This window comes from Collimonas humicola, assembly GCF_018304945.1.
Taxonomy (GTDB): Bacteria; Pseudomonadota; Gammaproteobacteria; order Burkholderiales; family Burkholderiaceae_D; genus Collimonas; species Collimonas humicola.
On record NZ_JAGQEE010000003.1, the window covers coordinates 461,374 to 563,039 of the forward strand.

A 101,666-nucleotide genomic window follows, 5' to 3' on the forward strand; every position below is an offset into this window, starting at 1 on the left:
TGCCGCGCCGGGTCGGCACCGACAGGTCGGTTTCTTTCATGCGGCCCTTCATTTCGCCGTACAGCGTCTTCGACAGCGGCGCCAAATCCTTGGTCATGGCCTGGGTATAGGCATTCTCCGCCTTCAGGTAGGCGATCACCTTGGGATTGGTCTTTTCGCGCAGCCAGTGATAGTCGTCGGTGACGATCTCGCCATGGCGGCTTTCCTGCCAGGCTTGTTTGGCGGCGACTGGCGGTGTCGGTAGAGATGCGGCGGAAACGGAAGTAGTGGTCATCAGAGCCAATATAAAAACGCCCAGGGTAGGGGCGCGTTGCTGAAGAAAGAACATAGTGTACAGATCCTTGTGTGGACAAGCTGCGCGCCCGGGTATGCGCGCGCATCGGACATCATATGCAACTCTGTTGCAGATTGCTAAGTTACCTGCAATTTTTCAAAAAAACAATATGCGCGGCCACATATCGCGATGCACGCACCATGCATCTGGCGATTCGACCGTACCGTCCGGCGCAGGTAGAATAGTTTTCCGCCACTCTCCGCCGCCTAGCCAGATGACTATTTCGCCGCCCGACCTGGATCTTGTACGTTCACTGGAAGAACGCGCCCTGAATGCCTGGCCGGCGCTCAACACAGCGCTGTGCGGCGGCTGGCAGCTGCGCCTGGCGGACGGCTACACCAAGCGCTCCAACTCGGCCAATCCCTTGCGCCCGAGCGTGGCGTTCGCTGAAACGCTGCAGCTGGCCGAAAATTTCTATGCCCGCCACAACTTGCCGGCGATCTTCCGCATCACGCCGCTAGCGCCTGCCGACAGCGCGCAATTGCTGGAACAAGCCGGCTACCGGATGGTTGACCCAACCCAGGTCATGACCGCGCCGCTGGCCGCAAGCGGCCGGCCCGCGCACGATGTCTTGATCGAGGCAAGCGCCAGCCAGGAATGGAGCGCGGGCTTTGCCCAGGCGAACGGTCTGCCTGCGGCTGCGCAGGTCGCCCATGAGCGCATTCTCGCGGCGATTACCATGCCGGCCGCGTTCGCCACGCTGACAGTGCAAGGCCAGGCTGTTGCCTATGGCTTGGCGGTGGCGGAGCATGGCGTGGTCGGCCTGTTCGACATCGTGGTCGCCCCGGCGGCGCGCCGCGGCGGCATCGCCACCCGGCTGGTGGCGGCCTTGCTGCACTGGGGCCAGGCGCAGGGAGCAAGCAGCGCCTACCTCCAGGTGCACGTCGCTAACCAGGCGGCTTGCGCGCTCTATTGCAAGCTTGGGTTTACCATGCAATACCAATATCACTACTGGCTTAAACCATGACGTCTCAAGCAGCCCTTGCCGCCGCCATCCTGGCCGAACGCCGCCGCAGCGGCCAGCCGGGCGATCGTCTGCCGCCGCACTTGCGGCCGCAGGATGCCGATGCGGCGCTGACGCTGCAGATGCTTGTCGCGCAACAGCTGGGCGAAGGCGTCGCCGCCTGGAAGTGCGGCTTGCCGGTTGACGGCCAGCCTGTGCTGGCGCCCATCCATGCCGCCACCGTGCACCGCGGCAGCCCCTGCCTGGCATGGGCGCGCGGCGGCCAGGTGCGGGTAGAACCGGAGCTCGCTTTCGTGCTCGGCCGGGACCTGCCGGCGCGCGCAACACCTTACCAGCCGGCAGAAGTCGATGCCGCTATCGGCGCCACCCATCTGGCCCTGGAATTGATAGACAGCCGCTACACCGATCCCGCGCAAGCGAGCTTTATTGAGAACCTGGCCGACGGTCTGCTCAACCAGGGACTGTACCTCGGCCCGCAAGTGGATATGGAGCAGGCGCGCAACGCCAGCGAACTGGCGATCAGCATCCATGCCGGCAAGCAGGAAGCCAGGCTGCTGCAAGGCCGCCATCCCGCCGTCGCGCCGCGCGCGCCGCTGTACTGGCTGGCCGAGTTCCTGCGCAGCCGCGGGCAAGGCTTGCTGGCAGGCCAGGCCGTGATCACCGGCTCGTACGCCGGCAGCTTCGATCTGCCGCTCGTGCAGGACATCGCCATCCAATACGGTGAACTCGGCCGGCTGCAGCTATCCTTCGAGGCGCGATGAGCGCTGTCGGCCGTTTCCGCCCGCGCCTGAGCTTGCAAACCCTGGGCCGCGGCGACGGCTTGCTGGGCATGCGCCCTTCGGGGCCGTTCGGCCCGCGCGGTCCGAATGTCACGGTGGCGCAGATCACCTGGACCTACAGCACCGACGATGGCTTTCACTGGGAAACCGCTGCGCCCACCACCTTGCTGAACCGCCGCCCGGCCTCATCGCAGACCGTCGAAAACGACAAAGGCCAACGCCTGCTGGTGCGCGACCTCGGCGCGGAAGCCGACGCTCTCGACCTGGTCTGGGACCTGGGCCTGCATCCGCTGCCGAGCGACACCCTGCAGTGGCGCAACGAGAAAGCGGAACAGGATGCCGCCGTGCGGCTGGCCTCGCTGTGGACGCTGGTGCAGGAAGATTTCTTCGGCGATTTCTGGGCCGAGCAGTTGCCGGATCTGCAGGCCAAGGGCTGGTCTATCGTGGTGCACCCCGGCTTTGCGCACGAGAGCGTGCCGGTCGACGCCTGGCATCTCACGATCAGCCCTGCCACCGGCGAAATACTGAGCAAGGAAGTCGCCGCCCGCATGCGCGGCCGCGAGCAAACCGTTACGGCCTTGGGCCTGCCGGCCGGCGAAGGTTCCTGGCTGCTCACCCTGGGCATCGAAATCGACGGCGAAATGGTCGACCTGGCGCCGCTGCTGGCGCACCTGCTGCAGCGCGACGGCCGCTGGCTGGACGCTGCCAAGATGGCCCTGATCGACGACCACGCCCTGATCACGCTGCGCGCCCCCGGCGGCAAACGGATAGACGCGCTGGCGGCGCCGCTCAAGGCGATCGTCGGCAGCATGCTGGAATTGCTGAGCGATCCGCTGCGCAAGGAGGGGCCGCTGGCGCTCTCGTCCTGGGATGCCTACCGGCTGGAAGCCATGCGCCAGAGCCTGCTCGACACGCAAGCGCAACGCGCCGGCTCCCATGGCGGCTGGCAATTGCAAGGCGACGCCGGCCTGCGCGCGCTGGCGCAACGGCTGCGCGGCGCCGGCACGCCGCAGGCGGTAGCGGCGCCGGCAGGACTGGGCGTCGTCCTGCGTCCCTACCAGCTGCACGGGGTCGCCTGGCTGCAATACCTGCGTGAACAAAATCTGGCCGGCATCCTGGCCGACGACATGGGACTGGGAAAAACCGCGCAGGCGCTGGCCCATCTGTTGATCGAAAAGCAGGCTGGCCGCCTTGACCTGCCGGCGCTGGCGGTGCTGCCGACTTCGCTGATCTTCAACTGGCAGGCGGAAGCGCGGCGCATGGCGCCCGGCCTGCGCGTTCTCGCCCTGCAAGGGCCGGAACGCCATCGCGATTTCGCCCGCATGGCGGAGTACGACCTGATCCTCACCACCTACCCGCTGCTGTGGCGCGACCGCGCGGCGCTGGAGGCGCAGGCCTTCCACCTGCTGATCCTCGATGAAGCCCAGACCGTGAAGAACGCCGCCGCCCGCAGCGCCGGCGCCGTGCGCCGCCTGCGCGCGCGGCACCGCTTGTGCATCACCGGCACGCCGCTGGAAAACCACCTGGGCGAGCTATGGACCCAGTTCGATTTCCTGATGCCCGGCTTCCTCGGCGACATGCGCAGCTTCACGCGCCTGTGGCGCAAGCCGATCGAAATCGGCGGCCAGACAGTGCGCGCGCAATTGCTGGCGCAGCGGGTGCGGCCGTTCATCCTGCGCCGCCGCAAGGATGAAGTGGCGAGCGAACTGCCGCCGCTCAGCGAAACCGTCAAGCGCGTGCAGTTGCAGGGACAGCAGCGCGATCTCTACGAAAGCGTGCGGGTGGCGGCCGACGAACAGATACGCGGCGTGCTCAAGCGCAAGGGCTTTGCCGGCGGCCAGATCACCATCCTCGATGCCTTGCTCAAGCTGCGCCAGGTCTGCTGCGATCCCTTCCTGCTGAAACACATGCGGCATGACGCCTGCATGGAACGCGCCAAGCTGGAGCTGCTGCGCGACATGCTGCCGGCGCTGGTGGCGGAAGGCCGCCGCATCCTGGTGTTTTCGCAATTCACTGAAATGCTGGACCTGATCGCCGTCGAACTCGATCAGTTGCAACTGCCCTGGCTGGCCCTGACCGGCAAGACGCCGCCGGCACAGCGCGGCGCACTGGTCGCGCAATTCCAGGGCAAGACCGTGCCGCTGCTGCTGATCAGCCTGAAAGCCGGCGGCGTCGGCCTCAACCTGACTGCGGCCGATACCGTGATCCACATGGATCCCTGGTGGAATCCGGCGGTGCAGGAGCAAGCCACGGCGCGCGCCCACCGCATCGGCCAGGAGCAGACGGTGTTTGTCTACAAGATCGTGGTGGAAGGCAGCATCGAAGAGCGCATCATCGACCTGCAGGCGCGCAAAAGCGCCTTGGCCGAAGGCGTGCTGGGCAGCGATACCGCGCTGGAGACCAAGTTCAGCAGCGAAGATCTGCAGCTGTTGCTGGCGCCGCTGGCCTGAAAGCCGGCGTACATACAAGCAACTCAACAATTGGGGTCGAGAGTCGAATAAATTGCAATAATTCGACTCTGACCCCAATTAAATGCGGTGGATTGTTCGTTTGGCGCAAATGGTAAGATGACGGCCCTACAAGCTTTACGGCCCGTTGCCATGTCATTTTCCTCTCTGGGTCTGTCCCCCGCCATCCTGCATGCCGTTGCCGAACGCGGGTATGCCACGCCGACGCCGGTTCAGGTCGCCGCCATTCCGGCAATATTGCGCGGCGCCGATGTCCTGGCCGCGGCGCAGACCGGCTCCGGCAAGACTGCGGCGTTTGCGCTGCCGCTGCTGCAATTCCTGCAACACGGCCCCAGCACCCCGCGCAAGCTGCGCGTGCTGATCCTGGTGCCGACCCGCGAACTGGCGCAGCAAACCGCGGAAGCCATCCGCACGCTGGCGCGAGCCTGTCCGCAGCCATTGAAGATCGCGGCCTTGTTCGGCGGCGTTTCGATCAATCCGCAGATGATGGACCTGCGCGGCGGCGCCGACCTGGCGGTGGCGACGCCGGGCCGCCTGCTCGACCTGATCGAACATAATGCCTTGAAGCTGTCGGAGGTGGCGTCGCTGGTGCTGGACGAGGCGGACCGCTTGCTGGACATGGGTTTCAGCGAAGAGATCAACCGCATCCTGGCGCTGTTGCCGGCGCAGCGCCAAAGCCTGTTTTTTTCGGCCACCTTCCCGACCGCGGTACATGCGCTGGCCGGCCGCATGCTGCACCAGCCGGTGCGCATCGCGGTGCCGGCGCTGGCGCAGAACCAGCCGGATATCGAACAGCGCGCAATCATGGTCGACGCCGGCCGCCGCACGCAATTGCTGCGGCATCTGTTGAAGGAGAATAAATGGGGCCGGGTGCTGGTGTTTGTCGCCACCAAGTATTCGGCGGAACATATCGCCGATAAACTGCATCGCGCCGGCATCAAGGCCGCCGCCTTCCATGGCGAATTCAGCCAGGGCGCGCGCGATGAAGTGCTGGCGGATTTCAAGGCCAGCAAGCTGCAGGTGCTGGTCGCCACCGATGTCGCCGCGCGCGGCATCGACATCGCGCAACTGCCGGTGGTGCTGAACTACGACCTGCCGCGCTCGGCGGTGGACTATACCCACCGCATCGGCCGCACCGGCCGCGCCGGCAAGAGCGGCATCGCCATCAGCTTCGTGAGCGCCGATACTGAAGCGCACTTCCACCTGATCGAGAAGCGCCATCACTTGAAGTGCGAGCGCGAGCAGATTGCCGGCTTTGAACCGGTCGATGTCGCCACGCCGCCAGCAGCACCGGCCGATGCCGCCAATGGCGGCGTCAAGGGCAAGCGCAAGAGCAAGAAAGACAAGCTGCGGGAAGCGGCTGCGCGCGGTGAAAACGAATAAGCCTCGCTTACAGGAAAACCGCCGGTGATACGCCAAAGCGCGCGCCTGGCGCGCATTGATCAAGATGTCCTTGCGGGCCCGTAGCCCAGCCATATCTCGCATCTTTCACACAAGCGAAATATCATTTACGCAATACTTTGAGTACAATCTCAGCCCCGGTCAACGAACTCAATTGAGTTTCACATAGCGATAAATTACACTCACGCTTGCGTGACACAATCACGGCCTTACCCGTTTGCCGGCGCCAACCTGCCGCGGACACCTGTATTACTGACCTTAACCCTAGAGAACAACGGAAAACCATAGCCCGCCCTACCCGGACGCGCAAATGCTATCCGTACGGAGCCAAAAGCATGAGTACCTTCATTTTCAATGAATTGAATTTCGACAACCACGAACAAGTGGTCTTCGTTTCCGAAGAAAAATCCGGCCTCAGAGGCATCATCGCTGTCCACAACACCAATCTCGGCCCGGCCATGGGCGGTTGCCGCATGTGGGATTACGCCAGCGAAGCAGTTGCCGTCAACGACGTCCTGCGCCTGTCGCGCGGCATGACATACAAGAACGCGGTTGCCGGCCTGCCTATCGGCGGCGGCAAGAGCGTCATCATCGGCAATCCCAAGACTGCCAAGACACCCGCATTGTTCGAAGCCATGGGCGAAGCCCTGGAACGCCTGGGCGGCCGCTACATCACGGCGGAAGATGTCGGCACCAGCCCGGCCGACATGGCGCACATCGCTGCCAAGACCAAGTACGTCGCCGGCCTCGGCGCCAGCGGCGATCCGTCGCCGTTCACCGCCTTGGGCTGCTTCGTCGGCGCGCAGGCGGCGGTCAAGCACTACCTGGGCCGCGATTCGCTGCAAGGTTTGACCGTAGCCGTGCAAGGCCTGGGCAATGTCGGCTACGACTATGCGCGCCGCCTGCATGAAGCCGGCGCCAAGCTGATCGTCACCGACATCGACCAGGCCGCGCTGGAACGCGCACGCGCCGAGTTCGGCGCCGAAGTCGTCGCCACCGACGCCATTTACGATGTGCAGGCCGACATCTACGCGCCGTGCGCACTGGGCGCCACGCTCAACCCCGCTACCCTGGCGCGCCTGAAGGCCAAGATCGTCGCCGGCGCCGCCAACAACCAGCTGGCGACCGCTGAAGTCGGCGAACTGCTGCGCCGCAAGGAAATCCTCTACGTGCCGGACTTCGTGATCAACGCCGGCGGCATCATCAAGGTGTGCTACGAGTACTACGAAAAGCCGGAAGCCGATGTCGAAGCGCACGTGCGCGAAATCGGCGTCACCTTGTCGGAAATCTTCAAGCGCGCCGACTCGGAAGGCTTGCCGACCAGCGTCGTGGCCGACAAGCTGGCGGAAGCTCGCTTCAAACGCTAATGTCCATGGAAATATCCTGGTGCCGGTAATTCAGTCTCTTCTGGCAACCAGGAACATCCTTTGCAAAATGCCCGCTTATACAAGCGGGCATTTTTTTTAATGGTTGCGCATAGCGGTGCGGTTCGAGTTTGGCGGCATCGCTTTGATAACCCGGATACCGGGGAATGTTCCGGCGAGACGTTCATTGCACTAGAGTAGAAGTGGGTATTGCGCGAGGCGGAAAAAAAGGGGCAAGAGGCGCCGATGATGCAGCAAGCAACAATATATTTATGCAGTATTTCTTATAATTTGAAATTATAAGGAATTTCATATAATTTCCATTTATAAGGTTTTATCTATATAATAAAATTATAGACTTAACCCTATAAAGGTGCGTCATGGACTATCCCGTACGAACTCCTGAGCAACTGTCCCACATTCTCAAGGGAGCGCGGCGTCAAAAGAAGCTCACGCAAGACGCGGTGGGGGGGCTCATCGGACTCAAGCAAGAGGCCGTTTCGGTGCTGGAGAACGCACCGGGGGGAAGCAGCGTCGCCCGGTTACTGAGCGTCCTCTCTGCGCTAGGCCTGGAGCTTGTTGTCAGAGACATACCGGCCGTCGACATCACGTCAAAAGGCGAGTGGTAGCCATGGGCCGGAAATCACATTCTCGCGCTCTCGGCGTATGGATGAATGGGGAGCTCGTCGGACGCTGGATGCTAAAAGGCAACGGCGCTTCCGAATTTTCCTACCATGAAACGTGGCTCAATTCGCCGCGCAAACGGCCGATTTCCCTGTCGATGCCCTTGCGCCCTGCAAGCAAACCGTATCGAGACCAGACGGTCAATGACTTCTTCGATAATCTTCTCCCCGATACCCGGAAAATACGCGAACGCATCCAATCCAGATTCCATGCGGCGTCGGTTAAAGCATTCGACCTGCTAGAACAAATCGGGCGTGACTGCGTTGGCGCCCTGCAATTGCTGCCGGAGGACACGGCCCCTGCCGACATACGCCGCATCCAGGGCGCGCCTATGTCGGAAGAAGACATCGAGCAGCTGCTCGAAGAATGCCTTACACCCAATTCGCAGCAAGACGATGGGCAAGACGACTCAGAGTTTCGAATTTCGCTTGCAGGCGCACAAGAAAAGACGGCGTTGCTAAAGCTTGACGGCAAGTGGATGCATCCGCAGGGGCCGACTCCGACCACGCATATTTTGAAACTTCCCATTGGAGTCGCAAATCGCGGCATTGACTTGACGACATCCGTTGAAAACGAATGGCTGTGCTCTCGCATCATGGCCGCGTTTGGAATTCAGGTGGCCGAGAGCCATATCCGTCATTTCGGCGCCCGGCAAGTGCTGGAAGTTGAGCGATTCGACCGAGAATTTTCCGACGATGGAAGTTGGATCATCCGCCTGCCCCAAGAGGATTTCTGCCAGGTTACGGGCACTCCGGGCTCTTTGAAGTACGAGTCTGAAGGAGGTCCGGGCATCATACGCATCATGGAATTGCTGCTAGGTTCGGTAACTGCCAACGAGGACCGCCTCAACTTCATGCGTACGCAAATCTTGTTTTGGTTGCTCTGCGCGATCGACGGACACGCCAAGAATTTCAGTGTTTTCCTTTTACCGGAAGGCCGGTTCAGGCTGACGCCAAGCTATGACGTATTGTCGGCCTACCCGGTTCTAGGCAATTCCAAACACCAGCTCTCACCTAAAAAGGTCAAGATGGCCATGGCAATTCAGGGAAAGAACCGGCATTACGCATGGTCCGAGTTCCGCCGGCGCCACTGGATCTCCACGGCGCAAGCCTGTGGGCTGGAAACAAGAATTGACGACATCATCGACAAAATCCTTGCGCAGCTTCCGCATGCTCTTGATGAAGCCATGGCGCAAATTCCGCCGGGATTCCCGGATAGGGTGGCAGACTCGATTTTCAAGGGAATACGCGCCAGCGCGGAACAGCTTGCCCAACACTAGGGCCGGTGAATATTCGATTCCATGAACCAAGGACTGCCCGGAGCCGATTCGCACCCGGATCAGCGGCGACGAGGCCAAGGATCCGCACCGCATGCCGCTGCCGGCAGCGCGGGTTGCTGAAATCGAATTCGACCGCAAGACTCAGGATGCATGGAAGCCCATGTATCTGTAAACTGTCGTCATAAGCTAAGCACGGCTATCTGCTATCTGATCTGACGGGAGCACCCACATGAATCTATTCCTACACCGCGTCGCCTCGCCCATCGGCGTCATCCTGCTGGTCACCGACAGCCAGGACCGCGTGCGCGCGCTCGACTTCGAAGACTATGAGCCGCGCATGCGCAGCTTGCTGAGCACCCACTACGGCCATTACACCCTCAGCGACGCCAGCGCGCCGTCCAGCGCCGAGCCGGCGCTGCAGCGCTATTTCAGCGGCCAGCTGGATGCGCTGAAAGATATCGCCGTCGCCACCAACGGCACCGAATTCCAGCAGCGCGTGTGGGCGGCGCTGCGCCAGATCCCGCCGGCGCGCATGACCACCTACGGCAAGCTGGCGCTGCAGATGGGCGAGCACAACGGCGCGCGCGCAGTCGGCAGCGCCAACGCCACCAATCCGATCGCCATTATCGTGCCCTGCCATCGGGTGGTGGGCGCCGACGGCAAGCTGACAGGCTTTGCCGGCGGCCTGGAGCGCAAGGCCTGGCTGTTGGGCCACGAGCGTGCCGAAGTCGGCGATCCGGAGAGCATGCGCCTGCCGGGTTTCTGAGGCCCGGCGACAAGCCTGGCGCATCTTGTTTCAGTGCGTCTTGTCCAGCACCACCACTGTAATCTCCTTGCTGGAAATATAGTAAGGCACGTGATTGTGATCGGCGAACAGCAGCCGCAGCGTGTGCTTGCCGGCCGGCAGGTCGAGCAGGGTTTCTGTTTCGCCATTGCCGAAATGCTTGTAGTGCTGGTGCTGGTACTCATCCGCTTTATCGAACGGGATCGGCGCCTTGATATCGGCCGGCATCGGCATATCGATCAGGATGTGATGATGGCCGGTGCCGTGAATATCGCCTGCCGCCACCGGCGACACGCCCATGCCGGTGACCGCAAAAGCGACCCGGAACGGCGAGCGTACCTGGTCGCCGTCCTTGATATTGACGAAATAAGCCAGCTTCTCGCCGACCGGAAACGGCCGCGTGCGCTCCGACGCATTGATGGTGCTGATGATGGAATCGGTATCGACGCGGGTATCGGCAGCTTTTGCGGTCGCCGGAACCGCTGGCGCAGCCGATGCATGGCCGCAGGCCAGCGCTGCGCCGGCCAGCAGCGGCAGCACCAGGAAGGAGCGATAGACGACGGATTGTTTTACCAGGATTTTGTGGGATGTCTTGCGTTGTGCAGTCATTGAGTTATCCATAGGGCCGGTGTAGGAAATGATGCATAGGTGCTTGGGTGAAAATCGGGTGAGCGAAGGCCAGCGGCAGCTGCCGCTTACGCCAGCAGGCTGTCCGGGTCGGGCGCCTTGCTCGGCATCAGCCAGCGCGGAAATCCGAGCACGGTCTTGAGCAGGCAACGGCGGTAGCCCATCTGACCGCTGATCAGGCCGGCGAAATCCTGGTTGATGCGCTGGTTGAGCACCAGGTGGGAAAACGTCAGTTTCGGAAAGCGGTAGACCAGCTGCGCCATCCAGTTTGCGGCGCGCAGTTCGGGCAACAGTTCACGCCGCAGCAACCTGCTATAGGCCATGGAATCGGCGCGCAAGCCGTCCGCGGCGATCGCCCGGGCGGCGAGCGTGGCGCTCTTCAGCGCAAAATAAATCCCTTCGCCGAACAAGGCTTCCGCCAGCCCGGCGGCATCGCCCAGCAGCCACACGCGGCCGCGCTGGAACTGCCGGCGGCGATTGGCCAGGGGAATGATATAGCCTTGATATTCGATTTTTTGCGGCCGCTGCAGGCTGGCGTAAGCCGCGCTAAAGCGATCCAGGTGCTGGCGCAATGCGGTGCCGCCGAAAGGTGAGTACACACCTATATTGAAATGGTCGCGCTTCGGGAAGATCCAGCCGTAGCCGTGCGGCATGCCGTCGAAATCGAACAGCGCGCGCTGGCCGAAGCGTTCCAGCGCACCTTCCTCGGGCCACACCATGGCCTCCAGCGCCGGCACATACGCCACCAGGTCCTTGCCGAACAGGCGGTTGCGCACCGCGCTGGCGGCGCCGTCGGCAGCCAGCAGCAAGCGGCTGTGCAGCACCCCGCGGCTGGTCGCCACGCTGATTCCGTCGGCGGATTCGACAGCATCGACAAACGCCGTTTCGGGGCAGAAGCGCACTCCTTCGGCGCAGGCGCGATCCAGCAGCATCTTGTCGAATTCGCTGCGCACCACGGTGCAGGCCGCCATCGGCTGCATTTGCTTGAGCACGGCGTCGCGGTTGCCGTAGGTAAGAATGGCGCCCGCTATCGGCTGGTGCATGGCGGCGCCGAGCTCGAAGCCGAGCAGGTCCATGGCTTTGCGCGACAGGCCGCCGCCGCAGACTTTGGCGCGCGGGAAGGCCTGCTTGTCGATGATGGTCACCCGCAAACCCTGCTGCGCCAGCAGATATGCCAGGTGCGAGCCGGCCGGGCCGGCGCCGACGATCAGCACATCGCTGACAGCGCTGTCGTCAATTGCCATGGCGCGCCGCCGATGCCAATGAAAGGCGGCTCGCGCCACGGCGGCGGCAGGCCAGAAAACAGCTTAGCTCCGGATTTCCCCACGACTTCATCAGCAGCACCTCGTAAAGGTCTGGCCGCGGCACACACATTGCCCGGCGGAACCATGAGCATAGCTGAAAATCGCCGGACAGGCAGACATCGGCACAGCTCTTGCGGGTGACGATTGACGCGTTTCTTTTGCAGTTTTATTTGCCGCTCAGCTACGTTTCTAAATAGAAATATGCTAGTGTATTCGGCTGTCCAAGCGACAAGCACAAAAGATTCCATATGGCAATAATTTATTTATGTATTTCGACTGGCACAGGGAGGCCGCAATCATGAAAACCGTGAAAAAACCGGAAGACACAGTCACTTTACAAAAACGCCGCACACTGCTCACCGGCGGCCTGGTAGCGGGACTGGCCGCCGCCGCGCTGGCGCCGGCGGAACTGCTGGCGAAAGAAGCCAAGGCCGCCGGCCTGAAGCTGGACCGCGCCAAATGGGGCGAGCGCAATCATCAGCAGCTGCAAGCCCTGATCGCGCGCAACGGCAACAGCAGCGCCGGCTACAATCCCAAGCGCCGTCCTTACGCGGTGTTCGACTGGGACAACACCAGCATCATGAACGACACCGAAGAAGCGTTGCTGATGTACCAGATCAACACCCTCTCCTACAAGCTGACGCCGCCGGAAATGGCCGCGATCATCCGCCAGAACGTACCGGCCGGCCCGTTTGCCGCCGACTACAAGAACGCCGCCGGCCAGCGCGTCGAACTGGAAGCCATCTGCAGCGATATCGACAGCGACTATCAATACCTGTACGACAACTGCGACAAATTCAAGGGCGACAAGAAGCTGGAAGAAATCCGCGAAACCGTGCAGTTCCAGGACTTCCGCGCCAAGCTGTACTACCTGTATGAAGCCGTCAACGAAACCTACGGCGTCAATGTCGGCTATCCATGGGTGATCTACTTCTTCACCAACATGTCGGTGGCGGAAGTGCAGAAACTGGCGGAAGCCTCCAACGACCACAATCTGGGCCTCGGCCTGGTCAAGACCAAGTACACCAGCCCGGCGTCGCAGCCGGGCAAGGCCGGCATCGTCAGCGTCACGCATTTCCACGGGATCCGCCTGTGCACCGAGATCGCCACCTTGATGGATGCCTTGCAGCAGAGCGGCATCGACGTCTACGTCAGCTCGGCCTCGCTGGAAGATGTGGTGGCGGTGTTCGCCACCACGCCGAAGTACGGCTACAACGTCAAGCGCGAACACGTGCTGGGCCTGCGCCTGGAAAGCGCCAACGGCGTCTTCGTCAACCAGTACAAGGCTGGCTGGCCGCTCAACTGGGGCCCGGGCAAGACGGAAGTGATCAAGAAAGAACTGGTGGCCAGCAAAGGCTACGGTCCGGTCTTCGTGGCCGGCGACAGCGATGGCGACTACGACATGCTGCGCGATTTTTCCGATACCCAGCTGGGCATGATCGTCAACCGCATGAAGAAGGGCAAGATCGGCGATCTGTCGAAACTGGCCGCCGAACAGATCCCGGCAGCGGCGCCGCGCTTCCTGCTGCAAGGCCGCAACGAACAGACCGGCAACTGGATGCCGTCGGAAGCCAGCATCAAGTACGGCAAGAGCAGCGAAGCGCTGCTAGGCTGATTCCGCCTCGCCTCAGGTTTCCGGCTTGAGGCAGCCGGTTCCCATACCGGAGCCGGCTCAGGTCCCTCAGATTCAACGCCATTTGAATACCCCGGCCGCCCAGTGCGGCCGGTGCTCCATGTTTTCCATCACCTTGAAATAGTCAGATAGGCAATAATGAAGAAATTACTGAAAACCGCGCTCTTGCTGAGCTCCATCGCCATGTATTGCATCGTGCCGCGCGCGATCGCCAAGGACGACGACGGTCCGCGCAAGATCACCATCGGCCTGATCGCCACCACCACCATCGAAGATACGCAAAAGCGCTGGCAGCCGGTGATCGACGACTTCGCCAAATACACCAAGATGGAAGTGCGCACGGTGGTTTCCACCAACTACAGCGACATCCTGGCCGGCCTGAAAACGAACACCATCCAGGTGGCCTGGCTGAGCAGCAAGAGCGCGCTGGAAGCGGTGGAAGACAACCAGTCGACAGTGTTCGCGCAGATGGTCAAGAAAGACGGTTCGCACGGCTACAACTCGGTGCTGATCACGCCGGCCAAAAGCCCGGTCAAATCGTTCGAGGACATCTTGAGCAACAAGGGCGTGTACAGCTTCTACGATGGCGACAAGAGTTCGACTTCGGGCTACCTGGTGCCGGCCTATTACGCCTTCGCCAAGAACAAGGTAGAACCGGAACGGCTGTTCAAGTCCATCGCGATCGGCAATCACAAGAAGAACCTGCAGGCCGTGATCAACGGCCAGGTCGATGTCGCCACCAACAATACCGAAGAGCTGGACCGCCTGCAAAAGGAATCGCCGGAACAGTTCAGCAAGGTGCGCGTGATCTGGTCGTCGCCGCTGATCCCTAACGATCCGCTGCTGTACCGCAAGGACTTGCCGGCCGCCAGCAAGGCCCGCATCGAAGAGTTTTTCGTCACCTACGGCAAGCCGAAGAATCCGGCCAGCCAGCCTGACGTGCTGCAGAAAATCCTCGACCTGTCAGGCTTCCAGCATTCCACCGATGCCCAGCTGAAGCCGATCGCCGATCTCACCATGTTCGGCCTGCTGCGCAACAATATGTACGACACCAAGCTGAGCACCGCGCAAAAGCAGAAAGCCTTTGAAGACATCACCGCCCGCTTCGGCAAGCTGAGCATGGCGCTGGAGATGGCGCGTTTGCGTTAATCGATCCGCCCCGGCAACACCTGCGCGAGCCGCCGTCTCAGGCTCGCGCCTTCTGTTCCTGCACGCGCTCCTGCAGCTGCTGCGGAAAATACAGGCTGAAGCGGATCTCCCCCGCAGCCGTACAAGCCACCTCGGCGCTGCCGCCGTGCACCTGCATGATGGCGCGCACAATCGCCAGCCCAAGGCCGTTCGATTCCGTGAACTCGCTGCGCGACTTGTCGCCGCGGTAGAAACGATCGAACAAGCGGTCCAGCTGTTCTTGCGGGATCGGATCTCCCCGGTTTTCCACTTCAACGCAGATGCCTTGCGCCTGCGGCTTGCCGCTGAGGCGTATGGTGCTTCCCGGCAGCGCATAGCGCACCGCGTTGACTACCAGGTTGCTGACCGCGCGGCGCCACATCACCGGGCTGGCCTCCAGCTCTCCGCTGGCGTCGACCACCAGTCTGATATCGCGTTCTTCGGCCACGCCTTCAAAATACTCGGCGATCTTGTGCAGCTCCTCGGCCAGCGCCAGCGGCGCTTTCTCGACGGCGAGGCCGGCATGGTCGGCATGCGCCAGGAACAGGATGTTTTCCACGATGCGGCTCAGGCGCTGCAGTTCTTCCAGGTTCGATTCCAGCACCTGCTGGTATTCGCCGGCATTGCGCACCTTGTTCAGCGTCACCTGGGTCTGCCCCATCAGGGCGCCGATCGGCGTGCGGATCTCGTGCGCAAGGTCGGCGGAAAACTGCGACAGGTGCTCGTAGCCGTCGGACAGCCGGTCCAGCATGGCGTTGAAGGAGGCGGCCAGCAGCCGCAACTCCTGCGGCGCATCCTCTTCGCGCAAACGTATCGAAATATTGGTGGGACTGACTTCGGCGGCGCGCTCGGCCATCGCGTTCAGCGGCCGGAAACCGCGCTTCAGGACAAGGAAGCCGAGCAGCGCCGCCAGCAGCACCGACACCGCGGCCGCGCCAATCACCTGCCAGTAGTAGGCGGAAAGGATATGCGATTCCTGCGTCATCACGTGAGCGCCGACAATCACGACCTTGGTGCCGTCGCTGCCTACCTCGGCTTCGGCTGAGACCCAGCGCACCCGCACGCCGTCGGCGCGCTCGCCAGCCTGCAGCGCGGCCAGCGTCAGCGGCTGGTCGAGGCCGACCGGCTTCATCGCCGGCGGCGTCATGTTATCGGGATTGACGCGCACGAACGGCGCCTGGCCGGGATAGCTGAACATCAGCACATCCTGCTCGCTGCCCAGCATGATTTCAAACAGCGCCGGCCGGTCTTCCATCTGCTTGACGTTGTAAAGATCATGCAGCAGCCTGCGGAAATGTTCCACCTTGCCGACCAGCGAATAATCGGCGCGGGTTTCCAGCGCCTGCCGCGTCGACGAATACAGATACATGCCGAGGCTGGTGACGATGGCGCAGGCGACCAGCGCAAACAGCAAAGCGACGCGCGCGGTCAGCGAGCGGGTGCGCCAGGGCGTCATGGATTTTCCGAGAACATGTAGCCGATGCTGCGCACCGTGTGGATCAGCTTGCGTTCGAAAGGATTGTCGATCTTGGCGCGCAGGCGCTTGATGGCGACATCGACCACATTGGTGTCGCTGTCGAAATTCATGTCCCACACCTCGGAGGCGATGACAGTGCGCGACAAGGCTTCATCCTGGCGCTTGACCAGCAGGTGCAGCAGCAGGAATTCCTTGTTGGTGAGAACGATGTCTATGCCCTGGCGCGTGACCTTGCGGCGCAAGAGATCGAGCTGCAGGTCGGCCACCTGGAAAAAGTCCAGCTCATGCGCCTCGCGCGCCACGCCGCGCCGCAGCATGGTGCGGATGCGCAGGAGCAGTTCGGTAAACGAAAACGGCTTGACCAGGTAATCGTCGGCGCCCAGTTCCAGTCCGCGTATGCGGTCGTTCACGTGGTCGCGCGCGGTCAGGAAGATGACCGGCAGGTCGCGGCGGGCGCGGATCGCACCCATGATTTTCCAGCCGTCGGTGCCGGGCAGCATCACGTCCAGCACCACCAGGTCGTAGGAATTCTCCAGCGCCATGTGCAAGCCGTCGCTGCCGTTGCGCACCAGGTCGACCGCATAACCTGATTCGCGCAGGCCTTTCTTGAGGTAGGCGCCGGTCTTCGGGTCGTCTTCGATGACGAGGATAGCCATGCTGAGTCCTTGATATAGATGGCCCATTCTATCAATTCGCTTGCCGGGAAGAATGACAATATTGTCATTCATATGTCACCGATAAGACACTCCGGCGCGCCTAGACTGGGCTTCCCAGCAACCACCGAGACTGATCCCATGACAACTGCACAATTCCTGCGCCGGCTTGTTCCTGCGCTGGCCGCATCGACTTTGCTCGCCTACGGCAGCGTCGCCATCGCCCAGACCGCCGCCATGGCGCCCCCGGTCAGGGTGCGCGCCACGATTGAAAAAGTGAACGCTGACAATCTTGAAGTCAGCACCAAGGCCGGCAAGAAGCTGACCTTGAAACTGGCGCCGGACCTGATGCTGTTCTCGGTCAGCCATGCCGCCATTACCGACATCAAGTCCGACAGCTTCATCGGCAGCGCCGCCGTGCCGCTGCCTGACGGCAGCCTGAAGGCGCTGGAAGTGCACGTCTTCCCGGCCGGCATGAAGGTCGGCGAAGGCCATTACGCCTGGGACCTGGGCAAGAAGAGCAGCATGACCAACGGCACCGTGGGCGATGTGGTGGTGACCAGCGGCCGCACCATCACGGTCAAGTATCCGGATGGCGAAAAGAAAATCGTGGTGCCGGCCGATGTCCCTATCGTCAGCCTCAACAAGGGTGACCGCAGCCTGCTGGTGCCTGGCGCGCATGGCGTGTTCTTTGTCAGCAAGGCAGCCGATGGCAGCGATGTCGTCGGCCGCGCCACGGTTGGCGTCAATGGCGTAGTGCCGCCGATGTAGTGCGGTTTTGCAATGCAATTTTGCGGGCGGCGCGGCTGCCCGCATCTCTTCTTGACAAGGCAAGTCCATGACTACAGCAGACAAACCGCGCCGCATCATTCATCCGCTGCTGGTGCGGGTGGCGCATTGGATCAACGCCTTCGCCATGGTCTGCATGGTGATGAGCGGCTGGGCGATCTATAACGCCTCGCCGCTGTTCGGCTTCGATTTCCCGCGCTGGGCCACCCTCGGCGGCTGGCTGGGAGGCGCGATTGCCTGGCACCTGGCGGCGATGTGGCTGCTGGCGGTGAATGGCCTGGTCTATCTTGGCTACGGCCTGCTGGCCGGCCATTTCCGCCGCCACTTCCTGCCGCTGCGGGTGCGCGACCTGCTGCGCGACGTGAAAGATGCGCTGAGCTTCAAGCTGGCGCACCAGCCCGGCGTCTACAACGCTGTGCAACGCCTGATGTACATCGCCGTGCTGCTGCTCGGCGTGCTGGTAGCGGCGTCCGGTCTGTCGATCTGGAAGCCGGTGCAACTGGATAGCCTGGTCGACCTGTTCGGCGGCTACGACATCGCGCGGCGCGTGCACTTTGCGGCGATGGCCGGCATCGTGGCATTTGTGGCGGTGCATCTGGCGCTGGTGCTGATCGTGCCGAGCACGCTGCTGCCGATGCTGAGCGGGCGGGCGCCGCGCCGCTCCGACAAGAATCTGCCGAAACAGGAGCCGCAAGCATGAACGACAAGAAAAAAAATCTACCGAAAAACAGCGAACTGCAGCCGGAACTGGTGCAGCTGCAACGCCGCCTGTTCCTGCGTTCCGGCCTGTCGCTGGGCGCGCTGTCGCTGCTGTCCGGCTGCAACCTGCAGGATGGCGACCAGGTCGACAAGGTATTGTGGGCGATGTCGCGCTGGAACGACCGCGTGCAGAGCATGCTGTTCCGCCCTGATCACCTGGCGCCGACCTATCCGGCCAGCATGATCACCAGGCCGTTTCCGTTCAACGCTTTCTATGACGCCGATTCGGCGCCGGAAATCGATGGCGACACATATAAGCTGGAAGTCTCCGGCATGGTGCGCGACAAGCGCAGCTGGAACCTGGCGCAGCTGCGGGCGCTGCCGCAGGCGTCGCAGATCACGCGGCATATCTGCATCGAAGGCTGGAGCGCCATCGGCCAGTGGAGCGGCGTGCCGTTCCGCACCTTTCTGGCGCATATCGGCGCGGATACGACGGCAAAATATGTCGGCTTCAAATGCGCCGACCGTTATTACTCCAGCATCGACATGGCAACCGCCCTGCATCCGCAGACCATACTGGCGCTGGACTTCGGCCAGGAGCCGCTGCCGACAGAATACGGCTATCCGCTGAAACTGCGGGTGCCGACCAAGCTCGGCTTCAAGAATCCCAAGCACATCGCGGCGATTTTCGTCACCAATGAAAATCCCGGCGGCTATTGGGAAGACCAGGGATATAACTGGTTCAGCGGGTCTTAAGATCGATAAACATCTGTTTGAAACCGCATTTCATTTCCTCAGCGAAACAGATGCAGCCGGCGCGGCTGCGCGCAAGCCGCGCTTCGGCCGGCCAGACCGCTGGCCGGAACCCTGGCGCCGGCGGCGGGCGACAGCGTAACAGGCCGGCATGCATTGGCTGCCGCTGCCAACGGCAACTTGTCATTGGCGCCGGCCTTGACTTCATCCGCATGGGCGTTTTTAGCCGCCAGCAAGACCACAACCAGCAACGCCAGCAGCACGCCGATGGACAGCAGGGTATTGGTGATGACGTAGGAATTGCGGGACCTGGCTGGTCTGATATAGCGTTTCTTCATGATCGGCTTTCTGGTCAAATTGATATGGCGCACTCCTCAGCCATATGAGAATGGTCAAACCAGCAGTATCCTTGAACGAAATGAAGAAAACATGAGTCATTCATGAACGTTTCCTGAAGACGCGGGCGCTTCAGCTTTTCTTCACGTTAAGGTGCTTAAATACCAAGCTATGAAAATATTGCTGATTGAAGATGACCTGGACCTGGGCAACGGCGTGCGCATCGCCCTCTCCGACCAGGGCATGGACGTGGTCTGGGTGCGCCAGCTGGCCGATGCGGTGCGCGCCCTGGAGTCGGACACCTGCGACCTGGTGCTGCTGGACCTCGGCCTGCCGGACGGCGACGGCCTGAGCCTGCTGACGCGCCTGCGGCGCGAAAAGAACGCCCTGCCGGTGATTATCCTGAGCGCCCGCGACGCCATCAACGACCGCTTGCTGGGCCTGGACACCGGCGCCGACGATTACCTGGTCAAGCCATTTGTGCTGGTCGAGCTGCTATCGCGGGTGCGCGCCCTGGCCCGGCGCAGCTACGGCTTCGACGGCGAAACCCTGGATTTGCGCGGCCTCTCGCTGCATGCGCCGACCCGCCGCGTCACCGTGCAGGAGCGGCCGGTGGAACTGACCGCCAGCGAATACGCCCTGCTCAGCACCCTGCTGATCCGCGCCGACCGCGTGGTGACCCGCCGCATCCTGGAGGAGCTGGCGCTGCCCGGCGGCCAGGGCAACGCCAGCAATACCCTGGACGTGCACATGGCTAACCTGCGCCGCAAGATAGGCGACGGCTATATCCGCACCGTGCGTGGCGTCGGCTTTGTGATAGACCTGCAGGCGCCGGCCCGCAGCATCCGCAAATGATGCTGCACTGGTGGAGCTGGCTGCTGCGGCCGACCCTGGTGCGGCGCCTGCTGCTGGCCCAGATGCTGCTGCTGACGGTGCTGTGGAGCCTGTTCATCGGCTACGCCATATTCGAAACCAGCCGGGCGCCCGGCCCGATCAACCTGGACCGCACCTACGAGGCCATCTTCGGCGTTGCCGAAAACCTGGCGGATAATCCGGAGCGCCAGTTCAAGGTGCTGCATATGATCGACCTGGCGGTGCGCGAAGGCTACGGCATCGGCGGCGATACGCCGAAACTGTCGCCCAGCATCCGGGTGCGCCAGGGAGAGCGGCTGATCTACCAGTCCGAGGACATCCCGGACGGCATCCATAACAGCCGCCTCGACGATGCGGAAACCATCTACGCCAACGGCGTGCGCTGGCGCGCCCGTACTTTGCAATCGCCGCACTCGGATACGCGCGTCACCATCATCGTGCCGGCAGACGCCATGGACATGCTGGTCGACATGAATTCGCGCGGCTATTATTCCCTGCCCTTGCTGATCAGCCTGCCGTTCCTGCTGCTGCCGGCGTGGCTGTCGATACGCGTGGCGCTGCGCCCCTGGAGCCGGATTGCGCGCGAGGTGGCCGCCCGCGGTCCGCATAACCTGGCGCCTTTGGGCTTCAAGCCCAAGCATCTGGAACTGAGTTCGATGGTCGACCGCATCAACGGCCTGCTGTTGCGCATCAGCGACAGCGTGGCGCGCGAACGCAACTTCATCGCCGACGCCGCCCATGAGCTGCGCACGCCGCTGGCCGCCATGCGCGTCAACGCGGAAGCGCTGCAAAGCCAGGCCGGCGACAGCCAGCAACAGCAGCTCCTGGCCGGCATACTGAGCAGCAGCAACCGCGCCACCCGCCTGGTCAGCCAGCTGCTGCTGCTGGTGCGCAGCGACGCTACCGCCAGCGTCGCGCTGGACCGGCTGGCGATGGATGCGCTGGTGCAGGACCGGCTGGCGATCCTGTCGGCGCTGGCCATGGTGCGGCACATCGAGCTGGAACTGGCATCGGAAGGTGAATTCTTCATCCTGGGACACCGTGAAAGCCTGGTGTCGCTGATCGACAACCTGGTCGACAACGCCATCAAATACAGTCCTCCAGGCGGCATCGTGACGGTCGGCCTGCACCGGGACCGGGACGAGGTGGTGTTCAGCGTGGCGGATCAGGGGCCGGGAATCGCACCGGCTCTGCGCGAGCGCGTATTCGACCGCTTTTTCCGCAATCCCGACCAGACCCAGAGCGGCAGCGGGCTGGGCCTGGCGATTGCCAGGTCGGTGGTGCTCCAGCACGGCGGCCAGATCCAGCTGCATGCGGCCGGCGGCGAACAAGGCTTGCTGGTGGAGGTGAGGTTTCCGCTGGCCTAGCCGGCCATGGAATCATGCAAGCCAAGCCCGCGGCGGGGCCAATTGCTGCGAAGGCTTTATTCGCCGCGCTCGCTGCAGCACGGGCAGCCATGGTGTCCGCGCATCAGATGCGGAGGCGAGGCTTCTTCATCCTGCGCCACGCTGCGCATGAATTCGGCCAGCTGTTTTTCCATGCCGGCCAGCAGATCGGCCCTGGCCTGCGGCTGGACCGGCTTGTCATCGCTGCCGGCGGCAAGCCAGTGGCGGGCGGTGTGCTTGGTCGTCATTTCTGTTCTTCCGTCTGGCCGTAATATTTTTCGCAAATCTTGATGCGCTCGCGGCCCTGGTCCTTGCGCCAGCGGTTGCTGTCCCGCAGCGAGTAGACGCAGCCGCAATACTCCTGCTGGTAGAAATACTCGGACCGCGGCGCTAATCGCTCAGTCTCTTGCTTACGGCCGGCTGCGTCAAGCGAGAAACTCTCAAGTTTGCATGAGCGGAATGCATTCAGCCCTGGTGAGCAGCCACCTGTCAGTACTGGCAGGTAGCGCTGCGGTGACATGCTGCGGTCATAAATGCGGCATATATTCGGGCGGCAAATAGTGCAAAAAAGAAACTTTTTATCTTTCCCTTCCTGAATGGAGTCTCCATGAAACTGAATCGTCAGCTGTTTCTCACGTTTATAAGCAGCGTGGCCTGCGCCGCGCCTTTGATGATGGCCAGCCAAAGCGCACTGGCCTGGGGTGATGAAGGACATATGGTGGTCGGCCTGATCGCCAGCAACTACCTGACCGACAACGTCCGCTCGCAGGTCGACGCCATCCTGGCCAACGACAGCAGCGGCCTGACCGCCGGCGACATCGCCTCGGAAGCGACCTGGGCCGACAAGTACCGCAATTCGCACCGCGAAACCGCCGCCTGGCATTTTGTCGATACCGAGATCAGCGACGGCGACATCGACGCCGCCTGCTTCGGCCATCCGAGCCTGCCCGCCAACACCCCGGCATCGGGCGGCGTGGCGCAGGATTGCGTGGTCGACAAGGTCGATCAGTTCGCGCTCGAATTGCGCGATCCGAACACCGATCCTGCCGAACGCCTGCTGGCGCTGCAGTTCTTGCTGCATTTCGTCGGCGACATGCACCAGCCGCTGCACTCCAGCGACTCTCATGACCGCGGCGGCAATGACGAGACGGTGTCCGCCACCGGCATCGCCGCCGGCAAGCTGCACGCTTACTGGGATACCGCATTCGTGAACAAGCTGGGCACCGACCAGAACAAGGTGGCCTCGGCGCTGATCGCCAAGATCACCAAGGCCCAGATCGCACAATGGCAGCAGCAGACGCCGCGCGACTGGTCGCTGGAAGCCTTCGACCTGGCCCGCACCGATGCTTACGGCAAGCTGCCGACGCCTGGATCCACCGGCAAGTACAAGCTGCCGGCCAGCTATGTCAGCAACGCCACCAGCGTGGTTGCCTTGCAGCTGAGCCGTGCCGGCGTGCGCCTGGCGAAAATTCTGAATGATGCCTTGGGCGGCAATGCCGTTTCCGGCGCATCGATATTCGTCTCGCCATTTGGCGAGAAAAAATAAGCTGTCGTTGCTGCTCAATCCTGAGCGCCTGGTCTCGCCGGCGCTCAGGATTCAGATTTTGCTTTGCTAGATCAATCCGCGCTTGGCCAGCATCGGCTCGACCTTCGGATCGCGGCCGCGGAAGGCGCGGAACGCCTGCGCCGGATCCTGCTTGTTGCCCGAGCTGTAGATATGCTTTTGCAAGCGTTCGGCAATCGCCGGCTGGAACGGATCGCCGGCTTCGGTGAAGGCATCGTAGGCATCGGCGTCCAGCACTTCGGCCCACATGTAGACGTAGTAGCCGGCTGCATAGTCGGAGCCGGCGAACAGATGCTGGAAATGGCTCAGGTAATGGCGCTGGCCGATGTCCTGCGGGATGCCCAGCAGTTCGCATTGCTGCGCTTCGAAGGCCGCCAGGTCGACCGCGCTGCCGTTCGGCAGCGAATGCAGCGCCATGTCGATCAGCGCCGGGCCGGCATACATGATGGTGGCCCAGGCCTGGTCGAACCGGCGCGCGCGCTTGAGTTTTTCCAGCAGCGCCGACGGCATCGCTGCGCCAGTCTGGTAGTGCCGCGCGTGCTGCTTGAGCACCGCTTCCTCTTCCGCCCAGTTCTCGAAAATCTGCGACGGCAGTTCGACGTAATCCTGCAATACCTGGGTGCCGGCCAGGCGTTCGTACTTCACCTGCGACAGCAGGCCGTGCAGGCCGTGGCCGAACTCATGGAACAGGGTACGCACATCGTCGAAACTCAGCAGCGCTGTATCGCCCTTGGCCGCCTTGGCGAAATTGTTGTTATTGATGACGATCGGCAGCGTGCCGCCGTCATGGCCGGATTGGTTGCGGAAAACATGCATCCAGGCGCCGCTGCGCTTGCTGGCGCGAGCGAAGTTGTCGCCGATGAACAGGCCGATCAGGGCGTCCTCGCGATTGCGCACTTGCCACAGGCGGGCGTCCGCATGATGCAGGGCGACGCCGTGCTGCTCTACAAAGCTGATGCCGAACAGGCGATGGGCGCAGTCGAACATGGCGCCTATCATGTTGTCCAGTGCGAAGTAGGGTTTCAGTTCGGCGTCGTCCAGGTCGTAGCGCGCCTGCCGGACTTTCTCGGCCAGGTAGCGCCAGTCCCAGGCCGCGATCGGCGTCGGCTGGCCCAGGCTGCGCGCCATCTCGGTCAGGGCGATACGGTCCTCTTCCGCCTTGGCCTTGGCCGGTTCCCAAACCTTGCCCAGCAGGGCGGATACCGCTTCCGGCTTGCCGGCCATGCGGTCGATCAGCTGGTAATCGGCATAAGTGGCATAGCCGTGCAGTTGCGCCTGTTCCTGGCGCAAGGCCATGATCTCGGCGGCGACCGGGCGATTGTCATGGCTGCCGGCGTGGGCGCCGCGGGCGACGCGGCCGCGCCAGACCGCTTCGCGCAGATCGCGGCGGTCGGAGAAAGTGAGGAAGGGCTCGGCCAGCGAGGGCGACAGGGTCATTACATGGCTGCCTTCCGGCAGGCCGCGCTGCTGCGCCGCCGCCTGCGCCGAAGCGCGCAGGAACGGCGGCAGTCCGGCCAGCGCCGCTTCGTCTTCCAGCGCCAGCACAAAGCCTGACTCATCGGCCAGGACGTTTTGCGTAAACTGCGTGCTCAGCGCCGCCAGCCTTTCCGTCACCGCGCTGTAGCGAGCGCGCGATTGCGGCGGCAGGTTGGCGCCAGCGCGCACAAAGTCCAGGTGCACCCGTTCCAGCAAGCGCAGCTGCACCGGATCGAGGTCCAGCCGGGCGCGCTCGGCATATAGGGCATTGACGCGGGCAAACAGGCCGGCATGCAGGTAAATGGCATTCTTGTGCGCGGCCAGCCTCGGCGCCAGTTCGATTTCGACTGCCTGCAAGGCAGGCGAGGTTTCGCTCGAGGTCAGGTTCTCGAACAGCAGGCTGATGCGGCTGTTGAGCCGGCCCGACTCATCGAAAGCGGCCAGCGTATTGGCAAAAGTGGGAGCCGCCGTTTGTGCGGCGATGGCATCGATCTCGGCCAGGTGGGCTGGCAATGCCACTTCAAAAGCGGGGACGAAATGTTCGGCCTTGACCTGATCGAAAGGCGGCAAGCCGTAAGGGGTATTCCAGTCTTGCAACAGCGGATTGGCGGCGTGAATGTCTGACATGGCGAATAGCATCCTGGCTAATGGTGAGGGAGCTATTGTATGCCGGGTGGTTTTTTTCGGCGCGGGGGATATTTTCGATGCTTCCGGTGCGCCATGCAGCCGTATCAGCCGGCGCCGGAAGCGATCCAGTTCTCGATTTTCACGCCCGGATAGACGGCGAAATCCCGTTCGTTATTGGTCACCAGCACCACATCCAGCGATACCGCATGCGCTGCGATCAGTTTGTCGAGATGGTCTTTCCTGCGCTCGCGCGTCGCCTCCCGGATCGGGCCGTAAGCGCTGGCCGCGGCGCTGTCGAAGGGCGCTACCGGGATATCCTCAACCAGTGCTGCCAGATGCTGCCGTTCGCGGACCGGATTCACCGACGCCGCAACGCCATATTCCAGTTCCGCATAGGTGATCGCCGACATCACGACATCGCCGACAAAACACGCGGCGAAGCGCTCAGCGACCTGCCTCGGCTGGTTTTTCATCAGGTAGATGCACATATTGGTGTCGAGCATGTAGCGCGCCATCAGAGTATCTCGCGCTCTTCCTGCTCTTGCTCGCCGCGGCCGGCGGTCATGAAATCGGCGCCGAAGCTGGAAAATTTCTTGAGCACGCCAGCCAGAGGACGGCCCGCCGGGCGGATCCGCAATTCGTCGCCGATCCGTTCGATTTCAAATTCGATATCGGTGCGCGCATAGGCCAACTCGGCCGGAATCCGGATCGCCTGGGAATTGCCGTTCTTGAAAACCTTGGTGGTATGCATGTCAAACAGCGCTTGAGGAAAATACGATGAATACATATTAGACGCCTCCCAGAAAAATGTAAATACACGTGTGTACACGATGTCGTTTGCATATCCAAATGTTCATTGGAAATGTGTATTTACACAATAAGGCCCTTCTCATTTTGAATTATACTGTACGTATATACAGTTAATTTAGTACGGAGGAATCTTATGCAGGTGGTCGGAAGATCGGAACTTGACGCCATTACTGAAGGATTGAAAGCAACCATCGCCCGCATTGTGCTCGTTCATCGCAGCGCCGGGGCGGACTTGACCTGGTCGCTGATGCACCGGATTGAAAGCGAAGCGATGCGCGCCATGGAGCAGTCCGGCAACTTCGACCTGAACCACCTCAACATGCTGCGCGCCTATCCCACGGCTTATCCGCGCACCGACGACCTGGTCAATTTCGGCAACGCTACCACACTGCCGATTGCGCTGTCCCTGATCTACCGGGAATTCAGAAGGTCGCACTAGCGGCTCACGCAGTGAGCGCAACCTCCTGGCGTCTTATAGACCGAGCTCGCTCAAGCCCGGATGATCATCCGGACGGCGACCCAAAGCCCAGTGGTACTTGCGCTCCGATTCCTTGATCGGCAGGTCGTTGATGCTGGCATAGCGCCGGTGCATCAGGCCGTGTTCATCGAACTCCCAATTCTCGTTGCCGTAGGAGCGGAACCAGTTGCCGGCGGCATCATGGCATTCATAGGCAAAGCGCACCGCAATCCGGTTGCCGTCGAACGCCCATAGTTCCTTGATGAGACGGTAATCCAGCTCGCGCTCCCACTTGCGCGTCAGGAATTGCACGACCTGCTCGCGCCCCTGGGGAAATTCGGAACGGTTGCGCCAGATGGTGTCGACGGTATACGCCAGCGACACACGCTGCGGATCGCGGCTGTTCCAGCCGTCTTCCGCCATCCTCACTTTCTGGATCGCGGTTTCTCGGGTGAATGGCGGAAATGGGGGACGGGCTTCGCTAGCTTGACTCATGGCAGTGCTCCTGGAACGGTGGAAGAAAGGCTACTTTACAAAATTCCACTGAATTAAAGAATAATCATAAAATGCAATTCATTCTTCCTTTAAGTGGAATTCAAGCATGGACCGGTTTCATCTGATGAGCGTATTCGTGGCGGTAGCCGAAGAACAGAGCTTCGCCGCCGCGGCGCGCCGTCTGCAGATGTCGCCGCCGGCGGTCACGCGCGCCGTGCTGGCGCTGGAGGAACGGCTCGGGGTCAAGCTGCTGAACCGCACCACGCGCTACGTGCGCAGCACCGATGCAGGCCTGCGCTACTTGGAAGACGCGCGCCGCATCATGGCCGAGGCCGACGAAGCCGACGAGGCGGCGGCGGGCGTCAACGCCGAGCCGCGCGGCCAGCTGACGGTGACAGCGCCGGTGCTGTTCGGACGCATGTTCGTGATGCCCAGCATGGTCGACTATCTGCAGCGTTTTCCGGCGATGGCGGTGTCGGCCTTGTTCGTCGACCGCGTGGTGAATCTGCTGGAAGAAGGCATAGACGTCGGCGTCCGCATCGGTGAACTGGCCGATTCGAGCATGAAAGCGATCCAGGTCGGACAGGTCAGCCGGGTGGTGTGCGCGGCGCCTGTCTATCTGGCGGCGCACGGCGCGCCGGCCGCGCCGGAGGAATTGGCTGGGCATTCGGTGATCGCGTCGACCGGCGTCGCCGCCGACAGCGACTGGCGCTTCACGAGCGGGCACAAAAGCGGCGGCGGCAAGACCAGCAACGTGAAAATCCGGCCGCGCATGACGGTCAGCAGCAACGACGCCGCCATCGAAGCGGCCTTGCGCGGCTTCGGCGTGACGCGGCTGCTGTCCTACCAGATCGCGCCCTATCTCGATTCCGGCCAGTTGCAGATCGTGCTGGCCGAACACCAGCCGGCCTGCGTGCCTATCCATGTGCTGCACCGCGAAGGGCGGCTGGCCTCGGCCAAGGTCAGGCGCTTCGTCGACCTGCTGGTGGAGAGCCTGCGCAGCAACAAGGCGCTGCGCTAAAGCCAGAAATCGCTGCAGCGCAGCAGGCGACGTCGATAAGGGCTAAAGTGTCGGCTTGCAATTTTCAAGGCAGTTCAAACATGTCACAAACCCAATCCACCAAACTCAGCGCCAGCCTGGTGATCATGATGTCGGTCGCCACCGGCGTTGCGGTGGCCAGCAACTATTACGCGCAGCCGCTGCTGCACACCATCGCCGCCCGGTTCGGCATTTCCAACGGCAGCGCCGGCCTGATCGTCACCGTGGCCCAGCTCGGCTATGCGCTCGGCCTGATGCTGCTGGTGCCGCTGGCCGATATGCTGGAACGCAAGAAACTGATCGTCATCATGAGCCTGCTGTCGGCCTGCGGGCTGCTGATCACGGCCACCGCGCAAAGCATGGCGTTCGTCCTCATCGGCACCGCCCTGACCGGCCTGTTCTCGGTGGTGTCGCAGGTGCTGGTGCCGTTTGCCGCGACCCTGGCGGCGCCGCACGAACGCGGCAAGGTGGTCGGCCATGTAATGACCGGCCTGCTGCTGGGCATCCTGCTGGCGCGCACCGTGGCCGGCTATCTGTCGGCCTGGGGCGGCTGGCAAACCGTGTACTGGTTCGGCGCCGCGCTCATGATCCTCACTGCCATCGCGCTTGGCCGCGCGCTGCCGCGCCATCATCCGACCCAGAGCCTGAGCTATCCGCGGCTGCTGGCGTCGATCCTGACCTTGTTCGTGGCGGAGCCGGTGCTGCGCATACGCGCCCTGCTGGGGGCGATCATCTTCGCCGTCTTCAGCGTGCTGTGGACGTCAATTTCCTTCCTGCTGGCGGCCGAACCTTTCCACTATTCGGACGGCACCATCGGCTTGTTCGGCCTGGTCGGCGCCGCCGGCGCCATGGCCGCCTCGCATGCCGGGCGGCTGGCCGACCGCGGCCATGCCGGCCGTTCCACCACCATCGGGCTGGCGCTGCTGCTGCTGTCCTGGCTGCCGCTGGTGTTCGCCAAAAGCTCGCTGATCGGACTGCTGTTCGGCATCCTGCTGCTGGACCTGATGGTGCAGGCGGTCCACGTCACCAACCTGAGCGTGATCAACCACCTGCATCCGGATTCCCGCAACCGCCTGACCGCCGGCTACATGACCTGCTACTTCATCGGCGGCGCCTGCGGCTCGCTGCTGTCGACCGCGATGTACGGCTATGCCGGCTGGTTCGGAGTGTCGATGACGGGGGCGGGATTAAGCGCGCTCGGCCTGGCCGTCTGGCTGTTTGCAGAAAGCCGCAAGGCGAGTTAAGCCGCGTAGCTCATGAAACTTCTTCCTGCAGCATTTCCGTCAGCAGCTTCTTGATCTCAGGGACGCAGGAACCGCAATTGCCGCCCGCCTTCAGGCAGCCGGTGACCTGCGCCACGGTCGTCAGGCCCTGCTTGCGCACCGCATCGCAAATGGTGTTGCGGCCGACCGAAAAACAGGAACACACGGTCGGCCCGGTATCGGCGCCCTTGGCGATGGGCTGGCCGATCAGCAAGCCGACGCGGTCGGCTTCTTCCAGCCGTTCCTTTAGGAACAGGCTGGCCAGCCACGCGCGCGAGGGCAGGTCCGGGCGCGGCGACAGGAACACGCAAGCATCGATGCGGTCGTCCACCACATGCACGGCGCGATAGATGCCGGCGCTGCCATCCTGGTACTCCAGCCAGTCGGCGTCGGCAGCATCGACTCCCAGCAGCCTGGCGGCCCAGGCGCCATGATCGGCGATCGGGCTGCGCCCGGCCAGCTCGTAACGGTGAAAGCTGCGCCCCTGGATCCGCGTCCAGTGCGTGACATCGTCCAGCACCGGCTGCGCGCGGCTCAGCACGAAGCCATACCAGGCCACCGCGAATTCCTCGACCCGCACCGGCGTGTGCTTGAATTCCGGCTCGCCGGAAACCGGATCGACCACCGGATTGACCAGCGCTCCCACCCGCGCATCCGAAGCCGACTGCCGGTTCCAATGGATAGGCACGAACAGGCTGCCGCGGGCGATGCCGCCGCCGTGCCGCACCTTGGCCACCATCTCGCCCCACTGGCTGCTCACGCGCGCCAGCATGCCTTCGCGCACGCCGTACAGCAAGGCATCCTGCGGATGCATGTCGATGAAGGATTCCGGCACGTGGTCGGCCAGCCTGGGCGACTTGCCGGTGCGCGTCATGGTATGCCACTGGTCGCGCACGCGGCCGGTGTTGAGGCTGAGCGGGTAGTCGCCGTCGACCGCATGGCGTGGCGCCCGCGGCGTAGTAGCGATGAAACGCGCCCGGCCGTCGGCATGGGCGAAGCGGCCATCTGCAAACAAGCGCGCCGTGCCTTGCCTTTCACCGGCCGCATCGGCCGGCAATGGCCATTGCACCGGCTGCATTGCATCGAACTGCGCCCGATCCATGCCGCGCAGGCCGCCCAGGTTGAACACGCGATGCGGGCCATCGCCGTCGGCGCCGCCGTTACCGCCATTACGGTAGGCGCTAAGGCCGGCGTGCTCGTCGAATACCTGGTGCGCCGAACTGAAATCGAAACCGTCATAGCCCATGCGCTGCGCCACCTGGCAAATGATGCGCCAGTCGGCGCGCGCTTCGCCCGGCGCCGGCAGGAAGGCGCGCTGGCGCGAGATGCGGCGTTCCGAGCTGGTCACCGTGCCATCCTTCTCGCCCCAGCCAAGGGCCGGCAGCAAGACATGGGCAAAGGCATTGGTGTCGGTCTTTTCGATGATGTCGGAGATCACCACCAGTTCGCATTTTTTCAGGGCGCGCTGGACCTGGTCGGCGTCCGGCAGGCTGACCACCGGATTGGTGGCCATGATCCAGACCGCCTTGACGCGTCCGGCTTCGATCGCCTGGAACAGGTCCACCGCTTTGAGGCCGGGCCGCTCAGCCATCTGCGGCGATTGCCAGTAGGTCTGCACGGTCGCGCGATGCTGCGGGTTGTCCAGCTCCATGTGCGCCGCCAGCATGTTGGCCAGGCCGCCGACTTCGCGCCCGCCCATGGCGTTGGGCTGGCCGGTGATCGAGAACGGGCCCATGCCGGGCTTGCCTATGCGCCCCGTCAGCAGATGGCAATTGATGATGCTGTTGACCTTGTCGGTGCCGGAGGAAGATTGATTGACCCCTTGCGAGAAGGCGCTGACGACCTTTTCATTATCGGCAAACCATTGATAGAAGGTCAGCAGGTCTTGCAGATCGAGCTTGCAGATTTTCGCCACCGCGGTGAGGTCGGCACAATCGGCCTCAGCCGCTTCCAGCGCGGCAGCCATGCCGTTGGTGTGCTCCTCTACGAAACCCTGATCCGCGGCGCCGTTGCGCGCCAGGAAGCTGAGCAAGCCATTGAACAGCCAGACATCGCTGCCGGCCTTCAGCGGCAGATGCAGGTCGGCCAGTTCGCAGGTGGCGGTGCGGCGCGGATCGATCACCACCAGCTTCATCTGCGGCCGCGTTTCCCTGATTTTGGCGATGCGCTGGAACAGGATAGGATGGCACCAGGCGGTGTTCGATCCGACCAGCACCACCAGGTCGGCCAGTTCCAGGTCTTCATAGCACACCGGCACCAGGTCGGCGCCGAAGGCACGCTTGTGGCCGGCCACGGCGGACGACATGCACAGCCGCGAATTGGTATCGATATTGGCGCTGCCGATATAGCCCTTCATCAGCTTGTTGGCGACGTAGTAGTCTTCCGTCAGCAGCTGGCCCGAGACGTACAGCGCCACGGAATCAGGGCCATGCTGCTCGATGATGCTGCGGAAACCGTGCGCCACCTTGTCGAGCGCGTCATCCCAGGAAGCCCGTTGCATGGATTGCTGATCGGCGCTGCGCATCTGCGGATACAGCAAGCGCCCGTCCAGCGCCACCGTCTCGCCCAGCGCCGAGCCTTTGACGCATAGCCGGCCCAGGTTCGAGGCATGCGTTTCATCGCCGGCGATATCGACCTGGCCGTCGCCGTTGACGGTGGCGCGGACGCCGCAGCCGACGCCGCAATACGGGCAGGTAGTCAGCGTGCCGGCCAGCTTGGCGGCCGGCTGCAATGGCAAGGTCGAAACTTGATTCATGCCGTCTCCGCTTCAGGCCGCCTGGGCGCACAGCGCCTGGCCGAACAACAGCTGGCTGCGCAGGGCGGAAATATCGGTCTTGTTCTGGATCATCTCGAAATACCAGGGGCCGTCCTTGACGTCGCCATACAGCACCGCGCCGACGATATGCGGGCCGCTGATCACCAGCCGCTTGTAGATGCCGCGGCGCGGGTCGCGCAGCACCAGGTCTTCGCTGCCCTCGCTGCCGATGAAGTCGCCGGCGGAATACAGGTCGACGCCGGTGACCTTGAGCTTGGTGGCGGTGGCCTGCTGCACGTAACGCCTGTGGCCGGCGCCGGCCAGGTGGGCGCCGCACACGCGCGCCTGGTCCCAGATCGGCGCCACCAGGCCGAAAGTCGCCATGCGGTGCTGCACGCACTCGCCCACGGCATAGATGCGCGGATCGTAAGTCTGCAGGGTATCGTCGACCACGACCGCGCGATCGCAATGCAAGCCGGCTTGCCGCGCCAGTTCGATATTCGGGCGGACGCCGGCGGTCATCACCACCAGGTCGGCCGGGATCTCGCTGCCGTCCTTGAAGCGCACCGCCCGCACTGCCGTTGCCTGCCGGTCGCCAAGGATCTCGGCCGTCTGAGCGTTCAATAAAAAGCGCAATCCTTTCTGTTCCAGCGCCTTCTTCAGCAGCACTGCGGCGGACTTGTCCAGCTGCCTTTCCATCAGGCTGTCCATGACATGCACCACGGTCACATCCATGCCTTGTCGCATCAGGCCATTGGCGGCTTCCAGCCCCAGCAGGCCGCCGCCGATCACCACCGCATGGCGATGATTGCGCGCCGCCGCCAGCATGGTTTCGACATCCTGGATATCGCGGAAGGCGATCACGCCCGGCAGCTGATGGCCAGGCACCGGGATGATGAAAGGCTTGGAACCGGTCGCCAGCAGCAGGCGGTCGTAGCGCAGCTCGACGCCGGCGCGCGAACGCACGATGCGGCGCTGGCGGTCTATGCCCGTCACCGGATCGCCGGCATGCAGGGTGATGCCGTTCTCGGCATACCATTCGCGCGGATTGAGCATGATATCGTCCATGCTCTTGTCACCCGCCAGCAGCGGCGACAGCAGGATGCGGTTGTAATTGCCGTGCGGCTCAGCGCCGAACACAGTGATGTCGTACAGCTCCGGCGCCAGCTTGAGCAGTTCCTCGACCGTGCGCATGCCGGCCATGCCGTTGCCGATCACCACCAGCGACGGCTTTTTGGCCGGCGGCGCGGCGGTTGCCGCCGCAGTGGTCTCTTTCTTGCTCATGCGCCGACCCAGACCTTGCCGCCGGCGATGCGGGCCGGATAAGCCGGCACCGAATTCTCCAGCGCTTCCAGGCACTCGCCGGTCTGCAGGTCGAAGTGCTGCTTGTAGATCGGCGAAGCGACCACGATGCGCTCTCCCAGGCTGCCGACCAGTCCGCGCGACAGCACCGCCGCCTGCGCATTCGGATCGTAATTGCCGATGGCGAAGACGCGCTGCTCGCCGTCGATGACGTGGAACACCGCGACCTGTTCGCCATTGATCAGCGCGCAGACGCCGGTGTTCGGCACGATCTGCTCGAGTGCGCAAACTTCAATCCAGTGCTGGCCTAGCTGGTCATTGTGCATGTCAGTTCCTTTAAACAGTTTCAACCACGACCGGGATATTGATGCGCTTGCGTTCCTCCACCGTGGCCGGACGGATCTGGCCGCGCTCCGGCACGAACACCACGTTGCCGTCGGCCTCGCCGCTGTTGACGAAATGCTGGAAACGCTTGCGGGTTTCCTGGTCGGTGACGGCTTTCTTCCATTCGCACTCGTAGGTATCGACCACATGCTGCATGTCGGCTTCCAGTTCGGCGGCGATGTTCAGCTTGTCTTCCACCACGACCTGTTTCAGATAGTCCAGGCCGCCTTCGAGGTTGTCGCGCCAGACGCTGGTGCGCTGCAGGCGGTCGGCGGTGCGGATGTAGAACATCAGGAAGCGGTCGATCATCTTGACCAGCATCTCTCTGTCGAGATCAGCCGCCAGCAGTTCCGCGTGGCGCGGCTTCATGCCGCCGTTGCCGCAGACGTACAGGTTCCAGCCTTTCTCGGTGGCGATGATGCCGACATCCTTGCCCTGCGCTTCGGCGCATTCGCGGGTGCAGCCGGAGACGCCGAACTTGATCTTGTGCGGCGCGCGCAAACCCTTGTAACGATTCTCCAATGCGATCGCCAGGCCGACGCTGTCGTCCAGGCCGTAGCGGCACCAGGTCGACCCGACGCAGGATTTGACGGTGCGCAGCGATTTGCCGTAGGCGTGGCCGGATTCGAAGCCGGCCGCGATCAGTTCTTCCCAGATCAGCGGCAGCTGCTCGACGCGGGCGCCGAACAGGTCGACCCGCTGGCCGCCGGTGATCTTGGTGTACAAGCCGTATTTCTTGGCGACCTGGCCGACCGCGATCAGGCCGTCCGGTGTGACCTCGCCGCCGGCCATGCGCGGCACCACCGAGTAAGTGCCGTCCTTCTGGATATTGCCCAGGAAGTAGTCGTTGGAATCCTGCAGGCTGGCGTGCTCCTTCTTCAGCACGAAGTCGTTCCAGCACGATGCCAGGATGCTGGCCGCGACCGGCTTGCAGACATCGCAGCCGAGGCCCTTGCCGTGCTGTTCCAGCAAGGCGGAGAAAGTCTTGATCTGGCCGACCTTCACCAGATGAAACAGCTCCTGGCGCGAGTAGGGAAAATGCTCGCAGACATGGTTGTTGACAGCCATGCCCTGCTTCTTCATTTCGGCCTTCATGATCTGCGTCACCAGCGGCACGCAGCCGCCGCAGGACGTACCGGCCTTGGTGCAGCTTTTCAGCGCGCCGATGCTGGTGGCGCCGGCGCCGACAGCGGCGCACAGCGCGCCTTTGGAGACATCGTTGCAGGAACAGATCTGCGCCGATTCCGGCAAGGCGTCGACGCCCAGTCCCACCCTCGCCTGGCCGTCGGCCTGCGGCAGGATCAGGAACTCCGGCGACGCCGGCAGCTCGATGCGGTTGAGCATCATCTGCAGCAAGGTGCCGTATTCGCTGGCATCGCCCACCATCACGCCGCCCAGCAGATACTTGCCGCATTCGGACACCACGATTTTCTTGTAGATCTGCTTGCGTTCGTCAGTGAATTGATAGGAGCGGCTGCCGGCTTCCTTGCCGTGCGGATCGCCGATGCTGGCGACGTCCACGCCCATCAGCTTGAGCTTGGTGCTCATGTCGGCGCCGGTAAATTCCGGCACGGCAGGGCCGGCGTCCGTGCCGGCGCCGGCGGAGAATTCCGCCGCGATCTGCCTGGCGGCGATGCGCGCCATGTCGTAGCCAGGCGCCACCAGGCCGAATATACGGCCGTTCCACAGCGCGCACTCGCCGATCGCGTAAATGTCCGGATCGGAGCTGCGGCAGCTGTTGTCGATGACGATGCCGCCGCGCTCGCCCACTTTCAGGCCGCTGTCGCGCGCCAGCTCGTCGCGCGGCCGGATGCCGGCCGAGAACACGATCATGTCGGTATCCAGGTGGCTGCCGTCGTCGAAATTCATGCGATGCGTGCCGTTCTTGCCGTCGACGATTTCCAGCGTGTTCTTTTGCGTATGCGCGGTGACGCCCAGTTCTTCGATTTTCTGGCGCAGGATGCGGCCGCCGCTTTCGTCCACTTGCACCGCCATCAGGCGCGCGGCGAATTCCACCACGTGAGTCTCCAGCTGCATGTCGCGCAGGGCCTTGGCGCATTCCAGCCCGAGCAGGCCGCCGCCGATCACCACTCCGCTCCTGGAGCGCTTGCCGCATTCCTGCATCGCTTCCAGGTCTTCGATGGTGCGGTAGACGAAGCAATCCTTGCGCTGGTTGCCGGCCAGGGTCGGCACGAAGGGATAGGAGCCGGTGGCGATCACCAGCTTGTCGTAAGGCAGCGTTTCGCTGACGCCGTCGAGATTGAAGGCAACGGTCTTGGCGGCGCAGTCGATCATTTGCGCCTTGGCGTTGAGCTTGAGCCGGATCGCCGTGCGCTCAAAGAAACCCGGTTCCACCAGCGACAAATCCTGCGCCGTTTTGCCGGCAAAGAATTCCGACAGATGAACGCGGTCGTAGGCCGGACGCGGCTCTTCGCACAATACCGTGACTTCCATGCCGGGCAGATTGCTTTCCGCCAGGCATTCGAGGAATTTGTGGCCAACCATGCCGTGGCCGATGACGATGATTTTCATGTGTTTGTCCCGAATTTGCGTTCCATTACGCGGCGGCGCTGCGGCTGGCCAATGCACTGTCATGCAATTCCTGTTCCTGTGCTTTGTGGCTTGCGCTGAAGCGCACCGCAATCGCGCACAGGGCGGACAGCGCCACCAGCACGCCCAGCACGCTCAAGGTCTGCTGGGTATCGCCCAGTCCCTTCATCAGGAAGCCGGCGGCAACCGCGCCGACATTGCCGCCGGCGCCGATGATGCCGGCCACGCCGCCGAGCGCCTTGCGGTCGATGAACGGCACCAGCGCATAAGTGGCGCCGCAAGCCATGTGGGTGAACAGGCCGAAGCTGAGCATGGCGGCCACCGCCAGCAGCGCCGTGCCGGCGTGGGCGAACCAGAGCAAGCCCAGGCCCTCGCCCAGCATCAGGACGAACAGCAAGGTAGCGCGGCTGTTGAGGCTCCCACCTGATTTACGGTTGGCCAGCTTGTCCGACAGCCAGCCGCCCAGCGCCCGCGCAAACAGCGCCAGCAAGCCGAAGCTGGCGGCCGCCATGCCGGCGCTTTTCAGCGACAGGCCGAAATGATCGACGTAATAGATCGCCGCGATGTTATGGATGAAAATCTCGACGCCGAAGCAGGCGCCGTAAGTGACGAACAGCAGCCACACCCTGTAGTTGGCGCTGGCGGCGCGGAAGCTGGCCCAGCCGCCCTTCTTGCCTCCCTCCGGCGCGATGCCGCGGGCGCGCATCTCGGCATAATTGCCCTCGGGGCAATCCTGGGTGTAGCGCCAGTAGAGCGCGGCCATGATCAGCATGAACACGCCCGGCACCAGCAAGGCCAGGCGCCAGCCCATGGCGTTGCTCACGCCCAGCATCAGCATGGCGGCCACCAGCAAGGGCATCAGGCCCTGGGCCGCACCGCCGCCGCTGTTGCCCCAGCCGGCCGAGGCGGCATTGGCGGTGCCGACCACATTGGGAGCGAACATGACCGAGGTGTGATACTGGGTGATGACGAAGCTGGCGCCTACCGCCCCTATGCACAGGCGGAAGAACAGGAAGCTTTCGTAGCTCTGCACCATGGCGACGCCGAACACCGGCAAAGCGCCGATCAGCAGCAAGCCGGTATAGGTCTTGCGCGGGCCGTAGCGGTCGCACAGCGGCCCGACCAGCAGGCGCACCAGTATCGTCACCGCCACCGCAGCGATATTGATGTTGGCGATCTGTTCCATGCTCAAGCCGAGCTGTCCCTTGATCAGCGGCATCAGCGGCGCGCAGGCGAACCAGGCGAAGAAACAGACGAAGAAGGCCATCCAGGTCAAGTGGAAGGCGCGCATCTGCGGCGTGCGCAGGCTGAAGAGCTGGATGCTGGTCGCTTTGCTGGTCATGTCGGTCACCGTGTTTGTCTTGAAAAACAAAAAGGCGTCCTCCCGGCCCAACCGCGATTGCAGTCAAGCCAGGAGGACGCCTTTGTCCGGCAGATCCATCGTTGGACCTGCGTAAGAATTTTTCGGATCGCCATTGATCCTGCCAAGTGATGAGCAAAGCCCGTGCCACCCGCCTCCACCTGCGGTTTCCGGGGATTCGCAGGGAAAGCTTGCCAGACCGGCAAACAAAACACGCTCCGCGAAGGTGCGGCGCGCCTGCAATTGGTGCAGCGCACACTTTTCTAGTGCGACTTGCCTAGAATGAATGGAAACACTTCCCCTATACTTGGCGACGCTTTCATCCTGTCCCCATCTCCAAGTGCGAGGTAGCGCCGATGTTCAAGGAATACGCCGATTACGACGCCAGCGGCCTGGCCGCCCTGGTTGCCAGCCGCGAGGTTGCCGCCGGCGAATTGCTGGAAGCGGCGCTGGCGCGCGCGGCCGCGGTCAATCCGGCCATCAACGCCATCTGCATCCCGATGGAAGAGATCGGCCGCCAGCGCGCGCAGCAGGAACTGCGCGGACCGTTCGCCGGCGTGCCCTTCCTGATCAAGGATATCGTCCAGGACTATGCCGGCGTAGCCGCCACCAGCGGCTGCCGCGCCCTGCGCCGGCATGTGCCGTCACAGCATGCCGCCATCGTCCAGCGCTTCCTCGACGCCGGCCTGGTCATCTTCGGCAAGACCGCCACCCCTGAATTCGCGCTGAAGGGCGTCACCGAGCCGCTGCTGTGGGGCGCCACCCGCAATCCCTGGGATCTGCAGCGCACTCCCGGCGGTTCATCCGGCGGCGCTGCCGCAGCGGTAGCGGCCGGCATCGTGCCGGCGGCCGGGGCGGCGGATGGCGGCGGTTCGATCCGGATCCCGGCATCCTACTGCGGCCTGTTCGGACTGCGGCCCTCGCGCGGCCGGGTGCCGGCGGGACCGGGCCATGCAGAATTCTGGGACGGCGCCTCCAGCGACCATGTGCTGACGCGCAGCGTGCGCGATTCGGCGCGCCTGCTCGATGCGATCGGCGGCGCAGACGTCGGCGCGCCCTTTGCCATCACTGCGCCGGAACGTCCTTATGCCGATGAAATAGCACGGCCGCCGGGCAAGCTGCGGATCGGCTATTGCACGCAATCGCCGCTGGGCACGCCGGTGCACCCAGAATGCGCGCAGGCCGTCATGCAAGCCGCCGGACTGCTGGCCGGCCTGGGACATGAAGTGGAACCGGCCCAGCCGGAGATCGACGGCCACGCGCTGGCGCGTAGTTTCATCACCATGTATTTCGGCCAGACCGCCGCCGGCATCGCCCATATCAAGCAGCTCACCGGCGCCGGCAACAGCGGCTTCGAACTGGAGTCGCGCATACTGGCGCTGATCGGCCGCACCATCAGCGCCGGCGAGTACGTGCGCGAACGCGAGCGCTGGAACGACTACGCGCGGGCGCTGGGGCGCTTCCATCAGCGCTACGATCTGTACCTGACGCCAACCACCGCGCAGCCGCCCTGCCGCATCGGCGAACAGGATACGCCGCCTTTGCAGCGCGCTGCGGCCAAGCTGGTGCTGGCCCTTGGCGCCGGCAACCTGCTGATCAAGAGCGGCATGGTTGAGGATCTGGTCCAGACCAGCCTGCAAGCAGTGCCGTTCACCCAGCTCTCCAACCTGACCGGCACGCCCAGCATGTCGGTCCCCTTGCATTGGGCCGCCACCGCAGGCTCGGCAGAACCGCTGCCCTATGGCGTGCAGTTTGTCGCCCGCTTCGGCGATGAAGCCACCTTGCTGCGGCTGGCTGCGCAGCTGGAGCAGGCGCAGCCCTGGCAGCAGCGGCGCCCTCCGATTGCCTAGATCGCCTGCCAGCCCTCGATTCCGGTGAAGATTGCCGCGCCTATCAGCAGCAGGCCGATCAGGCGGCCGGCAATCGCGCCGCCGCGCGGATAGGCGTCGAACCAGCCGCTGGCTTTGCTGGACAGCAGCGCCAGGCCGCCGTACACCGCAGCCTGGGTCAGCCAGGTGATGACGCCCAGCACCAGCGCCTGGCTCCAGATCGGACCGGCGCCGATTTTCAGGAACTGCGGAAAGATCGCCAGCATGAAGACGTAGGCTTTCGGATTCAGCAAGCTGGTCATCATGGCCTGGAAGAAGGTCATGGCCGGCGCCTTGGCGCCCGGCTGCTGTGCGGTGGAAACGATGCGGAAGGCGTTCTCGCTGCGCAGCAGCGACCAGCCGATCCAGGCGATATAGCAGGCGCCGGCCAGCAGCACCAGGTTGAACAGCGCCGGCCACAGTTTCAGGATGACGGCAATGCCCAGCATCGCCATGACGACGTGACAGACGCCGCCGGCGATGATCCCGGCCACCGCCGCCAGGCCGGAGCGGCGGCCGCCCACCAGCGCGCTCGCCATCACGAAGGCCATGTCCAGCCCGGGCAGGACGATGACGCCGAATACGATCATGAAATATAGCCAGAGATTGACGGATTGGTTCATTTTGAAAGCTCCAGGCGATCGGCGGCTGAAGCCGCCTGGTCAGATTGAGTGAATTGTCTTTGGGATCGGCTGCACATGACCGGAGTCGAGTCCGCGCTATTGCGGCAGCCAGCGCAAGCGCGAGCGTCTGGCGGGATCAAGGATGACCGTCTCCGGCTCCGCCCTGAGCAAGCCGCCGGCGGCCAATTCCTTGGCGGCACGCTCGGCCAGCGGACTGAATTTACTTTCCAGCAGCTGATTATCCTGGGCCAGACCCAGCCACACCAGATAGGGCCCGTCAGTCCTGACCGGCAGCTGCGGGAAATTATTGCCGGCGTCCAGCGTCGCCAGCACGCCGGCCTGGCGCATGCCGGCTTCCCTGTAGCCGGCAAAGCTGGCAGCCGCCTGTTGCGCAAAGCGCTCCACGCTGCCTGGCTTGAGCGCAAATATCTGCGCAACGACGACGCCGCCCGCTCCTTCCAGCTCCCGGACCGGATCGACTGCCGGCAGAACGGTCACGCCGCTGTCCGGATCCAGGGGACGCAGCAGCAGCACATTGTCGCTGTCGACGATCAAGTCGTTCAACGTGGTCCTGTGCTCTTTCCACACCGCCCCGTAGTAGAACGCGGCATTGGCGACAGCCCTGGCATCCATGTTCTTGAAGCCGCGCAGCCAGGTAAAGGCCTCCACATTCTTGCGTTCGAAAAACTGGCCGAAGGCGATCGCTCCCAGCTGCTGGAAAGCTTCCGGAAAATAGCTTTCAAAGTAAGCGGCGAAATCCGCCCGGCGGCCCGGCTTGATCTGATAGCGGCGCAACTCGATGACCTGGAAATCGTTGGGATGGCTGATGTTTTTCATGGCGATGGGCTCGGTGTTTGTCGATATTTGCGCCGATGGCGCAACGTTGATTGCCAGACCAAGGATTAATCCGACGATAAGTCTTCGCATGCTGTTCCTCCGGCTGGATGGGTTTTTGTGGCTGAAATCGAAGATAAATGAGATTTAGGACAGAATTCGCCCTATATTTAAATTATCCTGTGAAACATGTACCACCCGACCACACGCGTGCTGGCAGTGCTGGAACTGCTGCAAACCCATGGCCGCATGAGCGGGGCCGAGATGGCTGCGCGCCTGGAAATCGACGGCCGCACCCTGCGCCGCTATATCGTGACGCTGGAAGAAATGGGGATTCCGATCACTACCGAGCGCGGCCGCCACGGCGGCTATGCGCTGATGGCCGGCTTCAAGCTGCCGCCCATGATGTTTACCGACGACGAGGCGCTGGCCCTGGCCATAGGCTTGCTGGCGGCGCGCAGCCTGGGGCTGGCCGAGGCGGCGCCGGCGGTGGCCAGCGCCCAGGCCAAGCTGGAACGGATCATGCCGGCCAACCTGAAACGGCGCGTCAGCGCCGTCGACGAAACGGTCAGGCTCGATCTGTCGCAAGCGACCTCGCCCGACAATAATGCCGCGCTGATTACCCTCAGCGCCGCCGCGCAAAACCGCCAGCGGGTGCACCTGCATTACCGCAGCGCCCAGGGCGACGACAGCGAGCGCGACTTCGACGCTTACGGGCTGGCGTATCGCGGCGGCCGCTGGTATGTGGCGGGCATGTGCCATCTGCGCAAGGATGTGCGTTCGTTCCGCCTGGACCGGGTGAGGCAGGTGCAACTGCTGGCGCAGCAGTTTACGCGGCCGCCGGCGTTCGACGCCCTGGCTCATCTGTCATTTTCGGTGGCCACCATCCCGCGCGCCTTTGCCGTCGAGGTGCTGCTCAAGACCGACCTGATATCGGCGCGCGAGCATCTGTTCGACGCTATCGGCATTTTTGAACAAACCGAGGAAGGCGTGCTGTTGCATAACCAGTCCGACGATCTCGACTGGTTTGCACGGCAGCTGGCGCGCCTGCCGTTTGCGTTTGAAATCCGTCAGCCGCCGGCGCTGCGCGACGCCGTCAGGCTCTGCGCGCAGAGATTATTGTCGCTGGTAAAAAAATAAAGCGGGCTTGCGCCGACGCCTGCCAATAGTGACAGTATTCCTGCGCGGCGCGGCGCAGTAGACTGATCCGTATAGCGATTCGCCGCTTTACGTTTCTCCACAGAACAACAAGGATGAGGAAAAAACATCGTTTGAGGCCTTAAAACACCGCTGTTACACGAGTTTGGGGACATCTACGTGATATCCTGAGCGTTCTAAAACACACCGCATTTGTTGTCAATGAATACACCTGTTGCTGCTGCTACTCCCAACCCTGTTCAAACCGCCCGCGTCCTGCTCAAGGACCTCCAGGAAAAATACGCAGTATTCCGCGATTACCTGCCGTTAGCGATCGGCATCGACAAGCAACTCATCGCCCTGTCGCCTGAAATCAACCGCAAGACCTTGCGCATCGCTCTTGGCATGCACACCAACTCGCTGCGCTATCTCAAGGGCATGGAGAAGGCGACGCACCGCTTCGACCTGGAAGGCAACAGCACGGACGAGGTCACCGAGGTGCATCGCACCCACGCCACCGAAACCCTGCGCGAGCGTTTCAAGAAAAATGCAGAGCAGCGCAAGCTGCAGCGCGCCGCGGAAGCGGCCCAGCAGGCTGCTGAAAAAGCAGCGGCGCAGCATGCGGAAAAGCTCAGCCAGCTTACTGCAAAGTTCTCCCGCAACCGCTGATGCAGCCGCAGCCGGGCTGGCTTGCACAAGCCGGTCCGGCCGGCGCGACATGGCCAGCAACGTGCCTGGCCTGGGCACCCCCCTCAAACGATGATAACGGTAACAGGCTGATGCAATGACGCGCGCCATTCCTCTCGTCTTTGCGCTGCCGGGAAGAACGCAGAATCATTTATGCGTCAGCTGCCAAATCCAGTTGCCGTCCGCATCCTCTTTTTCCTCGCCTGGAATACAACGCCTGGATGAAGCCGCTCCGCTCAGCAAGGCCTTGTAGGCAATCTTGTTTTGCTTGTTGATGAGCCTTTGCGCCGCACGCCGGGTGTAGCCGTCGCCAAAGGCAACAATGGCGTTCAGCATTTCCCGTAGTTCCTCATCTTCGCTCACCTGCTTTGCTATCTGGCGCCAGACGTCGGCCTGGTTCCAGCGCATGAAGCGCACATAGGAAGTTTGCCAGCGGCCGAAAGCAGGCGGCAAGGCCGACCACTTGGCGCGCCTGCCCACTACCCACAGCACCGCCCGCAGGAACAAGCGGTTGTCGCGGCCGCTGGCGCCCGGATCATTATCTCCTCCTAGCAGCAGGGGCCGCAATTTTTGCCAATGCTCGTCTCGAAGATCCATATCCTGCATATCGCGCTCTGATGGTGGCTATCAAAATTGATTACTCCATTCTTGATCATTTCCGAAAAAAAAATGCGTAAGAGATTGCTGAATTGCCCAGGCACAGCCACCCGTCCCGCAGCTGTTTCCGATGTGCGGACAAGTGTTTGCAGGACTGCCCTGCTATTTGATCAGCTTGAGTATTTCGCGGAATTTGGGATGTTCACTGTTGCGCATCCATTCGAACATGAGCATTTCGCTGGTGACTATTTCGGCGCCGGCGGCACGCGCGCGCTCGATGGCCGCAGCCTTGTCGCCGGCCTGGCGCGAACCGATGGCGTCGCTCACCAGCTTGACCCGGCGCTGCCGATGCAGCAGGCCGAGCACTGTCTGCAGGACGCAGACGTGAGCTTCGCAGCCCAGCACTACCAGCTCGTCGCGGCCGTTCTCCGTTGCGGCGATGAATTCCGGCCGGGCGCAGGCGTCGAAACTGGATTTTTCTATGGTCTGGTCCAGCAGTCCATCAATGGCAGCGACCGTGCCTCCCAGCCGCAAAGGCTGCTGCGCCGTGCCGATCACCGGTATCGACAGCAAGCGGGCGGCCTGCGCCAGCAGCACGGCACGCCGCAGGACCTGCTGGCCATCGCCGATGACCGGCATCAGTTTTTCCTGCAGATCGATGATCAGCAGCGTGGAGCGGGAGGCGTCACTGAGATAAGGCATAGGCGGACCGACAGATGGATTCATGCACAACTTGTTTTATACCATGCCGCGCGCCATTGCGATCCGGCCCCGCCGCAATTCAGACCCGTTCCAGCACCAGCGCGATTCCCTGGCCGACGCCTATGCACATGGTGCACAGCGCGTAGCGCCCTCCCGTGCGCTGCAGCTGGCTGGCCGCTGTGGCCGCCAGCCTGGCGCCGGAAGCGCCGAGCGGATGGCCGAGCGCAATCGCGCCGCCGTTCGGATTGACGCGCGGATCGTCGTCGCGCAGGCCGAGCTGGCGCAGCACAGCCAGTCCCTGCGCCGCGAACGCTTCATTCAATTCGATCACGTCGAACTGCTCCAGCTTCAGGCCGGTCAGCGCCAGCACCTTCAGCGTCGCGGGCGCCGGGCCGATGCCCATGATGCGCGGCGCCACGCCGGCAGTCGCCATGGCGACAATCCTGGCCCTGGGCGTCAGCCCATAGCGCGCGGCATTGGCTTCGTCGGCCAGCAGCAAGGCGCAGGCGCCGTCGTTGAGGCCGGAGGCGTTGCCGGCGGTGACGCTGCCTTCGGGCCGGACCACCGGTTTCAGCCTGGCCAGCGCTTCCAGGCTGGTGGCGCGCGGGTGCTCGTCCTTGCTGACCACAATCGCTTCGCCTTTTTTCTGCGGAATCGTCACCGCCGTGATTTCGTTCTCGAAAAAGCCGGCATCCTGGGCGGCGATGGTTTTCATCTGGCTGGCGAGCGCCATGCGGTCCTGGTCGGCGCGGCTGATATTGAACTCGGCGGCGACGTTTTCCGCCGTCTCCGGCATGGTGTCGACGCCGTATTGCTGCTGCATCAGTGCATTGATGAAGCGCCAGCCGAGCGTGGTGTCTTCCAGTTTGGCGCCGCGCGCAAACGCCGTATCGGCCTTGCCCATGACGAAGGGCGCGCGGCTCATGCTTTCGACGCCGCCGGCGATCAGCAAGCCGGCCTCGCCGCTCTTGATGGCGCGCGCCGCCGTGCCGAGCGCATCCAGGCCCGAGCCGCACAGGCGGTTCAGGGTCGCCCCTGGCACTTCCTGCGGCAGGCCCGCCAGCAAGGCTGACATGCGCGCCACGTTGCGATTGTCTTCGCCGGCCTGGTTGGCGCAGCCGTAGATGACGTCGGCCACTGCCTGCCAGTCGACCTGGGGATTGCGCGCCATCAGTGCGCGGATGGGAATGGCGCCGAGATCGTCGGCGCGCACGCTGGACAGCGCACCGCCATAGCGGCCGAAGGGCGTGCGCTGGGCGTCGCAGATAAAAGCTTGGGACATGGATTCTCCTGGATCAGTGGGTTGCGCGCAGGCGCTTCAGCAAGCGTTGATGAGCGGCACCGCAGTCAACTTCTGCAATTGCCCGAATGACAGGCCGTCGACCATCGCCGTTACCCTGGCGCCGTCCGCCGCCAGGTCGATCACCGCCAGGTCGGTATAGATGCGGCTGACGCAGCCTAAGCCGGTGAGCGGATAGGTGCAGGCCGGCACCAGCTTGCTTTCTCCCGCTTTAGTGAGATGCTCCATCATCACATAGGTTTTCTTGGCGCCTATGGCCAGGTCCATGGCGCCGCCGACGGCCGGAATCGCATCCGCCGCGCCGGTATGCCAGTTGGCCAGGTCGCCGCCGGCCGATACCTGGAACGCACCCAGCACGCAGACATCCAGATGGCCGCCGCGCATCATGGCGAAGCTGTCGGCATGGTGGAAATAACAGCCGCCCGGCAGCAAGGTCACGGCTTGCTTGCCGGCGTTGATCAGGTCGTAGTCTTCCTCGCCTTCAGCCGGCGCCGGGCCCATGCCGATCACGCCGTTTTCGCTGTGCAAAATGACTTCCCGGCCGCTCGGCAACTGGTTCGCCACCAGCGTCGGCAAGCCTATGCCAAGGTTGACCACGGCGCCGTCGGGTATGTCTTGCGCCACCCGCGCCGCCATCTGGTCTCTGCTCCACTTATTCATGATATTCCCTCTTATCCTTGCTTGAAGCCGGCGGGGCCGGTGGCGCTGCGCGGCACTTGCACCACGCGCTGTACATACAGCCCCGGCGTGACGACGCTCTCGGGGTCGAGGCTGCCCAGTTCGACGATTTCGTGCACCGAGGCGATCGTGGTCCGGGCGGCGCTGGCCATGACCGGGCCGAAATTGCGCGCGGTCTTGCGGTAGGTCAGGTTGCCCCAGCGGTCGCCGCTTTCAGCCTTGATCAGGGCGAAATCGGCGTGGATGGGATGTTCCAGCACATACATCCGGCCGTTGATTTCACGCGTTTCCTTGCCCTTGCCCAGCTCCGTGCCGTAGCCGGTGGGCGTAAAGAAAGCGCCGATGCCGGCGCCGGCGGCGCGGATGCGTTCGGCCAGGTTGCCTTGCGGGACCAGCTCCAGTTCCAGCTCGCCGGCGCGGTACAAGCCGTCGAACACCTGCGAATCGGCCTGGCGCGGGAAGGAACAGATGATCTTGCGCACCCGCCTGGCCTTGAGCAGCGCGGCCAGGCCGGTTTCGCCGTTGCCGGCATTATTGTTGACGATCACCAGGTCGCGCGCGCCTTGCGCAATCAGGGCGTCTATCAGTTCGGCCGGCTGGCCGGCGCCGCCGAAACCGCCGATCATTACCGTGGCGCCGTCATGGATGTTGGCGAGCGCCAGCTCCACCGAGGGGACAATTTTGTTGATCATGGCTCTTTACGAACATTTCAGTTGAAAATCACAATAAAGTTCTTATAATGAACAAATATTCGTATAAAGAACTTATTTCAAAAGAATAGCCAGCTGACAGGCCAATGTCAATCGCTGCCTATCTGTTGTTCCTTGCGCCTGCGCGCCTGCATTGAATGAAAACATGACCATATCGACTCCTCCCGACAACTCCGATCCCAAGCCCGGCGACAGCTATGTGCAGTCGTTCGCGCGCGGCCTCGCGGTGCTGCGCAGCTTCGGCGCCCACGCGCCGGCGCAGACGCTGACCGAAGTCGCCGCCGCCGCCGAGCTGACCCGCGCCGGCGCGCGCCGCATCCTGCTGACCTTGCTGCACCTGGGCTATGTCGAAATGGATGGGCGCCTGTTCCGCCTGACGCCCAGGGTGCTGGAACTCGGCTTCGCCTACCTGTCGTCGCTGCCGGTCTGGACCCAGGCGCAGCCTGTGATGGAAGAGCTGGTGCAAAGCTTGCGCCAATCCTGCTCCGCCGCGGTGCTGGACGGCGACGAGATCGTCTATGTGCTGCGGGTGCCGGCGCACAAGATCATGTCGATCAACCTGGGCGTAGGCAGCCGCCTGCCGGCTTACTCGACTTCGCTGGGACGCGTGCTGCTGGCCGGGCTGCCAGACGAAACCGTCCGGCAACGGCTGGCCACCGCCGCACTGCCCGCGCATACCGCGAGCACCGTGACAGATCCGCAGCGCCTGCATGAAATCATCCGGCAAGTGCGGCTGCAGGGCTGGTGCCTGGTCAACGAAGAACTGGAGCCGGGGCTGGTATCGCTGGCCGCGCCCATTTTCGACCGCAACGGCCGCGTGGTGGCCGCCATCAACATCAGCGGCCAGGTGAACAATCCCACGCCGGCGCATCTGCTGGAACACTGCCTGCCGATGCTGCTGGCCGCTGCCGCCAAAATCAACCTGCTGGTGCGGGCGCAAAAATAGCCCTGGCGGCTTCAAGCCTAATGCTGCGCGGCCCGGGTCTGCTTGGGCAACTCGCCGAAGCGCTGCTTGTAATACGCCGAGAACCGGCCCAGGTGGGCGAAGCCGAATTCAAAGGCCGTGTCGGTGATATTCGCCTCCGCTTGCGCCAGCAAACGCCGGCGCGCCGCATCCAGGCGGATGTTGCGCAGCAGGTCCATGGGAGCGACGCCATGGTGTTGATGGCACAAGGCGTTCAGCCCGCGCACGCTGACTCCGGCGGCGCGCGCCAGGTCGGCCAGCGTCAGCGGCGCGCACAGACGTTCCTGGATGTATTGTTCCAGCGCTTCCAGACGGTTGAACTTGCCGGAGCCGCATACCGCCGCGCCGGAACGTTCTGCCGCAGGATCGAGCATTGCAGCAGCCGGAGCCGCCGCTTGCTGCGACCAGAGGAACTGCGCGGCGCCGCGTTCGAAATGCGCTATCCATGAGGCCTGATTGCCGCCAGTCTCCGACAGTTCCAGGACCCCGAGCAGCGATTGCATCAGGAGCTCCCAATGGGCCGCCAGCCGCGGCTGCAGCAACAGCAAGGACGGCATGGCGGCGCCGCTATCGCGGCAGGCGCCGATTTCCGCGAACAAGGCCAGCGGCACCTTCAATATCAACTGTTCCGAGCCGGCCTGCCACCACAGCCGCACATTCCGCTTTGGCGCGATGATCGCGGTGCGCCCCTGGGGAATCCGCACTTTTTGCCCGTCTGCCTCGATTTCCGCGATGCCGCTCAGCGTCATGTGGACCAGCACGAAGCCCTCGAACAGCCTCGGCCTGACTACCACCTCGGCGCCGTATTTCAGCATGAACACCTGCAGCTGCATGATGGTGGCCTTGCACAGGACGGTATCGACGGCGTCGCCTTTCCAGTACAAATCGTGAACGGCCAGCTCGCGGGCGACCTGGGCATGGCAATCGACCTTCTCGCTGGACTGGAATACGCGGCGCCGGTATAAGGGCGCCAGGCTCGCTGACTGGCTATGCATCGCAACCTCGCATCGATATGCCTGTATTGGCACGCTAAGGGTCCGTCAGGAAATACGTTGGGCATTTGCGCGGCAGTAGCTAGATGCGATGCAAGGCGCCAGCTACGGCCAGCACAAATGTTCAAGTTATTTTCTAACGGGGCCTTGAGCATAGTAAGCCCAGCCGTGGAAAACGTACAATATCGTTTCTGCATCGAAGTATGCGCGGGAGGTATGGTGGAACTTCGTCATCTCAGGTATTTCAACGCCGTCGCCAGCGAACTGAATTTCAGCCGCGCGGCCGAGTTGTTGCATATTGCGCAACCGCCGCTGAGCAGGCAGATCAGGCAGCTGGAGGAGATTCTCGGGGTCGAGCTGCTCAACCGCGATTCGCGCCCGATTGCGCTGACCAAGGCCGGCAAGTTCTTTTACGAGCAGACGGTGCAAGTGCTGTCGCGCATGGACGAAATCCAGGAAGCTACCCGGCGCATCGCCAGCGGCCGGCAGGACTGGTTCAGCATCGGCTTCGTGCCGTCCACCCTGTATGGCGTGCTGCCGGAGCTGATCAAGCGCTTCCGCCAGGAAAACGCCGGCATCGAGGTCGGCTTCTCCGAGCTGATCACCATGGAACAGGCCGAGGCGCTGAAGTCGGGACGCATCGATGTCGGCTTCGGCCGCTTGCTGATCGACGATCCCGACATCGTTTGCCAGACCATTATCGAAGAACCGCTGGTGGCGGTTTTTCCGGTCGGTCATCCGCTGTTGAAAAAAAACAAGGTCACGCTGGCCCAGCTGGCCGCGGAAGACTTCATCCTGTATCCCGCCAAGCCGCGCCCCAGCTACGCCGACCAGGTGTTGAAAATCTTTGCGGACAAAGGCCTGAAGCCGGCCATCGTCAAGGAAGCCAATGAAATGCAAACCGCCATCGGCCTGGTGGCGGCCGGCGTCGGCGTGGCGCTGGTGCCGCAATCGGTGCAGGGCTTGCACCGCACCGATGTGGTCTATCGTCCGCTCTCGAACAAGGGGGTGTTTTCGCCGGTGATCATGAATTTCCGCGCCAATGACCATTCGCAGGCCTTGCAGAATTTCCGTACGCTGGTGGCAAGCGTCGTGCCGCCGCTGATTGCGGCCGCGGAGAGCTGAATCCTGCGTTCACGCTCAAGCCAGGAACTGCAACAGCACTTTGTTGAAGTCCGCGCTGGCTTCGATGTTCGACAGATGCGAGGCATCCAGCTCCGCATATTGCGCACCGGCGATGGCGTTTTGCATGAAGCGGGCATCGGCGGGGGTTGTCACGGGATCGTGCCGGCCCGCGATCAGCAAGGCCGGCGCCTTGATCGCGGCAAGCTCGCCGCGCAGGTCGGCATCGGCCAGCGCCAGGCAGCAGGCGGCGTAGCCGGCCGGACTGCAGGCGCGCAAGGCAGTGACATATCGCCCCACCTGGTCCGGGGCGCGCTCGATGAAAGCGGGCGTAAACCAGCGGCCGGCGGCGCCGTCGGCGACCGCATCCATGCCGCTGTCCTGCACCAGCTGCGCGCGGGCGCGCCAGCCATCGGCCGTGCCTATGCGGGCAGCGCTGTCGGCCACCACCAGCTTTTGCAAGCGGTCACCGGCATGGAGCGCCAGCCACAAACCGGTCAGGCCGCCCATCGATATGCCGCAGAAATGGAATTTCTCTATCTTCAGCGCGTCCAGCAGATGCAGCACATCCTGTCCCAGCGTTTGCAGCGTGCAGGGTGCGGCAGACGCCGGCGAACCGCCATGGCCGCGGGTATCGTAGCGCAGGACGCGGTAGCGCTGCCGCAAGGCCTCCGCCTGGCCGTCCCACATCGCCATTGTGGTGCCCAGCGAATTCGACAGCACCAGGACTGGCGCATCCGCCGGTCCATCCAGTGAATAGAAAAGCGCTTCTGCATCAAGCTTCAGTATGGGCATCGGAAAGCTTCTTTCAAACGGTTCCTGAAAACGAGACTGGCCGCCAGCCTGTAGCGGCCCGTCTCATGGCGCGCTGATTGCGCGGCTTCAAGCGCTGGCGCGCGGCCGTGCAATATCGGCATGCGGCAATGCCTGCCGCTCCGCATGCAAGGTGAAATTGAAATCAATCGAGGCAAACGGCGTGTCGACCTGATGCGCATCCAGCGCCGCCGGATCGGTGACGCGCACCAGTTTCGGCACCAGTCCTTCGCGCGTGGCGAAGGCGAAGTCGTCCCACAGATAGGGATCGCCGTCGATGTTGATTTGCGTGGTCAGCTTGCGGTGGCCTGGCGCGGACACGAAGAAATGGATATGCGCCGGCCGCGTGCCGTGGCGTCCCAGTTGCTTGAGGATCTGGTCGGTGGCGCCGTTCGGCGGCACGCTATAGCCGATCGGCAGCACGCTGCGGAAGCAATAGCGGCCCTGGGCGTCGGTGCGGATGCTGCGGCGCAGGTTGAAGTCCTGCTGGCTCTTGTCGAAATAGGAGTAATGACCCAGGTGATTCGCATGCCACACCTCCACCAGCGCGCCGGCCAGCGGTTTGCCGTCGTCCGCCAGCACCTGGCCTTGCATGAACAGCACTTCGCCCGGTTCGCCGTCATGGTCGAGCCTGGCCTCGCCCAGCGTCTCCGGCGCGCCGGCGACATACAAGGGGCCTTCGATGGTGCGCGGGGTGCCGCCGACGATGCCGGCGCGGGCTTCCGCCTCATCCATGCGCAGATCGAGAAAATGCTCGAAACCGAGGCCGGCGGCGATCAGGCCGTATTCGCTGGAGCGGCCGGCTTCGGTCAGGTAATTGACCGCAGCCCAGAATTCTTCCGGCTGCACGTCCAGATCCTCTATCGTATAAAACAGGTCCTGCACGATGCGATTCACGATCGCCTTGGTGCGGGGGTTGCCGGCAGCAGTTTCCGTGCCTTGGATTCTTTTCAGTACAGCGTCTATGGTGTTCCTGTCCATGGGGTCTCCTCGATGGTTTGGCTTAGTCTATTAGATCAGCGGTCGTCCGCGCGGATCGCCGACGGATGGCGGCACAGCGCTTCCACTTCTATCTGCATGTATGGGAACAGCGGCAAGGATGTCAGCAGATCATGCAGCTCGGTCGAGCTGTCGACATCGAAGATGCTGATGTTTGCATACTGGCCGACGACGCGCCACAAATGCCGCCACTTGCCTGAACGCTGCAGTTCCTGCGCCAGCTCGCGTTCGGTTTTCTTCAGCTCGTCGGCTGCCGCCTTCGGCATGTCCGGCGGCAGCTGCACAGTCATCCTGACTTTGAATAGCATATCTCCTCCTGTGATCACATCATCGCATTGCAAATACCGCGGCGGCCTTCTTGTCGCGCCGTAAAAAGCCCAGGCGCTCTTCGTCCAGCGCGATGCCCAGGCCCGGCGCCGTCGGCAACTGCAGGCAGAAATCCTGGTAGACCAGCGGCGCCTGCAGGATTTCTTCGGTCAACAGCAGAGGGCCGAACAGCTCGGTTCCCCATGCCAGCTCCGGAAAGCCGGCGAACAGCTGGGCCGACGCCATGGTGCCGATGGCGCCTTCCAGCATGGTGCCGCCATACAGACCGATATGCGCCGCCGCGGCGATCGCCGCCACCTGCTGAGCGCCGGTGAGGCCGCCCGACTGGGTGATCTTGACCGCGAAGACGTCGACCGCATGCAGCCGCGCCAGCGCCATCGCGTCCAGCGGGCCGTGCAAAGCCTCGTCCGCCATCAAGGGCATGCTGCACTTTGCCCGCAGCTGACGCAGGCCTGCGTGATTCCTGGCCGCTATCGGCTGCTCCACCAGGTCGACTCCGGCATCTTGCAGCAGCGCCATGCCCAATAAGGCATCGGTCTCGCTCCATGCCTGGTTGACATCGACGCGGACGCTGGCGCGCTCGCCGAGCGCGCGCTTGATGGCCGCCACATGGGCGGCATCTTCGCGCACCGGGCGCAGGCCGATCTTCAGCTTGAAAATATTGTGGCGGCGCAGGTCCAGCATCTTTTCGGCTTCTGCAATATCCCTGGCGGTATCGCCGCTGGCGAGCGTCCATGCCACCGGCAGGGAATCGCGGACGCGGCCGCCGAACAGCGCGCTGAGCGGCACGCCCAGCCGCTGCGCCTGGGCATCGCAAAGCGCCGTTTCAAGAGCGCATTTGGCGAAACGGTTGCCCTGCACGTTTTTCGCCACCAGCGCCATCAGCAAGGCAACCTGGCTGGCGTCGCGGCCTAGCAGCAGGGGCGCGACATAGGTGTCGATATTGATCTTGATGCTTTCCGGGCTTTCGCCGCCATAGGCCAGGCCGCCGATAGTGGTTGCCTCGCCCCAGCCGACGATGCCGTCGCTGCTCTCCAGCCGCAGCAGCACCAGGGTCTGGCAATGCATGGTGGCGACCGACAGGCGGTGCGGCCTGATGGTCGGCACGTCGAGCAGCAGGACTTCGATGTTTTCAATCACGGCATCCATCTTCGGCATCTCAAGTTGTTTGCCATATCTTAGGGAGCAGGCGCAGGCGATGTCCAAGACCGTTTTTGGCAGGCGCCATACCTTTCCGGTATATCGCGCAGAAGCAGGCAATGCCGCAGCGACAGGCAGTTGCCAGACTTTGCAAGAAACGGATAGCGGCAATCCGCAATCTTGCAAGCAACGGATATTTTCCGGCCCGGCACTTGCCTACCATGAAGAGAGAGCATGGAGAGAGACAGGCGCCATTGGCGTCGCGAAAATACGGAAGGAACCTCTGATGAATGACACAACTGCACAATCCGGCTACGCCCCGCTGGTACGGTTTCCGCGCAAGGACGGCTCGCGCACCCCTTATAAGGTCTTCAGTTCGCAGGAAGTCTACGACCTGGAACAGGAGCGGATTTTCCGCGGCCCGGCCTGGAGCTTCCTCGCGCTGGAAGCGGAGATTCCCAACAACGGCGACTTCAAGAGCACTTTCGTGGGCGACACCCCGGTGGTGGTCACCCGCACCGAGGACGGCACGCTGGCGGCGTGGGTCAACAAGTGCGCGCACCGCGGCGCCATGGTGTGCCGCACGCCGCGCGGCAACGCCAGCTCGCACAGCTGCGCCTATCACCAGTGGAGTTTCGACAGCCGCGGCAACCTGCTGGGGGTGCCGTTCCGCCGCGGCCAGAAAGGCATGAGCGGCATGCCCAAGGATTTCGATCCGAAATGCCATGGCTTGCGCCAGCTGCGCGTGGACAGCTATCGCGGCCTGGTGTTCGCCACCTTCAGTGACACCGTGGAGCCGCTGGCCGACTATATCGGCGCCGAAATGCGGCCTTGGCTGGACCGCATTTTCCACAAACCCATCGTCTACCTGGGCTGCACCCGCCAGTATTCGAAATCGAACTGGAAACTGTACCTGGAAAACGTGAAGGATCCCTATCACGCCAGCCTGCTGCATCTGTTCCACACCACCTTCAATATTTTCCGGGTCGGCATGAAGGCGCGTTCGCTGGCGGACAAGCGGCATGGCTTGCACAGCATCATCACCGCCACCAAGAATGAAGCCGAAACGTCCGACGCCTACAAGCAGCAGGCGATCCGCTCTTTCGACGAGGGTTTCACGCTGGAAGACGATTCCGTTCTCGGGCAGATCAGGGAATACGAGGAAATGACCACCAATCATATCCAGCCGATCTTTCCGCAGCTGGTGGTGCAGCAGATCCACAACACGCTGGTAGCGCGCCAGCTGCTGCCGAAAGGACCGAAAAATTTCGAACTGATCTTCCACTTCTTCGGCTATGCCGACGATACTCCGGAACTGCGCGCCTTGCGCATCAAGCAGGCCAACCTGGTGGGGCCGGCCGGCTATATTTCGATGGAAGACACCGAGGCCACCGAGCTGGTGCAGCGCGGCACCGTGCGCGATCCGGACGACTGCTCGGTGATGGAAATGGCGAAAGACAATCCCGAGCAGGAAGACACGCTGATCACCGAAGGCTTGATCCGCCGGTTCTGGCTCGGCTATCAGAAACTGATGGGTTTTGCAGAAGCTTAAGGGATGACCAATATGACCGATATGACATTGTGGTTCGAGCTGCACCAGCTGCAGGAAGCGTATGTGCATGCGCTCGACAACGACCGCCTGGAAGAGTGGCCGGAATTCTTCACCGAAGACTGCCTGTACGAAATCATCCCGCGCGAAAATGCCGATGCCGGCCTGCCGATCGGCATCATCTACTGCGACAGCAAGCGCATGCTGCGCGATCGCGTCCTGTCTTTGCGCCATGCCAACATCTACGAAGCGCACAGCTACCGCCACATGACTTCCGGCTTGATGATCAAGGCTATCGATGCCGACACCGCCGAGACCGAATCGAGCTACATAGTGATACAAACCCTGCAAGACGGGGAATCGACCGTGTACCAGGCCGGCCGCTATATCGACCGCGTGGTCAGAACCGCGGCCGGCTGGCGCTACGCCAAAAAGCGCGTGGTATACGACACGCTGCGCGTGGCGACCTTGCTGGCCACCCCGATCTGAGGCGGCCATGAGCGACTGGCACGATATCGGCACGGCCGACGATTTCAACGAAGGCGAGGCGCTGGCGGTGATCGCCGGCGGCCAGCCGGTGGCGGTGTTCCGCCTCGGCGAGGATTTGTTTGCGCTACGCGATTTATGCACGCACGGCAACGCGCGGTTGTCCGACGGCTACATCGAAGATGGCTGCATCGAATGCCCGCTGCACCAGGGCCTGTTCGACATCAGGAGCGGCGCGCCGCGCTGCCTGCCGGTGACCGAAGCGGTGCGCAGCTTTCCGGTGCGGGTCGTGGCGGGACGGGTGGAAGTTGAAGTGCGCGACACCAAGACACTTCCGCACGAGGCAGCCATTGAGCATAGGGACATGGTGGTCGAGACGTTCGAACGGGCAGCCCCGGACGTAGCGATCATCCGGCTGCGCAACAGCAGCGGCGCGCCGCTGGACTATATCGCCGGCCAGTATCTCGATGTATTGCTGGCCGACGGCCAGCGCCGCAGCTACTCGATGGCGACGCCGGCCGGCGCCGACGTGCTGGAACTGCATGTACGGCATTTGCCCGGAGGCTTGTTCAGCGACCGTGTATTTGCTGGCCTGCAGGTCGGCGAGCGCTTGCAGATCGAAGGTCCGTGCGGCAGCTTCTTCCTGCGCGACGGCGGCCAGCCTGTGATCCTGCTGGCCAGCGGCACCGGCTTTGCACCGATCAAGGCCCTGGTGGAAGAAGCGATCCGCAGCGGCAGTACGCGCAGCATGTGCCTGTACTGGGGCGGCCGCAAACAGCCCGATCTGTATCTGGATGCCTTATGCCGCAACTGGGCCGGAACCCTGCCCTGGTTCCGCTACATACCGGTCTTGTCCGAGCCCGAGGCCGGCAGCGGCTGGCGCGGCCGCAGCGGCTTCGTCCACCTGGCGGTGATGCAGGACTATCCCGACCTGTCGCGGCACCAGGTATATGCCTGCGGCGCACCGGTGGTGGTGGAGGCGGCGCGCCGCGATTTTGCCGCCGGCTGCGGCTTGCCGGCTGCACAGTTTTTTGCCGATGCCTTCCTGTCGAAAGCGGACAGCGTCGCCGCCGGACACGCCGGCAATCGATAAAATCAGTAAGCCACGGTAAAGCGCTGGCGCAGATGCTTGGGCTGCTCGATTTCATCCAGCATGGCGATGGCATAGTCTTCCATCGAAATATGGCTCTTGCCCTGCCCGTCCGCCATCAGCTGGTTCTGGCCGACGCGGAATCTGCCGGTGCGTTCGCCCGGCGCGAACATGGCCGGCGGCGACATGAAGGTCCATTCGACCTCGGTTTCCGCCCGCAGGTCGTCCAGGAATTTCTTGCCTGGCACCGCTTCCACCTTGTACTGGGCCGGGAAGTCGGGGCTGTCCAGCAGGATCACGCCGGGCGCCGTTTCCAGGCTGGCGGCGCCGCCAACCACCAGCAGGCGCTTGACGCCGCCGCTCTTGACTCCTTGCAGCAGGGTTGCCGCATCCAGCGAACTGAACTTGGCCGAGCTGATTACTACGTCATGGCCGCGGATCAGTTCCGCCAGCTGCGTTGGCTGGGCAGCGTCGCCCTGGCGCAGCGCGACGCCGGCCGGCGCTTTGCTGGGATCGGCGGAGCGCGCGATGCCGGTCACGCTGTGGCCGCGGCGCAGCGCTTCGGCGGCGATACGGGAGCCGGCATTGCCGGTAGCGCCGATGATGGCAATCTTCATGATGGTTTCCTTTATTGAAGTTATGGCCGTGGCGTGGTGACTGTGCCGCGCGGCCGTGGTAGTTATTTAAAGTAACCAGTATAATTATTTGAAACTTATACGCAAGAAGGCACTTTGATGAACGATAGGAACATGCAGGTAACCGCCCTCGCCTCCGCGCCGGCGCGCGGCCGCGGCCGGCCGAGCGCACGCGAAGACCTGCCCTGCCCGATCCGCGATGTGCTGGACCGCATCGGCGATGCCTGGAGTGTGCTGGTGCTCACTACGCTGGAACCGGGCCCGGAGCGCTTTAATCAATTGCGGCGCCAGGTGGAAGGAATTTCGCAGCGGATGCTGACGGTGACTTTGCGTCATCTGGAGCGCGACGGCCTGGTGTCGCGCACGGTGATTCCGAGCACGCCGCCGCAGGTGGAATATGCGCTGACCGACATGGGGCGCTCGCTTTGCCTGCCGCTCAAGGTGCTGGCAGACTGGGCCGGCAGCCATCAGCCGGTGATCCGCGGCGCGCGCCGGCAATACGATAACGCCGGCGCCGCCAATTCGGCTAACGGCTGATCGCGGCCGCAGCCATGCGGCGGCTGGAAGACCAGCCGGCCAAGTCCACTTTTTCACGAATCGCCGCACAGGCTTGCAGGATCTGCCTGATTTCCACTTCGGTCAGGCCTGAGTTGAGCGTCAGCCTGACCAGCGAACGGTTTTTAGGCGTCGCCGGAGCGCAAAACACTGCGCCGAAAATCCCCTCCGCCTCCAGCGCCTTGCGCAAGACCTGCGTCTTCGGTTCGGTTCCGGCTTCCAGCGCAATAATCTGCTCGCTACCGTCGCTGACGTTGTAACCCAATGCGCTCAAGCCATCGCGCACCAGGCGTGCATTGCGATGCAAGGCCAGGCGGCGGTCATCCGCATGGCGGATGAAATCCAGCGCGGCGTCGAACCAGGCCAGTTCATGCCCCAGCATGCAGGAACTGAAAATCGCCGGACGCGAGGTGGACAAGAAATAGCCTTTGAATTTGCTGGAGCAGGTAATGAATCCAGCGCGCCCGCCAAACGCCTTGGCCAGCGAGGCCGTGCGAAAGTGGACCCGTTCGGACAAGCCCATCTGCATGACCAGGCCGGCTCCTTCAGGCCCGTGCGTGCCAAGCGAATGCGACTCATCTACCACCAGGATGCTGCCGCTGTCTTCGGCGATGGCCAGCACTTCCGCCAACGGACAGACGCTGCCCGAGGTGCTGTAGACGGCGTCGACCACGATCACGCCGGCGCCGTGCTTGAGCACCTGCCGCCGCAGATGCTCGATATCGTTGTGCAGGAACGGCACCGGCCGCGCCTGCGCGGCATGCACCCCTTCCCAAAGGGATGCGTGCGCCTGCATGTCCAGGTAGACCGCAACGCCGGGCGCGGCGATGGTTTGCAGCAGGCCGACATTAGCGCTCCAGCCGGACTGCGTGATCAGGCCGTCTTCGGCTCCCATGAACGCTGCCAGCTTCTTTTCCAGGCGCGGCTGGGCGCTGCCCTCGCGCAGGAATACCGTCGACATCAGCAGGTCCGCTTCGCCGCGCATGAGGCAGGCGACCTGTGCCTTGATCAGCTGCGCTTCCGCGGCGATGCATAAATAATCGTTGCTGGATAAGTAAATCGCGTTCGGCCCGGGCGGACTCCAATGCAGTATGTGTTCGCCACCCCACAATTTTTCCATGCGATCTATGTAATACTCATCCAGCCGGGTCGATACGAAGGCTGGCAAGCGTTGCTCTGCAGCCAAAACCGAAGGTTCGTGGTAGCTTTCTGTTAATGGCATGATTTTCTCCCTATACTTTCAGATGAAATACCAAACAGAGCCGCCATGTCCCTGTCTGGAACGCGGAATCAGGTTATGCAATTGGACTTAGAACATCGGCAACTTATCGCCGTCTTGCGACAGCGTCATACCAAATCCAATCAGCCACATATCTGATACAACATGATTGAAAACATTAGCAGCTGGAAAAGCAAGCGCTGGCGCGCCTGGGAACGTGCTGCAAGCCACTGGTGGCTGAGCATCAACACCCAGTTCAACGATATGGCCAATCGCGTGGCGATCCTTGCCTGGGTTGCCGTGATCGGCATGCCGCTGTATTACGTGATCTGGTCTTACTGGTTTCCGCAGCTGTATGAAAACCTCGGCCTGCGCCTGTTTTGCGTCGCTCTGTGCGCGCCGATTATTTTCATCCGCCATCTGCGCCAGAGAAAATGGCTGGCGGTGTATTTTTTCGTTTGCCTGACCTACGGGCTGCCGTTTTTTTTCACCTTCATGTTTCTCATGAATGACGGTTCAGCGGTCTGGGGCCAGTCATTGCTGATCGGGCTGATTCTGCTGTTTCACTTCGATACTACGCTCGCTTTCCTTTCCTATCTTGTCGGCACCGTGCTGGCCTATGCCGTTTATTCAATGCTACACGGCAGCATCATGCCGCTCAGCACCCAGGTGCTGGAGCAGTTGCCGATCCAGGTCTTTGCCATCTTCACGGTCTCGCTGGCCAAGGTCGGCAGAAAGGTGCTGGCCCAGGAAAAGCTGGCCGGCATGGCGACCGCCCTGGCGACGGTATCGCACGAGTTGCGCACGCCTTTGCGCAGCATCAACGCCAATGCCCGCGGCCTGAGCCGGCTGCTGCAGGAAAACGCAGCGCCGCTGGCAGCCAGCGGGGTGCCGATAGAAAAGGCGCTGGCGCGCATCGAGTTTGAAGTGCGGCACATGAACAATGTGATCGACCTGTTCCTGCTGAGCGCTTCCACCGGCAAGGAGAATCTGGTTCCGAAGGATATCGTGTCGATGGCGGCGGCGGTCGACCTGATGATGCAGCGCTATCCTTTCGTCAATCAGGAACAGCGCGACCTGGTCGCCATCACGATCCGCTCCGATTTCCGTTTGCTGGGCCAGAGCGAGCTGTGCTCGATGGTCCTGGTCAACCTGCTGCGCAATGCGCTGACTTCGATCCAGCGCGTCGGCAAGGGGCGCATACGGATCGTGCTGGATGGCGCGCGGGCAAAGCCCAGGCTGCTGTTCATCGATACCGGCAGCGGCATCGAAGCCGGCCGCATGTCGCAGATATTCGAACGTTTCTACGCCTATCCGGAGCACAACGGCACCGGCATCGGACTGGCTTTTTGCCGCGACGTGCTCAATGCCTGGGGCGCCCGCATACGGGTGATTTCGCGGCCGCTGGCCTACACCGTTTTTGTGCTGGAATTTCCGCCAGTACTGCAACAAAAAGCAGCAGATGTGCGCTCTCTGTTAAATTAGCAGTCTTATCTAATCAAGCGCATATGCCGTAAATGCGCCTGCAACGCGCCACTATGAATATTTCATTACCTGTTTATCAACACCCAACGCTGACGATCCTGATCGACGACAGCCAGAGCTTCCTGGACAGCCTGGCTTTCCAGTTGCCGCCGCAAATGGCGCGCAAGGTCTTTCACGATACCCAGGCCGCCCTCGAATGGCTGCGCGACTCCTATCGCCATGCGCCCGGCAAAAGCCAGTCGATCCGCGTCAACTATGACGAGCAGACCTATTCCTTCGACCGCCGCACGGTGGCGGTCGATATCGACCAGATCTACCGCCAGTCGATGAACCGCCGCCGCTTCATGCTGCCGTCGGTACTGGTGATCGATTATGCAATGCCGCAGATGAACGGCCTGGCGTTCTGCCAGGCGGTGCAGGACCTGCCCTGCAAAAAGATCCTGTTTACCGGCCAGGCCGATGAAAAAATCGCCATCGAGGCGTTCAACCGGGGCCTGATCGACCGCTTCATCAAGAAAAGCGACCACGACGCCCTCGATCACCTGGAAATGGAAATCCGCGCCCTGCAGAAGGAGTTTTTCCACGCCCAGTCGCTGACGCTGAAAGACCTGCTGTCGCGTCATTCCTACACCTTCCTGTCGGATCCGGCGTTGGAGGCGCTGGTGGAACAACTTTGCAAGCGGCACGGCTTTGTCGAGTATTACCTGTTCCCTAACCCGACCGGCATCCTGTTCTTCGACATCCAGGGCAAGGCGACGCTGATGGTGGTGGAAACGGAAGCCAGCCTGATGTCGCAGCTGGAGGTGGCGCAAGACTATGGCGCGCCGCTGGAACTGCTGACCGGCTTGCGGGAAATGCGGCTGGTCCCCTTCTTTTCCGACACCGGCGGCATGTATACCGACGCGTTGCGCCATGATTGGATATCATATTGCCTGCCGGCACAAATTTGTTTTGGCGCGCAAGACTACTATTGGGCCTTGTTTGATTTCCCGGCGCACTATCTCCGCGAGTCGCTTTATTCATTCGCGGAATTTTTACGTGATCAATCCGCTGACGTTAAATCCTAACCGAAGACAAATCCATGCTGCGAAGCGAAACCGCTCCTCGATTATCCGCCCCCGATCTGCTGCTGATCGCGCAAGCTCCTGACTGGGATCAGCTGCGGACGCGCAGCCAGCGCCTGCTGGCGCAGGTCGGCATCTGCGACTTCATGCTGAAGATGGATGTCACCGGCGCCAACGGCGCCTCGCAGGTGCAAATGTTCGGCACCCTGCCCGGCGCCACCCTGCAGCTGTTCACCCAGCCCACCGACGACAAGACCGATCCGGTCCAGCAGCACCTGGCGCACTCCTGCCTGCCGCTCAACTGGCAGGTCGAGCAGCTGTGCCTGCTGCATGGCGGCCAGATCTATCCGCTCTTGAAAGCCATGGGCATCACCCAAGGCATAAGCCTGGCGCTGCATACCAAGCAGTCGGCCAACCGCCTCGATTTTTACAGCAACGCGGCGCCGTCGGCAGCGCTGCCGGCTGGCAGCCAGGCCGACACTCTGCTGCTCGGCCTGTATCTGCAGCAAGCCGCGGAAACGCTATGGCGCAAATCCACGCCGAACCAGGAATCGCTGCTGTCGGCGCGTGAACTGGAATGCCTGCGCTGGAGCGCCGACGGCAAGACCAGCAGCGAGATCGGCCTGATCCTGGGCATTTCCCAGCGCACCGTGTATTTCCATATGAAGAACGTCGCAATGAAGCTGGGCGTCTACAGCACCCGCCACGCCATCAGCCGCGCGGTCATGATGGGCATCATCAAACCCAATAATTGATTTTCAACCAGCAAGCGCGTACCGGCATTCCGCGTTGATGGCCTGGCCTTGGCGCAGCTGGTGCCGATCCTGGTGATCGCCGGCTTGCGCTTGCAGCTCAGGGCTGCTCGAAGAAATGTTTTTCGGCCAGCGCGCTGAGATTGCCGCCCAGCTGCGCGTAGCGGAATGGCGCCTGCTCCATCAATGCCTGCGACGGCGCCGTCAGTTCCGGCGCGGTTTCGCGATAGAACACGATCCAGCCCAGGATTCCGCCTTTCGGTATTTCTTGTGCGGCGCCGGTTTTCTGCACGAACCAGGCCGGATCGGCAATGCCGTCCAACACCAGTTGCGCCAGCTTTTTCAGGCGGCTGTGGCGGCGCTGGTACCAGTCGTCATGATTCATGCGCGACAGCTCAGCCATCATGACCAGCGGCGCCAGCGCATAGTTGTGATAAGCCAGCGCGCGGCCTGCGCGATTGAGCTCTAGCGGCAGGCTGCCGTCGTCGCCGATGTCGTTCAGCGCGCTGTCGTAGATCTTGCTGGCGGCGTCGATATAGCGCGCATCGCCGGTAGCCACGCCGGTCGCCATCACCGCCAGGCCGACCCAGTAATAGTGATTATTGCGCGGCCGCTTGGCGTCGCCGGCAAACGCCAGCGCGGCGTCCGCCAGCCGCGGCAGCCAGCTCTCGATATGCAGACGTTGCGCCGGCTCGGCTAGCGGCCGCAATTTGATATACGCAAGCGCCACGCCGGCCAGCGTCCATTTGCGCTCGTACTGCGCCTGGCTGCTGCCGACCTTGCCCAGCATCGCGTCATCCACCGCCCAGCGGTCCAGCCAGCGCAAGGCGCATGCGGCTGCCGCGGTATCGCCGCTGGCGATGTAGCGGTCGGCATTGGCGCTGACTGTCGCCAGGTAGTCGCTGAACGGCTTGACTGCGGCTTCGTTGCGGGCTTTCAGCACCGGATCGACGACGGAGTAATGCGCATCCGAGTAATAGCCGTTGGCCTCGATATCGCGCAGGCCCGCGGGCGCGTCGGCACAGGCGGCGAAGGCGCTGCTGCCGCACAGGCAAAGCGGAAGGATAAGCAAGAGTAATCGACGCGGCATGCGGCTCCCTCAAAAGGTGTACGGAAACAGGTGGAGAAACGATCTGGCCCGGGCAGTGCCAGGCTACGCAGGAATTAAAACATAGGCTTGCCACGCCTACAGCTGCTGAAATTTCTTGTTGCAATTTTAGGACCTGTCTGCAACGTGCTGGGAGTGCGGACGCGCGGCATGCTTTCAGGCCCTAGGGCGTCATGCCGCTGCAGACTGACAGGATCGTCACCAGGTCTTGCTGATAGCGCCTCTCGCCGGTCAGTTGCTGCGTGCTGACGCCGCGCTCGGCCGCGTGCGCCGCGATGCACGCAGCCTGGCTCGTCTCCGGTTCGGCAATTGCAAGATAAGCGATGACGAGTAACAGCGCGATCGCGATTGCGGCAGCGCTAACGATCAAGGTGAAGCGGCGTGCGGCTTGCTGAGGATTTTGTGAGATGACAGGCATGGCGGCTCCTTGCGCAAAAGAAGTTAGCTAAACAACTAAATGATGAAAAATAATGCGCCCCGTACGGCGCATCGTACTCACTGTGCTTACTGCTGTATCAGCCTATGCTTTCGCGAATCCCGCGCAGGGCCGCAATCGATCCGTCGAAACGGTCGCCGCCGATCTGCTGGCGCAGTCGCTGCGCCACCTCGGCGCTGACGGCGTTGATCGGCCCGTCCAGCGCCAACCCGGCGGCGGTCGGGAAAATATTCCATTCGCGGCCGTCCGCCGCCGACGGCCGGCGCTCGATCATCTGCTTGGCCAGCAAGGCATCCAGCAAACGGGTCGCGGTCGGCCTGGCGATGCCGAAGACATCCGCCACTTCGCTGCTCAGCAGGCCAGGCCGCCGCAGCACGGCGCGCAAGACAAAACCTTGCGGCGCGGTCAGGTCGAACGGCTGGTAGGCAGCGTTCCACTCGCGCTCGACGATGCGCGCCAGCGCGGTGGTATTGAAATAAAGGCAGTGATCGAACATAGCGCCAGTGTAGATAAATATAATTAGCTAGGCAATCATTATTTGCCACGCTGTTGCCGGGTTTTTGTCTTTTTACACGCTAAGCGCTTGCTGTTTTGCCATTTCGCCTCTAAATTGATAACAACGAACATTCGGTACAATTCATCATGCCCACCGCAGCCCTTACCCGAGACGAAGTCGTCGAACGCATCCTGGCCGCCTTCCGCCGCTTCGGCTATGAGGGCAGCAGCCTGTCGCGTCTGTCGGACGCCACTGGCCTGGGGCGCTCCAGCCTGTATCATTATTTTCCGAACGGCAAAGAAGACATGGCCAGCGCGGCGATGGCCGCGGTCGGCGGCTGGTTTACCCAGTATGTGCTGCCGACGCTGACCAGCAAGCAGCCGCCCGAACAGCGCGCGCTGGAGTTTGCCGGAAAATTGTCAGAGTTTTATTCCAACGGCATGGCGCCTTGCCTGACCGATGTGTTCACCATCGGCGAAGCCGGATCCTTGTTCCAGCAGCATCTGGGCAGCCGCATGCGCAGCCTGATGGCCTTGCTGGCGGCGGTGGCGGAAGACGCCGGCATCGATAAAGTCGAAGCCGCGGTGCGCGCCGAAAATGCCGTGATCGCGATCCAGGGCTCGCTGGTGGTGTCGCGCGCCCTGGGCAGCAACGGGCCGTTCATGCGCATGGTCGAGAACTTCCCGAATATCTTGCTCGGCGCGCCGGTCGCCTAGAAATTCTTGTGCCGATTCAGCTGATTTTTACTTGACAGGATTGTTTCGACTTTGTATTGTACCGATTGTTCGGTACAAAATCATCGCATTACAGCTGCGGCGTCCGCGCCGCATTTTGTCAGCGTCTTATTCAAATCCTCCAGGAGTCTTGCCATGCCAGTCGTCCGCCCAGCCCAGCCGATCCGCCTCTACCGTTCGCCCTTGTCCGGCCATGCCCACCGGGTAGAACTGTTCTTGTCGCTGCTGGATTTGCCGTTTGAAATGATTGATGTCAACCTGCGCGCCGGCGAGCAAAAGCAAGCTGGATTCCTGGCAAAAAACCCGTTCGGCCAGGTGCCGGTGATTGAAGACGGCGCAGTCACGCTGGCCGATTCGAACGCCATCCTGGTCTACCTGGCCGGCAAATATGGCGATGCCGCCTGGCTGCCGCGCGACCCGCTCGGCGCCGCCGGCGTGCAACGCTTCCTGTCGCTGGCGGCCGGGGAGATTTTCAGAGGGCCTGCCAGCGCCCGCATGGCGGCTTTGTTCGGCGTGCCGCTCGACCGCGATGCCGCGCGCGCCACCGCCTTGCAGCTATTCGCGGTCCTGGAGCCGCACCTGGCCGGGCAGGATTACCTGACCGGCGGCCATCCGACCATTGCCGATGTTGCGGCCTACAGCTATATCGCAGTTGCTCCGGAAGGCGGGATCGCGCTCGACGCTTATCCGCAGATCCGCAGCTGGCTGCGCCGCATCGAAGCGCTGCCGGGTTTTGTCGCCATGCGCGCCAGCCTGCCGCTGGCGGCCTGAGCCGGCGCGCCATGCCGTGAACGCACCGTGGATGCGCCCTGGGTAATACTGCGCTCAATCATTGACGAGGCAAGCAATCATGAACCATCCGGAAACAGCCAGCGCCGGCGCTGGAAAATCGGCTTTTCATCGCGGCGAGCGAGCAGTGCAGCAGCGCGCCGGCGTATTGGAAAAAATGGCGGCGCGCAGCCAGGTGATCCGCACCGCGATGCCTGACCAGCACCGCGAATTCTTCAGCCAGCTGCCGTTCATGATCGTCGGCAGCGTCGACCGCCAGCAACAGCCATGGGCCTCGATCATGACCGGCCCGCCAGGTTTCGTAGGATCGCCGGATGCCGAGCATCTGCGCGTCCATGCCCATGCGCTGGCGGCCGATCCGCTGCAGCAAAACCTCGCCGCCAACGCCGCCATCGGCTTGCTGGGCATCGAGCCGCACACGCGCCGCCGCAATCGCATGAACGGCAGGGTCGAGCAGCTGGATGCGGATGGCTGGACCCTGAAAGTCGAGCAGAGCTTCGGCAATTGTCCCAAATACATCCAGGCACGCCGCCCGAGCACAGTCGATAATGCCAGCGTCGCGGCGCCGCAGGTGCATCGCGCCGACGCGCTGGACGGCGCCATGCAACAGCTGATCGGCAGCGCCGACACCTTCTTCATCGCCACCGCTTTCCTGCAAGAGCAATCCGCAGATGGCGAAGCCGGGGAGGGCGGCTACGGCGCCGACGTTTCGCATCGCGGCGGCAAGCCCGGCTTTGTCCGCATCGACGATGCCAAAACGCTGACCGTGCCGGACTTCGTCGGCAATTTTTTCTTCAACACCATCGGCAACCTGGTCGTGCATCCGCGCGCCGGCCTGCTGTTCATCGATTTCGCCAGCGGCGACCTGATCTACCTGGCGGTAACCACCGAGCTGATCTGGGACGGCCCTGAAGTCGCATCGTTCGCCGGCGCGCAGCGCTTGCTGCGCTTCCATGTGGAACAGGCGATACGGGTCGAGGCGTCGTTGCCGCTGCGCTGGGGCGCAGCGGAATTCTCGCCGGCGCTGGAGCCCATGGGCGCCTGGCCGGCGTAAAAAAACCGGCTGCCCTTTTCAAGGCAGCCGGTGCGATGTCGCCGATCTATCGCTGCCCGGATCTGCGGCAGCGACCTTCCTGCAATCTACTCCTGCGGCACTGGCGTCAAGGCGCCGGTCAGGTCGCCCATCGGCTTGCCGCCGTTGGCCACCAGCGCCTTGTCGCGCGCCGTGATGCCGGGCAGCACCGGCAGCGAATAGCGGTTCGTGATGAAGCGCAGGATCGAAGCAGTATCGTACTGGGTGTGGTCGACAAAGCCCTTTTTCGCATACGGCGAAACCAGCAAGGTCGGCAGGCGCATGCCCGGACCCCAGCGGTCGCCCTTGGGCGGCGCGACGTGGTCCCAGAAGCCGCCGTTTTCATCGTAGGTGACGACGATCAGCATGTGCTTCCACTGCGGGCTGGCCTGCAGCTTGGCGATCACGTCGGCGATATGCGCATCGCCGTCGACGACGTTGGCATAACCAGGGTGCTGGTTCAGGTTACCCTGCGGCTTGTAGAACGCTACCGCCGGCAGTTTGCCCGCCGCCGCATCCTGCAGGAACGAAGCGTCGAAATCCTTCAGGTGGCTGGCGCGTTCGGCGGCGCCGGCAGCCGTGGCCGGATCGAAACGGCTGTAGTAGTTGAACGGCTGGTGATGCGGCTGGAACTGCACCTTGCCGCTATAGATCACGCTGCGGCTGGCGTTCGGCGCATCCGCCAGCGCGGCGTTCCAGGCGCCGGCATACCAGGCCCAGTTGATGCCCTTGGCGCTGAGCTGGTCGCCGATCGTGGTCTGCGATTGCGTCGGCAAGGTGGTCGCCTTGCTTGGATCCGCATAGGCAGCCACAGCCGCAGCATTATTGCCGCTAGGCTGATACGGCGGCTGCATGGTGTTGACCGCATAGAACATGCCGGAAGCGTCTTTCGGCGTGATGGTGCTGTCTTTCTGGTAGACCGGCGCGCCATTCAATACCGAGGTCGGATTGCCGGTGCCCGGCGCCAGGCCGATCAGGTTGCCGCTGGCGTCCAGGTTGACCGCCGAAATGCTGTTCTTGGCCGGCGAAGTGGCGGCGTCCGCATTCGGATAAGTCGGGGCGCAGGCGCAGATCAGGTATTGGTGGGTCAGGAAAGAACCGCCGAAGGCGCCCATGAAGAAGTTGTCGGCCAGCGTGTACTGCTTGGCGATGTTCCACAGCTTCATCTTGCTGCCGTCGTAGTAGCCCATGCTGAGGCCGCCGGCGTCCGAGTAGGCGGCGAACTTGTCGTTCTTGCCGCCATTGATCTGCATCTGGTTATTGTAGAAGCGATGCACCAGGTCGCGCGTGATCACGGCCGAAGACATGTAGATCGGGCTGTTGCTGTCGTCGATCTGGAACGGCTTGTTCGGCAGGTTGGCCGACTGCGCCTGGGTGATGACCGTGCTCTGGCCGGCCAGGGTCATGCCGCCCCAGGTCGGCGGCAGGACGGGCAGGGTGCTGCCGTCGAAGTCTTTCTGCGGCACGTAGGCCGAGGTCGACGTCGGATTGACGCCGGGAATGCCGTTAGCGCCCGGGAACAGGCCGTACAGATTGTCAAAGCCGCGGTTTTCGGCGAAGATCACCACCACGTTCTGGATGTTGTTCATGGCCAGCGCGCGCCCCAGCGCCTGGCCCAGATCGACATCGCCGCCCTGCGCCAGCGTGGCAGCGATGGCGGCATTGATGGTCGCGGCTTCTGCCTTCAAGGCAGCCAGGTCCTGGCCGCCGAGCTTGTTGATGTCGGCCAGCAGGTTGGCTTCGGCGGTGCCGATTTTTGCCGCCAGCTTCTTGCTGGCATCGGCGAAATCGCCGCCGTTGGCGTCCATGGCCGCAGCCAGTTCGGTGGAAATCGCGCTGACGAAGGCGCTGCGTCCCGCAGGCGCGCGGAACACCAGCTTTTGCGCGACGGCCGTGCCTTTGTCGCCCAGGACTTCGTGATGGATGGCGCTGGTGTCGATGGTCGCCAGCACCGGACCCTGGCCTCGCAAGGAGTAGGAACCGTCGGCGCCGGTCTTGACTACCGGCGATGCCGCATCGCAGGTGGCTTTCTTGACCTTGTCCTCAAAACATACTTGCGCATTTTCGTAGTAGCTGCCGGTCACCTGGCCGCTGGTCACCGCGCCGGCGTCGCCGCCGACCGAACCGCCGCCGCCACCGCCGCATGCACTCAATCCCGCCGATAACGTCACTGCGGCCACCGTAACCGGCAGCCAATCCTTCGTCCGCTTCATAACCCCTCCCTGGGCGATAAAAAGCGCAATCGTATGCCCCGAATATTTCAACTGTGTGAAATGCCGGTCTCAGGCAGGTATTTATTTTTTTGCAAAGGAATATGTCATCGTTCTGTCATGCAGGGCTGCTAGTCTTGCGCACAAAATAGCAACGCTTGCGGCAGTTCGCTCGCCATTTCGCCTTCCCACTTTCCGTCATCATGAAACCAGCGGTCCTTGCATTCCTGAGCGGCATAGCCGTGCTCTTCCTGAACGGCTGCGGCCAGCAGCACGCCGACGCCGGCCCGGTAGCGAAGGCCGAGCCGGCGAAGCCGGCCTACGTCGGCGCCACCTACGCGCCCACGCTGAAGCAGCAGCCGTCGGTAGCGGCGATGACGGCGCTGGGACGCACCATGTTTTCAGATCCCTCGTTGTCGGCCTCGGGCAAGATGTCCTGCGCCACTTGCCATAGTCCAGAACACGCCTTCGGCCCGCCCAACAACCTGGCGGTCCAGCTCGGCGGCAAGGAGATGAACACCCTGGGAACGCGCGCGGCGCCGTCGCTGCGCTATATCCAGAACGTGCCGGCATTTACTGAACACTTCTTCGATGACGACGGTGACGACAGCATCGATGCCGGCCCGACCGGCGGCCACAACTGGGATGGCCGCGCGCCGTCGACGCACGACCAGGCGCGCATTCCCTTGTTGTCGGCGCATGAGATGGGCAACGCCAGCCCGGCCGAGGTGGTGGAAAAACTGAAGCGGGCCAGCTATGCGGCGCAGTTCCGCCAGGTTTTCGGCGCGGATATTTTCGATAAGCAGGAACAAGCCTTCAAATGGGCGCTGATGGCGCTCGAAGTGTTCCAGGAAAGCCCGGCCGAGTTCTATCCCTACAACAGCAAGTACGACGCCTTCCTGCGCCAGCAAACCCGGCTCAGCAAGCAGGAGCTGCGCGGCCTGCAGCTGTTCAACAATCCGGCCAAGGGCAATTGCGCCTCTTGCCACATCAGCGCCATCAGCCCCAGCGGCGCCTTCCCGCAGTTTACCGATTACGGCCTGATCGCCATCGGCGTGCCGCGCAACAAGCATATCCCGGCCAACGCCGACCCGAAATATTACGACATGGGCCTGTGCGGTCCCGACCGCACCGACCTGAAGGACAGGACCGAATACTGCGGCATGTTCAAGACGCCATCGCTGCGCAATGTGGCGACGCGCAAGGTGTTTTTCCACAACGGCGGCTTCACCAGCCTGGAACAGGTCATCAAATTCTACGTGGAGCGCGATACCCAGCCGCAGAAATGGTATCCGAAAGCGAAAGACGGCAGCGTCATGAAATACGACGACCTGCCGCCGGCCTATCACGGCAATGTCAATGTCGAAGCGCCGTTCGACCGCAAGCCGGGCGACAGGCCAGCGTTGACGGACAGCGAAATCAAGGATGTGGTCGCCTTCCTGAAAACCCTGAACGACGGCTATAAGCCGTAACGCGGTCACAAAAAAATCCCATGGCATGCCATGGGATTTTTATCGCTGGCCGCTATCTTTACTTATTTCTTCGCTTTCTTCGCAGCCTTGGCTTTTGCGCCTGCCGCCTTGCCGCCACCCGCGCTCTTGGCGCCTTTTTCGCCGCCCGCATTTTTCTCAAACTGCGCATGGAATTCCAGCGCCAGCTTGCGGATCGCCGTGCCGATGTTGGCGTAGTCGTATTCATTGAGGTTGGCCAGCGACACCCGTCCCGACGCATGCGCCGTGCCGAAGCCGCGCCCCGGCAGCAGGATCACGCCGGTTTCTTCCGCCAGTCGGAACAGCGCTTCGTTCGGTTTCAAACGCTTCACCATCCATTTGGCGAAATCGGCGCTATACATTTGCGTGGCCAGCGTTTCCAGGTCGAGCAGATGGTAGTAGTGGACCGAATCGGCGTCTACCGGCATCGGCAACGCCAGCGCCCGGTACAGCGCTTCCTTGCGGCGCAGGACGATGCGCTTCATCGATTTCTTGTATTCCTGCGGTTCGTCCATCAGCGAATACAGGGAGAACAAGGTCATCTGCGCCTGCACCGGGGTCGACAGGCCGGCGGTATGGTTGAGCGCCACGGTGCGGCTGTCGGCCACCAGGCGGTCGATGAATTTCAGCGCGCGCGGCTCGGTGGTGATCGAGTTGTAGCGCAGGTCCAGTTCCTTGCGGCGGGCTTCCGGCAGGGCGGCGATCTTGTCGTCCAGGATGTTCTTTTCATGGGTGGCGACCACGCCCATGCGCCAGCCGGTAGCGCCGAAGTATTTCGAGAACGAATAGACCAGGATGGTGTTGTAGGGACAGATCGCAAACAGTGAGATGAAATCGTCGGCGAAGGTGCCGTAGACGTCGTCGGTGAGGATGATCAGGTCGGGGCGCTTCTTGACGATCTCGGCGATATGCGCCAGCGTCTCGTCGTTGATCCTGACCGAGGGCGGATTGCTCGGATTGACCAGGAAGAAGGCCTTGACCTTGGGATCGAGCAGCTTGTCGAGTTCCTTCCTGGTGAACTGCCAGTTGTTCTCGGACGGCGCATCGACCAGCAGCTCGACCAGCTGGTAATCGTTGAGGTGCGGGATCTCGATATACGGCGTGAAGATCGGCATGCCGAGCGCGATAGTGTCGCCGGCCTTGAGGATATGGTTTTCGCGCAGGCTGTTGAAGATGTAGGTCATGGCGGCGGTGCCGCCTTCCACCGCGTACATGTCGAAGTTGCCGACGAACGGATGCTTTCCTATCATCTCGCGGCGAATGTACTGGCCGACGATCTTCTCGCTCAGGTTCAGCATGCGGTCCGGCACCGGATAGTTGCAGCCGAGGATGGCCACGCACATCTCGTAGAGGAAATCGGCGGCCGACAGGCCCAGCTGGTCGCGCACATACGACACCGCCGCTTCGATGAAGCGGATGCCCTCGACGCCGGCGCGGGCCTTGGTAAATATTTCGAACCGCGCTTCGATGCCGTCGGGCTTTGGAAAACCGCCCACGCCGTCCATGTAGATATAGGAACGCTCGGCTTCGCTCATGGCGAACAGGCCGAACTGGAAGAAGCCGTGACGCGGCGTGGTCGCCAGGAAATTCGGGTTGCCGCGGCCGGCGTTGAGCATCGAGCGGTCGCTTTTCGAGGCTACCTGGATCAATGCATCTTTCAATTCAAACGGGCTGAGCAGGGCGAGTTTGTCTGGGTTGCTGAAATCCATTTCCGGTACTCCTTATTGAATAGTATGGGTCCGCCGCGGCGGACCCGGGATGAGGCACAAACGGATGAAACGGATCAGACCAGCGCCACCACCAGCGGTCCGAGCAGGGTCAGGAACACGTTGGCGAGCGCATAGGTGATGGCGAAGGGCACGGTCGGGATGGCGTTTTCGGCCTTGTCGAGCACTTCGCCGAAAGCCGGATTGGCGCTGCGCGAGCCGCTCAGGGCGCCGGCGAACACCGCCGTATTGTCGTAGCGCAGAATGTAGCGGCCGATCAGCATGGTCAGGATCATCGGCAGGATGGTGACCACCACGCCGACACCGAAGATGGTGAAGCCTTGCTGCCGCACCGTCTGCACCGCCTGCAGGCCGGAAGACAGGCCGACCACCACCACGAAGCCGGCCAGGCCGAGGTCCTTCAGTATCTGCACTGCCGCCACCGGCATGGCGCCGAAGGATTGGTGTTTGGAACGGAACCAGCCGAACAGCAGGCCGGAGAGCAGGGCGCCGCCGCCGCTGCCCAGGGTCAGCGGAATCGCGCCGACCTTGGCCACCAGCAGGCCGGCCAGCAAGCCCGTCACCAGGCCGGCGCCCAGATAGACGAAATCGGTTTTGGCAGTGGGCACGATCACGTAGCCGACGATATCGGCCACCCGCTTGACGTCCTGTTCCGCGCCATAGATGGACACCACGTCGCCCACCTGGACGACGGTTTCAGGCAGGATCGGCAACACCTGTCCCATCCGGCTGATCTGCACCACGTAGATGCCGTGGCGTACATCGCCCGCGGTTTGCTCCCGGATAGCCGCCACGCTCTTGTTATGGAATTCCTTGTTGGTCAGCACCACTTCCCGATGCTGCATGGTCAGTTCCATGCCTTCCACCGCGTACACTTCCTTGCCGAGGATACCGGAGGTGCTGACCACCGCTTCGCGGCGGCCCACCACCAGCACGATATCCTGTGGCTGCAACAGCAGCTGCGGATTGACTTCGATCACCTGGCCCGCGCGCTTGACCCTTTCAATCGTGACGGCGGTGGCCGGATCGAGGGTTTCCACTTCCTCGACCGTGATCTTGCCGTGGGTGACTTCATACAGGCGCCCGACCAGCTCCGGCAAGGCCGCATGCTGCTCCGGCCCCAGCACCTTGACCCCGGCCTGCATGGCGGTCTCGGCCTTGGCCGCATCTTCGCGGATGCTGCGCCCCATCAGCTTGGGCAGGATGTTGACGCAGACGATAATGGCGCCGAAGGAGCCGAAGACATAGGTCACGGCATAGCCCACCGCGACATTGCCCTGCAGGCGCGCTACTTCGGCCGCATCCAGTCCTAGCTTGGTGATGGCGTCGCCGGCGGTGCCGATGATGGCCGACTGCGTCAGGCCGCCGGCCGCGATGCCCGCCGCCAGTCCCTTGTCGAGGCCGAACAGCCGGGCCATGACCACCACCGTCGCCAGGCCGGTGATCGCCAGGATCGCCGCCAGGAAAATTTCGCGGACCGACTGCCGGCCCAGAGAGTTGAAGAATTGCGGGCCGCTTTCATAGCCGACCGCATAAATGAACAGTGCGAACAGGACTGCCTTGACGCCCGGATCGACCTGCACCCCCACCTGGCTGACCAGCACCGCCACCAGCAACGATCCGGCGACGCCGCCAAGCTGGAATTTGCCGAACTTGATCTTGCCGACGTAATAACCGACTGCCAGCGACAAAAACAGCGCTATCTCAGGGGATCTCTTGAATAGGTCATGCAGCCATTCCATAGCGGACATCCTTCCATGACGAGTTTGGGCAATAAAAATTGTATTTTTATATATTTCCAAAAGGCATTTTTCATCATAGCAGAATTGCTATTTCCGGAAAAATCGTCTGTCCATCGCCAGCCGCATCGGCAATCCGCCAAGGGCTGGCCTCAGGCTGCTACTTCGCCGCCGGCTTCTTCGCCAGGCGCCGCTGCAGGGTGCGGCGATGCATGTTGAGGGCGCGCGCGGTCGACGACACATTGCCCTGGTGCTGGGCCAGCACGTACTGGATATGCTCCCATTGCAAGCGGTCCACCGATAACGGCACCGGCGCCACGGCTGCCGCCGGCGGCTGGGCGGCGCTGTCGTGCTGCAGCGCCAGCAGGATGGAATCGAGATTGGCCGGCTTGGCCAGGTAATTGTCGGCGCCCAGCTTGATCGCCTGCACCGTGGTGGCGATGCTGGCATAGGCCGTCAGCACCAGCAGCCGCGCCTGCGGCAAGGCCTGGCGCAAAGGCGCGATCCACTGCAGGCCGGAATCCTGCGCCAGCTGCAGGTCTATCGTCACCAGTTCGAAGGCCGTCTGGCCGGCTGCCGCCAGCGCTTGCCGGCCGTCATGGGCGACCGTCACGCTGAAACCGCGCCGGCCCAGCGAACGCGCCAGCGTTTCGGCGAACACCAGGTTATCGTCGAGTATCAGGAAAGTGCTCATGCCAGCGCCAGCGTGAAGTCGGCGACAGTGCCGCGGCCTGCGCCCGCCGGCGGCGAACTCAGCCTGATCCCGGCGCCGATCTGGCGCGCGCTCTCGAACGCCAGCAGCAGGCCTATGCCCTTGCCGTCGGCGCTGCTGGCGACCGGCTGGTAACCAAGCCGCGGCAGCAGGTCGGCATCGATGCCGGCGCCGTCATCCTGCACCCGGATCAGCGCGCCGGCAGCGGCCATGGTCAGCGTGACCTGCACCCGGCCGTCACTGGCTGCCGCCGCGCGCGCGGCATTGTCGAGCAAGGTCAATAGAATCTGGCCCAGCACCTGGATGTCGTTGCTCATGCCATCCTGCTCCGGCAATGACAGGGACAGCTTGACCGCCGGATGGCGCAAGCGCCAGGCGTCGATGAATTTCCCCAGCCATTCTTTCAGTCCATGCGGCCCCGACGCCGCCCGCGGATCGGCATCGACGCGCATGCGTTCGAGCGCATGCTTGCACACTGCGATCTGCTGTTCGATGAGGGCCAGGTCGGCGCCATACGCCAGCAATGCCGGACTTTGCCGGGACTCATTGCGCAATTCGCCGGCGATGAGCGCGATGGTAGCCAGCGGCGTGCCCATTTCGTGCGCCGCGCCGGCAGCCTGGGCGCCCAGCGCGACCATGCGCTCGCCTTGCAGCTGGCGCTCGCGGGCCTGCGCCAGTTGCGCCTCGCGCTGCCGCAGGTTGGCGGAAATGCGCGTCACGAACCAGGTGATGAGCGCCGCCGAGACGGCAAAATTGACCCACATCCCGGCCAGGTGATAAGCCATGCCGCGGCTGCTGTCGTGGATATGCAGCGGCTGGTAGACATAGGTCAGCAGGGAATAGCTGGCAAACGCGTACAGCGCCAGCACAAACGCCAGCCGCCACGGCAGGATGGCGGCGGCAACCGCCAGCGCCGGCAGGTAAAACGAGACGAAGGGATTGGTGGCGCCGCCGGAAAAATACAGCAGCAGCGACAAGCTGCTGACATCGATCAGCAGCTGCATGAACAGCTCGGAATCGCCGGCCGGCCGCGCATGGCGCATGCGCCACCAGCTCAGCAGGTTGAAGATGCCGAGCAGGGCGATCACGCCGAACAGCGATTTCAGGGCGCCGGCCGAGAGGCCGACATCGAGGGTCAAATGCACCGCTGCGATCACCAGCAATTGCGCCACGATGGCGATCCAGCGCATCCATATCAGGCGGCTGAGGATCTGGTGCTGCGGCAGGGTGCTGAAAATCGGCGGAAGGTCCATCGCCGGATTATAGCCTTGCCGGCGCCGGACCTTGCGAATTTGCCATCGGATCGGCTATTGAATTTGTTATTGAATTTACTATCGCCTCAGGCCACCATCAGCTCTTCTTCGAGTTCGGTCTGGCGCCAGGCCTCCAGTTCCTGCATGCGGCTGAACCAGGCTTGCAGGTGGCGGTAGTGCGTCAGCGGCGCGCGGCCGGGGCCGGCGGCCATCAGCGGCGCGGCGATGGCAAGGTCGGCCAGCGTCAGGCCGTCGCCGCAGACCCACTGGCGCCGCGCCAGGTGGCCGTCCAGCACGGTGGCGAACGATTCCAGCTCGCGCGCGCCGCGCTCAAGCTCGACCGGATCGGGCCGGCCGGCGCCGATCAGGCCCTTGATGAAGTTTTCCCAATAAAAGATGCTGATCGCCGGCGCCAGATGCTGGGCCGACCAGAACATCCAGCGGTTGACGTCGGCGCGCGCCTGCAACTCGGCCGGATAGACCGTCTGGCCCGGCGTCTTGTCGGCCAGGTATTGCATGATGGCGCAGGATTCCCAGAGGATGAAGTCGCCATCCACCAGCACCGGGATTTTTTCGTTGGGATTGAGGCTGAGCAGGTGCTTGCGCTGCTCGCTGCTGGAGAGGTCCAGCAGCACCAGTTCTACCGGCTGGCGCAGATGATGGGCGGTCATGACGGCGCGGCGGGCGTTCGATGAAATAGGGTGGTGATAGAGGCGCATGATGGAAATCTCCCGGGTTGGTTGAGGCGATGCAGCCATCTTAGTCCCGGGCTGCTGACAGTCTGTGTCAGTAGCGTTCTGACAAGCAATTTACTGGTCTTCCGCGAACGCATTCTCGCGCCGCCAGGTCTGCAGGAGCACGCTGCGATGCTGCGGGTAGCGCAGCTTGGTGACGCTTAGCTGATCGATGCGGTCGCAGCGGAAGTGGCGAAAGCCGCTGCGCAGCTCGCACCAGCCGATGACCAGCCGCTTGCCCTCGAAGAAGGCGAGCGCGATCGGCCAGATCAGGCGCTCGGTGGCGCTGCCGTGTTCATCGCGATAACAGATGCTGATCTTGTGCTGGCGCCGGATCGCTTCGCGGATCGAGCCCAGCGCTATATCGTTGGCAGGCTGCTGCGGGTAGCTGGCAGCCCACAGGCCCATGTTCGCCATGCTGTCGCGCAGGTCGGCCGGCGAGGCCGTGGCGATCTTGCTGAGGGCGTTGGCGGCGGCTTGCGTCAAGCCGGCGTCTCCTTGCCGCTGCACCCAGCGCGCACCCAGCACCAGGGCTTCCAGTTCATCTTCGCTGAACATCAGCGGCGGCAGGAAAAAGCCGGAGCGCAGCATGTAGCCCAGCCCCGCTTCTCCCTCCAGCGGCGCGCCCAGCTCCATCAAGGTCTGGACGTCGCGGTAGATGGTGCGCACCGAAACCTTCAGGTCCTCCGCCAGCCGTGCCGCCGTGACTGGCCGCCGGTGGCCGCGCAATGCATCCATCAGCATGAATAAGCGCCCGGTGCGGCTTGCCGCCTCTGCCAACATTCTCTCCTTGTGCTGCCCGCCGCGCCGTGCACGGCTCGCAATGCGGCGGCCACCCGGCCGCCGCGTTCTCTTACCAAATAAAGACTAAAGCTTGCCCGGATCTTACCTGGTCAGCGACAGCAAGGTCTGCTGGCCGTTGCGGAAGGTATAGATCGACAGCGTGCCGTTCCTGATGTCGCCCTTGTCGTCGAAAGCGATCTTGCCGGTGACGCCGGTGTAGCGGATCTTGCTCAGCTTCGGCAGATACTTCTTCGGATCGACCGAATCCGCCTCTTGCATGGCTTTGGCCATGAGCATCACGGCGTCATAGGTATACGGCGCGTACTGCACGATATCGGCCTGGTATTTCTGCTTGTAGGCAGCCTTGAAGGCGTCCAGCGGCGCCTGGTTTTCAACGCCGCCGGCGATCGCGCAATACACCTGGTCATCCTGCAGGCCTTCACCTGCCAGGCGCGGCAGGGCGCCGGTGCAGATGGCGTCGCCGCCCATGAACTTGGCGGTGATGCCGAGCTGGCGCATCTGCCGCAGCATGGTGCCGGCGCTGGCGTCGATGCCGCCGAAGAAAATCAGGTCAGGCTGCTTGGCCTTGACGGCGGTCAGGATGGCGCTGAAATCGGTAGCGCGGTCATTGGTGTACTGGGTGGCGACGATATCGACGCCGTTAGCCTTGGCGTCCTTCAGGAACTCGGTAGCCAGGCCCTGGCCGTAGGCGGTGCGGTCGTCGATCACGGCGACCTTTTTGGCATGCAGCGTCTTGGCCGCATAGCGTCCCATCGCGGCGCCAAGCTGGGCGTCGTTGGCCACCACGCGGAAGGTCGTGTTGAAGCCTTGCTCGGTATATTTGGCGCTGGTGGCAGACGGTGAAATCTGCGGAATGCCGGCATCGAAATAAATCTTGGAAGCCGGAATCGAGGTGCCCGACTGCAGGTGGCCGACCACGCCCGCGACCTTGGCGTCCACCAGTTTCTGGGCGACGCTGGTGGCCTGTTTCGGATCGCTGCCGTCGTCCTCGGCCTGCAGCACGAACTTGATCTGCCTGCCGCCGATGACCAGGTGCTTGGCGTTGAGATCGTCGATCGCCATGCGCGCGCCGTTTTCATTGTCCTTGCCGACATGCGCCACCGGGCCGGTGATCGGGCCGACGTGGGCAATCTTGACGACCTGTTCCTGTGCCTGCACGGTGCCCGCCAACGTCAAGGCAATAGCGGCGGACAGCAACGTGGTTTTGGCATTGATCTGCATTTTATCTCCCGATTTTTAAGTGGCTGAAATACCGCATTATCGCCGCCGGCAGCGATCTGCCATCGCCTCCATGTCGGCGCGGGCGGCTTCAGCGATTTATGCGACCCTTGGATTCTACCTAAAAGCGGCGCCTGGCCCTAGTGTCCTGGGTCAGAGGCTCGTTGAATAAGAAAAGTGATGAAATCAGCGCCAGGCTAGGCGCAAAACGGAGCAAGGGTGGGTCCCCTTGCGAGTATTTGCAACGACGCATGGCGCCGATTTCATCGCTTTTCTTCAACGAATTTCTGACCCAGGACACTAAGACCTGGCGCGACAGATCGGCGCTCATGACGGCGACCACCGAGCCCAGCCGCCCGGCCGGGTGCGTTGCGGAACGTGCGTTCATGGATTTTTCGGCGCCGCCTCGATGCCGTTCCAGGAAGCCCCGCTGCATTTGCCGGTCTGCGTCAGCAGCCAGCCTTGCAGCTGGCGGCCGATCACCAGCGGGCTGCTGTTGAAGCATTCGCCCTTGGGCGGCGTCGACATCTGCCGCACCGAGACGAACAAGGGTCCGCGCGGCTCGATAATGGGCGCGCTGTTGCGCACCTTGCCGCTTTCCAGCTCGGCGTAGCAATCGTAGCGGCGGCCGGAACTGTCGGCGGTGACGACGCCGACCAGCCCGCGGTTCATCGGATAGACGTTTTCGACAAAAATATTGCCGCCTTGCGGGTGCCTGGCCAGGCAGGCATTGGCGGCTTGCATCACATCCTTGTCGGCCAGCATGTCGGACATCGACATCGGCATATCGTCTGCCAGCGCCTTGTCGGCAACCAGGGCGAACAATAGCAAAGATATCAAAGACATCTTCATAAGACCTCCCCCTCTATTTCTTTGGCGCAACACAATAATGAATTCGGCGCAATGGACGACTCACTCTAAACGGTTTGTTGTTTTTCGCAAACCCTAACGTGTTCTGACATCAGGCAGTCATATATGCCCGCGACAATGGAAAGCTAACCAGGTGCATGCTGTGCGCGCCCGCCGCGCCTGCTTTCCGGCCTGACTATTCAACCATCCATCACAGGATAAATCCATGAAACCTCATTCCCTGGCGCTGGCATGCGCAACGCTGGTTTATCTATCCGGCTGCAGCGGCGGCGGCAACAGCATCACGTCCGGCGGCGCCACGGTGAGCGGCGTTGCCGCCAGCGGCAAGGCGCTGGCGGGCGTGACTGTCACCATCACCGACAGCAGCGGCCAGAATGTGCAGACCGCGCTCACCGACGGCAGCGGCAAGTTCACGCTGCCCTTGAAAGGCACGGCTCCTTTCGTCCTCACCGCACCGTTCAACGATGCCGACGGCAGCGCCGCCACCTTGTCCTCGGTGATCAATCCCGGCGCCGGCAATGCGGTACAAGCCAACCTGACGCCGCTGACCTCGCTGGTGACCCAGCGCGTGCTGGGCATGGTCCCTAACGGCAGCCCGACCGCGGCGCAGATCAGCGCGGCGAAAATCAGCTCGGCCAGCATTGCGCAGGCGGTCAGCGACGTCACTCTGCCGCTGCAGCCCTTGTTTACCGCGCTGGGCGTGCCTGCCAGCGAAACCGCCGACCCTATCGGCAGCACCGCCTACCAGGCTATCGCCGGCGATCCGCTCGACAACCTGTTCGAGCTGGCCCGCTTTAACGTGCACAGCGGCCAGATCGCGGTAGGCGCCGACGCCAGCCGCGCGGTGCTGACCATCCCGCCCAGCGGCAGCATCGGCGGCTCCCTGCCGGCAACCGCGATCCAGTCGGTGCAGGCGCTGAACAACGGTCCGACCACCACGCCGATCCAGAACGTGATCGTGATCGTCGGCGAAAACCAGACCTTCGACGCCGTGTTCGGCGCCTACCAGCCGCCCAGCGGCCAGACCGTCAAGAACCTGCTGTCGCAAGGCATCATCAACGCCGACGGCACGCCGGGCCCGAACTTCAGCCTGGCCATGCAGAACCAGGGCGCGGCCCAGACCGCTTATGCGATCAGCCCGACGCGCGCCGGCGCCTACGCCACGCTGCCGCAACCGACCGCGATCGGCGAATTGAAGCCGCCGACTTTCCAGGACCCGGGCGGCGTGCCGGATACGCGCTTCCCGGCCAACCTGCCCAGCGGCCCGTTCCAGCTGACCAAGTACGTGCCTTACGGCACCGCCGCCAGCGCCCAGACCGGCGATCCGGTGCATCGTTTCTTCCAGATGTGGCAGCAGACCGGCGGCGACAATTCCAAACTTGATCTGTTTACCTGGGTAGCGGCGACCGTCGGCCAGGGCGGCGACACCAAGGGCATCACGCCTAGCAATCCAGGGCAGGGCGGCGAGCTGATGGGCTTCCTCAACATGGCCAGCGGCGATGCGCCTTACTTCAAATCGCTGGCGCAGCAATACGCGCTGAGCGACAACTATCACCAGGGCATCATGGGCGGCACCGGCGCCAATTTCTTCACCATCGCCACCGGCGACCTGCCTTACTTCAATAACGGCGGCGCGGTCGGCACGCCGCCGGCGAACCAGATCGAGAATCCGAATCCGCTGGCGCAGACGCCGAACTTCTATTCGCAGGACGGTTACCAGGGCGGCTCCTACGTCAACTGTTCGGACGCCAGCCAGCCTGGCGTCGGCGCGATCCTGAATTTCCTCAACGGCAAAAAGGTCAAGAGCAATTGCGACAGCGGCAAATACTACCTGGTCAATAACTACAATCCGGGCTACGACATGAACGGCAACGTCCAGCCTATCGGCCCCAACAACTACAACTATCCGCCGCAAACCGTGCCGACCATCGCCGAAGGCCTGGCCAAGAAAAACGTCGCCTGGAAGTGGTATACCGGCGGTCGTGAAATTGCCGACGTGACGGCCGACGCCGCTGCCCTCGGCTTCCCGGTAGCAGTCGCGCAGGGAGCGCAGTACAACGCCATCGGCGACCCGCTGGTAGCCTCCAGCAACGTCATGAACAGCAGCCTGAAATCCAGCCTGGCCGGCCTCACCAGCTTCTACAGCGACATCGCCAAAGGCACCCTGCCGGCGGTCTCGTTCGTGGTGCCGAAAAACCTCGACAGCGGCCACCCGGGCTATTCCGCGCCGGCCCGCTACGAAGCCTTCCTGCAAGACCTGATCGCCAAGGTCAAGGCCAATCCGACCCTGTGGGCGCATACCGCGATCCTGGTCACCACCGACGAAGGCGGCGGCCATTTCGACAGCGGCTACATCCAGAACGTCGACTTCTTCGGCGACGGCCCGCGCATCCCGTTCCTGCTGGTCTCGCCCTACGCCCGCACCGGCTTCGTCGACCACACCTACTACGATCACGCATCAGTGCTGAAATTCATCGAACGCAACTGGCGCCTGCCGCCGCTGTCGCCGCGCAGCCGCGACAACCTGCCCAACCCGGTCAGCGTCGCCGCCGACCAGTACCGCCCGGTCAACACCACCGCCGTCGGCGACCTGATGGCCATGTTCAACTTCTAAGCCCCCTCTAATTGGGGTCAGAGTCGAATATATCCACAGCGACATATTCGACTCTGACCCCAAATAAAAATGGCAGCAAATATCTCGGAATGGATTGAATGTCTTGAGCAGCAAATATAGCGGGCTGGGTTTTATGGGGCGGGGCGGGATTGATGTCTTGCTGGCGTCGGCTGCGCTGGCGCTGTTGCTGGGCGGTTGCCATGATGCTGATGTGCCGGTGCATGCTGCCGGTGCGGCGGCTTCTGCGCCGGCGGCTGCGGCGGCGCCGGTTGTATCCAAATCAGGCTTGAAAATGTGGGTGCGCTATCCCGAGCCGGCGGCTGCCTTGAGCGCGGCGGCGCAGCTGGGCAAGCGGCTGTTTTTCGATGCCTCCTTGTCGGCTTCCGGCAAGATGTCTTGCGCGACCTGCCATAGTCCCGACCATGCTTACGGACCGCCGAACGGCCTGGCGGTGCAGCTGGGCGGCGCCGACATGCAGCGGCAGGGCACACGTGCCGTGCCGTCCTTGCGCTACCTGGGTTTCACGCCCAGGTTCACCCGTCACTACTATGTGCCGGGACCGGACGATACCGAGGATGAAGGGCCGACCGGCGGCTTCACGCATGACGGCGCGGTCGATACGCTGCACGAGCAGGCGTTGATCCCCTTGCTCAATGTGAACGAGATGGCGAATCCAAGTCCCGCCGCGGTGGTCGCCAGATTGCAGCAGGCCGCTTACGTGGCGCAGTTCCGGCAGTTGTATGGCGCCGATATCTTCGACCATCCGGCGGCAGCGCTGGAAAAGGCGACGCTGGCGCTGGAGGCATTCCAGACCGAAGACCCGAGCTTTCACCCCTACACCAGCAAGTTCGACGCGGCGATGGCGGGCAACGCCGATTTCACGCCAGCCGAACTGCGCGGCTACGGCTTGTTCAATAATCCGAACAAAGGCAACTGCGCCAAGTGCCATGTCGACACGCCGGGACCGGGAGGACGGCCGGCGCAGTTCACCGATTTCGGCTTCCAGGCGCTGGGCGTGCCGCGCAATCCGGAGATCGCCGCCAACCGCGACCCGCACTATGCCGACCTCGGCATTTGCGGTCCCGACCGCAAGGACATGATGAAGGAAACGGAGTTCTGCGGCATGTTCAAGTCGCCTACCCTGCGCAACGTGGCGACGCGCGGCGCGTTCTTTCATAACGGCCGCTTCCACACGCTGGAAGACATGCTGCATTTCTATGTAGAGCGCGATACCGATCCCGGCAAGTGGTATCCCAAGGTCAAGGGCAAGATAGTCAAGTACGACGACCTGCCGCCGCGCTACCGCGGCAATATCGACAGCCTGGATGCGCCGCTGAACCGCAAGGCAGGCCAGGCGCCAGCGCTCGACGATGCAGAAATCGGCGACTTGATCGCCTTCCTGAAAACCTTGAACGACGGCTATTCGGCCAGGCCGGGCGCGGCCCGCATCGAATAGGAATCGTCAGGGCGGCGCCAGCGGATAAGGCGTCTTGCCAGCGCCTGGCGCGCGCAGGTTGACGATCACGCGTTCGACATCCGGCGCGGCGCGGACAAAGGCTTCCAGCGCCGCGGCCGTGATGGCCGGATCGGCGCTGCAGCCTTCGACCCAGACGAAACGGCGCTGGAAAGTCAGCCACAGGCTGCTGCGGGCAAAGGCCGGATCGGCGGCGAAGTGCGCCTGCACCGCCTGCGCGATAGGGGCATCGTAAAGATAGGAGTTCGGCTTGCTGCACTGGCCGGCCAGCCAGCAGCTGGTGCCGCGTTCGGTGCGCCAATGGGACTCCCTGCGCGCCTCTTGCTCGCTCACCAGCGGCCCCAGCGGCGGCGGGCAATCGGGTACGGCGTTGCGCACCTGGATAAAGGGATCGTTGAACCAGTTCTTCAGGGTCTCGCCGCGCGCCGATGGCATCGCAGCGGACAACATCATCAAAGCCGGCAGCAGACGGCGGAAGCACAGTGCTTGCAGCATACCGCTCCTCCTGAAGAATCGGCGATTGCAACGCATGCGGCCGGAGTGCAGGACGCCTCCGGCCGTTTCACATCAGCCGGCGAACTTGTCGGTCGCCGCAATCAGTTGATGCAGGATGCCCGGTTCGCTGTAGGCATGGCCGGCATCCTCGACAATATGCAGCTCTGCTTCCGGCCAGGCCTTGTGCAGTTCCCACGCAGTCTTCGGCGTGCAGCAGACATCGTAGCGCCCTTGCACGATGACGCCCGGGATGCCGCGCAGCCGGCCGACATCGCGCAGCAGCTGCTGGTCTTCAAAGAAGCATTCGTTGATGAAATAATGGTTTTCGATGCGGGCAAAGGCGATCGCAAATTCCGGATCTTCATGCGCCTGCGCCAGCGACGGATCGGGCAACAGCTTGACAGTGCTGCCTTCCCACACGCTCCACGCCTTGGCCGCCGCCAGCTTGGCGGCTTCGTCGGCGCCGGTCAAGCGGCGGCTGTAGGCTTGCACCATCTCATGCCGTTCGGCTGGCGGAATCGGCGCCTGGAACGCTTCCCACTTGTCCGGGAACTGGCGCGATGCGCCGTCCTGGTAATACCATTGGATTTCTTCACGGCGCCCGGTGAATATGCCGCGCAGCACCAGCTCGCTGACGCGCTCAGGATGTTTCTCGGCATACGCCAGCGCCAGGGTGCTGCCCCACGAGCCGCCAAACACCTGCCATTTATCGACCCCTGCCATTTCCCGCAGCCGCTCGATATCCGCCACCAGATGCCAGGTAGTATTCGCCTCCAGATTCGCATGCGGCGTAGAGCGCCCGCAACCGCGCTGGTCGAACAGCATGACGCAATATTTGGCAGGATTGAACAAGCGCCGATGGTCCGCATTGCAACCGCCCCCCGGTCCGCCATGCAGGAACACCGCCGGCTTGCCGGCCGGATTGCCGCACATCTCCCAATAAACCTGATGCCCGTCCCCCACATCCAGCATGCCCGACTTGAACGGTTCCAGCGGCGGATAAAGGCCCAGCAGTTGAGGAGGAGTTTGCTGCGCAGCGGGTTGGCTGATAGTCATGAAATGGTTTCCTTGTGGGAGTGGAGAACGATGATCATAACAAATCTGGCGGGGTAGTTCAGCAGACGAGAAAACACCGCTCAAGCTCGGCAGGACAGGCGTTTTTGCCATTGCCATTGCCGTTGCCGTTGATTTTGACGTTGGGGTTGCTTTTGAAGTACCCCGCATTGAGACGTTGCCAAATCCGGCGCGTGTCAGCCGGGAATTGTGGGGGACATGTTTGAGCCGAAGGCGAGTTTTGTTCCCCACCCGGCTGGCACGCGCCGGATTTGGGAACCCGACCGAAGGGAGGGCAACGGCTTTGCGGTCGCCTTTTCTTTGCTTACTTTCTTTTGGCGAAGCAAAAGAAAGTAAGTAGCTGCCGGGCTACCCCCGGCTAATATCCACGGAGTAGCAACCGTTTTAGCAACCCTCAAACCGTTCTTAGCTCGCCAAGACAAGTACTACGCAGCCCGTCAATCGGGGTCAGAGTAATTTTCGGCGATAAAGCCGCCGAAAAAAAACTCTGACCCCGATTGACTGCTTTGCTTATAGTGATGCGGCTAGTTCCGCGCCTTCGCGTATGGCGCGCTTGGCGTCCAGCTCGCTGGCGAACGAGGCGCCGCCGATCAAGTGATAGCGCAAACCGGCCTGCCGCACCTTGGTCCTGAGCGGCTCGCCAGGCTTGCCTGGAACAATAGCATCGACAGGCACCAGCTCATGCAACGACTCCTGCCCCGCGCAAATCACCACATTATCCACCTCCAGCAAACGGCTGACCCCGCCCACCGAGATATGCAAACCCCGGTCGTCGATCCGCTGGTACTCAACCCCGCCCAGCATCTCCACCCCATTGCGCTGCATCACGCTACGATGCACCCAGCCCGACGTCTTGCCCAGCCCCGCCCCAACCTTGCTCTGCTTACGCTGCAGCAGATGAATCGTCCGCACCGGTTCCGCCGCGGCAGGAGGCCGCAATCCGCCCGCCGACGAAGCCAACGGATCCACTCCCCACTCATCCATCCATTCAGAAATCGGCACCGGCAAAGGCACATGCGCATCGTGCAGCAGGAATTCGCACAGGTCGAAACCGATGCCGCCGGCCCCGATCACCGCCACCCGCTTGCCCACTGCGGCCTTGCGCTGCAGGACGTCCAGATAAGACAGCACCATAGGATGATCGATGCCAGGAATCCGCAGGCTGCGCGGCGCCACCCCGGTCGCCACGATCACATCGTCGAAGCCGAGCGCCTCCAGCTGCCGATTGCCAACCCGGTGATTGAGCCTGAGCTCGACGCCGGTGCGTTCAAGGCGGCGCTGGAAATAACGGATGGTTTCGCTGAACTCTTCCTTGCCCGGAATCTGCATCGCGATGTTGAACTGGCCGCCGATCTGCGCCGCCGCCTCGAACAAGGTCACCTGATGTCCCCGCTCGGCCGCCACGCTGGCCGCCGACAAGCCCGCCGGCCCCGCGCCAATCACGGCTACCCGCCGCGCCTTGGCGACCGGGCGGTAGAGCAGCTCGGTTTCGTGGCAAGCCTGCGGATTGACCAGGCAGCTGGCGCGCTTGTTCTGGAAGGTATGGTCCAGGCACGCCTGGTTGCAGGCGATGCAGGTATTGATTTCATCGGCGCGGTTCTGCTGCGCCTTCAGCACGAATTCGGGATCGGCCAGGAACGGCCGCGCCATCGAAACCATGTCGGCATCGCCCTCGGCCAGGATCTGCTCCGCAACCTCCGGCGTGTTGATGCGGTTCGAGGCAATCACCGGAATCCCGACCGCGTGCTTGAGACGCGCCGTCGCTTCGCGGAAGGCGCCGCGCGGCACCGAGGTGACGATGGTCGGAATCCGCGCTTCGTGCCAGCCGACGCCGGTATTGATCAGCGTGACGCCAGCCTTTTCCAGCGCCTGCGCCACCGCCACCACTTCCTCGCCGGTATTGCCGCCCTCCACCAGGTCCAGCAAGGACAAGCGATACATGATGATGAAACGCTCGCCCACCGCCGCGCGCATGCGCTGCACGATTTCCACCGCCAGCCGCATGCGGTTCTCGATGCTGCCGCCCCAGCGGTCGGTGCGGCGGTTGGTGCGCGGCGACAGGAACTGGTTGAGCAGATAGCCTTCGCTGCCCATGATTTCCACGCCGTCGTAGTTGGCGCGCTGCGCCAGCGTCGCGCTGCGTACATAAGCGCTGATGGTGGACTGGATGCCGCGCTCGCTCAGCGCGCGCGGCTTGAACATCGAGATCGGCGACTTGATGGCCGAGGCCGACACCACCAGCGGCTGGTAGCCGTAGCGGCCGGCGTGCAGGATCTGCATCACGATCTTGCCGTCTTCCTCATGTACCGCGCTGGTCAGGCGCCGGTGATTGTAGATGTCGCCCAAGCTGTTCATGGTGCCGCCGAAGGGCAGCAGCCAGCCTTGCCGGTTAGGCGAAATGCCGCCGGTGACGATCAGCCCGACGCCGCCTTTGGCGCGCGCCCGGAAATATTCCGCCAGCTTGGCGTAATGGAAAAAGCGATCTTCCAGGCCGGTATGCATCGAACCCATCACCACCCGGTTCTTCAATGTGGTGAAGCCGAGGTCGAGCGGGGCGAGCAGATGAGGGTATACGGGATGGGACATAGGTCTCTAGTGGTTTTGTAGATTTTTCAACGGGCCACGGCAAACGCCAACAGTTTGCCACAGGGCTGGAATCTACCTGAAAAGGCGCGGCAGATTGCCGGGACAGCCCTGTTTTAGCGCCGATTAGAGGCAAAAACCTATTTAGATACCATCCTCGATTACTCAGCGCCGGCCGAATAAAGTTGTCAGATCGATCGCCTCGGCCATGGCGCGGTAGCCGGCATCGCCCGGGTGCAGGTGGTCGCCGCAATCGTAGGCCGGCAAGAAGCGCCCCGGATGCGCCGGATCTCTCAAGGCGGCGTCGAAATCGATGACAGCGTCGAACTCGCCGCTGCCGCGTATCCACCGGTTCACCGCTTGCCGGGTCTTTTCCTTGCTTTCGGAATAATAGCTTTTCAGCTCGGTGTCCTGCAATGCGCCCTCGAACGGCGTCAGGGTAGCGCCGACGATGCGTATGCGATGCAGGCGCGCCCGCGCTATCAGCTGCCGGTAGCCGTCGATCAGGCGTTCCGCCGCCAAGGCCGGGTCCTGCGGCGTGAAGCTGCTGCCGGGCCAGCCGATGTCGTTGATGCCCATCAGCAGGATCACGGTGTCGAGGCCAGGCTGGTTCAGCACATCGCGCTCGAAGCGGGCGAGCGCGTTGACGCCCATCTTGTCGCTCAGCACCCTGGCCCCGGATATGCCAGCGTTGATCACCGCAATATCTTGCCCGGCCAGGCGCTGCGCCAGCAGGTCGGGCCAGCGCTGATTGCGGTTCGGAGTGGAACCGCCGCCATCGGTGATCGAGTCGCCGAAGGCCGCCACCACACGCGTTGCGGGCCTCGCCTCGACCAGGATCGTGCTGAGTAACAAGCGTGCCTCCAGGGTCTGGGCGGTATCGATCAGGGGCGCCGCCGTCAGGTTGCCTTGGCCGATGTAGGCGGTCTGCTTGCCGTCCCAGTGGAAGGTGGTGAGCGGCGTGATTTGCGGCAGGAAGATGCTGACCGCGACCTGGGCCAGCGGCGCCAGTTCGAGATCGACAGGATCGCTGACCGCCGGCGCGCCCGGCGCAATCGTCACCGTTTCGCGACCGCCGAAAGTGAGGCTGCGGTCCGAACCGGCCACGATGCCGGAGCCGTCGCCGGCCAGCGCGATATGCGCCGCGCCCAAGGTCAGCGGGGCGGTCCCGAATTCATTCGACAGCACTACCCTGGCGCGCTGGCCGCCCAGGCTGATGCGGGCGACCTGGCGTACGGTCTGGTTCGACAAGCTTGCCGGGATATTGGTCGACAAAGCGAAACCGGCCTCCCAGATCGGCTGAGGACTGGCGCTCCAGCTGGCGACCCAGCGAGGCTGCGCGGGAGCGTTGCCGGCTGCCAGCGGTGCGCCGGCCGGCATTGCCAAGACCGACAAAAGGGCAAGCGCAGCGGCGATTTTTGCATGATGCATGAAAAGCTCCTTTGGTTTATCGGGATTCGATAACACTAAGATAGGCTCTTCATGCGGCACAGGATAGATGATCTATTTGCATGACCCCTATGCCAATCAGGAATGGGGGGTCATGCAAGCCATGCCTAGCGCGACGGGCAGATCTGCGGTGCGTTATACACGTTGTTCATGCCCAGCAGGGTCAGATAGGTCTGGCCCAGCGCAATGTTGCGGAACGCTTCGTCATTCAGATAGGCATTCATCGCACTCGAAGTCCTGAGTTCATCGGCATAGTTATAAGCCGGCTGCTTATTCTTGTAGGCCACATAGTCGCTGCCGGTAATGATGCGGCTGGAGTTGCGGTTGATGAAATTGACGTAGCCCTGGCGATACCTGCTGAAGTAATTTTCTTCCAGCACGCCCCAGGAAATATCGAGATAGAGCTTAGGAAAGCGATCCAGCATGCCTTGCAGCAGGAGAATATGGTTCAAGGGATCCATCGCCTTCTGCTGGCTCGACATGCCAAGGTGCAGCCAGATGATTTTGTTGTCTGGGTATTTCGACAGCACATACTCGATCAGCGCCCGATACTTGGTCGGTTCGCCTTCATCGTTGCCCAGATCGGAATGCAAGGCCAGCGGCATGTCGCGTTCGCGCAGGATCCGCATGAAATCGGACCATTGATCGATCTGCGCCTCGGTCACCGGTACATGGCCGTTGGGGAACAAGGCTTGCTTGACCACGTTGGATTCCCCCATCAGCTTGAACAGCCCGGGATATTCCTTGTCGTACAGCGCCATCAAGGCAGGAATCTCGGCCGGCTTTGCCAGATCAGGGAAAGTCATGGCGAGCACCAGCAGGCGGTCCGGCGACTTGAACTCGGCGAAATTGGCGGCATTGACGAAGTCGTTCTTGATAGTGGGATTGGCTGGCAAGTCCCGGCAATCCTGGTAGGAGTCGCAGCCCGGACGCGCATCCCAAGGCAAGCGCTGGCCTATGCCCATCGCGCCGCCGATCACTACGCCGTTGTCGCCCATCATTTTCAACATGTCATGATAGGAGACCGATTCGCCGCCGAACGGGCGGAAGTGGATATGCGTGTCGGCCACAGTCAGATGCGGCTGGGCAGCACGGTTGAAACAGGCCGGATTGGGGCGCGTGTAGTCGTCCAATGTCAGGCCGTTGGCGGCGCCGCTGGCGAAAGCCGCCAGCATGGCGGCACACAAGGCAAATCGGGATAAACGCATGATGGATTCCTCGGTTGGTGAAAGAAAGTTGTCCCTGCCCGCCTCGCAGTACGCAATGCACGCAAGAGCCGGCCAAGGAGCGGGACAACTGTATGTCCAATCTTTCCTGCTTACGCCATCCCATTGTCAGGAATACGTCAAGATTCACGCTTCCCATATCGACACAGGAAAAGCGATAATCGGCGGTCGCCACTGCAGATGAGAATGATATGGATCAGATCAAAGCCTGCCGCAGCTTCGTCCGCGCGGTCGAACTGGGCAGCCTGTCGGCGGTGGCGCGCGAACAGCACAGCACGCAGCCGACCGTCAGCAAAACCATCGCCGCGCTGGAGAAGCAGCTCGGGGTGCGCCTGCTGGAACGCAGCACCACCGGCCTTGCCGCCACCGAGCAAGGCAAACGGTTTTACGAGCGCGCCAAGCACGTGCTGGAAGAGTTCAATGAGGCGGTCAGCGACGCCCGCGGCCTGACCGAAAAACCGGCCGGCCTGCTGCGCGTGAATGCTCCGCTCGGCCTCGGCCAGTTGCGGCTCAATGCGCTGGTGCTGGAATTCCTGGAGCTATATCCGGAGATCGAGGTCGAGCTGATCTTGAATGACCGCTTTGTCGATCTGGTGGAAGACGGCGTCGACGTGGCGCTGAGGCTGGCCGGCGCGCTGCCGCCCAACATGATCGCGCGCAAGATCGCCAGTGCGCAACGCTATCTGGTGGCGGCGCCGGCCTACCTGGCGCGCCATCCTGAAATCCGCCGTCCCGAGGATCTGGCCAGCCACCGCTACATCGGCTTTGCGCGGCCCGCCAACGGCGAAGTGAGCCAGCTCAGCGGCCCCGGCGGCACGGTCGAGATCGCCACCCGCAGCGCCTACCTGGTCAACAGTTCGCTGGCGATACGCGAGAGTTTCCTGATGGGCGCCGGTATCGGCATATGTCCGTCCTGGCTGGTGCACGACCTGCTGGAGTCGGGCCGGCTGCAGCGCATTCTTCCGGCCTGGAGCGCAACCGGGCAGGAAGCCTCGCTGCTGTATCCCTCGCGCCGCTACCAATCCTTGCGCGCCACGGTGTTCATGCAATTCATGGCAGAGCGGATTCCCAGGCTGCCGGGATTTTCCGCTCCGCTGTTTGGCCGTTAGATTTCTATCTTTTTGCGCTGGCGACGACCGCGCGCTTGGCCTGGATGAATACCGGGCCCCACAAGGGATGGCCTTGTTCGCCCGGCGCCAGGTCGAAAGCCGGGTCCAGCTTGAGGGCCTTTTCAAATTGCTGCTTGCACAGCTTCCTGCGGGAGGTGACGCAATAGCTGAAGGCCATGTATTTCAGGGCTTCGGTCTGGAACGACGGCTCCGCCGACCAGATATCCTGGCCGTTGGCGAGACGCTTGATGGCGGCGCTGTAACTGCCCTTGTTGTACAGGGCGATGCCATCGCTCAAGGCTGCCGGCGGCGCCGGCGGCTGGGGAACGGCGGCAACCGCTGCCGGCGTTGAAGCAGCAGGCTTCTGGCTGGCCGTTGCCGGCGTTTTCGCGGTATCGATGGTATCGCAGGCGCTGAGCATGAAGGCCGCAGCCATCATGGCGGCGCCGCCGATACGGTAAAAAGAGGTGGTCATGGGGTCTGCCTGGCTGGAAAGCATTGATTAGGGCGAAAAATTGTAGTCGATACTACGCGATTTTTTCTGGTTGACGTCAATTTCAAAGACCTTATCGGGGAAACTCGGATTCGCCACCTTGATCTGATGCTTGCCTTCCGCCAGGACCAGCTTTTTCAATGGCGGACTGGCGCCCTTCAGGTTGCCGTCCACAATCACGTTGCCCCACGGCCTGATGGCCAGGGTGACTACGCCGGTAGCATCGACCGCCTTTACCTCGGCCGGCTTGGGCTCGGCGGCCTTGTTGGCTTCCGCGCTTTTCACTTCGGCCGCTTTGGCGGAAGCTTCGGCGGCGCCTTTTCCTTGCAGCTCCGCCAGCCTGCCGCGCGCCACCGCGGCATGCTTGCTGTCCGGGTATTTCTGCAGGAAGGCGGTGATCTGCTGCGGCGTGACGTTTTTCAGTTCCTTGAGGGTTTCCCAGCCGATGGTTTCTTCGTCCAGGATCTGCTCGCCGGCCACGGCAGCATTCGGCGCCGGCTTTGCCACCGCCGCCGCGCGCGACGCCGCCAGCGGCGCTTCCGGCTGCTGCAACGGCGCCGGCTTGAGCCACAGGTAGGCGCCGGCCACCACCACGCAGACTGCGCCGGCAATCCAAAGAGCTGGTGCCCGCAACGGCCGTTCCATGACGTTGGCCGCGGCAAGCGCTTGTGCGCTGCTCTCGTGCTTGCCGCCGGCAGCGGCCGCCGGCTTGCGCCTGCCGCTGCTGGAAGACCGCGGGGGCACGGCGTCATTGTCGGGCATCGGCATCGGCACCGAAAGCTCCAGGTCGAGCAGCTGGCGGAATTCTTCTATCGATTGCGGACGGTCTTCCGGCCTGACCGCCAGCCCTTTGTCGATCGCCGCCAGGAAGGCCTGGCTGAAATCGCTGTGGCCGCCGTTCTGCAGCTGTTCGATAGGGTCCTTGATCATGCGCGCCACGGACGTCGGCGGCGCGGTTTTCTTGATGGCGAAGTAGATCACCGCCGACAGCGAATAGATATCGGTCCACGGCCCCTGCTTCATCATGGCGTCGTCTGCGTACTGCTCGATCGGCGCATAGCCCGGCTTCAGGATCACCGTCAGCGAATGCGTCATGTCGCCGATGATCTGGCGCGCCGCGCCGAAGTCCAGCAGCACCGCCTCGCCGCTCTTCTGGATCATGATGTTGTCGGGCGAGATATCGCGGTGCAGGATCTGCACCCGGTACATGGCGGCCAGCGCTTCCAGCATCGGCTTGAGCATGCTTTTCAGCCAGGCTTCGGTGACCTGCGCCGGCGAATTCTGCACCACGCTCTTGAGCGTGCGGCCTTCGTAGTAACGCATCGCCATATAGGCGGTATTGTTCTGTTCCCAGAAGCGGTACACCTTGATCAGGGCCGGATGGTCGAACTGCGCCAGCAGGCGCGCTTCCTTGATGAAGCTCTTGAGGCCGATGGTGAATGTCTCGCGGTGGCGCTGCGAGCGCACCACTACCTTCTTGTCCGGTCCGCGCCCGGCAAAGGCGCCCGGCATGTATTCCTTGATGGCAACCATGCGGCGCAGCGAGCGGTCGAACGCAAAATAGACAATGCCGAAGCCGCCTTCGCCGATCACGCCGATGATTTCAAAATCGGCCAGGCGCGTCCCTTTCGGCAGGCAGTTCTCGACGGCCATGGCAGAGGGTTCTTGCGGGTCAACCGATTTGGCGTTTTGCATATTCAGTTGGATTCGACGTTAGCAATATTATTGGGATAGTTATCAACACGTCTTCAATGATTAAGGATTTTGGCGGCTGGCGGCTCGGCTACGTATATCGTAAACGCGGTGCAGTTATCCAGCGGCACATTGCAGGTCTGGCCATTCTTTTCCACCACCGCGTGCATGATGTTGAGCCAGTCCTGGGCCGAACCGGCTTGCGCGGCCGCCTGCGCCATTTCGGCTTCGCTGATCCATTCCCAGAAACCGTCGGTGCACAGCAGGAAGGCATCGCCGTCCTGTATCGGCACCGGATCTTGGATCACTTGCGCCGGCGCGCTGCCCTCGACGCCGGCCGCGGCGCACAGGATGCTGCGGCGCGGATGACGCCGCAGCTGCTCGGGCGAACAATGGCCGGCATCGACGAATTGCTGGATCAGGCTGTGATCCTTGGTGAAGTGCAAGAGCTGGCCGCGGCGGAACTGATAGATGCGGGTATCGCCCATATGGCCCCACAGGGCGCAGCGGTTTTTCTGGTCGATCAGCAGCGTCGCCACGGTCGCGCTCATGTCTTTCAGGCGCGGGATCTGCCCCTGGCGCCGATTCAGCTGGGCCACCGCATAATCGAGATAGGATTGCAGCGCGCGCGGACCGAAGGAGGCTTCTTCGACAAACATTTCCATGATCGAATGCACCACCACGTTGGAGGCAATCTCGCCGCCGTATTCGCCGCCGACGCCATCCGAGACGATGATGCAGGTCAGGTCGTCCTGCTGCGCGCTGCCCCAGGAATCCTGGTTGACTTGCCGGCCGCCGGCATGGCTAAGCTGCGCCAGGCTCAGCAGCATCGGCGCTGCCGTGTTGCCGAGCAGGGACTGCTCAGGCATGCGGGGAAGCCTTCTTCAGCTTCTCGATCTTTCTCTCGTAAGCTTGCAAGAAGGCTTTGCCGAACAGGGTCTGGAAATCATCCTGCGACGCTTCGCCGATGATGCGCTGATAGCGCAGCACATAGGCATCCCACAGCTTGGCCTTGCGGGTAGCCGGCAGCAGCGTATCCAGCATGCCGCCTTTTTGCGAATGCCTCTCCATCACTTCCGGATTGAAGCGCTGCATGGTTTCGTTCATGGTGGCGCGCATGCCGGACACGACGGCAACCTGATGCCCGTGCAGATCTTCGTAGGCATCCTGCATGGCTTCGGTGGCGCCCATGAAGCCCGGCATTTTCTTGCGCAGCATCTGGATCAGCACGGTCTGGCTGTCCGGGAAGAACTTCAGCGGATTATTGTTGCGGACCACCACCTTGGTGACATCCGCATGCGCTTCGCGCTTCACCAGCGCGCGCGCGGCGTTCAAGTCAATCGCGCCTTGCACGGCGATCGCCAGCAGCTTGCCCACTGTTTCCATGAATTCCGGCGTCAGGCTCGGCGCCAGCGCCCCTGGCGTCAGGCCGGCGCCCTTCATGAAGGCTTGCATCAGCGCTTCGCTGGCGGCATTCGGTTCGACGGCAGGAGAGTTGTCGTCGGCGTGGTTCAGCGGCGCCGCTGCCGGGCTGGCGGGCACAGGAGCGGCCTGGCTTGCCGGGCGCGCCATCGTCGCAGCAGCGGGGGCGGAGGTCGGCAACGCGGCATTGGCGGTAGCGGCCAGCTCCAGGTTCAGTTGCGCCAGCGCCGCCAGGCGCGTCTCGGATACGCTAAGCAGCGGCTTGCTGGCATTGACTCGGCGCACCGGATTGGTCGAGGTCATGTCTGGGTTGTCCTTCATTAAATTGAGCTGCGCTTCAGCGCGCAACAGATACAGTCCAATCTGGATTTCATCGCCTATCTGCAGATCGACCTCGCACTCGACATCAATCTCATGGCCATTCAGCAGGATCGGATTGGCGCGGCTGAGATTGGTGATGGTCTGTCGGATGCCGTCGCTCTTGATTTCGGCCTGGGTGCGCGACACCAGGTTGCGCGGATCGGCCAGCACGAAATAATTTTCTTCGCTGCGGCCGAGGGTTTTCGGCTCACGGCCGAAGACGGCCGACATGGGCTGCTCGGGCGCCATGTTGTTGTAAGAAATAACACTAATTTTGATCATCGATGTGGTCCAAGCCTGGTTTTGCAGACACAGCGCAAACACCTGCGACCATGCGCAAATCGTGTGTACCTGTGACTGTTTGCCTGGCAGCAATTTCCATGCCCAAGCAAGGCTATCGAAAACTGGTCTGATAGGCCCGTAAAACCTGGTAATTGGACGGTTTCAGACCTGCAAAACTGCCCTCTCTTGTCATCCGTGGTGACATTTTGTGTCAGCTGGCGACGAGGCAAGCATTTGATGTCAATTTATCTACAGGCAGAAAATTCGATATGCGTTTCACCGCTGTCCAGGCCGAGGCAGGACGGATAAGGAAGAACAAGCAATGATTGAATCGTTAAAGCCAAGGCGGCCAAGGCGGCGCGCAGGCCGCCTCGTGCATCCCTACGCCGCCGGCGCGCGCAGCATGCTCTTGATGCCGCGCACCGCCTGGCGGATGCGGGCTTCGTTTTCAATCAAGGCAAACCGCACGTACTCGTCGCCGTATTCGCCGAAACCGATGCCGGGCGAGACGCACACCTTGGCTTTTTCCAGCAGCTGCTTGGAAAATTCCAGCGAGCCGAGATGCCGGTAAGCCTCGGGTATGCGGGCCCAGATGTACATCGAAGCCTTGGGAATGTCGACCATCCAGCCGGCTTCATGCAGGCCCTTGACCAGCACGTCGCGCCGGCTCTGGTATTTGGCGCAGATATCCTTGACGCACTGCTGGTCGCCTTCCAGCGCCGCGATCGCCGCCACCTGCACAGGCGTGAAACTGCCGTAGTCGTGATAGCTCTTGATGCGCGCCAGCGCCGCCACCAGTTCCTTGTTGCCGACCATGAAGCCGATGCGCCAGCCCGCCATGTTGTAGCTCTTCGACAGCGTAAAGAATTCCACCGCGACATCGCGCGCGCCCGGCACCTGCATGATGGAAGGCGCCTGCCAGCCGTCGAACACGATATCGGCATAGGCAAGGTCATGCACCACCAGGATGTTGTGTTCCTTGGCCAGCTTGACCACGCGCTCGAAGAATTCCAGCTCGACGCATTGCGCGGTCGGATTCGACGGGAAGCCGAGCACCATCATTTTCGGCTTGGGATAGCTTTCCCGTATCGCCCGCTCCAGCTCGGCGAAGAAATCCACTCCAGGACTCATGCGCACCGAACGGATATCGGCGCCGGCAATCACCGCGCCATAGATGTGGATGGGATAGCTTGGATTCGGCACCAGCACGGTATCGCCGCGGTCCAGCGTCGCCAGCATCAGATGCGCCAGCCCTTCCTTGGAACCGATGGTGACGATCGCTTCGCTATCGGCATCGAATTCGACGTCGTAGCGCTTCTTGTACCAATGGCTGATAGCCCGCCGCAGCCGGGGAATGCCCTTGGAGGCGGAATAGCCGTGGGTATCGGGCCGCTGCGACACCTCGATCAGTTTTTCCACGATATGCGGCGGCGTCGCGCCATCGGGATTACCCATCGACATATCGACAATATCCTCGCCACGCCGCCGCGCCGCCATCTTCAGTTCGGCGGTGATATTGAAAACGTAGGGAGGCAAGCGATCGATGCGCGAAAATCTGCGCGGAGTTGGGGATGCAGACATATTTTTCTCTCACGTAAGCGCCCGGAACCGTCCGAGCGACGTTGGAACGAGGATCCCGTTGTGCGGGTGTTCCAGCGATGATTCTAGTGAACAAAGGAAAAGCGCGCAACGAAGAAAATCACACGTGAACAAATTCAAAGAAGCCGGCCAATACGCTCTCCGATAAAAAGACAAGACTGGTGCTGCATAGGCTACATCGCTCCATAGCGATAACGGGACACCGCGACTGTGAATGTCAACAATGCATTTAAGGCAATTTAAATAGCGTCTGCTGTACCATAAATTCCTTCCATTGTTTTGGCTGTCGCGGGAGCGAATACATGCATGAATCAGCAGAAAAATTACCTTATTTCAAACCAGATCCATTGTGGTGGACATGGGAAAAACAAGAGGGAAGCAAGGGCTGCTACAAAGTGGATCAGGAAGAAATTTTCCTGGCGACCGACATGCGGCCGCCGCCCCTGCGCGATCAACCGCCGCCGGATCCTGTTGCACCGGTGGCAGCCGCGCCCAAGCCATTCAGCATTGAAAAAATCGGCTATCTGGGAGCAGCACTAGTCAAGCTGGCCGATTTTGTTGATTGGATGGAGGAACCGGCTCTTGTAAAAAAACCGCCCCCGCCGCCGGAGCCCGACGAAAAGACCTTGCCCGCGCCGGCCGTCAAGCGCATCAAGCCTTTCGATATCCAGGAAATTCCCTCCGCCATGGAAAAACTGGGCTGGAAAATTTCCGCGAAACTCATGCGCAAATGGTTTGCCGGCCAGCTGAATTACCCCAACAATGACGAGGGTGACGAAAAACAAATCAATCAACTCGGCCAGCCATTTCCACCATCCATGATCGATACCAGCACGATCACAATGGACTGGATCTTGTCGTTCCCGCGCGCACGAAGGAAATTCGAGGAGTTGCAGGGTAACGCTGTGATTCAAAGTACTGCGGCGCGTGATGAATTGAAAAAAATATGTCTCCGTCACCTCGCTTCCGGTTGCAAATACACACTCAATGCCTGGGAAGAAGTCGATCACGACATACAGCAGTTGCACCGGCAATACCAATTTCAACTCCACCAGGGCAGCGACTACGCGGCGGATAGCGCCGTCCTGCTACCACGCACGAATACCGCAGAAATAGGTGTGCCTGACGACCTGCTGGGAGCACTCGGCAGCTTTATGTTTTATGCCGCGCTGGGTTATGCACAATTCGAATGGCTGTCACCTAAAAAAGTCAAGGCGACGGTCACGCACATCGTCGTCTACATGAAGGATACCTACTCCTTTTACGATCGCTCTACACATGCGGGGTCGCAATATCTGGGTCATTGGAACCGCAACGGTGCACGCGTCGTGCCAGTCAATCTCGTGCTTTCTGTGAACAGAAAAAATAACTGGTTCGATTACCCGATCGCCACCAACCTTCCCTGGAAAACGACGAATGTGTATTACCCGGTCTATAACAAGGATTTCCGCAACTGGCAGAAAAAATACCAGCAAGGCGGCGACTTCCTCCTGTTTTCTGATCCCAAGACCATTCGGCTGACAACCCCGATCACCATGGAGCTGGCACCATAATGGATTTCTACAGTTTCGGAATGGCGCAGCTGTTTGTGATGGGTATGTTCTATGGACTCATCGCGCTTTCCTATGTGCTTTTCAGGACCCTGCGTTTTATCTTCTCCGCAAAACACGGACGGGCGCAACGGTCGTTACAGATGCTGAAAGTATGGCTGCAACGCATCACAGTAACGACGGTGACAGTGCTTGGCTTGAACTACGCCTGCGACGTCGAGCGGCGCAGTACGGCGCGTTCCTGCCGCACAGAAATATCGGATGCGGATGGCGGTCTGTATACTGCGGAACTTTGCTTTATTGACGGCCCCGGCAATGACTTCAATATACGGCTGCGTCTCTATTCAAACAGGGATGGCAATTTGCTGGCAGAGCGCACCTACACACATCCAGAACGAAAACTGACTTGGGCAATTGGAGGGGAGCGGCTGGTTTACAACACGGCAGGTAATGGCGGCTCTATCTCATTGCCCCCAAGCTGGATGGACAGAATGCGCGCCAAATTGCCATGACGGGTGCTGACGCCAATGTTGAATGTGCAGCCCGTTTGATCGCTCTGGCAATCGGGCCGTGCGCGCTTTTGTATGCTTTCATAAAAACACTACGCATCTCAACGAAATACCAGCAAGGCGGCGACTTCCTCCCGTTTTCTGATCCCAAGACCATTCGGCTGGCAACCCCGATCACCATGGAGCTAACACTATAATGAACTTCGACAGTTACGGAAACGCGCAGCTGTTTGTGATGGGTATGTTCTATGGGCTCATCGCACTTTCCTATGTGCTTTTCAGGACCCTGCGTTTTATCTTCTCCGCAAAGCACGGACGGGCACAACGGGCGTTACAGATGCTGAAAGTATGGCTGCAACGCATCACAGTAACAACGGTGACGGTGCTTGGCTTGAACTACGCCTGCGATGTCGAGCGGCGCAGTACGGCACGTAACTGCCGCACAGAAATATCGGATGAGGATGGGGGTTTATATAGCGCGGAACTTTGCGAAATTAACGGCGCCGGCAGTGACTACAGCATGCGACTGCGTCTCTATTCAAGCAGGGATGGCAGCCTGCTGGCAGAGCGCACCTATAAACATCCGGAACCAAAATTGACTTGGGCAATTGGAGGGGAGCGGCTGATTTACGGCTGGCCAAATAATGACAATACTATTCCATTGCCCCCAAGCTGGATGGACAGAATGCGCGCCAAACTGCCATGACGGATGCCAGCATCAATGTTGAATGTGCAGCCCTTTTGACCACTCTGGCAATCGGGCTCTGCGCGCTTTTGTATGCTTTTATAAAAATGCTGCATATCTCAACAAAGCAGAATCGCTTACCACGCACAGTGAATTTCATCCGGATGCTGCTACGACGTATTGCGATGATGTGCTTGCTGCTTACCGGCCTGCACTATGTGTGTTATGGAAAGGAGTACCTTGTCAGAGGACCATTCATTGTCCTCGGGCTGGCACTGGGTTGGTTGCTGATTTTACAGGTGACTTTTGAGACGTTGTTTCTTTCAAAAAGAAATCCGCCTGAAGATATAGCGTTGCCAACCAAGGCCACGTTGCGAAGAGAAATAATTGCGTTGGTGCTGCTGACGGTTTGTTTAAGTTATGCCTGGTTGGCTGAAACGCCGTTCATGCCAGTATTGCTTCTGCTTTCTGGCCTCTTGCTATGGAAATATGTACTTGCTTATGTTGTTTGCGCATCGTTGTTTTTTATTTTTTCCACAAAACAGGGACGTACGCAACGTGCCGTAAAAATATTCAAGGTATCCGTGCGTCGCTTGGCGGCCGCACTACTGGTAGTGATTGCGCTGGGTTATGTCTGGGACGTATTTCTGCGTATCGACGTGAAAGACTGTGAAGTAGAAATGTCGGAGCAGGACGGCGGATTGTATATAGCCGAACTATGTCATGCTGCCCCGTACGCGAAGCGATTGCGCCTCTATTCGAGCCGTGACGGCACCCTGCTGGCAGAGCGCACATTTTCGACTTATCGGGACTCAACCCTGACTTGGTGGGACGGACGGCTTAATTATGATTCAAATGATAATGTCGCCTTTATTTCCCTCCCTCCAAGCTGGATGGACAGAATGCGCGCCAAACTGCCATGACGGGTGCCAACGTCAATGCTGAATGTGCGGCCCTTTTGATCGCTCTGGCAATCGGGCTGTGTGCGCTTTTGTATGCTTAACAAAAATGCCGCATGCCTCTAAAAAACAGAACCGCCTGCCACACGTCGTCAATTTCATCTGAGTACTGCTGCAGCACATCGCGATGATGTGCTTGCTGCTTGCCCCTTTCTTGCGCCTGGCGAGGGGGCGAACAAGAAAAGGAGACTGGCTGCCGGGCTACCCCGGCAAGCGTCCACGGAGTAGCGACTGTTTTAATTACGCACTAACCGTTCTTAGCATGCCACCGCATTCACTCCGTAGAACGTCAAATGGGGTCAGAGTAATTTTCGCAAAGGACGCGAAAAAAAACTCTGACCCCATTTGACTCCGCGTCGGCTGAAAGAACGGGGTTGTGGCTTTTGAAGTTGTAGTTGTAGTTGTAGTTGCATTTGACGTTTGGGTTGTTTTTGAAGTACCCCGCATTGAGACGTTGCCAAATCCGGCGCGTGTCAGCCGGGTGGGGGACATGTTTGAGCCGAAGGCGAGTTTTGTCCCCCACCCGGCTGGCATGCG

Annotated in this window: 95 protein-coding genes and 1 pseudogene (1 of these 96 running past the window's edge); 42 read left to right on the forward strand and 54 right to left on the reverse strand. The window is 62.2% G+C overall.

Going from position 1 to position 101,666, the window contains the following annotated elements:
- Positions 1–274, reverse strand: the 5' end (the start) of a protein-coding gene (locus tag KHU30_RS13590) for a S9 family peptidase (protein ID WP_211443130.1). It extends 1,823 nt beyond the left edge of the window; 274 of the gene's 2,097 nt are visible here — the first part of the coding sequence; its start codon is at positions 272–274; its stop codon lies off the left edge, out of view.
- 274 nt (positions 275–548) lie between these two features.
- Here KHU30_RS13590 and KHU30_RS13595 point away from each other — a divergent pair, with 274 nt between their 5' ends.
- From KHU30_RS13595 to KHU30_RS13630, 8 genes are all read left to right on the forward strand, one after another.
- Positions 549–1,301 (forward strand): GNAT family N-acetyltransferase, encoded by a 753-nt coding sequence (locus KHU30_RS13595; protein ID WP_211443131.1) that lies wholly within the window; start codon positions 549–551, stop codon positions 1,299–1,301.
- A complete protein-coding gene (locus KHU30_RS13600; protein WP_211443132.1) occupies positions 1,298–2,059 on the forward strand; it encodes a fumarylacetoacetate hydrolase family protein in 762 nt (253 codons plus the stop codon). The genes KHU30_RS13595 and KHU30_RS13600 overlap by 4 nt, the downstream gene beginning before the upstream one ends.
- A complete protein-coding gene (locus KHU30_RS13605) occupies positions 2,056–4,527 on the forward strand; it encodes a DEAD/DEAH box helicase (protein ID WP_211443133.1) in 2,472 nt (823 codons plus the stop codon). The genes KHU30_RS13600 and KHU30_RS13605 overlap by 4 nt, the downstream gene beginning before the upstream one ends.
- A gap of 150 nt (positions 4,528–4,677) precedes the next feature.
- On the forward strand, positions 4,678–5,928 hold the full coding sequence (locus tag KHU30_RS13610) for a DEAD/DEAH box helicase (protein ID WP_211443134.1): 1,251 nt from the start codon (positions 4,678–4,680) through the stop codon (positions 5,926–5,928).
- A 353-nt stretch (positions 5,929–6,281) separates the two neighbouring features.
- Positions 6,282–7,313 carry a Glu/Leu/Phe/Val family dehydrogenase gene (locus KHU30_RS13615; protein ID WP_211443135.1) on the forward strand — a complete coding sequence of 344 codons (1,032 nt, stop codon included), beginning with the start codon at positions 6,282–6,284 and terminating at the stop codon, positions 7,311–7,313.
- Between the two features lie 377 nt (positions 7,314–7,690).
- Positions 7,691–7,939 carry a helix-turn-helix domain-containing protein gene (locus KHU30_RS13620; protein WP_211443136.1) on the forward strand — a complete coding sequence of 83 codons (249 nt, stop codon included), beginning with the start codon at positions 7,691–7,693 and terminating at the stop codon, positions 7,937–7,939.
- A gap of 41 nt (positions 7,940–7,980) precedes the next feature.
- On the forward strand, positions 7,981–9,273 hold the full coding sequence (locus KHU30_RS13625; protein WP_329956680.1) for a type II toxin-antitoxin system HipA family toxin: 1,293 nt from the start codon (positions 7,981–7,983) through the stop codon (positions 9,271–9,273).
- A 229-nt stretch (positions 9,274–9,502) separates the two neighbouring features.
- A complete protein-coding gene (locus tag KHU30_RS13630; RefSeq protein ID WP_211443138.1) occupies positions 9,503–10,039 on the forward strand; it encodes a methylated-DNA--[protein]-cysteine S-methyltransferase in 537 nt (178 codons plus the stop codon).
- A gap of 30 nt (positions 10,040–10,069) precedes the next feature.
- On the opposite strand, the gene KHU30_RS13635 is transcribed toward KHU30_RS13630, so the two are convergent.
- Both KHU30_RS13635 and KHU30_RS13640 read right to left on the reverse strand, forming a co-directional pair.
- Positions 10,070–10,666: a DUF4399 domain-containing protein gene (locus tag KHU30_RS13635; protein WP_211443139.1), complete on the reverse strand. Its 597-nt coding sequence runs from the start codon at positions 10,664–10,666 to the stop codon at positions 10,070–10,072.
- 86 nt (positions 10,667–10,752) lie between these two features.
- A complete protein-coding gene (locus tag KHU30_RS13640; RefSeq protein ID WP_211443140.1) occupies positions 10,753–11,928 on the reverse strand; it encodes a geranylgeranyl reductase family protein in 1,176 nt (391 codons plus the stop codon).
- Between the two features lie 358 nt (positions 11,929–12,286).
- Here KHU30_RS13640 and KHU30_RS13645 point away from each other — a divergent pair, with 358 nt between their 5' ends.
- Positions 12,287–13,603, forward strand: coding sequence for a haloacid dehalogenase-like hydrolase (locus KHU30_RS13645; protein ID WP_211443141.1), 1,317 nt, complete (start codon positions 12,287–12,289; stop codon positions 13,601–13,603).
- A 156-nt stretch (positions 13,604–13,759) separates the two neighbouring features.
- Complete coding sequence (gene phnD, locus KHU30_RS13650) at positions 13,760–14,770, forward strand: phosphate/phosphite/phosphonate ABC transporter substrate-binding protein (protein ID WP_211443142.1); 1,011 nt, start codon at positions 13,760–13,762, stop codon at positions 14,768–14,770.
- Positions 14,771–14,807: 37 nt separating this feature from the next.
- On the opposite strand, the gene KHU30_RS13655 is transcribed toward phnD, so the two are convergent.
- On the reverse strand, positions 14,808–16,244 hold the full coding sequence (locus tag KHU30_RS13655; protein WP_211443143.1) for a heavy metal sensor histidine kinase: 1,437 nt from the start codon (positions 16,242–16,244) through the stop codon (positions 14,808–14,810).
- Positions 16,241–16,921, reverse strand: a complete 681-nt coding sequence (locus tag KHU30_RS13660) for a heavy metal response regulator transcription factor (protein ID WP_211443144.1) — start codon at positions 16,919–16,921, stop codon at positions 16,241–16,243. Before KHU30_RS13660 ends, KHU30_RS13655 begins: the two co-directional genes overlap by 4 nt.
- Positions 16,922–17,059: 138 nt before the next feature.
- Between KHU30_RS13660 and KHU30_RS13665 the strand changes: the two genes are divergently transcribed.
- From KHU30_RS13665 to KHU30_RS13675, 3 genes are all read left to right on the forward strand, one after another.
- A complete protein-coding gene (locus KHU30_RS13665; protein ID WP_211443145.1) occupies positions 17,060–17,689 on the forward strand; it encodes a hypothetical protein in 630 nt (209 codons plus the stop codon).
- A gap of 67 nt (positions 17,690–17,756) precedes the next feature.
- Positions 17,757–18,407: a cytochrome b/b6 domain-containing protein gene (locus KHU30_RS13670; RefSeq protein ID WP_211443146.1), complete on the forward strand. Its 651-nt coding sequence runs from the start codon at positions 17,757–17,759 to the stop codon at positions 18,405–18,407.
- Positions 18,404–19,162 carry a molybdopterin-dependent oxidoreductase gene (locus KHU30_RS13675; protein ID WP_211443147.1) on the forward strand — a complete coding sequence of 253 codons (759 nt, stop codon included), beginning with the start codon at positions 18,404–18,406 and terminating at the stop codon, positions 19,160–19,162. Before KHU30_RS13670 ends, KHU30_RS13675 begins: the two co-directional genes overlap by 4 nt.
- 38 nt (positions 19,163–19,200) lie before the next feature.
- Here KHU30_RS13675 and KHU30_RS13680 read toward each other — a convergent pair whose 3' ends face one another.
- On the reverse strand, positions 19,201–19,497 hold the full coding sequence (locus KHU30_RS13680) for a hypothetical protein (protein WP_211443148.1): 297 nt from the start codon (positions 19,495–19,497) through the stop codon (positions 19,201–19,203).
- A gap of 169 nt (positions 19,498–19,666) precedes the next feature.
- Here KHU30_RS13680 and KHU30_RS13685 point away from each other — a divergent pair, with 169 nt between their 5' ends.
- Both KHU30_RS13685 and KHU30_RS13690 read left to right on the forward strand, forming a co-directional pair.
- Positions 19,667–20,350, forward strand: a complete 684-nt coding sequence (locus KHU30_RS13685; protein ID WP_098494855.1) for a response regulator — start codon at positions 19,667–19,669, stop codon at positions 20,348–20,350.
- Complete coding sequence (locus KHU30_RS13690) at positions 20,347–21,735, forward strand: sensor histidine kinase (RefSeq protein WP_211443149.1); 1,389 nt, start codon at positions 20,347–20,349, stop codon at positions 21,733–21,735. The genes KHU30_RS13685 and KHU30_RS13690 overlap by 4 nt, the downstream gene beginning before the upstream one ends.
- Positions 21,736–21,791: 56 nt before the next feature.
- Here KHU30_RS13690 and KHU30_RS13695 read toward each other — a convergent pair whose 3' ends face one another.
- On the reverse strand, positions 21,792–22,001 hold the full coding sequence (locus KHU30_RS13695) for a hypothetical protein (RefSeq protein ID WP_211443150.1): 210 nt from the start codon (positions 21,999–22,001) through the stop codon (positions 21,792–21,794).
- A pseudogene (locus KHU30_RS25845) lies at positions 21,998–22,138 on the reverse strand (epoxyqueuosine reductase QueH); the annotation flags it as partial. The pseudogene KHU30_RS25845 and the gene KHU30_RS13695, both read right to left, overlap by 4 nt.
- A gap of 222 nt (positions 22,139–22,360) precedes the next feature.
- Between KHU30_RS25845 and KHU30_RS13705 the strand changes: the two are divergent.
- Positions 22,361–23,299, forward strand: a complete 939-nt coding sequence (locus KHU30_RS13705) for a S1/P1 nuclease (RefSeq protein WP_211443151.1) — start codon at positions 22,361–22,363, stop codon at positions 23,297–23,299.
- A gap of 66 nt (positions 23,300–23,365) precedes the next feature.
- On the opposite strand, the gene KHU30_RS13710 is transcribed toward KHU30_RS13705, so the two are convergent.
- From KHU30_RS13710 to vapB, 3 genes are all read right to left on the reverse strand, one after another.
- Positions 23,366–25,420, reverse strand: a complete 2,055-nt coding sequence (locus KHU30_RS13710; RefSeq protein ID WP_230427366.1) for a M3 family metallopeptidase — start codon at positions 25,418–25,420, stop codon at positions 23,366–23,368.
- A 104-nt stretch (positions 25,421–25,524) separates the two neighbouring features.
- Positions 25,525–25,935 carry a type II toxin-antitoxin system VapC family toxin gene (locus tag KHU30_RS13715; protein ID WP_211443153.1) on the reverse strand — a complete coding sequence of 137 codons (411 nt, stop codon included), beginning with the start codon at positions 25,933–25,935 and terminating at the stop codon, positions 25,525–25,527.
- A complete protein-coding gene (vapB, locus tag KHU30_RS13720; RefSeq protein WP_211443154.1) occupies positions 25,935–26,171 on the reverse strand; it encodes a type II toxin-antitoxin system VapB family antitoxin in 237 nt (78 codons plus the stop codon). Before vapB ends, KHU30_RS13715 begins: the two co-directional genes overlap by 1 nt.
- A 192-nt stretch (positions 26,172–26,363) precedes the next feature.
- On the opposite strand from vapB, the gene KHU30_RS13725 reads away from it, so the two are divergent.
- Complete coding sequence (locus KHU30_RS13725; RefSeq protein ID WP_211443155.1) at positions 26,364–26,669, forward strand: DUF2471 family protein; 306 nt, start codon at positions 26,364–26,366, stop codon at positions 26,667–26,669.
- A 33-nt stretch (positions 26,670–26,702) separates the two neighbouring features.
- Here the strand turns inward: KHU30_RS13725 and KHU30_RS13730 are convergent, their stop codons facing one another.
- Entirely contained in the window at positions 26,703–27,182 is a 480-nt protein-coding gene (locus tag KHU30_RS13730; protein WP_211443156.1) for a nuclear transport factor 2 family protein, read from the reverse strand.
- Positions 27,183–27,288: 106 nt separating this feature from the next.
- Here KHU30_RS13730 and KHU30_RS13735 point away from each other — a divergent pair, with 106 nt between their 5' ends.
- Together KHU30_RS13735 and KHU30_RS13740 are read left to right on the forward strand one after the other, a co-directional pair.
- Complete coding sequence (locus tag KHU30_RS13735; RefSeq protein WP_211443157.1) at positions 27,289–28,203, forward strand: LysR family transcriptional regulator; 915 nt, start codon at positions 27,289–27,291, stop codon at positions 28,201–28,203.
- A gap of 80 nt (positions 28,204–28,283) precedes the next feature.
- Positions 28,284–29,465, forward strand: coding sequence for an MFS transporter (locus tag KHU30_RS13740; RefSeq protein ID WP_211443158.1), 1,182 nt, complete (start codon positions 28,284–28,286; stop codon positions 29,463–29,465).
- Between the two features lie 10 nt (positions 29,466–29,475).
- Here KHU30_RS13740 and KHU30_RS13745 read toward each other — a convergent pair whose 3' ends face one another.
- The 5 genes from KHU30_RS13745 to KHU30_RS13765 are packed head-to-tail and all read right to left on the reverse strand — an operon-like array spanning position 29,476 to position 37,816.
- Positions 29,476–32,238 carry a nitrate reductase gene (locus KHU30_RS13745; protein WP_211443159.1) on the reverse strand — a complete coding sequence of 921 codons (2,763 nt, stop codon included), beginning with the start codon at positions 32,236–32,238 and terminating at the stop codon, positions 29,476–29,478.
- 12 nt (positions 32,239–32,250) lie between these two features.
- Positions 32,251–33,522: an NAD(P)/FAD-dependent oxidoreductase gene (locus KHU30_RS13750; RefSeq protein ID WP_211443160.1), complete on the reverse strand. Its 1,272-nt coding sequence runs from the start codon at positions 33,520–33,522 to the stop codon at positions 32,251–32,253.
- Complete coding sequence (gene nirD / locus KHU30_RS13755; protein ID WP_211443161.1) at positions 33,519–33,866, reverse strand: nitrite reductase small subunit NirD; 348 nt, start codon at positions 33,864–33,866, stop codon at positions 33,519–33,521. The genes KHU30_RS13750 and nirD overlap by 4 nt, the downstream gene beginning before the upstream one ends.
- A gap of 10 nt (positions 33,867–33,876) precedes the next feature.
- The gene (nirB, locus tag KHU30_RS13760; protein ID WP_211443162.1) at positions 33,877–36,456 is read right to left on the reverse strand and encodes a nitrite reductase large subunit NirB; all 2,580 of its coding nucleotides are present in this window, start codon (positions 36,454–36,456) and stop codon (positions 33,877–33,879) included.
- Positions 36,457–36,481: 25 nt separating this feature from the next.
- Positions 36,482–37,816 carry an MFS transporter gene (locus tag KHU30_RS13765; protein WP_211443163.1) on the reverse strand — a complete coding sequence of 445 codons (1,335 nt, stop codon included), beginning with the start codon at positions 37,814–37,816 and terminating at the stop codon, positions 36,482–36,484.
- Positions 37,817–38,190: 374 nt separating this feature from the next.
- On the opposite strand from KHU30_RS13765, the gene KHU30_RS13770 reads away from it, so the two are divergent.
- Positions 38,191–39,684 carry an amidase gene (locus tag KHU30_RS13770; protein ID WP_211443164.1) on the forward strand — a complete coding sequence of 498 codons (1,494 nt, stop codon included), beginning with the start codon at positions 38,191–38,193 and terminating at the stop codon, positions 39,682–39,684.
- Here KHU30_RS13770 and KHU30_RS13775 read toward each other — a convergent pair.
- The gene (locus KHU30_RS13775) at positions 39,681–40,325 is read right to left on the reverse strand and encodes a LysE family translocator (protein WP_211443165.1); all 645 of its coding nucleotides are present in this window, start codon (positions 40,323–40,325) and stop codon (positions 39,681–39,683) included. The genes KHU30_RS13770 and KHU30_RS13775 overlap by 4 nt on opposite strands.
- A 96-nt stretch (positions 40,326–40,421) precedes the next feature.
- Positions 40,422–41,252: an NIPSNAP family protein gene (locus KHU30_RS13780; RefSeq protein ID WP_211443166.1), complete on the reverse strand. Its 831-nt coding sequence runs from the start codon at positions 41,250–41,252 to the stop codon at positions 40,422–40,424.
- Positions 41,253–41,348: 96 nt separating this feature from the next.
- Here KHU30_RS13780 and KHU30_RS13785 point away from each other — a divergent pair, with 96 nt between their 5' ends.
- Together KHU30_RS13785 and KHU30_RS13790 are read left to right on the forward strand one after the other, a co-directional pair.
- On the forward strand, positions 41,349–42,299 hold the full coding sequence (locus KHU30_RS13785; protein WP_211443167.1) for a helix-turn-helix transcriptional regulator: 951 nt from the start codon (positions 41,349–41,351) through the stop codon (positions 42,297–42,299).
- A 219-nt stretch (positions 42,300–42,518) separates the two neighbouring features.
- A complete protein-coding gene (locus KHU30_RS13790; RefSeq protein WP_230411295.1) occupies positions 42,519–42,965 on the forward strand; it encodes a ProQ/FINO family protein in 447 nt (148 codons plus the stop codon).
- A 165-nt stretch (positions 42,966–43,130) separates the two neighbouring features.
- On the opposite strand, the gene KHU30_RS13795 is transcribed toward KHU30_RS13790, so the two are convergent.
- From KHU30_RS13795 to KHU30_RS13815, 5 genes are all read right to left on the reverse strand, one after another.
- Entirely contained in the window at positions 43,131–43,580 is a 450-nt protein-coding gene (locus tag KHU30_RS13795) for a transposase (protein WP_211443169.1), read from the reverse strand.
- Between the two features lie 162 nt (positions 43,581–43,742).
- Positions 43,743–44,282, reverse strand: coding sequence for an isochorismatase family protein (locus KHU30_RS13800; RefSeq protein ID WP_211443260.1), 540 nt, complete (start codon positions 44,280–44,282; stop codon positions 43,743–43,745).
- A gap of 79 nt (positions 44,283–44,361) precedes the next feature.
- The gene (pcaF, locus tag KHU30_RS13805; RefSeq protein WP_211443170.1) at positions 44,362–45,564 is read right to left on the reverse strand and encodes a 3-oxoadipyl-CoA thiolase; all 1,203 of its coding nucleotides are present in this window, start codon (positions 45,562–45,564) and stop codon (positions 44,362–44,364) included.
- A gap of 36 nt (positions 45,565–45,600) precedes the next feature.
- Entirely contained in the window at positions 45,601–46,242 is a 642-nt protein-coding gene (locus KHU30_RS13810) for a 3-oxoacid CoA-transferase subunit B (RefSeq protein WP_211443171.1), read from the reverse strand.
- Between the two features lie 11 nt (positions 46,243–46,253).
- On the reverse strand, positions 46,254–46,952 hold the full coding sequence (locus KHU30_RS13815; protein WP_211443172.1) for a 3-oxoacid CoA-transferase subunit A: 699 nt from the start codon (positions 46,950–46,952) through the stop codon (positions 46,254–46,256).
- 163 nt (positions 46,953–47,115) lie between these two features.
- On the opposite strand from KHU30_RS13815, the gene KHU30_RS13820 reads away from it, so the two are divergent.
- Positions 47,116–47,916 (forward strand): IclR family transcriptional regulator domain-containing protein, encoded by an 801-nt coding sequence (locus KHU30_RS13820; RefSeq protein ID WP_211443173.1) that lies wholly within the window; start codon positions 47,116–47,118, stop codon positions 47,914–47,916.
- 17 nt (positions 47,917–47,933) lie between these two features.
- On the opposite strand, the gene KHU30_RS13825 is transcribed toward KHU30_RS13820, so the two are convergent.
- Positions 47,934–48,929, reverse strand: a complete 996-nt coding sequence (locus tag KHU30_RS13825) for an AraC family transcriptional regulator (RefSeq protein WP_211443174.1) — start codon at positions 48,927–48,929, stop codon at positions 47,934–47,936.
- Between the two features lie 216 nt (positions 48,930–49,145).
- Between KHU30_RS13825 and KHU30_RS13830 the strand changes: the two genes are divergently transcribed.
- A complete protein-coding gene (locus tag KHU30_RS13830; RefSeq protein WP_211443261.1) occupies positions 49,146–50,051 on the forward strand; it encodes a LysR family transcriptional regulator in 906 nt (301 codons plus the stop codon).
- A gap of 15 nt (positions 50,052–50,066) precedes the next feature.
- Here KHU30_RS13830 and pcaD read toward each other — a convergent pair whose 3' ends face one another.
- The 4 genes from pcaD to KHU30_RS13850 form a co-directional block, all read right to left on the reverse strand.
- On the reverse strand, positions 50,067–50,843 hold the full coding sequence (pcaD, locus tag KHU30_RS13835; protein WP_211443175.1) for a 3-oxoadipate enol-lactonase: 777 nt from the start codon (positions 50,841–50,843) through the stop codon (positions 50,067–50,069).
- 87 nt (positions 50,844–50,930) lie between these two features.
- A complete protein-coding gene (gene catA / locus KHU30_RS13840; protein ID WP_211443176.1) occupies positions 50,931–51,842 on the reverse strand; it encodes a catechol 1,2-dioxygenase in 912 nt (303 codons plus the stop codon).
- 35 nt (positions 51,843–51,877) lie between these two features.
- Positions 51,878–52,168, reverse strand: a complete 291-nt coding sequence (gene catC, locus KHU30_RS13845; RefSeq protein ID WP_211443177.1) for a muconolactone Delta-isomerase — start codon at positions 52,166–52,168, stop codon at positions 51,878–51,880.
- Positions 52,169–52,187: 19 nt separating this feature from the next.
- Positions 52,188–53,345 (reverse strand): muconate/chloromuconate family cycloisomerase, encoded by a 1,158-nt coding sequence (locus KHU30_RS13850; protein WP_329956681.1) that lies wholly within the window; start codon positions 53,343–53,345, stop codon positions 52,188–52,190.
- A gap of 268 nt (positions 53,346–53,613) precedes the next feature.
- Here KHU30_RS13850 and andAc point away from each other — a divergent pair, with 268 nt between their 5' ends.
- The 3 genes from andAc to andAb are packed head-to-tail and all read left to right on the forward strand — an operon-like array spanning position 53,614 to position 56,455.
- Positions 53,614–54,879 (forward strand): anthranilate 1,2-dioxygenase large subunit AndAc, encoded by a 1,266-nt coding sequence (gene andAc, locus KHU30_RS13855; RefSeq protein ID WP_211443178.1) that lies wholly within the window; start codon positions 53,614–53,616, stop codon positions 54,877–54,879.
- Between the two features lie 3 nt (positions 54,880–54,882).
- A complete protein-coding gene (gene andAd / locus KHU30_RS13860) occupies positions 54,883–55,365 on the forward strand; it encodes an anthranilate 1,2-dioxygenase small subunit AndAd (RefSeq protein ID WP_211443179.1) in 483 nt (160 codons plus the stop codon).
- Positions 55,366–55,372: 7 nt separating this feature from the next.
- Positions 55,373–56,455, forward strand: coding sequence for an anthranilate 1,2-dioxygenase ferredoxin subunit AndAb (gene andAb / locus KHU30_RS13865; RefSeq protein WP_211443180.1), 1,083 nt, complete (start codon positions 55,373–55,375; stop codon positions 56,453–56,455).
- 2 nt (positions 56,456–56,457) lie between these two features.
- Here the strand turns inward: andAb and KHU30_RS13870 are convergent, their stop codons facing one another.
- Positions 56,458–57,069 carry an NAD(P)-dependent oxidoreductase gene (locus KHU30_RS13870; RefSeq protein WP_211443181.1) on the reverse strand — a complete coding sequence of 204 codons (612 nt, stop codon included), beginning with the start codon at positions 57,067–57,069 and terminating at the stop codon, positions 56,458–56,460.
- A gap of 117 nt (positions 57,070–57,186) precedes the next feature.
- On the opposite strand from KHU30_RS13870, the gene KHU30_RS13875 reads away from it, so the two are divergent.
- Positions 57,187–57,624 (forward strand): winged helix-turn-helix transcriptional regulator, encoded by a 438-nt coding sequence (locus KHU30_RS13875; protein WP_230411296.1) that lies wholly within the window; start codon positions 57,187–57,189, stop codon positions 57,622–57,624.
- Here the strand turns inward: KHU30_RS13875 and cqsA are convergent.
- Positions 57,614–58,864 carry an alpha-hydroxyketone-type quorum-sensing autoinducer synthase gene (gene cqsA, locus KHU30_RS13880; RefSeq protein ID WP_211443182.1) on the reverse strand — a complete coding sequence of 417 codons (1,251 nt, stop codon included), beginning with the start codon at positions 58,862–58,864 and terminating at the stop codon, positions 57,614–57,616. The two genes, KHU30_RS13875 and cqsA, sit on opposite strands and share 11 nt — an antisense overlap.
- Before the next feature lie 162 nt (positions 58,865–59,026).
- Here cqsA and KHU30_RS13885 point away from each other — a divergent pair, with 162 nt between their 5' ends.
- Genes KHU30_RS13885 through KHU30_RS13895 form a run of 3 tightly spaced genes read left to right on the forward strand, consistent with a single transcriptional unit; the run spans position 59,027 to position 62,165 of the window.
- Positions 59,027–60,346, forward strand: a complete 1,320-nt coding sequence (locus tag KHU30_RS13885; protein WP_211443183.1) for a sensor histidine kinase — start codon at positions 59,027–59,029, stop codon at positions 60,344–60,346.
- A gap of 53 nt (positions 60,347–60,399) precedes the next feature.
- Positions 60,400–61,413 (forward strand): response regulator, encoded by a 1,014-nt coding sequence (locus KHU30_RS13890; protein ID WP_211443184.1) that lies wholly within the window; start codon positions 60,400–60,402, stop codon positions 61,411–61,413.
- A 14-nt stretch (positions 61,414–61,427) separates the two neighbouring features.
- The gene (locus KHU30_RS13895) at positions 61,428–62,165 is read left to right on the forward strand and encodes a LuxR family transcriptional regulator (protein ID WP_211443185.1); all 738 of its coding nucleotides are present in this window, start codon (positions 61,428–61,430) and stop codon (positions 62,163–62,165) included.
- A 97-nt stretch (positions 62,166–62,262) separates the two neighbouring features.
- Here KHU30_RS13895 and KHU30_RS13900 read toward each other — a convergent pair whose 3' ends face one another.
- The 3 genes from KHU30_RS13900 to KHU30_RS13910 all read right to left on the reverse strand — a co-directional run bounded on the left by KHU30_RS13900 (position 62,263) and on the right by KHU30_RS13910 (position 64,202).
- Positions 62,263–63,252, reverse strand: coding sequence for an alginate lyase family protein (locus tag KHU30_RS13900; protein ID WP_211443186.1), 990 nt, complete (start codon positions 63,250–63,252; stop codon positions 62,263–62,265).
- A gap of 181 nt (positions 63,253–63,433) precedes the next feature.
- Positions 63,434–63,688 carry a hypothetical protein gene (locus KHU30_RS13905; protein WP_211443187.1) on the reverse strand — a complete coding sequence of 85 codons (255 nt, stop codon included), beginning with the start codon at positions 63,686–63,688 and terminating at the stop codon, positions 63,434–63,436.
- Between the two features lie 97 nt (positions 63,689–63,785).
- Positions 63,786–64,202, reverse strand: a complete 417-nt coding sequence (locus KHU30_RS13910; protein WP_211443188.1) for a MarR family winged helix-turn-helix transcriptional regulator — start codon at positions 64,200–64,202, stop codon at positions 63,786–63,788.
- A gap of 146 nt (positions 64,203–64,348) precedes the next feature.
- Here KHU30_RS13910 and KHU30_RS13915 point away from each other — a divergent pair, with 146 nt between their 5' ends.
- The 3 genes from KHU30_RS13915 to KHU30_RS13925 all read left to right on the forward strand — a co-directional run bounded on the left by KHU30_RS13915 (position 64,349) and on the right by KHU30_RS13925 (position 66,779).
- Positions 64,349–64,918: a TetR/AcrR family transcriptional regulator gene (locus tag KHU30_RS13915; protein ID WP_211443189.1), complete on the forward strand. Its 570-nt coding sequence runs from the start codon at positions 64,349–64,351 to the stop codon at positions 64,916–64,918.
- Positions 64,919–65,071: 153 nt separating this feature from the next.
- Complete coding sequence (locus KHU30_RS13920; protein ID WP_211443190.1) at positions 65,072–65,707, forward strand: glutathione S-transferase family protein; 636 nt, start codon at positions 65,072–65,074, stop codon at positions 65,705–65,707.
- 79 nt (positions 65,708–65,786) lie between these two features.
- Complete coding sequence (locus KHU30_RS13925; protein ID WP_211443191.1) at positions 65,787–66,779, forward strand: pyridoxamine 5'-phosphate oxidase family protein; 993 nt, start codon at positions 65,787–65,789, stop codon at positions 66,777–66,779.
- Positions 66,780–66,865: 86 nt separating this feature from the next.
- Here the strand turns inward: KHU30_RS13925 and acpA are convergent, their stop codons facing one another.
- Entirely contained in the window at positions 66,866–69,010 is a 2,145-nt protein-coding gene (gene acpA, locus KHU30_RS13930) for an acid phosphatase (protein WP_211443192.1), read from the reverse strand.
- A gap of 200 nt (positions 69,011–69,210) precedes the next feature.
- Between acpA and KHU30_RS13935 the strand changes: the two genes are divergently transcribed.
- Positions 69,211–70,479, forward strand: coding sequence for a cytochrome-c peroxidase (locus tag KHU30_RS13935; protein WP_211443193.1), 1,269 nt, complete (start codon positions 69,211–69,213; stop codon positions 70,477–70,479).
- Between the two features lie 62 nt (positions 70,480–70,541).
- Here the strand turns inward: KHU30_RS13935 and KHU30_RS13940 are convergent, their stop codons facing one another.
- The 9 genes from KHU30_RS13940 to KHU30_RS13980 form a co-directional block, all read right to left on the reverse strand.
- A complete protein-coding gene (locus KHU30_RS13940) occupies positions 70,542–72,206 on the reverse strand; it encodes a bifunctional aspartate transaminase/aspartate 4-decarboxylase (RefSeq protein WP_211443194.1) in 1,665 nt (554 codons plus the stop codon).
- A gap of 74 nt (positions 72,207–72,280) precedes the next feature.
- Complete coding sequence (gene aspT, locus KHU30_RS13945) at positions 72,281–73,966, reverse strand: aspartate-alanine antiporter (RefSeq protein WP_211443195.1); 1,686 nt, start codon at positions 73,964–73,966, stop codon at positions 72,281–72,283.
- Between the two features lie 157 nt (positions 73,967–74,123).
- Positions 74,124–74,657, reverse strand: coding sequence for a response regulator transcription factor (locus KHU30_RS13950; protein WP_211443196.1), 534 nt, complete (start codon positions 74,655–74,657; stop codon positions 74,124–74,126).
- A complete protein-coding gene (locus tag KHU30_RS13955; RefSeq protein WP_211443197.1) occupies positions 74,654–75,928 on the reverse strand; it encodes an ATP-binding protein in 1,275 nt (424 codons plus the stop codon). The genes KHU30_RS13950 and KHU30_RS13955 overlap by 4 nt, the downstream gene beginning before the upstream one ends.
- Before the next feature lie 86 nt (positions 75,929–76,014).
- Entirely contained in the window at positions 76,015–76,647 is a 633-nt protein-coding gene (locus tag KHU30_RS13960; RefSeq protein WP_211443198.1) for a glutathione S-transferase family protein, read from the reverse strand.
- A 90-nt stretch (positions 76,648–76,737) separates the two neighbouring features.
- The gene (locus tag KHU30_RS13965; RefSeq protein WP_230427367.1) at positions 76,738–77,445 is read right to left on the reverse strand and encodes a helix-turn-helix transcriptional regulator; all 708 of its coding nucleotides are present in this window, start codon (positions 77,443–77,445) and stop codon (positions 76,738–76,740) included.
- A gap of 102 nt (positions 77,446–77,547) precedes the next feature.
- Positions 77,548–78,687, reverse strand: a complete 1,140-nt coding sequence (locus KHU30_RS13970) for a branched-chain amino acid ABC transporter substrate-binding protein (protein WP_211443199.1) — start codon at positions 78,685–78,687, stop codon at positions 77,548–77,550.
- A 118-nt stretch (positions 78,688–78,805) separates the two neighbouring features.
- Positions 78,806–79,072 (reverse strand): hypothetical protein, encoded by a 267-nt coding sequence (locus tag KHU30_RS13975; protein WP_211443200.1) that lies wholly within the window; start codon positions 79,070–79,072, stop codon positions 78,806–78,808.
- Positions 79,069–79,536: a hypothetical protein gene (locus tag KHU30_RS13980; protein WP_211443201.1), complete on the reverse strand. Its 468-nt coding sequence runs from the start codon at positions 79,534–79,536 to the stop codon at positions 79,069–79,071. Before KHU30_RS13980 ends, KHU30_RS13975 begins: the two co-directional genes overlap by 4 nt.
- A 223-nt stretch (positions 79,537–79,759) precedes the next feature.
- On the opposite strand from KHU30_RS13980, the gene KHU30_RS13985 reads away from it, so the two are divergent.
- Both KHU30_RS13985 and KHU30_RS13990 read left to right on the forward strand, forming a co-directional pair.
- Positions 79,760–82,168, forward strand: coding sequence for an alkaline phosphatase family protein (locus KHU30_RS13985; protein WP_211443202.1), 2,409 nt, complete (start codon positions 79,760–79,762; stop codon positions 82,166–82,168).
- Positions 82,169–82,301: 133 nt separating this feature from the next.
- Positions 82,302–83,624, forward strand: a complete 1,323-nt coding sequence (locus KHU30_RS13990; protein WP_211443265.1) for a cytochrome-c peroxidase — start codon at positions 82,302–82,304, stop codon at positions 83,622–83,624.
- Between the two features lie 6 nt (positions 83,625–83,630).
- On the opposite strand, the gene KHU30_RS13995 is transcribed toward KHU30_RS13990, so the two are convergent.
- From KHU30_RS13995 to KHU30_RS14015, 5 genes are all read right to left on the reverse strand, one after another.
- Positions 83,631–84,137, reverse strand: coding sequence for a BON domain-containing protein (locus tag KHU30_RS13995; RefSeq protein ID WP_211443203.1), 507 nt, complete (start codon positions 84,135–84,137; stop codon positions 83,631–83,633).
- A 72-nt stretch (positions 84,138–84,209) separates the two neighbouring features.
- Positions 84,210–85,193: a prolyl aminopeptidase gene (gene pip, locus KHU30_RS14000; protein ID WP_211443204.1), complete on the reverse strand. Its 984-nt coding sequence runs from the start codon at positions 85,191–85,193 to the stop codon at positions 84,210–84,212.
- 528 nt (positions 85,194–85,721) lie between these two features.
- Positions 85,722–87,797, reverse strand: coding sequence for an NADPH-dependent 2,4-dienoyl-CoA reductase (locus KHU30_RS14005; protein ID WP_211443205.1), 2,076 nt, complete (start codon positions 87,795–87,797; stop codon positions 85,722–85,724).
- A gap of 162 nt (positions 87,798–87,959) precedes the next feature.
- Positions 87,960–89,225, reverse strand: a complete 1,266-nt coding sequence (locus tag KHU30_RS14010; RefSeq protein WP_211443206.1) for an SGNH/GDSL hydrolase family protein — start codon at positions 89,223–89,225, stop codon at positions 87,960–87,962.
- Positions 89,226–89,350: 125 nt separating this feature from the next.
- Complete coding sequence (locus tag KHU30_RS14015) at positions 89,351–90,451, reverse strand: amidohydrolase family protein (RefSeq protein WP_211443207.1); 1,101 nt, start codon at positions 90,449–90,451, stop codon at positions 89,351–89,353.
- Positions 90,452–90,660: 209 nt separating this feature from the next.
- On the opposite strand from KHU30_RS14015, the gene KHU30_RS14020 reads away from it, so the two are divergent.
- The gene (locus tag KHU30_RS14020) at positions 90,661–91,578 is read left to right on the forward strand and encodes a LysR family transcriptional regulator (RefSeq protein ID WP_211443208.1); all 918 of its coding nucleotides are present in this window, start codon (positions 90,661–90,663) and stop codon (positions 91,576–91,578) included.
- 4 nt (positions 91,579–91,582) lie between these two features.
- On the opposite strand, the gene KHU30_RS14025 is transcribed toward KHU30_RS14020, so the two are convergent.
- The 5 genes from KHU30_RS14025 to alaC form a co-directional block, all read right to left on the reverse strand.
- A complete protein-coding gene (locus tag KHU30_RS14025; protein ID WP_230427369.1) occupies positions 91,583–92,053 on the reverse strand; it encodes a TssQ family T6SS-associated lipoprotein in 471 nt (156 codons plus the stop codon).
- 27 nt (positions 92,054–92,080) lie between these two features.
- Positions 92,081–93,766 carry a serine/threonine protein kinase gene (locus tag KHU30_RS14030; protein ID WP_211443210.1) on the reverse strand — a complete coding sequence of 562 codons (1,686 nt, stop codon included), beginning with the start codon at positions 93,764–93,766 and terminating at the stop codon, positions 92,081–92,083.
- A gap of 53 nt (positions 93,767–93,819) precedes the next feature.
- Positions 93,820–94,632, reverse strand: coding sequence for a PP2C family protein-serine/threonine phosphatase (locus KHU30_RS14035; protein WP_211443211.1), 813 nt, complete (start codon positions 94,630–94,632; stop codon positions 93,820–93,822).
- Entirely contained in the window at positions 94,625–95,827 is a 1,203-nt protein-coding gene (tagH, locus tag KHU30_RS14040) for a type VI secretion system-associated FHA domain protein TagH (RefSeq protein ID WP_211443212.1), read from the reverse strand. Before tagH ends, KHU30_RS14035 begins: the two co-directional genes overlap by 8 nt.
- Positions 95,828–96,208: 381 nt before the next feature.
- On the reverse strand, positions 96,209–97,408 hold the full coding sequence (gene alaC, locus KHU30_RS14045; protein ID WP_211443213.1) for an alanine transaminase: 1,200 nt from the start codon (positions 97,406–97,408) through the stop codon (positions 96,209–96,211).
- Positions 97,409–97,728: 320 nt separating this feature from the next.
- Here alaC and KHU30_RS14050 point away from each other — a divergent pair, with 320 nt between their 5' ends.
- The 4 genes from KHU30_RS14050 to KHU30_RS14065 all read left to right on the forward strand — a co-directional run bounded on the left by KHU30_RS14050 (position 97,729) and on the right by KHU30_RS14065 (position 101,093).
- A complete protein-coding gene (locus KHU30_RS14050; protein ID WP_211443214.1) occupies positions 97,729–98,979 on the forward strand; it encodes a DUF6402 family protein in 1,251 nt (416 codons plus the stop codon).
- Positions 98,979–99,488 carry a hypothetical protein gene (locus KHU30_RS14055; RefSeq protein WP_211443215.1) on the forward strand — a complete coding sequence of 170 codons (510 nt, stop codon included), beginning with the start codon at positions 98,979–98,981 and terminating at the stop codon, positions 99,486–99,488. The genes KHU30_RS14050 and KHU30_RS14055 overlap by 1 nt, the downstream gene beginning before the upstream one ends.
- A gap of 193 nt (positions 99,489–99,681) precedes the next feature.
- Positions 99,682–100,191 carry a hypothetical protein gene (locus KHU30_RS14060; RefSeq protein WP_211443216.1) on the forward strand — a complete coding sequence of 170 codons (510 nt, stop codon included), beginning with the start codon at positions 99,682–99,684 and terminating at the stop codon, positions 100,189–100,191.
- Entirely contained in the window at positions 100,188–101,093 is a 906-nt protein-coding gene (locus KHU30_RS14065; protein WP_211443217.1) for a hypothetical protein, read from the forward strand. Before KHU30_RS14060 ends, KHU30_RS14065 begins: the two co-directional genes overlap by 4 nt.
- The last annotated feature ends 573 nt before the right edge of the window (positions 101,094–101,666 follow it).

Bases quoted from the DNA above. Each gene is read 5' to 3' on its own strand.
- KHU30_RS13595 (WP_211443131.1), top strand. From the start codon at position 549: ATGACTATTTCGCCGCCCGACCTGGATCTTGTACGTTCACTGGAAGAA.
- KHU30_RS13600 (WP_211443132.1), top strand. From the start codon at position 1,298: ATGACGTCTCAAGCAGCCCTTGCCGCCGCCATCCTGGCCGAACGCCGC.
- KHU30_RS13605 (WP_211443133.1), top strand. From the start codon at position 2,056: ATGAGCGCTGTCGGCCGTTTCCGCCCGCGCCTGAGCTTGCAAACCCTG.
- KHU30_RS13610 (WP_211443134.1), top strand. From the start codon at position 4,678: ATGTCATTTTCCTCTCTGGGTCTGTCCCCCGCCATCCTGCATGCCGTT.
- KHU30_RS13615 (WP_211443135.1), top strand. From the start codon at position 6,282: ATGAGTACCTTCATTTTCAATGAATTGAATTTCGACAACCACGAACAA.
- KHU30_RS13620 (WP_211443136.1), top strand. From the start codon at position 7,691: ATGGACTATCCCGTACGAACTCCTGAGCAACTGTCCCACATTCTCAAG.
- KHU30_RS13625 (WP_329956680.1), top strand. From the start codon at position 7,981: ATGAATGGGGAGCTCGTCGGACGCTGGATGCTAAAAGGCAACGGCGCT.
- KHU30_RS13630 (WP_211443138.1), top strand. From the start codon at position 9,503: ATGAATCTATTCCTACACCGCGTCGCCTCGCCCATCGGCGTCATCCTG.
- KHU30_RS13635 (WP_211443139.1), bottom strand. From the start codon at position 10,666: ATGACTGCACAACGCAAGACATCCCACAAAATCCTGGTAAAACAATCC.
- KHU30_RS13640 (WP_211443140.1), bottom strand. From the start codon at position 11,928: ATGGCAATTGACGACAGCGCTGTCAGCGATGTGCTGATCGTCGGCGCC.
- KHU30_RS13645 (WP_211443141.1), top strand. From the start codon at position 12,287: ATGAAAACCGTGAAAAAACCGGAAGACACAGTCACTTTACAAAAACGC.
- phnD (WP_211443142.1), top strand. From the start codon at position 13,760: ATGAAGAAATTACTGAAAACCGCGCTCTTGCTGAGCTCCATCGCCATG.
- KHU30_RS13655 (WP_211443143.1), bottom strand. From the start codon at position 16,244: ATGACGCCCTGGCGCACCCGCTCGCTGACCGCGCGCGTCGCTTTGCTG.
- KHU30_RS13660 (WP_211443144.1), bottom strand. From the start codon at position 16,921: ATGGCTATCCTCGTCATCGAAGACGACCCGAAGACCGGCGCCTACCTC.
- KHU30_RS13665 (WP_211443145.1), top strand. From the start codon at position 17,060: ATGACAACTGCACAATTCCTGCGCCGGCTTGTTCCTGCGCTGGCCGCA.
- KHU30_RS13670 (WP_211443146.1), top strand. From the start codon at position 17,757: ATGACTACAGCAGACAAACCGCGCCGCATCATTCATCCGCTGCTGGTG.
- KHU30_RS13675 (WP_211443147.1), top strand. From the start codon at position 18,404: ATGAACGACAAGAAAAAAAATCTACCGAAAAACAGCGAACTGCAGCCG.
- KHU30_RS13680 (WP_211443148.1), bottom strand. From the start codon at position 19,497: ATGAAGAAACGCTATATCAGACCAGCCAGGTCCCGCAATTCCTACGTC.
- KHU30_RS13685 (WP_098494855.1), top strand. From the start codon at position 19,667: ATGAAAATATTGCTGATTGAAGATGACCTGGACCTGGGCAACGGCGTG.
- KHU30_RS13690 (WP_211443149.1), top strand. From the start codon at position 20,347: ATGATGCTGCACTGGTGGAGCTGGCTGCTGCGGCCGACCCTGGTGCGG.
- KHU30_RS13695 (WP_211443150.1), bottom strand. From the start codon at position 22,001: ATGACGACCAAGCACACCGCCCGCCACTGGCTTGCCGCCGGCAGCGAT.
- KHU30_RS13705 (WP_211443151.1), top strand. From the start codon at position 22,361: ATGAAACTGAATCGTCAGCTGTTTCTCACGTTTATAAGCAGCGTGGCC.
- KHU30_RS13710 (WP_230427366.1), bottom strand. From the start codon at position 25,420: ATGTCAGACATTCACGCCGCCAATCCGCTGTTGCAAGACTGGAATACC.
- KHU30_RS13715 (WP_211443153.1), bottom strand. From the start codon at position 25,935: ATGGCGCGCTACATGCTCGACACCAATATGTGCATCTACCTGATGAAA.
- vapB (WP_211443154.1), bottom strand. From the start codon at position 26,171: ATGCATACCACCAAGGTTTTCAAGAACGGCAATTCCCAGGCGATCCGG.
- KHU30_RS13725 (WP_211443155.1), top strand. From the start codon at position 26,364: ATGCAGGTGGTCGGAAGATCGGAACTTGACGCCATTACTGAAGGATTG.
- KHU30_RS13730 (WP_211443156.1), bottom strand. From the start codon at position 27,182: ATGAGTCAAGCTAGCGAAGCCCGTCCCCCATTTCCGCCATTCACCCGA.
- KHU30_RS13735 (WP_211443157.1), top strand. From the start codon at position 27,289: ATGGACCGGTTTCATCTGATGAGCGTATTCGTGGCGGTAGCCGAAGAA.
- KHU30_RS13740 (WP_211443158.1), top strand. From the start codon at position 28,284: ATGTCACAAACCCAATCCACCAAACTCAGCGCCAGCCTGGTGATCATG.
- KHU30_RS13745 (WP_211443159.1), bottom strand. From the start codon at position 32,238: ATGAATCAAGTTTCGACCTTGCCATTGCAGCCGGCCGCCAAGCTGGCC.
- KHU30_RS13750 (WP_211443160.1), bottom strand. From the start codon at position 33,522: ATGAGCAAGAAAGAGACCACTGCGGCGGCAACCGCCGCGCCGCCGGCC.
- nirD (WP_211443161.1), bottom strand. From the start codon at position 33,866: ATGCACAATGACCAGCTAGGCCAGCACTGGATTGAAGTTTGCGCACTC.
- nirB (WP_211443162.1), bottom strand. From the start codon at position 36,456: ATGAAAATCATCGTCATCGGCCACGGCATGGTTGGCCACAAATTCCTC.
- KHU30_RS13765 (WP_211443163.1), bottom strand. From the start codon at position 37,816: ATGACCAGCAAAGCGACCAGCATCCAGCTCTTCAGCCTGCGCACGCCG.
- KHU30_RS13770 (WP_211443164.1), top strand. From the start codon at position 38,191: ATGTTCAAGGAATACGCCGATTACGACGCCAGCGGCCTGGCCGCCCTG.
- KHU30_RS13775 (WP_211443165.1), bottom strand. From the start codon at position 40,325: ATGAACCAATCCGTCAATCTCTGGCTATATTTCATGATCGTATTCGGC.
- KHU30_RS13780 (WP_211443166.1), bottom strand. From the start codon at position 41,252: ATGCGAAGACTTATCGTCGGATTAATCCTTGGTCTGGCAATCAACGTT.
- KHU30_RS13785 (WP_211443167.1), top strand. From the start codon at position 41,349: ATGTACCACCCGACCACACGCGTGCTGGCAGTGCTGGAACTGCTGCAA.
- KHU30_RS13790 (WP_230411295.1), top strand. From the start codon at position 42,519: ATGAATACACCTGTTGCTGCTGCTACTCCCAACCCTGTTCAAACCGCC.
- KHU30_RS13795 (WP_211443169.1), bottom strand. From the start codon at position 43,580: ATGGATCTTCGAGACGAGCATTGGCAAAAATTGCGGCCCCTGCTGCTA.
- KHU30_RS13800 (WP_211443260.1), bottom strand. From the start codon at position 44,282: ATGCCTTATCTCAGTGACGCCTCCCGCTCCACGCTGCTGATCATCGAT.
- pcaF (WP_211443170.1), bottom strand. From the start codon at position 45,564: ATGTCCCAAGCTTTTATCTGCGACGCCCAGCGCACGCCCTTCGGCCGC.
- KHU30_RS13810 (WP_211443171.1), bottom strand. From the start codon at position 46,242: ATGAATAAGTGGAGCAGAGACCAGATGGCGGCGCGGGTGGCGCAAGAC.
- KHU30_RS13815 (WP_211443172.1), bottom strand. From the start codon at position 46,952: ATGATCAACAAAATTGTCCCCTCGGTGGAGCTGGCGCTCGCCAACATC.
- KHU30_RS13820 (WP_211443173.1), top strand. From the start codon at position 47,116: ATGACCATATCGACTCCTCCCGACAACTCCGATCCCAAGCCCGGCGAC.
- KHU30_RS13825 (WP_211443174.1), bottom strand. From the start codon at position 48,929: ATGCATAGCCAGTCAGCGAGCCTGGCGCCCTTATACCGGCGCCGCGTA.
- pcaD (WP_211443175.1), bottom strand. From the start codon at position 50,843: ATGCCCATACTGAAGCTTGATGCAGAAGCGCTTTTCTATTCACTGGAT.
- catA (WP_211443176.1), bottom strand. From the start codon at position 51,842: ATGGACAGGAACACCATAGACGCTGTACTGAAAAGAATCCAAGGCACG.
- catC (WP_211443177.1), bottom strand. From the start codon at position 52,168: ATGCTATTCAAAGTCAGGATGACTGTGCAGCTGCCGCCGGACATGCCG.
- KHU30_RS13850 (WP_329956681.1), bottom strand. From the start codon at position 53,345: ATGCCGAAGATGGATGCCGTGATTGAAAACATCGAAGTCCTGCTGCTC.
- andAc (WP_211443178.1), top strand. From the start codon at position 53,614: ATGAATGACACAACTGCACAATCCGGCTACGCCCCGCTGGTACGGTTT.
- andAd (WP_211443179.1), top strand. From the start codon at position 54,883: ATGACCAATATGACCGATATGACATTGTGGTTCGAGCTGCACCAGCTG.
- andAb (WP_211443180.1), top strand. From the start codon at position 55,373: ATGAGCGACTGGCACGATATCGGCACGGCCGACGATTTCAACGAAGGC.
- KHU30_RS13870 (WP_211443181.1), bottom strand. From the start codon at position 57,069: ATGAAGATTGCCATCATCGGCGCTACCGGCAATGCCGGCTCCCGTATC.
- KHU30_RS13875 (WP_230411296.1), top strand. From the start codon at position 57,187: ATGAACGATAGGAACATGCAGGTAACCGCCCTCGCCTCCGCGCCGGCG.
- cqsA (WP_211443182.1), bottom strand. From the start codon at position 58,864: ATGCCATTAACAGAAAGCTACCACGAACCTTCGGTTTTGGCTGCAGAG.
- KHU30_RS13885 (WP_211443183.1), top strand. From the start codon at position 59,027: ATGATTGAAAACATTAGCAGCTGGAAAAGCAAGCGCTGGCGCGCCTGG.
- KHU30_RS13890 (WP_211443184.1), top strand. From the start codon at position 60,400: ATGAATATTTCATTACCTGTTTATCAACACCCAACGCTGACGATCCTG.
- KHU30_RS13895 (WP_211443185.1), top strand. From the start codon at position 61,428: ATGCTGCGAAGCGAAACCGCTCCTCGATTATCCGCCCCCGATCTGCTG.
- KHU30_RS13900 (WP_211443186.1), bottom strand. From the start codon at position 63,252: ATGCCGCGTCGATTACTCTTGCTTATCCTTCCGCTTTGCCTGTGCGGC.
- KHU30_RS13905 (WP_211443187.1), bottom strand. From the start codon at position 63,688: ATGCCTGTCATCTCACAAAATCCTCAGCAAGCCGCACGCCGCTTCACC.
- KHU30_RS13910 (WP_211443188.1), bottom strand. From the start codon at position 64,202: ATGTTCGATCACTGCCTTTATTTCAATACCACCGCGCTGGCGCGCATC.
- KHU30_RS13915 (WP_211443189.1), top strand. From the start codon at position 64,349: ATGCCCACCGCAGCCCTTACCCGAGACGAAGTCGTCGAACGCATCCTG.
- KHU30_RS13920 (WP_211443190.1), top strand. From the start codon at position 65,072: ATGCCAGTCGTCCGCCCAGCCCAGCCGATCCGCCTCTACCGTTCGCCC.
- KHU30_RS13925 (WP_211443191.1), top strand. From the start codon at position 65,787: ATGAACCATCCGGAAACAGCCAGCGCCGGCGCTGGAAAATCGGCTTTT.
- acpA (WP_211443192.1), bottom strand. From the start codon at position 69,010: ATGAAGCGGACGAAGGATTGGCTGCCGGTTACGGTGGCCGCAGTGACG.
- KHU30_RS13935 (WP_211443193.1), top strand. From the start codon at position 69,211: ATGAAACCAGCGGTCCTTGCATTCCTGAGCGGCATAGCCGTGCTCTTC.
- KHU30_RS13940 (WP_211443194.1), bottom strand. From the start codon at position 72,206: ATGGATTTCAGCAACCCAGACAAACTCGCCCTGCTCAGCCCGTTTGAA.
- aspT (WP_211443195.1), bottom strand. From the start codon at position 73,966: ATGGAATGGCTGCATGACCTATTCAAGAGATCCCCTGAGATAGCGCTG.
- KHU30_RS13950 (WP_211443196.1), bottom strand. From the start codon at position 74,657: ATGAGCACTTTCCTGATACTCGACGATAACCTGGTGTTCGCCGAAACG.
- KHU30_RS13955 (WP_211443197.1), bottom strand. From the start codon at position 75,928: ATGGACCTTCCGCCGATTTTCAGCACCCTGCCGCAGCACCAGATCCTC.
- KHU30_RS13960 (WP_211443198.1), bottom strand. From the start codon at position 76,647: ATGCGCCTCTATCACCACCCTATTTCATCGAACGCCCGCCGCGCCGTC.
- KHU30_RS13965 (WP_230427367.1), bottom strand. From the start codon at position 77,445: ATGTTGGCAGAGGCGGCAAGCCGCACCGGGCGCTTATTCATGCTGATG.
- KHU30_RS13970 (WP_211443199.1), bottom strand. From the start codon at position 78,687: ATGCAGATCAATGCCAAAACCACGTTGCTGTCCGCCGCTATTGCCTTG.
- KHU30_RS13975 (WP_211443200.1), bottom strand. From the start codon at position 79,072: ATGAACGCACGTTCCGCAACGCACCCGGCCGGGCGGCTGGGCTCGGTG.
- KHU30_RS13980 (WP_211443201.1), bottom strand. From the start codon at position 79,536: ATGAAGATGTCTTTGATATCTTTGCTATTGTTCGCCCTGGTTGCCGAC.
- KHU30_RS13985 (WP_211443202.1), top strand. From the start codon at position 79,760: ATGAAACCTCATTCCCTGGCGCTGGCATGCGCAACGCTGGTTTATCTA.
- KHU30_RS13990 (WP_211443265.1), top strand. From the start codon at position 82,302: ATGGGGCGGGGCGGGATTGATGTCTTGCTGGCGTCGGCTGCGCTGGCG.
- KHU30_RS13995 (WP_211443203.1), bottom strand. From the start codon at position 84,137: ATGCTGCAAGCACTGTGCTTCCGCCGTCTGCTGCCGGCTTTGATGATG.
- pip (WP_211443204.1), bottom strand. From the start codon at position 85,193: ATGACTATCAGCCAACCCGCTGCGCAGCAAACTCCTCCTCAACTGCTG.
- KHU30_RS14005 (WP_211443205.1), bottom strand. From the start codon at position 87,797: ATGTCCCATCCCGTATACCCTCATCTGCTCGCCCCGCTCGACCTCGGC.
- KHU30_RS14010 (WP_211443206.1), bottom strand. From the start codon at position 89,225: ATGCATCATGCAAAAATCGCCGCTGCGCTTGCCCTTTTGTCGGTCTTG.
- KHU30_RS14015 (WP_211443207.1), bottom strand. From the start codon at position 90,451: ATGCGTTTATCCCGATTTGCCTTGTGTGCCGCCATGCTGGCGGCTTTC.
- KHU30_RS14020 (WP_211443208.1), top strand. From the start codon at position 90,661: ATGGATCAGATCAAAGCCTGCCGCAGCTTCGTCCGCGCGGTCGAACTG.
- KHU30_RS14025 (WP_230427369.1), bottom strand. From the start codon at position 92,053: ATGACCACCTCTTTTTACCGTATCGGCGGCGCCGCCATGATGGCTGCG.
- KHU30_RS14030 (WP_211443210.1), bottom strand. From the start codon at position 93,766: ATGCAAAACGCCAAATCGGTTGACCCGCAAGAACCCTCTGCCATGGCC.
- KHU30_RS14035 (WP_211443211.1), bottom strand. From the start codon at position 94,632: ATGCCTGAGCAGTCCCTGCTCGGCAACACGGCAGCGCCGATGCTGCTG.
- tagH (WP_211443212.1), bottom strand. From the start codon at position 95,827: ATGATCAAAATTAGTGTTATTTCTTACAACAACATGGCGCCCGAGCAG.
- alaC (WP_211443213.1), bottom strand. From the start codon at position 97,408: ATGTCTGCATCCCCAACTCCGCGCAGATTTTCGCGCATCGATCGCTTG.
- KHU30_RS14050 (WP_211443214.1), top strand. From the start codon at position 97,729: ATGCATGAATCAGCAGAAAAATTACCTTATTTCAAACCAGATCCATTG.
- KHU30_RS14055 (WP_211443215.1), top strand. From the start codon at position 98,979: ATGGATTTCTACAGTTTCGGAATGGCGCAGCTGTTTGTGATGGGTATG.
- KHU30_RS14060 (WP_211443216.1), top strand. From the start codon at position 99,682: ATGAACTTCGACAGTTACGGAAACGCGCAGCTGTTTGTGATGGGTATG.
- KHU30_RS14065 (WP_211443217.1), top strand. From the start codon at position 100,188: ATGACGGATGCCAGCATCAATGTTGAATGTGCAGCCCTTTTGACCACT.